Below are 115,343 nucleotides of genomic sequence, written 5' to 3'. Positions count from 1 at the left end.
GATAATCACCCCAAATTCCCTGAAAAATCTGCTTTGGAGGTGATTCTAACTCAGCTCCACTCAGGAGGTAAATTTTCGAATAATGTATACCAAACAGCAGGCGGATTACACGGAGTTGGTATTTCTGTTGTTAATGCTTTATCAGACTATTTAGAAGTTAAAGTGTACAAGCAGGGTAAATTATTCAAGCAATCTTATTCTAGAGGGCATAAATTGAATGATTTAGAAAGTGAAGATGTTGCAAAAAAATTAAAGGGAACATCTATAAATTTTCATCCTGACCTAGAAATTTTTGGTGAAAAATCATGTTTTTCTCCTAAAAAAATATATGAATTAGCTAAATCAAAAGCCTATTTGTACAGGGGAGTAACGATAGAGTGGCAATGTGAGATTGAGACTAAAAGTGATGTACCGACAACAGCCCTGATCCATTTTCCAGATGGTTTGAAGGATTATTTAATATCAAAAATAAATCATGACGATTTAGTTAGTGGAGAGATTTTTTGTGGTAATATTGACTGGGACCAAGATCACGTAAAAGTGGAATGGGCAATTGCTTGGCATAAAAATGAATACCAACCCTTCATACAATCATATTGTAACACTATTCCCACCCCCCTTGGTGGAACTCATGAACAAGGTTTGCGTAATGCATTACTTCGCGGCTTGAAAATATACGGAGAAATGATAGGCAATAAAAAAACAACTCTACTTATTATTGAAGATATTCTTGAAACTTCTTCTATTGTTCTCTCTATATTTATCCAAGATCCAATATTTCAAGGACAAACAAAAGAAAAATTGGTTTCACTAGGGGTTAATAAAATAGTAGAAAACATTATTAAGGACCATTTTGATCATTGGTTGAGCAGTAATAAAGTAGCGGCAAACCAACTACTTGACCATATAGTCAATATTGCTGAATTCCGAATAAATAAGCGTAATGAAAAAAATACCTTACGTAAAACTGCTACACAAAAATTGCGACTACCGGGTAAATTAGCCGATTGTACAAGAACGTCTCCTAATGGGACGGAGTTATTTTTGGTTGAGGGAGATTCAGCTGGAGGATCAGCTAAGCAGGCAAGAGATCGAGAAACACAAGCTATTTTGCCTCTTCGGGGCAAAATCCTAAATGTTGCCAATGCGACTCTAGAAAAGATTACTAATAATCAAGAAATTCAAGATCTAGAAGTGGCACTAGCATGCGGTAGCCTTAAAAATTACCGAGAAGAAAATTTACGTTATGAAAAAATAATAATTATGACAGATGCTGATGTTGACGGAGCTCACATCGCCTCACTGTTAATGACATTTTTTTACCTTCGTATGCCAAAGCTAGTATCATCGGGTCATTTATATATTGCCAAACCACCACTTTATCGACTAACACAGTCTAATAAAACTTACTATGCAGTAAATGATCAACAAAAAACTGATTTAACTGCTAAATTATTAAAAAATAGTAAAGCTAAAATAGACATTGGTAGGTTTAAAGGACTGGGGGAAATGATGCCAGCTCAGTTAAAAGAAACAACAATGAATCCAAAAAATAGGTCACTTTTAAAAGTTACTATAGATGATTTTGATAATATTGCTAAGATGGTAGACAATCTTATGGGCAAAAAACCAGAAAAACGTTTCCAGTTTATTTATGATCAAGCTTTAATTAAAATGGATACTATTATAAACAATCTAGATATTTAAAATTGTATCATCTATACTCAAATGATTTGAGTATACCAACTACTTATAAATTACAGGAGTACTATGTTCTTACGTTTAATTACCATATTATTATCAAGTTCTATCATTTTTTCTAATATAACATTTGCTGAAGAAGTAAAGAAGAAAGAATTACCAGATTCAGCTTATTTAAAACAATTCCAAGAGATCTTTGAACGTGTTAATAGAGACTATGTCCAAGAACCTGAAAAACAAAAAATGACAGATGCAGCTATAGATGGCATGTTAACTTCGCTAGATCCTCATTCTAACTACATTACTGATGAGGACCTAGAATATTTTCTTGACCACACTAAAGGAGAATTTGGAGGTATTGGTGTTGAAGTGCAGTATGACAATGGTGCTATCAAAGTCATTTCCCCTATTGATGATCTACCAGCTTATAAGGCAGGTATAAAAGCTGGAGACTATATTGTGGGGGTTAATGATGAGTTTGTATCAAATTTGGGATTTAATAAAGCGGTCAGAGAGATGCGTGGAGAACCAGGGGCAAAGGTAAAATTATTGGTGATCACGGAAGGTGAAAGCAAGCCAAAGGAAATTGAACTTACTAGAGAAATAGTTACAATTACCCCCGTAAAAGCTCATTTAGAAAGAAATGATATAGCTTATATACGAATAGGGATGTTTAACGAACATACCATTGCAGAATTAAAAAAATCTATGAGAACTTTAAAAGATGGCAGTAAAAATGGCGTAAAAGGTATTATATTAGACCTACGTAGCAATCCCGGTGGTCTGTTAGATCAGGCTGTTGCGGTTAGCGAATATTTTATTGATTCTGGGGTAATTGTCACTACCAAAGGCAGAAGCAAAAATAGTAACTCGGTATTGACTAGCAATAAATTTGCAGAAAAAGCACCATCTGTCCCGATTGTTGCTCTTATTAATGTTGGATCTGCTTCAGCTGCAGAAATCGTAGCTGGTGCATTGCAAGATCATAAAAGAGCAGTAATACTTGGAACAAAATCTTTTGGTAAAGGGTCCGTGCAAAGCTTTGCTACAATTAGTCCTAGAGCTGCTATAAAGCTTACAACAGCTAAATATTACACTCCTAGTGGTCGTTCAATTCAAGCAGAGGGTATTGAACCTGACATAGTGGTTGAGATGGCAAAAGTTGAGTATTCCGAAACAAAATCAACAGATAATAGATTTTCTGAATCTTCTCTAAAGAATTATCTAAAAAACGATAATAATAAAAATGATGATAAAAAAGTAGATACTACAGATAAAAATAAAGAACTTATTAAGAAAACAGATGATACTAAGAAAAATACCAAACCAAAAAATACTCTAGAACAATTATCTGATCTTTATAAAAAAGATTATCAATTTGCTAGAGCTTATGATTTAATTATGGGATTAATCTTGACTAATAAAAGTGGCAATGAATTGAAAAAATAATGGGTATACTCGGTGAACTTCAAGAATTGGCGTCGTCGTGTCTAAAGATCTCCGCTGCTCACGTACTAATGTACGCTCCGCTGCTCGACTTTGACACTCCTAGCTCTTCTTGAAGTTGACCTTCGTCTACCAACTCTTCATTTACGAGCAGTATACAATGGGTAGGGTAATTGGGCATAACTGTTGAAAGTTAAAAAATCGTCATTGCGAAGCGTTGTTGTAAGGCTTAAACCGTCATTGCGAGCGAACGTACGTGAGCGTGGCAATCCATAAAACTTGTCATATAGATTGCTTCGTCGACCTTATGGTCTCCTCGCAATGACATGCTAGATTCTTAAGTTGACGCCTATGCGAATTCGCGTGATTAGGAATGATAATTACAAAGGAAATATCAGCTATTGGTTATGACTTTAATATTGTCCTGTGTCTAATGTGTAAGTAATATATGTGCAAACCTAATGATTCAAAATAAATATATTGTTAGACTGTCATCCATTGGCTTATTTATAAACATTATTGTAAATATGATTTATTATCGTTACTTCATTATTGAAGAAATGATTTTAAAGCAAGTCGGAGAAACAAATATTAAAATAGCTGATGTTTATACAAAAAATGTTTGGGATAGGAATAGAACTGCTGTAGATAAAATACATGAATTTGGTTATATAAATTTATTACAAGATACAGATTTTATTAGGTTTGCAACTACTTCAGTTGATATTTTTGTTAATCTTAATGCCTATATTTCTTTATATGATCTACAAGGTAATAAAATTATAACTAGTTCGCCAATTCAAGTCACAAGTCACATGAATTTTCCTGAAGATACTCTGTATCAAAAAATTCTTACCAAAATTGATAGATATTTTTTAAAAGAATTGAGTATAGAACAAGCCTTTAACAAAGCTTTTAAAGGGATAACAACTCATCTATTAATTCCTAGAGCCATTTTACATATATCAGGGGAGGTAAAGAAAGCATCTTGTATAACAAGTTATATCCCAATAATAAACCGTGATCCATTGAACTATCCTGTTGATGGTGTATTAGAGATACATACCAATATTACTGGTTTATGGTCAAGTATTATAGAGCTTGAAAGAAAAGTATTATTAACTTTTGTTATCATTTTGGTAATATTTTTAGTTATAGTTATGAGCAACACAAATTATGCACAAAAAATTATAGATCGGCAATTTGAGGCTAATAAAGCATTAGAGGAAGCAGTAACTAAGGTTAGAAATGAAAGTTCTGCTCATACTAAATTTTTTGCCAATGTTAGTCATGAGCTGCGTACCCCTCTAAATGCTATTATAGGTTTTTCAGAAATTATGATGTCTACACCTTACAATAAGGAACATGATGTTTATGTAAAAGATATTCATAACGCAGGCAAGCATTTACTAGGTATAATAACCGATATATTAGACTTGTCAAAAGCATCTGCTGACAAGCTATTAGTTGATTTTGTAGAGTTAGACCTAAATAAATTAATTACTTCTACTATAAGGATAATGAAACCAAGAGCTGACCAAGCGAATGTAGCATTAATTGAAAAACTACCAAAAGATCATATTATTATAAAAGCAGATCCCAAAAGGCTTAAACAAGTATTTTTTAACCTTTTATCTAATTCTATAAAATTCACCAACTCATTAGGTTCTATAACAATTCATGCTGAAAAAAATGAATCTCAAGGACTAGTTTATGTGCAAGTTATAGATACTGGTATAGGAATTGATGAGAAAGATATTCCAAAAGTACTCTCAACATTTGGTCAAATTGATAGTGCCGTTGGCAGAAAATATCAAGGGACTGGTCTTGGTTTACCACTCACTCGAAAGTTGGTTGAACTAATGAAAGGTAAATTTGATCTACAAAGTAAAATAGGCATAGGTACAACTGTAACACTAACTTTTGCTTATGATAGTAGTATAGAACAATAACTATACTACTCGTAAATGAAGAGTGGATGGACGATAGAATAAAAATTATGATAGTAGCAGGAATCAAAGGGTCGAGGTGCTAGGCGTACATTTAGTACGTGGCTACCTACGATCCATAGTACCCTACATTTTTCTATAATCGTCATCGCGAGGCATCTTTAGATGCCGTGGCGATCTAGGTAAACAGCGAAGCTGTTTTTTTAGAGTAACGCTTCGCGTATCCTGGATTGCCGCATCGCCGCTTTCAGCGACTCCTCGCTAATAGACGATCAGCAGCCATTTTAATAGTGGTTATATAAAAAATGTAGGATACTATGCCTACGATCCCTGAAGACGACAACGCAATTCTTGATTTTCTATCTGAGTATACCCCCATGTCATATATGTTTATATTATTTTCATCACCTGATTTAATACGTCTTCAGCATGTCCAGCCACTTGTACTTTTGACCAAATGTAAGCTATCTTGCCTTTTTTGTCTATTAAGAAAGTAGCTCTATTAACTCCCATATATTTCTTACCAAACATTGATTTTTCTACCCAAACTCCATATTTTTCACAAGTATCGGAATTAGAATCTGATGCAAGATCAAAATCCAAACAATATTTTTTCTTGAATTTATCGTGAGAATTTAAGTCATCCTTTGATACACCAATAATGACAGCATTCATTTTTTCAAATTCTAGTTTTAATTTATTAAAGTCACCGGCTTCGATAGTACAACCTGGCGTATCATCTTTAGGATAAAAATATAATACAACAACCTTTCCTGCTAAATCTGACAAATTGATTTTACTATTATCACCTATTGGCATAGTAAAATTTGGTGCAGTATCGCCTATTTTTAATGTCATAACTACTCCTTTATATTTATTTTATTAACTAGTGTATACTCCTGTGATTTAAAAAGCAGAAGAGTATACTGCTATGATTTCACGAGTTGGGTAGACGAAGGTCAACTTCAAGAAGAGCTAGGAGTGTCAAAGTCGAGCAGCGGAGCGTACATTAGTACGTGAGTAGCACAGATCTTTGATACGACGCCGCCAATTCTTGAAGTTCACCGAGTATATATACACTCTAATTTCTTTTAGACAAGTTACAAATCACAAAAATTACTGCTAATGAAATCGCTAATGCAAACCAAGTTATGGCATATTCTAAATGATCATTTCTGACATTCAGCAAATTTTTAATCGACAAACTTTTAAGAATATCAGATCGATTGTTATTACCCTCCATAATTAAATAAAAATCTTCTAATTTTAAGCCAAGAACATCAGAGCATTGAGTTAAATCCAAGGTAAACCAAACATTGTTTTTAACATCATTATCCAGTACAAACATCTTTGTTTTTTCACCGGGAAGAATTACACCTGTGATTTCCATAGAGTTATCTATTATATTATCAATATTTTCTTTATGCCTCCCAGCAAACCACCCTAGTACAACCAAGATTATCTTGTTATCATCAGTTTGAAATGGGGTAACTAAATAATAACCTTCTTTTTCAGTGGACATTGATCTGCGTCCATAAAGATGTAAATTCTTACCCGCTAGAAAATGACCGTTCGCCCTTATTTTAGCATATAATTTATGTCCACTAAGTGTTTTTATATCAATTGGCGGATTATTAAGATTATTTTTCATTGAACTTAAAAACAGTTCTTTTTCCTGTAATCTAGCAATTTGCCAAAACCCAAGTGATAAGAGAATTACAAATGCTAATATAGTAAGTAATAAAGGTAATAATTGAACTTGGCAATTACCGATTTTTAAAGTACTTTTTTTTAAAGTTTGTAACACTATAATTTCTTCATTATTTCTAGTAGTGATTCTAGAGTAGCTAGTTCTCTTTGTCTATTATTTAGGTATATAAAAAACTCCAAATTAAATAGCTCTAATGCTTCTGTTAATGATTTGGGGAATGACACTAAATTATATTGTTGATCAAAAGCATTGCCATATATTTTGTTGATATTATTTATTTTATCAGGAAATTTTAGACCTAGAAATATAGAGTTTAAAATAGTAAAAATTGCCAAATAAGGATTAGTTAGTGGATTTGCTATTCTATGTTCTAGTCTTTTAGGCGATAGGTCAGGGATACGCAGTGCAACAGTTCTATTATTATTACCAAAAGATACATTAGTTGGTGCCATAAAATTCTTATCCAAACGAAGGTAATCATCTTCATTTGGCATGAATATCAAGAAAGTGTCAAGCATATAATGACAGATACTTTGACCCATTAGATCAATATTAAGTATACAATTCTCCAAATCATTTGGGGATATAAAATTTACATGAAAATGCATACTATTACCATAATCGCTTGCAAATGGTTTGGCAGAAAAATTTACATTACCCCGTAATTTTTCTGCAATAATTTGTATTTTAGACTTAGTGCTACTAATTTTTTCTATATACTCAATTATGTTAGTGGAAGGCGGCAAATCTACCTCAAATTGATTAGCTCCTTTTTCTTTCTTAACTGCTATTCCAAGTAGAGTCTGAAATTCAAGTGGATCAATATTTTTGCTTAAATAAAATTCTATTTCCACTCCTATGCAAGCTATTAGTGAGTAGTCTGTTCGAAATTTGTTAATGATTTTTTGTAAAGCATTGTTCTGTTGCAAATGATCTGATAGTGTATGGATAAATTTCTGTAGGGTGGTCATATGGATGAGTTTATAAAAAATAAAGTTTATTATAAAATTTTTGATGGAAGCTTCAAGCAATCTAGTCATATTTATAGTAAAAAAAATAAGTTGGGTGACTCTAGTATCTTAGAAAGTGTCGAGAATAATCGGCTAACAGTAGTTAAACATTATGATGCCGAGAATATTGTTATCCTACAGCAAGTGCATGGTAACAAAGTTATTGATGCTGATAGTGATATTGAGACTGACCCCGAAGCTGATGGGGCAGTTACTACCAAAAAAAATCTAGTACTAACAGTACAAACTGCTGATTGCGTTCCTATTCTACTTAGTAGCGAAGATGGTAAGGTTATAGGGGTAGCTCATTGTGGTTGGCGTGGAGCTAAAGCTGGTATCACTAATAATTTGGTAGAACTAATGCATGAGAAAGGAGCAAAAAATATTAAGGCTATTATTTGCCCTAGTATTCAACAATATTCTTATGAGGTAGACCAAGAATTTTACGATAATTTTATAAAGCAGCGGGCTGAGAACTCAAAGTTTTTTAGTGCCTCTTTGAGAACAAAGCATTATATGTTCGATTTACCAGCTTATGTAGAACTTCAACTGCAAAAAGCGGGTATTAAAGATATAACAAGGATGCTAGAAGATACATATACTAACCCTGAGAAATATCCAAGTTATCGACGTGCCTGCCATACTGGAGAATTATATAACCGTACCATATTATCTACTATTGTAATTAAAGCATAAATTATTAACTAACCTGAGTTCAATGTAAGACATTGGTTTAACAGCCTCTACGCGGGAAGGCTTTCATAGTACCCTACATTTTTCTATAATCGTCATCGCGAGGCATCTTTAGATGCCGTGGCGATCTAGGTAAACAGCGAAGCTGTTTTTTCTAGTACGCTTCGCGTATCCTGGATTGCCGCGTCGTCGCTTTCAGCGACTCCTCGCAATGACGATCAGCAGCCATTTTAATAGTGGTTATATAAAAAATGTAGGGTACTATGGAAAGCTTTGCCAGCGTGAATTTATAATTGCTGATGGCAAGAAGTCTATTATTACAAACAAAAAGATTGCCCTAGATATACTTCCTTTACTTGATAGCTTGTGGCTATTTCTTGTGGAGTTCCTTCTAATAGGACTTTTCCTTCGTAAATAACATAGGCTCTATCAACTATATTAAGAGTATCTCTAACATTGTGATCGGTAATTAGGATGCCGATATTGCGGTTACGTAAGTGAACAATCAAATTTTTAAGATCCTCAATTGCTAACGGATCAATGCCTGCAAGTGGTTCGTCAAGCATAATAAATTTGGGATCTAGTGCTATTGTTCTTGCGATTTCTAGCCTACGTCTTTCTCCGCCGGATAATCCTATTGCTGGCATGTCTTTTAGATGAAGAATAGAAAATTCTTTAAGCAAATCTAATGTTTTTTGTTCGATAATTTCTTGGTCATGTTCTAAAACCTCTAGCATTAATCTAATATTATCTCCTACAGATAGCCCACGAAAAATTGATGGTTCTTGAGGAAGATAGCTAAAGCCAAACCTAGCTCTTAAATAAATCGGTAAATGAGTAATATCATGATCATTATAAAATAATGCTCCACTATCTGGTTTGGTAAGTCCTATAATAATACTAAAACAGGTAGTTTTACCTGCACCGTTTGGACCAAAAAGACCAACTATTTCTCCTGTTTTTAATTGAAGAGATACGTCGTTTAGGATCACTCTCTTATTATAAGATTTTGAAATACTACTTACTTGTAATTTCTCTATTATTAAATGCGACATACTTTAAAAAATTTCTTACATAACTAATTTTTTGATTTGCTATAATCTATATTATTGAGTTCCGTATAATATACTAGTTTGTCAGTTTTTATAATACCATCCTGATTCTGTACTATTACATCACCAAGCAGTACTAGTTCTTTTCTTTCTACAAAATATTTTGCAGAAGTAGCAGTTAGTAACTCTTGACCATTATTCCTCTTAGCAGTCAATCTTGACGGTATAGAGATGTAATCAATAGTTTTTTTATTATCAACTGTTTTATAAAAAATTTCTAAATTAGTTGTTTTTACCATTATATCATCAAACCACAAAATCACCTCTCCTGTAAAACAAGCTTGATTCTTAGTTTGATCAATTACTAAATTGTCAGAATTAATATATAATTTATCCATACTCGAATGCTTTGAGTACGGATGTTTCCCATAGGCTGATGAACTCATGATTAGAACAAGCAATAGATAGCAAATCATGCTAAAAATCTGATACATCAATAACCGTTGATACATTACCTTTGAAATTTATAATATCATTATCATGTGTAGCACTAAAATTATTAGAAGTAATTTTACAATTTTTATAAGATAATACCACCCTTGTGTTACTATATGTTTCTTTATTTAGTAGATTCAGTTGGGCTTCTTGTGCGTTTAATGTGCTTTCTCCTAAAAAAAACTGTACATCATTTTTTAATTTTAACATATGACTATTCTCATTTAATATACCATTTTTTGCACTGATCACTAAGTCTTTGTTGTCACTTATTTTATATGTAGCATTAATTTCTTCTAGTTTATATTGATTACCTAAAGTCCTAACTGCTTGCACAGCCTGAATCTGGTAAGGATTTAAGTTTTTATTGAACCCCTTAAAAATTGAATTTGAAATTTTTATTTCATAATCGAGTTTATCATTTGGATTAAAAGCACTATTGCTACTATTGTCCTCAGTTGATTTTGAATTATTACTGATAGGATTTAAATTTATATAAATTAAATATAAGGTTAATACTATCCCTAAACAAGATAAGATCTTTGATAGACTAATTGAACGTCTATAAGATGAAATGATAGCACTACTACCTTTATCTATGAAGGGAATCTTAACCATAATATTGCCAACATTATACGCGAATTTGGGATAAGAATTAACTAATTAACATTATCATGGACATTCATCAGCTGATTCCTGCCCTAAGTAAGTCATGGATATGAACAATACCAATTACTATATTATTTTCAGTTACTGGTATGCTAGTAATTGATTTACTATTCATTACACCTAAAGCCTCTCCCGCTAACTTCGAAGGAGAAATTTGTTTTGGGTTAGAAGTCATTACATCGTGAGCATACTTCATATCTATTTTATCATTAATATGTCTACGCAAATCTCCATCTGTTATAATACCAACCAAACTCAAATCTTTATCTACCACTATAGCACATCCAAGACTCTTTTGATTCATAACCAATATAGTATCGGTAAATGAGGTATCAGCATATACTAAAGGCAACTGATCTTTCCCCCGCATTAAGCTCTCTACCTTTATAAGATTCGCTCCAATCTTCCCCCCAGGATGATACAACCGAAAATCATCTTCAGAAAAACCTCGTGCTTCATGTACAGAAGTGGTAAGTGCATCTCCAAGAGATAACATCATTACTGAAGAAGTTGTTGGAGCTGCAATATAAGATGCTTCATTGATTCTTGGTATTAATAATAGGAAATCGCTATTGATTGCTATAGTAGAGTTGGCATTCATAGTCATGGCAATTATTTTTATAGAAAATCTCTTACAATATTTCATTATATCAAATAATTCTTTTGTCTCCCCTGAATTAGACAGCATGAATACTAAATCATTGTCAGTTACCATACCAAGATCACCGTGGCTAGCCTCAGCTGGGTGCAGATAAAAAGCAGCCGTACCGGTAGAAGCAAAACTTGCTGCTATTTTATGAGCTATATAACCACTCTTTCCTATGCCGGTTAAAATAATCCTACCTTTATAGTTAATTATATAATCTACTATATTGTTAAAATCACTAGGAATATTATTAGATAATTCAACTAATGCAGCAGATTCTTTTAATATAACCCTTTTGGCAACATCACAATGGTATGGTATTTTCATATAGTGTCCGAATTGTTCAACGATGTTATTCCTACGAAGGTAGCATTGCCCACGTGGATCAAAAAGCCAATGTAAGTAATGGTACTTACAGGACCAAAAACGATATCATTCTTAGCAACGGCGGGAATCCAAAGAATAACCTGCAAAGGCTATTATACCATTTCCCATTATTAACTACGCTATTTAGCACTACAGTTGTAGTACTAATGTCAAAACGATGTCATCCCAGCGAAAGCTGGGATATAATAATGTTTAATAGTCTTTTAGGCTATTTTTTTAGATTCCCGCCGTTGCTAAGAATGACAGCTCCGGGTAGTAACTACAACTAGTATTAGCGTAGTTAATAATGGGAAATGGTATTAGATATTACACATCCAACCTGACGCCGAGTGATACATTATGACCTTTATATGCTAATGATTTAATATGATTTTTTATTTCTTTTGTGCTACCAAAATCTTTCCAACTGTAAGCTGCTTCAACTTTTACTCCTGGGGCTAACTTTGTAGCAGCTCCAAAAGTAAGTTGGTAGACTAGGTTGTTTTTTTTACCACTAGAAACTGATACACCATTATTCTTAGTAATTTGGTTTTTTAGTTGACCAACTCCAGCACCAGCACCGACAAAAAATTCACAAATACTTATATCAACAATATCCACATAACCATTAAGCATTAAAGTAGCAATTTGAGGCTTAATTTTTGAGTCTGTACCGGCAAAAGAATGCTTAGATTGATGATTAGCAATCCAAGCAAGCATGAGATCAGCTCTAACATTATCTAGAATATAATAACCCAAACCCCCGCCAAGAAACATAGCGGTATTTTGCTTTAGTTTTTTATCATTTAACTTAATATTAGCCATTTTATTCGCCCCAACCTCTGCTTTCAAATAAAATTGATTTTCAATAGCCAAAGAGGAAACAGAGAATAAAAGTGAAATAGCTATAATCGTTACTAAGAGTAAATTTTTCATAATTCTATTTTTTAATTTAACCTCAGTTCGATATAAGAATTAATAATTCTTATATCGAACTGGCTTTGTTATAAGGAAAAATGCACTCTTGAAACGGCTGACGCGAGTGCATTTTAACTTTTTTCATCATTCAATATGTGATTTTAATAATTAAAATCACATATTGAATGGAGTGTTATATTTTAACAATCAGGTGGGCAGCCGCTTCAAACCTGATTGTTTCTATATATACACGAAAGTTCGATGTAACTTGTTACATCGAATTCAGGTTAATTTACAGTTTACTATAAATTAAACTAATCAGCTAGCTTATTTTTTAAGATAACCCTCAGAGGGCAGTTCAAAAATCACAACTAATAATTGATATAACGTACATTTGGCTATTGTCGATGTCACCCCTGCGAAGGTAGCGGGGTCTAAAAAAGTCTAATAGTTTTCTTGGCTATTTTTTTAGATCCCGCACCGAAGCAGGGATGACATAATGGCGGTGACATCACCCCTAATGGCGATGATTACTTGAGCCTACTATTAATTTATTACATCGATAGTTGAGGTTAAGATAACATTAACATATATAAATACGCGAATTCGGGATAACAAGTTATCCCAAATTCGGCTGTATATATAGAAACAATCAGGTTTGAAGCGGCTGCCCACCTGATTGTTAAAATATCATTTGCGTTCAATAGATGATTTTAATTATTAAAATCATCTATTGAACGATAAAAAAGTTAAAATGTACTCGCAGAACCGCTTCAAGAGTACATTTTTCTTTATATCACAGCTAATTCGGGATAAGAATTATAATTCTTATCCCGAATTAGGGTATAAATGATCCTAGCCAAAATATTTGCAAAATTGACTTGCAATAATACTTAAAAATATTATACTTACGTCTATTAGCAACGTGGCTTTGGTATGCCTAGTTTTTGCTAGACTGATCTTAAAATACCAAATAAAGGAATTATAATGCCTAAATTAAAAACAAAATCAGCGGTAAAAAAGCGCTTTAAGCTTACTGCTACTGGCAAAGTCTGTGCCACTCAAGCTGGAAAAAAGCATTTCATGCGACGCCGTACAAAATCTCAGCTTCGTAACCTTAGAGGAACAACAATTCTCTGCGATCAAGATGCAAAGAACTTGAAAAAATTCTTTCTTTCATATGGAATTTAATAATTTAAATAAGGAAATAGGTGAGATATGTCACGAGTAAAATCAGGAAAAGTTTCAAAAAATCGTCATAAAAAAATTCTCAAACTTGCTAAAGGTTATAGGGGAAGATCGAATAATTGCTTTAGGGTAGCAATTGAAAAAGTTGAAAAAGCTCTACAATATGCTTATAGAGATCGTAGAAATCGTAAGCGTGATTTTAGAGGGCTTTGGATACAAAGAATCAATGCAGCAGTACGTGAGCATGATTTAGTATATTCACAGTTTATGGGTGGACTGAAAAAAGCTGCCATAGATATCGATCGCAAGGTGCTAGCTGAATTGGCAGTCAACAACCCACAAGGTTTTGCAGATATAGTGGTGCAGGTAAAGACTCATCTGCAATAGACTTATTAGACCTCTTGGATCATTATTAGATATCTTTCGAAACTCGCATAAGCGAGTTTCGAAAGATATCTAATGAGAGTGTTGTGAACGGATTCTTTGTGGTAATTTTGTCGTCAAAATTTACTTCCGTTTCTCACATATATCTGCATACTGCTTGCGGTATTCAGCTACATTTTGCCTAAAAATTCCTCAAAAATTATTCAGTTCAATTGGCAACTGGAGATAGTAATTTATTGCATGTATCTATTGTAATTTAGTATAATCTTACTTTTAATTCATTCTTAAATTTTATTAACAATATAAAAATAATAATTTTATGATTAAAAAACTTTTATATACTTTCTTGATTCTTATAATTGCTTTTACTCTTTCTAGCTGCGGTCGGAATCTTGCGGCAAATACATATACTAGTGATTCAACATTAAATATTGTATTGGAAGGAAGGCTTCTTGCCAAAAGAGATATCAAAATCACGGAGGATGAAAGACTTGGTGATAATGCAATTGGTGGTCTAGCTGGGGCTGTTACTGGTGGGGCGGTTGCTGCTAGCGGAACTAATAACGCGGCTATAATTGTTGGTGGTGCTATTGTTGGAGGTGTTACTGGTGCAATAATGCAATCTGCTTTGGGAGCATCAAAAGGTACAGAATATATCGTACAGGTTAATAGATCGAATTTGAAAGACGATTATTACGAAGGTAGCAGACTTTTAAGAAATGCTATAGCAGCTGTACGTGCGACAGGTATTATCACCATTGTGCAGGCTAGAGAAGATAAAACCAATCCTGTGATAAATGAGGGGCAAGATGTTCTAGTTATTCTTTCTGAGAAGAGAACTAGACTCATTCCAGCTACATATAAAAATTAATAAAAATACATAGTTATATGGTCAGAATTTTCTTTATAATTTTACTGTTTTTTTCTACATCGGCTTGTACTAAAACAACTTTTGTTAGATCTGCACCTGATTATTCGCAATCGCTAACTAAGTCCAAAGTTGCTTTACTTTTACCACCAAAAGTTGAAGTAAATCAAATTGATGCTTTTAACAAAAAAACGAGAGTTTATAGTTATGAGGATCGCCTTGAAGAAAATATTGTAGATACATTCATAACCAAAATGCAGGACAAAGGGTATAATATTAAACTTTTCTCTAGAACAGAAATTGGTAATAACAAATTGTCAAAATACATAGTTGACATTAAGGATAATTTTGATGAGACTCTAAATATACTCTATGCTAGTGGAGCTTGGAAAGAGGATGCGGCATATTCTATTGATGAAAAAATTCCTTCTGCAATTGATCTTGGTGGAAAAGCCGGAGCTGATTTACTAATTGTAATAAATTTCTATGCGGAGAGTAAAACATCTGGTGCAGTAACTAGGGATTTTTGTACAGAGATTTTGAAGGGATGTATAACTGGTAGAGTCAATTTATCAGACCCATCAGAAGTTTCGCGAGTTAGATTAGCTATTCTTGACGTACCAACTGGTAGGGTACTATGGACACACTCGGTAGGACTGTCTAATGATATGATTGGCACCACTATTGCTAGTTTTTCTGATAATGACAAAGTGGATAAGAAAAATCTTTCTAAGTTGTTTAATTCAGCACTTGCAGCTCTTCCTGATGCGAAATAGGTCTGTTATACCTTTTTATATTCATCCACAGATGGCTGGTTGAATGGATCGATTTTTAGGTGATTTGCAATTAGTATAGTACTTAACATTACGTGAATAATTTGATCTACAATTACCTGTTCATCGATATGTACAAAATTCTCTAGCATCACTGGTCGATTGACTTGACCTAATGCATTATATATATTATTAGCATGAGCAGCTAGAGCTATTTCAATAGATCTCTTTCGAAACTCTACTTCTGCTGGTAATTTATTCGTCGCTCCGGTACTCGAATCCTCACGTACATTTAAGTACGCTGCGGTTCTGCGTTCCGTGACTCCTTTAAATTCCTCAGCATAAGCGAATTTCGAAAGAGATCTAATATCTGAGTTTGCTTTGTTAGTAATAACTTGATAAAATTTATCATCCGGACCTTCTAAATAAAGCTGCAATTGACTGTGTTGATCAAATGTTCCTTTTGCTATTATAGGAGTTATACCAAAACCATTCTTACCAAGTGATTCAGCTATAATCTGTTGTTGCCATCTACATAGACCATCTAATTGATAACAATAATTAAACATAACTAATATATGTCTATTTAAAGAATATTGATTAAGGTAATGCTCCGCTATCTCACAAATATTAAATCCATCAAGAAGAATATCTGATATTTTTTTTGAAGCAGCTAGTACGACTTTATGTACATCAACTCCTGCAATTGCGGTTGGGAGCAAAGATGCATTAGAAATTACGCCAAATCTTCCACTACGAATATTATCATGTTCTAGACAATTTGTACCAAAAGACTCTGCTAAATTACGTAACAAATTATTATTAAACGGTACTATTACATAAACATTTTGAGGGGGAACATGTAAAACTTCTAAAACATACTTAGTTAATAAATAGGTTTCATTTGTGTTCCCAGACTTACTCAATGAGAAAAAGACTGCTTTACTTAAATCAACTAATGCCAGTTTCTCATCAATTTCCAACTGATCTAAACTATCAAGATATATTAGCCTTTTAGTAGCTACTGCCTTTATACTTAATAATGCTCTAACATTTAGAGAAGACGCACCAAAACCTATAACTACCACAATATCATATTTTAAGGCAAGCTGAGCTGCGAGATCCTTTATTGCATCTTGCTTAATCAGATCAAACCTTAAAAAATCATATTTATTGGCTTTAATCTGTAAAATAAGATCGTTATATACCTTGCTAACCATTTAATCTCCGGTTAATATGATCCCGCTACCTTCGCAGGGATCATCTGTCAAATTCAACCTGAATTCGATGTAACAAGTTACATCGAATTCAGGGATACATATATACTACTCGTAAATGAAGAGTTGATGGTAATTCAGGTTATCATAATTTAAATAAGTTGCTTATACCACTACGCATTAGGCTTTTGGGATTCATATTGCTTGCCTTTTTCATGAAACCACTTATTTGTTTAAATTGTTTCAATAGACTATTCACTTTTTGTACTGATGTTCCAGATCCTTCAGCGATACGTTTTCGACGTGAGGCATTTAGCAAATCTGGGTTTTTTCGTTCTTTCTTGGTCATAGATAAAATTATTGCTTCTTGGTGGTCTATTAATTTGCCACTTAATTTCGATTGATCGACCTTATCGATAATTTTATTAATACCAGGCAACATACTCATCATACTACTGAATCCACCTAGTTTCTTTATACTCCTCATTTGCGTTAGATAATCTTCCAAATCAAATTTACCTTTTTTAAGTCTAGCAGCCGCTCTTTCTGCCTCTTGATGGTCTATTATGCTTGCTGCTTTTTCAACGAAGGAGATGATATCTCCCATATCTAATATTCTTGAAGCTATGCGTTCTGGGTCAAATAATTCTAGATTTGTCAATTTCTCGCCAGTGCTTAAGAACTTAATAGGTTTCTTGGTAACATGTTTAATGCTTAGAGCCGCCCCACCTTTGGCATCGCCATCAATACGGGATAAAATTACGCCGGTAATCCCTAATTTTTGATCAAAATTGCTAGCTATAAGTACCGAATCTTGCCCTGTCATTGCATCAACCACCAAAATTATCTCTTTTGGGTCTATTAAATTTTTTATATTTGATGCTTCTTTCATCATCTCATCATCGATTTGTAACCTACCTGCTGTATCATAAATAACGACGTCATAGGCAGATAATTTCGACTCGTGTAAAGCTCTTTTCGCAATATCTATAGGAGTATGGTTGGGGACAATAGTTAAACAATCTACCCCTATAGATTTACCAAGGATAGTTAATTGTTCCTGAGCAGCTGGTCTATAAATATCAAGAGAGACTAAAAGTACCTTTTTATTTTGATTTTTTAGCCTAAGTGCTAATTTAGCACTTGCTGTAGTTTTTCCACTGCCTTGCAGACCAACCATTAAAATATTTACCGGCGGTTCAGATTTAAGCTGTAAACTACTTTCATCTAGAGACGAGGATAATATATTGATTAACTCATTATGGACAATCTTTACTATCATCTGCCCTGGAGCTACTGATTTTATGACTTCCTGCCCCATAGCTTTTAATGCTACTACAGCAATAAAATCCTTAACTACTGGCAGTGCAACATCTGCTTCAAGAAGGGCAATCCTAATATCACGCATAGTATCGTTTATTTGGGCTTCCGATAAAGTACCACTTCTTTTGATACGATCAAAAATTTTCGTTAGATTTTGAGTTAATGTTTGAAACATAAAATGTAATAAATTACTTGAATTCACCGCATTGTAGCATACTTACTAATAATCACTAAGCATATTAGCAAAAAAAATAGTAATTAATTTGTGAAATAAAACTTTCAGCTTTTATTAAGAACTAGTGATATTGTTACAACCAAAAATTTATTATTTCAATTTTCTATGTTATTTTTTCTTGCTATCAATGAACCAAATCAGCAATATATTACCAAATAGATATATAAAATATAAATAAATCAAATGGTAAAAAAGAATAGCTATATTTTAGCAACTGGCGATGAAACGGATTATAGACTCAGTACTTTGAATAAAATATATGGTAAATATACTAATATTCTATTAGACAGGTTAGAACTTCGCCCTAGTATGAAAGTAGCGATTATTGGTTGTGGATCTGGTGAGACTATTGATATAATATATCAGAAAATTGGACAAGATGGCAAACTATTATGCCTAGATATAAGCCCAAAACAGATAGAGCTTACTAAAAGTAAGTTAAGTAGTAAAAACATCGATATTGTTGAATACCAAGTTGCAGATATACAAAATTATCAGGGTAATGAGCAATATGATCTAGTATATTGTAGGTTTGTACTCATACATCTAACACATCCTCAAAAAGCCTTAAATAATATGTTAAGTTTATTAAAGCCAGGTGGAACTATTGCATGTGAAGAGCATGATTATAAAGCTATATTTAATTATCCATATGCTCGTTCAATAGAACAATATAAAGAATTATTACATAAAGTTGCAAAAAGACTTAGTGTAGATTATTCTTATGGTATAAAGCTATTTAATACTTTATGTAGTCTTCAATTAACAGATGTAAAATTTGATTTTCATCAACCAGTTTTTAATGGGGCGGAAGAAAAATTATTATTAAAATTATCTCTTTTAGAAGAAAAAGAACATTTTATTAAGTATAAGTTGATCGATAATTTAGAAATAGAAAAGATGCTAAAAGACATGGATCAGATTATTCAAGATAAGACGGTTATACAAAGTGCAGGTGGGGTGTTTCAATCTTGGGGAAGAAAACTCCAATAAACGCGAATTCGGAGGCAGGAGTAACATTGTAGGGTTTTATGTTACCCCTGCTTCGGTGCGGGATATAGAAAAATAAACCGAGAGGATTTGTTAGACTTTTTTAGACCCCTGCTTTCGCAGGGGTGACATCGTAAGAGGATAAGAATTAACTAATTCTTATCTCGAATTGGGGTAATAAGCATAATTTATTCCCTCATAAATATATTTCAATGAACGCAAATGCGAGGCAAATAATGTTAAACTATCAGCAAGAACAAAGAAGCCTAACGAAGGAACAAAAATCAGCTGTTGGGTTGCTTTCGATCGGGACTTTTTTAGAATATTTTGATTTGATGCTTTATGTACATATGGCGGTATTTCTTAATGAGTTGTTTTTTCCTCAAAGTGATCCACATACTACCGCTCTTTATTCAGCTACGGCTTTTTGCTCTACCTTTGTTTTTCGACCGGTTGGTGCAGTAATATTTGGATGGTTAGGTGATAATATAGGGCGTAAGACTACTGTTATCATAACGACTTTTATGATGGCTTTATCATGTATTATGATGGCTAATCTACCTACTTATGCCCAAATAGGCATTACAGCCTCTTGGTTGATCACTATATGCCGTATACTACAAGGAATGTCCTCTATGGGAGAGGCAATAGGAGCAACACTTTATTTAACTGAATTTATAAATCCACCAATCCAATATCCAGCTGTTTCATCAGTTGCGATTTTTTGTACTTTAGGAGGAGTTGTTGCTTTAGGCATAGCATCGTTAGTGACCTCCTATGGATTTAATTGGCGTCTAGCATTTTGGATGGGAGCAGGCGTAGCATTGATCGGCACAACAGCTCGAAGGAGTCTTAGAGAAACGCCGGAATTTGCTGATGCCAAACGTCAACTAAAAAAAACTTTTCAGCAGACTTCAAATGTTGCCAGCATAGATCTCAAAAAACTAGAAAATAATCCAATATGGAAGGAAAAAGCTAATAAAATAACAATAATAGCCTTGTTCTTAATAGAATGTATGTGTCCCGTACGTTTTTATTTTGTTTATATTTATTGCGGAAATATGTTAAAAACTTCTTTTGGCTATAGTGCTGAACAAGTCATCCATCAAAATTTCATTATCTCCATATTTTCCTTCTTAAGCACTTTGGTATTAACATATTTAAGTTATAGAATATATCCGTTAAAAATTGTAAAAACCTTATTATTGATATTTTGTCTATTTGCTTTAGCTTGCCCTTATTTATTAAATAATGTTAATAGCTCATTTGATGTATTTTTAATGCAATTATTCGTTATGTTATTTGTACCTACCGGTCCTAATATAGGACATCCAATCTTTTATAAACATTTTCCTGTCTTTAAACGTTTTAGCTGTGCTAGCCTTACATTTGCCATATCTCGTGCCTTAATGCATGTAGTTACCTCTTTTGCAATTGTTTACTTAACTGAATATTGGCATCATTGGGGGATAATGATGATATTGCTTCCAGTTTGCATAGGTTTTGCATTCGGACTATTTCATTTTGAAAAATTGGAGAAAGAGATTGGAAATTATCCACAAAAGCCTTATGTAGAGGTATAGATAAATGTTGACAACATAATCTAATAATTTGTTTTGTTACTGTTGGTATTTTTAAATGCATAGCTAAACAAAATGTATTACAGTCTCTTCTATAATCTTCTTAGCTTTGTCCGGTGATTTAGCTCCTAACGTTTCTAAATTAACTTCAGTTTGATGTAAGACATCGATTTAATAGCCCCGATGTCATCCCTGCGTAGACAGGGATCTAAAAAAAGTAGATCGAGGTACTGTTGAACATTTTTAGACCCCTGCTTACGCAGGGGTGACATCCGAAGGAACTGGGATGACATAATGACAGACAGGGGTGACATCCGAAGGTGCAGGAACACCCTAGGCTATTAAACCGATGTCTTACATCAATATTTGAGGTTATGTTATATCTTAAATATTGCTTTAGTTAGCTCATCATAGCTCTTTAACCTAACCAATATAGATTCTAAATCATCCAGCTTGATCATACAAGGTCCGTCACTTGGGGCATTATCTGGGTCTTGGTGAACTTCCATAAAAACACCTGCTACTCCTACACTAACAGCTGCCCTTGCTAGTATTTCAGCATATTTTCTTTCGCCACCACTACTGTTACCTATGCCACCTGGTTGCTGAACTGAATGGGTTGCGTCAAAAATTATAGGAGTCTTAGTTTCTGCCATAATTGGCAAACTACGCATATCCGATACTAATGTGTTGTAACCAAAACATGCACCCCGTTCGGTAAGCATGATATTCTTTGCACCAAACGCTTCAAGTTTAGCATACACATTCTTCATATCCCAAGGGGCAAGAAACTGGCCTTTTTTAACATTAACAATCTTATTAGTCCTAACTGCAGCATGCAACAAATCTGTTTGTCTACATAAGAAGGCAGGGATTTGGATTATATCAACAATTTCAGCAACTTTAGCACACTGATCCTCTATATGAACGTCAGTAAGAATAGGGCAGTTAAAGGCTGTTTTTACTTTAGACAAAATTTCCAGCCCTTTCTCAAGACCGCTACCCCGGATACCATTTATTGAAGTTCTATTGGCTTTATCGAATGACGATTTATAGATAAAGGGTATGTTAAGTTTAGCAGTAAGGGTCACAAGCTTGTCAGCCATAAATAATGCATGATCTAGACTTTCTATTTGGCAAGGTCCAGCAATAAACACAAATGGTAAGGTATTACCAATTTTGATATTATGTAAATCAATTATTTTTTGCATAGGTTCTGTAAACATCTCTCTTTAATGGGTTTATCGCTCGTTGTTTTCGTCCTCGAATCCTCATGTGGATACCTAACCGTCATTGCGAGGAAGACCGTAGGTCGACGAAGCAATCCATTTCTGGTCACTTTTTGGATTGCTTCGTCGCTACTAAAGTAGCTCCTCGCAATGACGTTGAAGAATCTTGAGTGCATCACCTAGAATGCATACATCGTCCTTAAATTTTATTTAGCAATGGGCAAGCTAGACTCTTCTTGCTTATCGTCAACTTGTTCAATTTTCTTAATTATCCCAAGGTTTTTCTGAGAAGACAGATTGGCAAGAATAATAGCATTAATTATAAACAAGGTGGCAAGCACTACCGTGGTTTTAGTCAAGAAATTAGCTACAGTTCTGCCTGTTACAACACCCATATTACCACTACCACCGCTCATACCACTTAACCCATCATTGCCAGTCTTTTGCATCAGAATTACGATAATTAGCAGTATTGCTATTACAATATGAACAAAAAGTAATATATTCATCATTTTCTAAAAAACCTATAATTTAATATTTGAACTAAAATTTGATAATCAAGTGAAGATTTGCCAATCATAACCCCATCAATATTCTGTATACTTAATATTTTTTCTATATTACCTAAATTTACAGATCCACCATACACTAAGCTAATATTATTTGCAACTTGGCTTTGCTGAAGAAAATAATTGAGAACATCAAATATCTCTGTTAATTCTTCTTGGTTAGGAATAATCCCTGTTCCTATAGTCCAAATCGGCTCATAGGCTATTATCACATCTATCCCCTCTCCTATTTTATCATTTGGCAGGGATTCCACTAATTGTTTTAATAAAAATTTTTTATAATTATTATTTTTTCGTGTAGCTAGGTCTTCTCCGATACAAATAATAGGGCTGATCTTGGCGTTTAAGCAATTCTCTGCTTTTTGCCTGATTAATTCATTGGATTCTTGAAAGAAACTTCTACGTTCACTATGACCAACAATAGCGTAATTAATACCACTTAGTTTCAGTAATAGGCTTGAATATTCTCCCGTATAACTTCCTTGTCCTTCAAATTGACTGACATTTTGTCCACAAAACTCTATAGATTTGAATTTATCAGATAAATAAGCAAGATAGGGAGCAGGAGGAGCTATAATAAATTTATTGTTATGTTGCTGCTTTGTCAGCCTAGCACAAAATTTAAATGCATCATCTAAACTTATATGCATTTTCCAGTTAGCAATAATAAGTTTTTTCATAAAAATCGCTTGCAGATATTAGTGTACAGAACTATTTTAGTATACTACAAAAACTTGAAGAGAAAAATTTATATTTATGTTAAATAATATTAGAAACGCTGCTGATAGTTTTGTAATGCGTGTTTTACTTGGAATGATTGCCTTTGCATTTGTTGGATGGGGAATTAAAGATGTATTACAGACTACCAATAATTTTGATTTGATTACATTTTCTGATACAAAAACTATTAGCGAAGAAGATTTTCTAAAAGCAAAAGCCGAACAAATTCGTGTTATTCAAAAACAAACTGGAACACATCTTAGTGAAGAAGATATAAAGCAGTTGAATATTGATAATTTTATTATTAAAAAACTTATCAATAATCGCATTATGAACTATTTAGTACATTATTATAATCTAGATCTAACTGATGATACTGTGATTCAGTTTATTAAAGAATCTGCTAATTTTAAGAATGAGCAAGGTCTATTTGACGTAGCACTCTTTAAAGGTTTTTTAAAAAATTCTTATATTAATGAGGAGGACTATGTATCTGACGTTAAAGAACATACCTTAAAGAATAGTCTCATTAGTATTTTTATAGAATCATTTCAAACACCAAAAATAATGGTCAAAAATATCGTAGACTATATGGCTGAAACAAGAGATGTCGACCTTGTACAAATTGACCTAAAAGCTCAGCCTAAAGGTGCGTTTATGACTTATGCAACTCCGGTCGAGTTAGAAGAACTATACAAAGAAAACCAAGAGTTATTTGAAATACCAGAAAAACGTAGCTTGTCTTATGTAAAAATATCAAGTGAAGTGTTAGGTAAGCAAATTCATAATAGCGATGAAGAATTATTGAAGTTTTATCAGGATAACCAAGAAGAATTTGCTAATAAAAAATTTAGCGAGGTACAAAAACAGGTTAATGAATTATTGCAACAACAAAAAATAGAAGAGCTGAAGCTACTATTAGCAAAAAATCTAGAAGATGATGTGGCAGCTGGTTCAAGTTTAACAGAAATTGCTGGAAAATATGAATTACCAATACAGAATTTAGATTCTGTAAGTTATAAGGATTTAACTAATAATATACAAGATGAATTTCAAGAGTTGGCTAAGCCTGCGAGTGCCGAGCAAACGAAACATAGTCAAACCGTTGTTCCTACGCGAAGTCCCATCGTGCCACAACGCCAACACTTGAAAGGCGAATTGTATATTGATCTTGGTCAAAATGCTGACAGTATTTTTGATCTTGCAGAAGGAGAATTATCATATCCAATGGAGCTAACTGATAAAGGAGCTTTTATACTGGTTGAGATTAAATCTATTCAGCCAAGTAAACTACAAGAATTCTCGGCAGTCAGAGATCAAGTATACGAACTATGGTATAAGCAATATATTAGAAAGATAAATTTAGGAAACATAGAGAGTCTTGCTAAAGAATATAAACCTGGTAAAAGTAAAAAACCTCTAGACATTACTACCAACCAAGCTGCAACTTTTTCTAGGTATGAAATTCATAATAATCAGCAATTACCAGCAGAATTACTATCAGCAATTTTTAATGCTAACATTGATTCCAATACTCCAGTTTTTCAGTCAAAAGATAAGGCGTATTTTGCTTATGTAAAATCAAAAAGAATTGATAAGACGAAAAGGCAAGAAATTCAGAAAAAAAATGAAGTAGATATTGCAGTAGCCATAAGAAACAATGTTATTGATGAGCTGATTAGCTATGCCATCAAGAAAAATAAAATGAAACAAAAGAGTATGTGATTTATATTGTAATCTCAGTTTGATGTAATAAATTAATAGTAGGCTCAAGTAATCATAGCCATTAGGGGTGATGTTACTGCCATGATGTCATCCCAGCGAAAGCTGGGATCTAGAAAAATAAACCAAGAGGATTTTTTAAAATTTTTTAGACCCCGCACCGAAGCAGGGGTGACATCCGAAGAGGCAGGGATGAACACCCTAGGCTATTAAACCGATGTCTTACATCAATATTTGAGGTTATTGTATGTTATCATGATATAAATAAGACAATTTAGATAACTAATTTTAACTATATTGTTACTAAATCTTGCATATTAATATATATTAAGATTATATTATGTCATAATTAATATAATCTTAATATGTGTTTATTATGTCAAAAGATCGTATGCTATTAGAAAGGTTTTCTACCACAATACAATTACTTAAGAATGAAATTGATAAAATAGAACGAGCTAAAAAGTTATTTGCTACTGATAGTAGTGTTCATGAGATATTGAAGGCTGCTGATTTGGAAAAATGTTGTAATTTTGTAAAAAATACGGAAAGTAAATTAATAACTAGTCAGGAACTAAAATTAGCTAGTCGGGAATTAAAAGTTAGTTTAAAGGGTCTATATATAAAAAATTCTACCTTACTAAGGTATGATATAGATGATTGCAGAAATTTTGAAGAACGCAGTGACCAAATAGACGAAATAATTCAAGCTAGAAAGTTACTTAAATGTATTGACCAACATGATTTTAAGGAAGCACTGAAGATTGCTGGGTTGAGCTATATAATTAAGGAGTCTACACCATGGATAAGTAGAATATTGGAAAATACTTTTTTTGAAAATTTGGATAAATATTTAAAAGTTAGTAGAATATTGGAAAATACTTTTCTTAAAAATTTGGATGAATATTTAGAAGTTAAACGGGGAGAATATGAGACAATACTAGAGGCACGTCAGGCTGAATATGAGCGTGAACCAAGTGCTCCAGAACTACCCCTATCAACTCCTCCTGAAGGATCAAGTAATTGTAATAATACGTATGTTACTACTAACAACCATCCAGCAGCAGATTCAGCACCACCTAGTGTACTACCACTTGATCATTTATGCCCGCAACTACCTTCAGATATTACAACTATATCCCATACAATGAACTGTCCTCCGAAAGCTCGTAAAGTTGCACCACTACTTCCAGCACCACCTCCATATAGTAAATATTATAGTGAAGCAGTGCATGATGTATCTGATGAGACCCTTTTAGGTGATTTATATCATCATAATTAAGCTCAGTTCAATATAAGCACCCATAGTACCCTACATTTTTCTATAATCGTCATAGCAAGGCTCTTTAGATGCCGTGGCGATCCAGGTAAACAGCGAAGCTGTTTTTTCTAGTACGCTTCGCGTATCCTAGATTGCCGCGTCGCCGCTTTCAGCGACTCCTCTCTAATAGACGATCAGCAGCCATTTTAATAGTGGTTATATAAAAAATGTAAGGTAACCTCAGTTCGATATAAGAATTAATAATTCTTATATCGAACCGGCTTTGTTATAAGGAAAAATGCACTCTTGAAACGATTCTGCGAGTGCATTTTAACTTTTTTCATCATTCAATATGTGATTTTAATTATTAAAATCACATATTGAATGGAGTGTTATATTTTAACAATCAGGTGTAGAACCGCTTCAAACCTGATTGTTTCTATATATAACACGAAAGTTCGATGTAACAAGTTACATCGAATTCAGGTTATGGTACTATGATAAGCACCAAACAAAATGATACGCATTATGTCAACATATAACTCAAACATTCTCGGCAGGGTAATTTAAAAGTCGGGTTGTAAGCCTAATAGATAAGAGAAAAAGTGCTTAATATGTACTCGATGTCATTCCCGCGTAGGCAGGAATCTAAAAAAAATAGCCTGAAAGACTATTAAGTAATATATATCCCAGCCTACGCTGGGATGACATCGGTAGTGGTTGAATTTGTATCTATAACAACTAATGATTGTGACTTTTAAATTACCCTGCATTCTCGGGTTAGCTTTGTCTATTAACTATATAGGGTTTTACTATAGTATTGGTCTAAACATAAATAATTATTTAACTAACGCTCTGTTTCTGTTGTTCCATTATGAAACTTTATTAGACTTTTATAAATATACACACAATATTTTGTTCACAGAATATTTTTCTTAAAAATTTTTCTTTTTACCCCTTGAACTGTTACAAAATCAAGCATATATAGAATACACATTATAAGTATTAAAAATCTATGGAGGTAAGAATGTCTTTTAGACCATTGCACGATAGAATTGCGGTAAAACCAATTCAACAAGAAGAAAAAACAAGTGGAGGAATTATTATTCCTGATACAGCAAAGGAAAAACCAATACAAGGTGAAGTAGTAGCTGTAGGTAAGGGAACAAGAAGTGAGAATGGTACTGTCCATCCATTAGAAATTAAAGTAGGAGATAAAGTACTTTATGGCAAATGGGCTGGCACTGAAGTAAAAGTTGATGGTTTAGATTTGGTCATTATGAAAGAAAGTGATGTCATGGGCATAATTGGTTAATAATTTATTTATTGTAAGGAGAATATATATATGGCAGCAAAATTAATAAAACACGGTTCACATGCACGTGAACAAATGCTAAAAGGTATTAATATTTTAGCTGATACCGTAAAAGTAACATTAGGTCCAAAAGGTAGAAATGTTGTAATTGAACAATCATTCGGGGCACCAAGACTAACCAAAGATGGTGTAACTGTTGCAAAAGCCATTGAACTAAAAGACAAAGCTCAGAATTTGGGTGCTCAATTAGTGAAATCTGTGGCTAGCAAAACATCTGATGTTGCTGGTGATGGAACAACTACCGCAACTGTGCTAACTCAAGCAATAGTAAAAAAAGGTAATGAAGCTGTAGCAGCTGGTTTAAATCCTATGGATATAAAACGCGGTATAGACTTAGCGGTTAACCTAGTAGTTGAAGAAATTAGGAAAGCAAGTAAAAAGATCAGTAGCCAAGAGGAGATTGCTCAAGTTGGTACTATTTCATCAAATGGTGATAAAGAAATTGGTGAAAAAATTGCTATAGCTATGGAAAGAGTAGGCAAAGAGGGAGTAATTACCGTCGAAGAAGCCAAAAATTTTAGTTTCGAAGTAGATGTAGTTGAAGGTATGATGTTTGATAGAGGTTATCTATCACCATATTTTGTTACTAATTCCGAAAAGATGGTAGTAGAATTGGAAAATCCTTTTATCTTACTATTTGAAAAGAAATTATCAAATTTACAACAAATGTTACCAGTACTTGAAGCGGTAATGCAATCAGGACGTCCTTTACTAGTAATTGCTGAAGATGTAGAAGGAGAAGCACTTGCTACCCTAGTAGTAAATAAATTACGTGGTGGGTTAAAAGTTGCTGCAGTTAAAGCTCCTGGCTTTGGTGATAGAAAAAAATTCATGATGGAAGATATCTCTATTTTAACAGGTGGTCAGCTTATCAGCGAAGATCTTGGTATGAAGCTTGAGAATGTTAATATCAAAATGTTGGGTACTGCTAAAAAAGTTACCATCTCTAAAGAAAATACTGTCATAATTGACGGTGCTGGTAGTAAGGCTGATATCGCTACTCGTTGTTCACAAATTCGTAAACAAATTGATGAATCTACTTCAGATTACGATAAAGAAAAATTACAAGAGCGTTTGGCTAAACTTGCTGGTGGCGTAGCTGTCTTAAAAGTTGGCGGTGCTACTGAAGTTGAAGTAAAAGAAAGAAAAGATCGTGTCGAGGATGCCCTGCATGCTACTAGAGCTGCAGTAGAAGAAGGTGTTGTTGCAGGGGGTGGGGTCACTCTTTTCTATGCAGCAAAAGCTTTAGAAGCGTTAAAAAGTACTAACAAAGATCAACAGGCTGGTATTGACATAGTTAAGAAGGCATTGCAAGCTCCAGTAAAACAAATTGCAAAAAATGCGGGCGAGGAAGGAGCTATTGTAGTTGCAAAACTTAATGATAGTAAAGACAAACATTTTGGCTTCAATGCTCAAGACATGACTTATGTTGATATGATTAAAGCTGGTATTATCGATCCAACAAAAGTTGTACGTACAGCTTTGCAAGATGCAGCATCAGTTGCTTCTTTGATTATTACTACTGAAGCATTTATTATTGATGAACCAACTGATAAAGATGAACCTACTATGCCACGTGGTGGCATGGGTGGTGGTATGGGCGGCATGGGCGGTATGGACTTCTAACGCTCATTTCCTCATACGAACAACACTTTGATGTCATCCCTCTGCTTTCTTGTAGGGATGGCATCTTTTTACCATTCATTTGAGTATACTGCTCGTAAATGAAGAGTTGATAGATGATAGAATCAAAATTATGATAGTAGCAGGAGTCGAAGGGTCGAGGTGTTAGGCGTACATTTAGTACGTGAGTACCGGAAATCTTGGAAAACGACAACGCAATTGTTGATTTTCATCGAGTATATACTCAAGAACCTAAGCAAGGGGTAGATATGTTTGTTGCTTATCAGAATAAGTAAAAATTTGCCCAGTTTTTATATCAAAAAACCATAAATGAATAATTAGCTCTTTCTTGGTCACTAGTTCATTAATCCATGGAAACGTCATACAATTTTGATGTGATTGTTTAAGTGCTAATTTTGTATAATCATCAGCATTATGATGTCTAAAATTAGGTGTTTTTATCAGAGAAACCCAGTTGGTTATAAAATCATTCTGCACTCTATCGTCACTATTTAATAATTCTTGAATTCCTCCACATTGGCTATGTCCTAATACAATTAAGTGTTCAACTTTCAAAAAGCATATTCCAAACTCTAAGGCAGCACTTGTGCCATGATGAGATCCATCTTTTTCGTAAGGAGGAACAATATTTGCTACATTACGTACAACAAATAAATCCCCTGGATCACATTGTAGTATTAATGCCGGATCTACTCGTGCATCACAACAAGCAACCACCATAATCTTTGGTTGTTGACCATCACGGGATAGACTCTGCATAATAGATTTATTACCATAAGCATATTTTTTTCTAAATAGCTGATAGCCTTTTAGTATTTTTTCAAAACTTTGTTGCATATATGACCCTCAAGACGTCACTGCAATTATAGCAGATATTTTTCAAGCACTAATAGATTTTAAATTTTTGTAGGCATACCATCCCAACGTTTTATTAAATCAGTATTAATATCAAAAATATCAAGAACCCGCGAAATTGAATAATTTATCATGTCATCCAAGGTTTTAGGTAAATTATAAAAAGCAGGTACTGGAGGTGCAATTATCCCACCATAATTCGTTACTTTTAACATATTTTCTAAATGACCTAGATGTAAAGGCGTCTCTCTTATCATCAACACCAGTTTTCTTCGTTCTTTTAGTATAACCCCTGCTGCTCTACTGATTAAATTATTCTCAATACTGCCAGCAATTGATGCTAGAGTTCTCATGCTACATGGGGCTATTATCATGCCAAATGTCCTAAAAGCACCGCAAGAAACCCTAGCCCCAATATCAGAAAGATTGTAACAGTAATCTGCTATATCTTTTACTTGTTCTATGGAATAATTCGTCTCATGTAATATGGTAAGATGAGCAGATTTTGAAATAATTAGATGACTCTCAATATTTATCTGCCTCAGAATCTCAAGTAACCTTATACCGTATATTGCTCCAGAAGCTCCAGAGATTGCCACAAGCAATTTTTTTTTATTATCGCTAGTCATAGCTATATTTTTTCCTTTCAAAGTGTATTTGCTTATATTAAAATGAAGCTTGGTTTACAAAAAACCAAGCTTTTAACTGATTATGGAGTTTGCATATGAGTCTCATGAGCCACATACAAAGTTTACAAAAAAAACATAATGATTTAGAAAGACTAATAAATACCGGATTCTTGCATTTGCAAGATAATACTAAAGTCAGGCAGTTAAAGAAACAAAAATTAATATTAAAAGATAAAATCTTATTGCTATATAAAGGTTTCACCAAGAATGCTACTATCTCTCAGAAGTAAAGGATTAGCTATTATTTTGTCTTCGCCCTCGGCTACTGGTAAATCTAGCTTAGCTAGAGCAATTTTAAAAATCGACAGTAATCTTAGATTATCCGTTTCTGCAACTACTAGAAGGCCAAGAACAGATGAAGTTGATGGAGTAAGTTACTATTTCAAGACCAAAGAGGAATTTAATAAATTAATTGAGCAAGATGTATTTCTTGAATATGCAAATATTTACAATAATTATTATGGAACACCTAAAAAAGTTGTAGAAGACTTACTAAATCAAGGGTTAGATGTTTTGTTTGATATAGATTGGCAAGGTACAAAGCTAATAAAAAAAACCTTACCAAATGTAATTACAATTTTTATTTTGCCACCGAGTCCTAGTATTTTGCAACAACGAATTAAAGATAGAGGGCAAGATAGTAAAGAATCAATAAAGTTGCGTATGAAATTGGCTACTCAAGAAGTGTATTATGCCAAACAATATGATTACGTGGTTATTAACGATGATTTTGATACCACTCTTGAAACAATATACTCTATAATCACTGCTGAACGATCGAAAAGAATAAGACTTGATTTAGGCAAGTTTTATAATGATTGGCATGACCAACTCTGACATTATACGTGAATTTTGGATAAGAATTAACTAATTCTTATCCAAAATTCGGTGAAATTATAGAAAATTTCTCTTTAACTGGTCTACATTTATTTCTTTTATAAATTGATCTTGTATTGTCTGCAAGTTATCTTGAAAATTATCCCAAAAATTTTTAATTTCTTGTTCATAAGCAACCAGTTCAGACATAGTCCAATTAAATTGTTCAAAAAGTTTATATAAATTATTTAGTCCGATATGAAGAACAATTATATTAAGTAATTCTGGAGAAAATAATTTTTTTATCCTTGCTTCTTGTGCTTCTTTATATTCACCATGATTAGCGATGCCAAACTCTGCTATATCATGCATTTGACTAGTCCGTACTTGTATTTCCACATTACGTCTAAATGTACCAATAGTAGTCACAATATGTAAGGAACTATAGCCGTTATCTTTGGGATTAACAATATAGTCTTTATATTTTTCATGGTTACTAGGATATATATCATTAATAATATCCAGTACTTTATAACAGTCTTCTTGCGTATCAACTATAATTCTAAAAGCAACGAGGTCAGTTAATTGATGAAAACCAATACCTTTTCTTACCAATTTCTTTACGATAGAATGAGGGTCTTTTAATCTGCAAGATATCTTCACCACTATAGAATTCTCTTGCAATTTAGTACTAATAATATCAGTGATATTGTGTAAATTATCAATATCCTCGTATAACATAAAACTCATACTGTTACTTTATTATTGATTTAGATTATTATATATAGTCAATGAAAATCAAGAATTGCGTTGTCGTTGTCTTTACTATCAGGAATTCGCAAGTATTTACTCTTCAAAAGCATCAAATATACCCGTAATATTAATAAAAACTATTACCCTGTCAAGATTAAATTATTAATTTATAAATAAGAAAGAGTTTCCAAATGATATAATTTGTTAAATAATTAACCTCAAGTATTGATGTAAGACATCGGTTTAATAGCCTAAGGTGTCATCAACTATGATTTTTAAAAAATTAAAAAAAAGTTTAAAATAAAAAAATCAAGTTGATGACATCACCCCTAATGGCGATGATTACTTGAGCCTATATTAATTTATTACATCAATACTTGAGGTTAATTATTATTTTAAATGAGTGCAAAAGGTTCAAGACGGTTTTCAATTTTTGCTACTCAGCTTGCATAGTTCATCGTTTATTGCGTAACATCCATTAATAATTTTTATATCGAATTGAGATTAATGTACTTAGTGTTTAGTTATTTTATGTTATTATAACTTGAATTCGATGTAACTTGTTACATCGAATTCAGGTTATATAGCTAATTCGCGGGAAAGTTTTAGCTATAAGAAAATAATAGGGAGGATAGGGTGAGAGTTTTAGTAGTAGGTGCTAATGGTTTTATTGGTTCATATATCACCGCTGAGTTATTAAAAGATAATCATGATGTAGTTTGTGCAGTTAGAGATATAAAAGCTACTAAAAGAAAATTTCCTAACCTAGAAATTTTAGCTTGTGATTTTAACAATGATACTGATCAACAAAAGTGGCTTAACAATTTACAAAATATTGATGTAGTCATTAATGTATCCGGAGTGTTAACTTCAACTAATAACAACAAAATAGAGAATGTTCATTTCTTTGGTCCAAAAGCTTTATTTGATGCATGTATTTTAGCTAAAGTAAAAAGAATTATTCATATTTCAGCTCTTGGTATAGATAATGAGAAAACTACTGACTATGCTGTAACAAAGAAAAAAATTGACAATTATTTAAAAACTTTAGAAAATATTGATTGGGTAATTTTACAACCATCGCTTGTGTATACAAGTGGTTGTTATGGAGGTACTTCATTATTTAGATCTCTTTCAGCTTTACCTTGGTTTATTCCTTTAATAGGAGATGGATCACAACAATTTCAACCCATACATATGGATGACTTAACTAAAGTGGTTGTTAATTGCACTAAAAGAGAAGGGGAAATTTGTAGAGTATTAAAAATAGTTGGTCCAAAAATAGTTACAGTAAAAGATATATTGATTAATTTTAGGAGCTGGCTTGGTCTAGATCCTGCCAAACTAATAAAGATTCCTTTAATATTTATTAGAATTGCAGCTAAGTTAGGAGACTTTTTTAGTATAGGACCACTTAATAGCACTTCGTATAATATGCTATTACAACCAAATATTGCAGATAAGAAAGACTTTATCAATTTTACTTCTATCGTTCCAAGAAGTTTTGAGCAAGGATTAGCCACTGAACCTCTTACTGTTCAATCACTGTGGCATGCAAGACTTTTTTTGTTGAAACCACTATTAAAAATCATTTTAGGTTTATTTTGGATTATGACAGGCGTCATTACGGGGGTTTTTACTTCAGAACGAGGTCTGAAAATAATAACAGAGTTAGGATTTAGCGAACAAATTGCACAAGTTATGTTATATTCAAGCTGTCTTGCTGATATAATTCTTGGAACTATGATGATTATCAAGCCAAGAATTATAGGGGTATGTATACTACAGATTTTATTAATGCTAGCTTATACATTTTTTCTAACCTTTCTTAAGCCTGATTTATGGCTAGAACCCTTGGGGTCACTTACTAAAAATATTCCTATAATACTTCTTACTCTTGTCTTACTTGCTATAGAAAAGGATAAATAATGGATTGGTATTCTGTCGTCAAAACTATTCACATCATTAGCTCTACTATTTTGTTTGGTACAGGTATTGGTATTGCTTTTTTTATGTGGTGGGCTAATAAAACCGGGGATTTAGCAGCCAAAGTTTATGCAGCACGTACTACGGTTATTGCCGATTTTCTCTTTACTACCACTAGTGCTATTATTCAACCAATTAGTGGCATAATATTAATCAATATAATTGGATATGATTTCTTTGATTTATGGCTTGTTTTAACTTATTTAGGATACGCTATTACAGGAGCATGTTGGCTACCAGTAGTATGGATTCAAATACAATTACGGAATATTGCAGTCAGAACATTAAAAAATAATGAGCAATTACCAGCACAATATTATAAATTATTTAATTTATGGTTTTATCTTGGCTGGCCAGCATTTATCAGCCTAGTTATTATTTTCTTTTTAATGGTTTTTAAGCCGATGTAAAATATCTAGAATATATTATAACTTCCTAGACAGTTACTTAACTAATAGTTATTTATATTTGATTTTTAATTTCAATCCTAAATATTTTAAAATAACACCAGCGAATTTAATTCTATCAAATTCACTTTGTTCTAATTCAGATAAAATTTGAGCATGAAATTTATCATCCATATTTAACAACTTTGGGGAATACTCAAAGTGTATGCCAGATAAAACTACATTCCCCTTATTATATTTGATTTTTAAAACTGCTGGTAAAACTGATTGGTCTAGAAATTGATAGTAAGCAAGAATATTGATATTTTTATATAATTGAGGATCTACAAAATAAGGACCTCCATTATAATAAATCATAATTTTGTTAGATAAAGAATTATCGTCTATAGCTAACTTAATTAATGCTGCACGTACACCACTATTATCGTCATAATTGTATTTTGCAAGAACAGGTCCGATAGTTTTGTTGGGGAAAAATGCTAATTCTCTTTCTCCTAGGATTTCTAAAGAACCATCTTTATCAAATTCTACAAATCCTGAACCATAATAAGCCCCTGCACAAATACCTAAATAGTTACCTCCATTTTCTACATAATTTTTTATAGCTTTATTTCCTTTACCATTAAGTTGTTTAGTATAATATACATCCCTTCCGCCGGGTATTATTAATAGAGCAGCTTGATTTGACCATTTGTTTTCTATAATTTCTGAGGCATTAATTAAATGTATTTTATAGCTAGGAAAAACAATTTGCTTTAGTGTATACATAATGTGCCTAATAGATTCGATAGACACTCCTAAATCATTATATAAATATATGATATTATTCTGCATTTTATAAATATAATTATTAATTACCAAGAACGTGATTCAATAGCTTCGGCAATATTTTCTGCCGTATTTAGAATTTTTATAATTGTAGGAATGATAGTAATTACGTTCTAAACCACGGGTAATTTAAAAGTCGGGCTGCAAGCCTAATAGATGAAGGAAAAAGTGCTTAATATGCACTCGATGTCATATATGGACGAGTAAGTAAGTCAATAAGAAAAATGATGCGGGAGTAATAAAAAAATAAGCTGTCATATATTCGGCATCTAGTGCCATAATAGTTTTCGCATTCCACGCAATCCTTGGAGTTATCCACTCATTCTTACGGCTTCTAGAGCCTTGACATAAAATCTCGGACTTGTTTTTGGAATGCCCATTTATTATCTCCAATCACTTTCGCTTATATCGTACCTCTTAAATCCTATTTACTTACTTCTTCTTTTATATAGATAAAATACAGATAAATCTATATACACCACCAACTATCAAGCATATGCACATTTTCTTGTAACACATACATACGCTATTCTAGCTAATTTGTTTGCTATTGCCACAGCAGCCTTATTAAAGCTCATCCTTCCCAACAATTTTTTTGCCCATAGCACTAAATGATCAGTGGGGTCCTTTTGTATTTTTGCTCTGATTGCAATAGACCTTGCTCCTTGTATCAGCATAGTTCTAACATATCTATCTCCTTTCTTAGTGATAGATCCAAGACTTGTTTTACCACCTGTGCTATTTTGCTTAGGCACTAATCCCAAACTTGCAGCAAAACTTCGACAATCATCATAATTTTCATAAGCTGCTATGCTTAGTATATTAGCATTAATTTCTCCAATACCTGGTATTGTTTTTAATAAAGTAGCTGTTTCAGATTCTTTATTTATTGCTATTAGCTGTTTATCTATTGCTGATTCTTGTATTAATAACGTAGCAATTTCTTCAGCTATTACCTTCATTTCCTTATACATTCTCTCTGAAATCACACCAGCATTTTTGGCATCTTCTACTATATTTAATGCCTCACGGGCAAATTTAGATTTACTCATTTTTATGTAATAACCAAATTCAAGTAAATCACTCATTAAACCATTACTATATTGTACTCTTTGTCTAATAATATGTTGCCGACGTTTATGTAACCAACTAATCTCTTGTTGTGATATATTTTTTATACGAACCGATTTTAACTCCGGATCTTTTCCTGCTCTTGCTATTGCCAAAGCATCATTTGTATCATTTTTTTGCCGAGTTTTTGCAAAAGCTTTTACATCACATGGTTTAAGTAATTTTACTGTAAAACCTGATTCCATAAACTTATTGCTCCAATAATGACAACTGCCACATGCTTCCATTACCAATAAACTATTCTTGGGAATGTTTGTTAAAATGTAGTCTTCAAATTCTTCTCTGTGTAATTTTTTAGCTAATATTTTTTCACCATCTTTATTTAATGCAACAATATGAAAAATTGTTTTTGCTAAATCAATGCCTAGTATGTTAATATCTTTCATGGTATGGACTCCTTTTTAATTATTAAATAGTATAATTATGTGACCGAATTATATTCGTGATCACGGTAGTAAGTAAAGTTTCTTTTACTTACTCGTCCATACCATCATTCTTAGCAACGGCGGGAATCTAAAAAAATAAGCCCGAAAGATTATTAAGTATTATGGATTCCCGCCTACGCGGGAATGACATCGATGGTGGTTGAATTTATATCTATAACAACTATTAATTGTGAATTTTAAATTACCATGGTCAGTTAGAATCCTTGGTGCTACTATAGTATTTGTTCTGTTATTTGTTGTTGTCACAAATATCAACTTTTTTCTTCAGTCTTACTTGTACCCAAAGTCACAAAGCGTTGACCCGAAGTATCTAAGGCACGGCAAGCAATTGATTGTACCTGCTTAGTTGCATTATCTGCTTTCTCAGTCAGTTCTTTTATGTATGTTTCCTGTTTCTTGATTTTGTCTTCAAGATAACCGATACTCTGCTCGTTTAGTTTTAATATGCCATCATATTCTTTCTGCTTCAATTGGCTATCAAACTCATATTGTTGTAATAATTGTGTACGCAATAATTCTTCGGCATTTGCCATAGCCTCTTTTATTTTATTTGGCATTTCCTCCACTTGCACTTTTAAAGCATCATAGTCCTGCTCTTTTGCTACCAAATCAGCTTCTCGTCTTAGTAAATTATCTTTTAAGTCAGATAATTCCTTTTCCATAATGACTCTTCTGTTATTATATTCATCAGTTTCCTTGCGACGCTTTAATTCCAAAGCATAACTATATTCTTCTTCCTCACGCTTTCTAGTTTTTGCAAGAATATCTTTCTGTTCCTTGTAATCTTGCTCAAGAATCGTACGTTGTTGTTGCCAATGGGATTTCTCACTAGCCATTTCCTGTTGAAAATTCTGTTTTATTTGCTGCATTTCTAGCTCAAAACGCTCTTTTTGTTCAGATTGAGCTTGCAATAAAGCTGATAAAGTATTTGCTGTTTCATGAATTTGATATAGTTCCTGTAAATGCGTTTGTTCCAAAATAATAGCCTCCCGCAAATTGGCTAATTTTTGAAACTCATCCAACAATTGTTCTGATAAATTATCAATTTTCTTAATAGTCTTTGATTTTAAAGTACTTAAGTCAGCTAATATATCATCCGATGAATTATTGATTGCTTTGGTTACTATTTGTTGTTTCTCTTCCTGCTTTTTATGTTCCTGAGGACTCTCAACCTGTTTTTCAGTTAATTTTGTTACCACCTCATTATAGGCTGCTAAGATCTGATCCTTAGTACTTTTAACCGAAACTTCTTGAATATTCTGTTTTTTTGTCATCTTATTAAAACTACTTATAAATTTTTACTACGAACACACGCAAGGTAAACTTTTTTATATTCCTGATAATTGCAATAACAGATTAGATTGTAAACTAATATCAAAAATTACACAAGTAAATATAAGGTACTTTTCTTTTTGAATACTTTATAGTAATATTATAACATTCCATAATTATTTTTCTATTCTAAAAAAATATATTATCTTATAATAAACCTTTATGAGCAAGTGTTATGGCACGAGTATAGTCAATTACACTAAGAATTAGAAATGAAAATAGCTACTTGGAATATTAATTCTATAAGAATAAGACTACAACATTTACGGGACTTTTTAACAGAAGTAGATCCAGACATTGTTTTGTTACAAGAAATCAAGTGTGAAACTGATAAGTTTCCTTTTGATGAACTATCAGATCTAGCATATAATTTCTATGTGTATGGTCAGAAATCCTATAATGGTGTGGCTATCTTATCAAAGTTTCCAGCTAATGAAGTGGTAAAAGACTTTCCGGGTATTGATTGTACTAATCAAGCACGGATTATAGAAATATCTCTACAGACTCCTATAGGTTTTTGTAGTATCACTTCATTATACGCACCTAACGGTTCATTGGTAGGTAGTGATAAATTTAAGATGAAATTAGAATTTTATGACAATTTAATTAATTACTTCGAATCCAAGAGATCTCTTGATACTAAGGTGATAGTTGGAGGAGATTTTAATATTGCTCCTTTTGATATTGACGTATACTCAGCAAAAGAGTTGCAAAATACTACTTGTTTTACTAGTGAAGAAAAACAACGACTGAGAATTATTTTAAATTCTAGTTTTGAAGATTTATATAGATTATCAAATCCTACTAAGCAAGAATTCTCTTGGTGGGATTATAGAGCAGGTTGCTTTGAACAAAATAAAGGTATGCGTATTGACATGATACTTGCATCAAGCAATGTTGCAGATTATCTAAATGATTGCTACATGCATTATAATTTACGAACTAAAATTAAGCCTTCTGATCATATACCCGTTGTTGCTATATTTAGTTAACCTCAAATATCGATGTAATACCATTTCCCATTATTAACTACGCTATTTAGCACTACAGTTGTAGTACTAATGTCACAACGATGTCATCCCAGCGAAAGCTGGGATCTAATAATGTTTAATAGTCTTTTAGGCTATTTTTTTAGATTCCGCACCGAAGCGGGAATGACAGCTTTGGGTAGTAACTACAGCTGTAGTATTAGCGTAGTTAATAATGGGAAATGGTATAAGACATCGGTTTAATAGCCTCGGTGTCATCCCTACGAAGCCAGGGATCTAAAATATCTAACAACATTATCCATGTTATTTTTTTAGATTCCTGCCTACGCAGGAATGACATCTTTTCAGCTTCTTTTCATGACTTTTAAATGCCATGAATTATATAACTCAATAAAAACTTGATTATCGAGTGCAAGGTATTTTGTTTACCTTGCTTTACCTAGGCTAGCTTTTGGTATAGGTTTTACTGCTATAGGTTTTACTATAGGTTCTAACAATATTTCTTTAATTTTTAGGCTTTCAGCTACAACCTTTTCTGTGTCATCTATCTTAGCCAATTTTTCAGGAGTAATTTTATGCATCAAATGCTTCGATAAATTAGAGAGTCCTATTTTTTCACAAAAATTTGCTACCTTATAACACATCTTCTCTACAACAGTTAAATCAGGGGTCGTCATTTCCATTAATCGAGCTGTCTGTATAATATTCTTGTCATAATTCGGATCTTCCTTTATTTTCTTAACATCTTCATCAGTGAGGTACTTTTCTTTTTTTAGATGGGTCAATAATTTGTCATAAAAATGCTCTAGTTTTTCTGTAGTAATGTCTTTAGTTACTGTTTCTTTTATGAAATCCTCAACTTTATTTCCAAGAGATTGAAGACGTTTGTTTATATCTGCAACATATTCTGTTGGATTCAAACTTGTTATACTTTTTTGAACCTTTGACACCGAGACTTTTACCTCTTGCCATTTACCATCTCGACTCTTTTGCCATTGTTGTTCTTGAACAGTTGTTGTTACAGGTTGAGCAGGAACTTTAATTTGATAATCATGTTCGCTAACCCACTGTAAAGCACTTTTTCCCTCAATTTGAATATTATGGTGAGCTGCATAGGCTACCGGGTCTTTAATAGGAGATTTAGAAAAAGTTTCTAACCACTGACCGTTTTTAAATTCAGGAGATACATCACTAAATTTAGCCACTATGTCTGCTGCTCTTGCTACCTCTTTCATATTATTGAGATTTTCCTTGATATGTTCTTTATAAAATGTGCTTAATTCATTAAAATCCTTAACGCACTTTACTTCAAATTTATCACCTTCAAATCTAGCTGTTACAAGGAGACCTTCTGGAGAGAACCCATGTTTTTTCAATTCATCAACTTTTTGATCAATTATAGCATCTATTTGCTGATCATTTAACTGATTGGTCATTTGTGCTAATGCTTTACTATATTTTTCAATGTTAAACGATAAATTACCTGCCTTAATAGCTTCAGTATAGTTAACTCCATCCTCTGAAAACATTTTATGTGTTGCCTCAATCATAGCACCAAAATCTTGGTGAAACACTTCAAAAGATCTACCATGATCTATTTTAGTTACAGTCTTCCCATCCTGCACCATCAAATTACCAGCATGATAATCCAATTCCCCTAACATATGACAAGCAGCAATAACCTTTTCAAATCCTTCTAATTCTTTTAATTTTTGATCATTTGCTCCAACGCTAGTAGTATAAGTACCCTTAGCAAATTCTGCAAGCTGTACCACATTATCAAAGAATTTAGAACGTATACCAATTGATGATGAATTGGCTAGATTAGATACTACTAATGCCTCTTTAGGGGTGCGATCATATAATAAAAACTGATACATAGAAGAACCGATTAACTCCCTCACACCATCATCCCGATCTGCTAAAGCTTGCTCTCGCTGTTTTTCTCCATGTAGAGCTAAACAATGCACATGCTGTTTATAGAAACGTTTTAACATGAAAGTGTTATGTGTTCCTTTTTCTTCAGCAACATATCCAGCAGATACACCAGCTTTCTTCTTGTCTTTTTGTATAAATTCTGTCTTGTTAGCCGTTACTCTATCACGTAGCATAGCTTTAAGTGGAATTTTTTTGGATTCTTTTAGCTTTTTTGGACGTGCTGGCTTATTTTCTTTAACTAATGCATACATAAGCGGAATATCTATTAGCTCCCTTAGCTCTTTATTGTGATCTCCAGGAAACGTTTCTTTTATTACCTTTAATGCTTCACCTACAATGTATTTAGAACGTGTAAGTTCCCGCATTTTCTTTCTATACAAATCAATATTAGAGTATGATTGCTCTTGAGCAAGTGCTATCACGCTACTAGCAAGTTCTTCACATTTTCTAGAGATTCTGTCATTTACAACTTGATTTTTGCCATTTGACTTTGTAAGTTTTATTAAAGTTGTAAATAATTGAGTATGTAAAGATTGTTTAATTTCTTCTTGATTTTTTGCCATAAGGATCTAATTTTTATAATTTATAATTAATTGTTAATTGCAGTTAATCTAAAAAAACCTTTTGTAGTGGTTTGTTTGCTAAATTTTCTTCAGTTAAAAAATCCTTCTTTAAATGCGTAACCTGATTATTCAATAACCTTAATTGTAAGTAATCATTAATTGCTTGGGTAAATTCACCAAGTTTGTTACGAAAAAAATGATCGGCTCCTTGGATAATCTTATAGTCGACAGTTATATGTTTTTGCTTAGATAATTTATCTACTAGTTCAAGCACTGATTCTTCGGATACAATACTATCATTGTCACCTTGTATTACAAAGCCAGAAATAGGACATTGAGACAAGAAAGAAAAATCATATTTATTCACTGGCGGAGATATCGTAATAAAATTATTAATCTCTGGTCTTCTCATGATAAGTTGCATGGCTATCCATGCTCCAAAAGAAAACCCCGCTATCAAATTTAGACTGCTAGTAGGGTTGTTAAGCTGCAGCCAATCAAGTGCTGTTGCAGCATCAGTCATTTCGCCAATACCATTATCAAACTCTCCTTGGGAACGCCCAACGCCCCTAAAATTAATTCTGAGTACTGTGAACCCATTAGCTACTAATGATTTATAAACATTGTAAACTACTTTGCTATTCATAGTGCCACCATAAAGCGGATGTGGATGTAATAATAAAGCAAGTGGAGCTTTAGGATTACTAGATTTAGTATAAAGCCCCTCGATCCGACCGGCAGGACCATTAAAAAAAACGTTAGCCATAATTATAACATATAATATATTAATTTATATCGATCACTAAGATCAAAAAGTAAAATTATAACATGCCATTTTATAGATTTCAAGATAACTATATGTTAGTAATGTTACAAGACCGACTTTTAAATTCCCCTAGATATCAATTAGTATTTCCGCTAAGTTCTTATTATTCAAATTTGTACGTTTAAATAACCATGAAGAATATATTAATTATTAAACTATTAATTTTATTATTTACGATTAAAACCGCTTTGGCACAGCCATTGTCAATTGATAGCATATATCAACATTTATTGATAACATATCCAAGTTACAACAATATTACCTATAATAAACCTTCAACCAATTATTTAATACCAAATAATTGGTTACTGCAAACGCCAAATATTTGGGGGGCTACTTTAGAAGAATATGGAGAAGGGCTTACGCCAGTTGGAGATAATGTGATAGATGCACAATTTTTCGTCCCAACATGCCGTACTCAATCAGATTGCCGTGGACTCAGTACTTGTCGAACTGCTGACTTTACTTTGGATAATAGAAAATTATGTTTAACAAATGCATATAATGTATTAGACACTATGTATAACACAATTATTAATGCTACTACATCTGTAGATATTACAACTCTTGGTAGAGATTACTTTAGTTCAGGAGCATTTACTGCTATGTTGAAAAATGCTATCATAACGCTAGGTAAAAAAAGCATTAATTCGCCTCATCTTATAACTATACGCTTATTATATGGTACGTATAAAGAAGTCCCACCTGAATGGATGAAAAGCTATTTAAATAATATTATTTCTAAATTACCAGCCAATAATAAACTAATTATATCAATTGCTAATATTAGGTCATGTACATTTAAATCCAATTGTGGAAATCAAGAGAAACAACATGATATCTCTCTTGATTTCTCTTGGAATCATGGCAAAATTATTGCGGTGGATGGTAATACATTAATCACTGGTGGAGAAAATTTATTTGGTCAGGATTACACTCAAGCAAAGCCAGTTAATGATGCCAATATTAAAATATTTGGACCTGTTGTAAATGGGGCAACAACTTATGCTAATATATTATGGAAATATGTCCAACATCATCGAGATATCCTCGTGAATCATTGTTATACATATAAGAGAGGTAATATTTCAACAAAATGTGCTAAAGATATTTCCTTAAATAACGAATTTAATATTAATAGTTCATTACCTGTACAGGCAATGTTTATTAGTAAATTGAACAATGGAGTTGGCATTGGCGATGATGCTGATCAATCAGAAATTGCAAGGGTATTTGCTCTAAAAAATGCTACTCGCTCTATCAAAATTAGCCAACAAGCCCTATTTAATAAAGGTGAGGATGATCCACTGGCAAATAAAGTTCTACAACCAATTAATACTATTAATGGTAATATTATCCAAGCAATAGCACATGCTATACATAATAATGCAGTAGATACATATATAGTGACCAGCAACTTATTCAGATTTAATTACTCAGATCATGTAGATTTACAATATTTATATGATTATATACTTAATACGATAGTTTCTGATTATCATGTTGAGAGTAAAATAGCCGAACAAGAATTAAAACAGCATCTCCATCTTGCCTATATAAGTTATAATCATATTATTAATACCAATGCAAGAAGCCATAATAAGTTTTGGATAGTAGATGACAAAGTTTTTTATTTTGGTAGTCATAATTTTTACCCAACATCATTACAACAATTTGGCATCATTGTAGATAGTATAGAAGCTAGTAAAATATTATTAGAAACCTATTGGAATCCTATGTGGGAATATTCTGCTAAATATAACTTCAATTCGATGTAACAAGTTAATACTAGGCTCAGTATCATCTCTGTTATGGTTGATGTTACCCCTGATTCAGGTTACATTAATGCTATACAGATTAAGTTATTTTACAAAAAAGTTGCTAAATATTAAGATATTCTTATTATTCGCTTGACATTGCTTAACAAATATTATTCTAATAGTACCCTATAGTAAATAAATTTTCAATAATCTGTAATATAACTGGAGAGAAAAAATATGGGACGTATTAATAATGGAGATTGGGCTAATCAGCATCGGAAGACTCAGGGACAGTTTCTGAGTAAACAAGATCGTGAAGCACACTTATTCAGTAAAAAGTTGAATAATGGTGGTAACAAACAAGATGATACGCTAGACCTGTATAATAATATACTAGAAACTGGTTCTATCCTAAATGGTGAGACCAATCCTTTAAAGCAGGAAGAAGGTGTTAGGTTTATTGACGGAAGTAAGCCTCATACTCTTTCTGCACAAGGCTTATTGGCTGTTCTTAGTTTCTTACCTATGATTCATCCTGAGACTACCGCTCCGCCTAGGAAGGGTCTCCCGCCAGGTAATCAAAATGACTTATCAAGTACGGTAAAAAATTCCACAGAGAGTAAGCCCCCTGTTTTTTTTGATACTATTTCTGCAACTACTCCAACTAGCCAAAACCATGACAAATCAAAATATCCTACAAAACGTAGTGAAATAAAACTGGCTAAAGAACAAAAAGTATCTGATGAGTATGACCAATCTAGGGTAAAACGTGCAGTAGGTGATGGTCACATTATAAATGGTAATGAGTTAAATTTCAGCGATGCTCCTCTAAATACAAAAATTCTCAAACAAAAACTCGAAAATAGTAATATTACTATATTACACCTATGGGATGTTGAGATTGATCCCCAAAAAGCACAAGAGATTGGAACAATACTTAAAAATAGTAAGGTTAGTACATTGCGTATAGCATGTAATGGCGTTGATACAAGATGGATAAAAGAACTTATGGTAGCACTCAAAGATACTAATATTATTGTATTAAGACTAGATGCTAACGACATCAGTTCCGAATATGCAAAAGAGATTGGAGAAAATCTTAAAGGTACTAAGGTTGAAGAATTAAGTCTAGCACATAATAATATGAGAGCCGGAGCAACAGACCTTGGAATAATGCTTGCAGATACTGAAGTTACTACATTAAATCTAGCACGTAATAAAATAGGAGATGAAATAGCAATAGGTCTTATAAAATCACTTAAAAAAGGCAATACTAAGGTTAAGGTATTAAATTTAGCACTTAACAATATAAGCAATAAAGGGGCAGAAGATCTTATACCAGAACTTACAGATACTCATATTATTGAAGTAGACCTATGGGGCAACAAAGATATAGAACCTGAGACATTACAAAAAATCTCCAAGGTACTAGAACACAATAGACATGTTAATGAAGAGTCCTACACCTCTACAATGGAGTCTAGTACTACTGAGGAAGAGCCTGCTACTTCTAAAGATATATCCCATACTGGCAAGAGAGAGAAGCGTGATATTCATACTACTAATGAGCCTACTTCTTCCCCTACTGAAGATACTACTGTTACTGAGGAAGATCTTACTACTTCTATTCCGGAGGGGTCTAGTACTAGTACGGTAAAGTCTACTACTTTTGAGGACAAGCCTAGTACTTCTACTATATCGGAGTCTACTGTTTCTACTATGGATGGGTCTAGTACTATTACAACAGAGTCTACTGCTTCCTCCACTGAAGATCCGACTACTACTGAGCAAGAGATTAGTACTCCTATTACCGTGAAGTCTACTGTTCCTACTACGGATGGGTCTAGTAGTACTACAATGAGGGTTACTACTTCCTCCACTGAAGATTCAACTAATCCTGAGGAAACTACTATTTTTAAGGAAGAGCTTACTACTCCTACTACGATAGGGTCTATTGCTTCCTCTGCTGGGAATCCTACTACTGATTCTGTTACAGTAGGGTCTACTCCTCAAGAAACTACTATTCTTAAGGAAGAACCTACTCCTACTACCGTAAAGTCTACTGTTCCTACTACGGATGGGCCTAGTACTACTATGACAGAGTCTGTTGCTTTCTCCACTGAAGATCCGACTACTACTAAAGAGATTATTACTTCCACTATCGTAAAGTCTACTGTTCCTACTACGGATGGGTCTAGTACTACTATAACAGAGTCTATTGCTTTCTCCACTGAAGATCCGACTACTACTAAAGAGATTATTACTTCCACTATCGTAAAGTCTACTGTTCCTACTACGAAGGAGTTTAGTACTACTACGACAGAGTCTATTGCTTCCTCCACTGAATATCCGACTACTACTGAGCAAGAGATTATTACTCCTACTACCGTGAAGTCTACTGTTCCTACTACGGATGGGTCTAGTGCTACTATGACAGAGTCTATTGCTTTCTCCACTGAAAATTCAACTACTCCTGAGGAAACTATTTTTAAGGAAGAGGCTACTACTAAGGAATCAAATCCTAATGATCCTGCTAGTAGTACAATGTCAATAGCAAAAATCTCCGGCATTGCTGTTGGAGCTACTATAGGTGGAGCTGTTATAGTTGGAGCTGCTATATTTGGTGCTAGAGCTATTATCAAGAAGTTTTGTAGTGGAGTAAGCCATTTGGGCAATGAAGCATTTGCATTAGTAGGAGTAAACCTAGACAGTCATTTAGACAATTATGAAGATACACCTTTCACAGGTAACGTTAACAATATGGATGTCTAAAACTAGGGTAACCTGAATTCGATGTAAGACATTGGTTTAATAGCCTAGGGTGTCATCAACTATGATTTTTAAAAAATTAAGAAAAAGTTTAAAATAAAAAAATCAAGTTGGTTAGAGAGTTAACAAATAAATCTCTAGGCTTAACATTCGCAATAAACCACGACTTGATAAAAATTTAAATAAATATAGGTTTAAATTTTTATCAAGTCTTTGCCGATTTTAAATAATAATCTCTAACCCTTGCATTAGCAATGACAATAATTGTAAATTGTAATCAGCTATTGACCCCTTTAAGGGAAAAATTGTAATGAAAATTGCCCCCCTAAATAAGTAACAATATCTCCAAAAAATTAATATTTTTAATATTTTTTTAAGGAGTTTTTAAAAGGTTGTTTATAGTGGAAACAATTGGAAGAATACGTAGAATGTATTACGTTGATGGCAAAGCAATTAAAGCAATTGCTAGAGAACTGAATATATCAAAGAATACAGTAAAAAAAGTCATTCGCAGCAATCAAACTAAATTTGAGTTAGCAAAATATAGCAAAGGTAAGCCTGTTCTTGGCAATCATCTTGAAGTACTAAATCAGCTATTAGCAGAGAATAGCAAGGAGTCGGTTCGACGTAGAATGACGGCAAAAAAGCTATACCAACAGCTTCAGATATCGGGTTATACAGGAAGTTACGAATCTGTGAATCTAATTGTACGAAACTTCCGTAGAGAATACGAGGCAAGGGGCGGGCAAGTTTTTATTCCATTAAATTTTGAAGCTGGTCAGGCGTTTCAGTTTGATTGGGGAGAGGAAGAAATATGTTTAAATGGGGAGGTTACTAGAGTTAAAGCAGCGAGAATAAAGCTATGCTATAGTCGTTATTCTTTGGTAGTGGTTTATCCTAATGAGCAGCTGGAAATGGTTATGGATGCCCATGATCAAGCTTTCAAGTTTTTTGCTGGTTGTTGTAAGAATGGTATTTATGACAATATGAAGACGGCTGTCAAAAAAATATTGATTGGCAAGGATCGTATCTTTAACGAGAAGTTTATCCAAATGGTCTCTCACCATTTATTTGAGCCACTTGCCTGTAGTCCAGCATCAGGATGGGAGAAAGGACAGGTTGAGAAACAAGTAGGAGACACTAGACGTAACTTTTTTACTCCAATATTGAAAGGAGATAGTTATGAAGCTATTAACATTCAGCTAAGAGAGATGTCTATAGAGTGGGCTAAAACTAAAAGACATCCTGAATTTACAGAAAGAACGATTCTAGAAATATATGAGGAAGAGAAGGCATATTTAATAGGATATAGAGGGCAGTTTACCGGTTATAGATTACATCCAACGACCGTATCACCTTTGAGTTTAATACAATACGACAGCAATATGTATAGTGTTCCGTGTGAATATGTGGGACTTAGCGTACAGATTAAATCCTATGCTTGGCAAATAGTGATTTTACATGAAAGCAAGATTATTGCAGAGCATGTTCGTAGTTTTAAACGCTATCAGAAGAATTATAATCCATGGCACTATATAGCAGCTCTAGAACGTAAACCCGGTGCTTTACGTAATGGTGGACCGTTCAAAGAGTTAATGAGTTTGTTACCTGAGATATTTGGCAAACTACGAAATAAGTTAGAGACTTACAAGGATGGTGATAAACAATTTATAGATATCCTGCTACTTGTTAATAAGTATGGATTAGAAAAGGTAACAAATGCTTGTAACCTAACAATTGCTGCTGGCGGCTGTAGCTCTAAATTAGTTGAGCAATATTTGTTGCAACCAGCAATGAAACTAGATATCCAAGAGACTGAGTTTATTCAGCTAAAAAATCCTCCTGATGCTGATTGTAGTATTTATAGCAAGTTGCATTTAACAACGGAGGTAAATTAAATGAAAGACTTAATATTGTTATTAGATAAATTAGGTTTAGTCGGTATGAAGATGCAGTTAGCTGAGTCAAGTAATTTAACAAATGATGTCCCTACTACTAGTGTGTATGATGTGTTAAAGAAACTTCTTGAAGCAGAGTGTGAATATAAGAAGTCACGCTCGCTAGGTTATAGGTTGCAACTAGCTAAGTTCCCAACCATAAAGTTACTATCAGATACATGCCAAGCTAAATTGGTTGAAAATATTGATATACAAAAAGTGATTGATAATCATCAGAATATCATGTTCATAGGTGGTTCTGGGTCTGCAAAAACTCATCTAGCAATTGGTTTGGCGTTCACCGCCATTGAAAAAAGTTACAGGGTAAGATTTTATACTTTAAATGAATTAGGGCGTGTCATCAATTAAGTTGACAAGAGTGTTTGTTTGTTGTGTAATAGAGAAAAAATTAAGGATAAATTTTCTCTATGCGTCGATATGCTCTACGTGACGATCAATGGGATCGGATTAAAGATAAGCTACCTGGAAGGGAAGAGTCTGTTGGTGTAACAGCCAAGGATAATCGCCTATTTGTAGAAGCAGTCTTGTATCGATATAGGGCTGGTATACCTTGGAGAGACCTGCCTGAACGTTTTGGAGATTTTCGAGTGATTCACCTACGTCATTCAAGGTGGAGCAAGACAGGTGTGTGGAAAAAGGTTTTTGAGATGCCGGCTGAAGATGCTGATAACGAGTATGCCATGATTGATTCAACCATTGTTAGGACTCATCAACATAGTGCTGGTGCTAAAAAAAAGAGTTAGATGATGACCAAGCAATTGGACGAGGTAAAGGGGGGCTGAGTACTAAAATCCATGCCACATGTGACGCTCTAGGGAATCCAACGGGATTCCATCTTACCCCGGGTCAAGCTCATGATTTGCAAGGATCTGATGTTTTGATGAATGAATTGACGAAAGCGGATGCTGTACTTGCTGATAAGGCTTATGATGCCGATGCACGTATGCGAGATAAGCTGAAAGATAAGGGATGTATAGCTGTGATTCCCCCAAAGAAGAATCGTGTGAATCCAGCTAAGTATGATAAGGACCTCTATAAAGCTAGGCATTTGATTGAGAACTTTTTTGCAAAATTGAAGCAATATAGAGCTATTGCAACACGATATGACAAAACATCTCAGAACTTTTTGGGAGCTGTTTATATGGCTTCCATGGTAATTTGGCTCAATTGATGACACACCCTAGCTAGCCAATTGCTTAATGCTAGAATCCATAATTATGAAAGCAAATTCATCGATTCAGTTAAGAGATTCCATCTGATTGTAGTAGATGAATTAGGCTATGTATACTCGATGAAAATCAACAATTGCGTTGTCGTTGTCCAAGACCTGCGGTGCTCACGTACTAGTGTACGCTGTACTCCTCGGCTTGGACACTCCTAGCACTTGTTGATTTTGATCTTCGTCTACCAACTCTTCATTTATGAGCAGTATACCAATAAAAGCCGAAGCTAGATTCCTGTTATTTGAGTTATTTGCTAAATTGTATGAGCAAACTTCAGTGATCATTACTACCCATTTGAGATTTGAAGAATGGAATGATATGTTTGGTAATGCTAAGGCAACAAAAGTAATTATCGATAGATTGACACATCATTGTCAAATCATAGAAACTGGTAATAAAAGTTTTAGAGGAGGGAAAGATGTAGATTAAAGATTAAAATAATAGACTACGGTATTAATTAAAAATTACAATGATTTTAGAAAATTCTATCTGAATTTTAACCAAAATTAACTAATTTTTTTATGTGGTTAGGGGGGCAATAGCTGATTACAATTTACATACCACAATTGTTGGTAAGATTCCGCCACTCAGGCGGGACAAAATTACCGACTATGTTATAAAAGATAATATCTTGATTTTCAACTACAGAGCGAGAAAAAGTTAACGATTCTGTCATATTTTCCCCCTTGTAATAGGGTTAAAAATAGACTATTATGTAGGTCAAATTTCAGGAAATTTGTCTGAGAAGTTACATATGAATTACATATGAAATTTTTAATAAGAATAGAAAAAGCCTGAAAAGGTAATAAGTATGGGGGAGTGGTGATAGTTTTGCCCATCCGAACCTTACGTTGACATCGTAAAGGTCGGTGGTTCGAGTCCACTATCGCCCACCAAACTTTTATTATATATTAACATCAATTTGTATTTAGGTTGTTTTTGGCGACAGAACCTAAATACAAGTTGATGTTAAATATTGTTAAAAAAAGATCTAGGTGGTATTAGTGGTCAGGTATTTTTGTGTTATGCTGTTGTTAGTTGCTAACTTCAATAGTTATGCAATAGAAACTATAGTTATAGAGCGAGGACATGTTGATCCAATACCGATAGCCATTAATAAATTTGATGCAGATGATAGTGCGAATAATGTAATTGGTGCTGATATAATTAGTGTAATATCTAATGATCTAAAGATTTCCGGCATGTTCCGCCCAATTTCTACTGCTTCTTTTATAGAACAAATTGTGGGGATAAAACATAAACCTCTTTTTGCTGCTTGGCGACACATTAATGCTAATCTTCTGATTAATGGTGAAGTTATAAAGCTATCTTCTGGTAAGCTAAAGGTTAGTTTTATATTATGGGATGCAAGCTTAGAAAAAGATCTTATAGGTGAGATTTTTGAAATACCACCACATTTATGGCGTAGAGTAGCACATAAAATAGCTGATAAAATTTATGAGAAAATTACTGGAGACTCAGGTTATTTTGATACAAAAATAGTGTATGTGTCAGAGAGTGGACCTTATCTAAAACGAGTAAAGAAAATAGCTATGATGGATCATGATGGTGCTAATCATAAATATCTGTCAGATGGTAAAAATTTGGTCCTTACTCCAAGATTTTCACCACAAGCAGATAAGATCATGTATCTATCCTATGTTCACAAGCAAAAACCACATGTTTATGTTCGTGATCTTAAAACAGGTAAGGAAAGATTGGTTGGTAATTTTCCCGGTATGTCCTTTGCTCCAAGATTCTCACCTCAAGGGGAGAAGGCTATAATGTCGATAGCAAGAAAGGGAGCTACGCATATTTTTGAAATTGATCTGAATAGCATGGCAACTAGGCAATTGACTAACGGTATTGGTATTAATACTTCTCCTAGCTATTCACCGGATGGCAGTAAAATAGTTTTTAATTCTGATCGAAGTGGATCAAGACAATTATATATTATGAATTCTGATGGTTCAAATGTGGAACGTATCAGTTTTGGCGGGGGAATGTATACTGCACCAAGTTGGTCACCTAGAGGAGATTATATAGCCTTTACTAAACTTTCTAAAGGAGAGGGTTTTACCATTGGAGTGATGAAAGCACTTTCCTATGGTGATGAGAATAGTGAAAGAATTATAACTAGTGGCTATCTAGTTGAAGGTCCGTGTTGGTCACCCAATGGTAGGATAATTATGTTTGCTAAAGGCTGGCCTCCTAGAAACAAAACAGCAGGTAAAAATCGTATATATTCCATTGATTTGACTGGTTATAATGAAAGAGAGATTCTCACTCCTCAAGATGCTTCTGATCCTGAATGGTCAAGAATGTTAAATTGACTAGATTCTTATAACTACTTATAACATATTTTTAAGATATAAGAACCTAGAGCTAACCTATTGCCGGTATAGCTCAGCTGGCAGAGCGACGCATTCGTAACGCGTAGGTCGGGGGTTCAATTCCCTCTATCGGCACCATAAATATTGTAATACAATAATATCACCTTATTAACTTAATATCTGCTTGTTTGATTTCTAAATTATCCCAAGCTTTATCAGAAGTATATATAGAAACCTTCAGTTTGATACCAAGTGCTATACAAGCTCTATTTCCAAAAGAGAAACCTTTATGTTTTGTATGTTTTTTAACAGCACCAAACAAAATGCTATGCATTATGTAAAAACATAAACAAACTTTGGTGGTGAACTATCAACCTCAGAGTATAGTATTTACGACTGTAAATTGTAATCAGCTATTGACCCCCCTAACCCCATAAAAAAATTAGCCAATTACTCCCCCTAGAAGTGGGAGTTTGTTATAGAACCGCTCAAAGCGGGTTAATATTACTTATTTTGACCTGTAAAACAGGTTAAGTTGATCAGCTCTTTTATCCTCAGATTCTTGGTTTTGAACGTATTTACGTACTACCTCTTCATTCGCTCCTACGGTACTCACAAAATATCCTCTTGCCCCAAATTTATGACCAACAAAATTTTGCTGTTTATTTGCTATATTTTGTGCTACCCATATAGAACTTTTACCTTTAATAAAACCCACAATGGTTGAAATAGAATGTTTGGGAGGAATGGATATTAGCATATGCACATGATCCTGCATTAAATATCCTTCCTCTATCTTAGCAGCTGATTTTTCATCATTGACATATAATTGGTCATAACCACCATAAGCATCTGCATGTAGCACCCCTGTAAAATCTTTTAGATGCTCAATCGGTCTTATTCCTTTCCGATCAGGGCTATAAAAATAGCAAACTGCAACTGGAGACTTATCCCCATGAGGTCTACCATCTGATACATAGGTCCATATTCTCCCAATTTTGGTTTTACCAATCCCAGGAGCTAACACTCTTACTGGCGTATCATCACCATGTATCTGTTTACTCGCAAAGACAAATTGTTGAATTGCTTTGGCTATTGGCTCTAGCAATCTAGCACATTGTCCCGCCCAGCTTGCCATTGTTGTCCTCGAAATTTCTACGCCTTCTCTCTCATAAATTTGCGATTGACGATATAATGGCAGATGATTGCAATATTTCTGAATTAATATATGTGCCAGTAACCCAGACCCCGGCTTACCTTTATCAATGGCTTTTGATGGTGCGTAGGCTTGTACTATCTTCTCACAGTGGGTGCAGGCACAGCGTGGTCTTACATGCCGTATCACCTTAAATGATGATGGAACATATTCTAATGTTTCTGAGATATCATCACTTATCTTACGGAATTCCACCCCACCACATGCAGGACACTGATCAACAGGTTTTAATACCACATCTTCTCTTGGTAAATGCTTAGGTAATTTTTGTCGTTTTGGCTTCTGCTTACTATTATCGACAGTAGCGATACTCTTATCGGAATTAATATTATCTTGCTCAGTTTTAAATCCTAAAATAAGCTCATTTTCTTCTATTTTAAGCTCAATCTCCTCTATTTGTTTATCTAGCTTTTCTGATGATTTCCCATAACGCTTTGCTTTTAGTAATGCCAGCTGTTCTCTTAATGATTGATTCTCAGTGGTTAATGACTGGTTTTCTGTAGTCAGCAATTGATTCTCTGTAATTAGTGACTGTATATTATTATTTAATGCCGCAAGCATCTTATGCAACACTGGTATATCACTAGGTGAATTGTTTAAATCATAAACCATAACTGTTATCAATAATATATACTTTTACATCAAATTTTTATCCAGCATATTGAGGTCTATTAAACCATTTTGGATTCCGCCAGTCAATAGCTTCTATCAACATTGATAGCTGGGCTTTGGTAATTCCAACAGATTGCTTCTCGTCAACCTTAGGCCATATAAATTTACCGCTATCAAGACATTTGTAATATAAACAAAAACCTTGTCCGTCCCACCACAATATTTTTATCCGGTCAGCCTTTTTACCCCTAAATACAAATAAGGCACTCTTGTGAAATTGCTCTGACAATATTGATTGTGCCAGTATTGATAAACCGTTAATGCCCTTACGCATGTCAGTACAACCGGTACAAAGATAGATCTTGCTATCATGCCCTATATCTAGCATGCTCTATCCAATATTTTAACTATCTCTAATAATTTGCTACTACTAACATTACCTTCAATTGATAAAGAAAAATCACTAAATGTCAATTCAGCTTTCTTTAATATTGCACATTTTGTTTCCTGTACTGTTGTTTTCTGTATTGATAATTCTACAAATTTGTTGCCTGAATTATTTACTGCTGCCTCTTCCCCTCTTATTCTCCTTTCCTTACTACGCCATCCGTATAATGTCTTCTTCGAAATTCCATAAGACTGAGCAACTTGTGATATAACACACCCGGACACATATGACTCTGAAATTATTTGTCTCTTTTGTTCAGCTGTAATAGACATCCTACTTTTATTCATACTATTATTCCTTTGTTCTTTCTACTACAGAATAATACTTACATCTTTCTTCTTTTATAAGACCACCTTTACTAGACGGTTACTTTGGTAATGCTAAGGCAACAAAAGTAATTATCGATAGATTGACACATCATTGTCAAATCATAGAAACTGGTAATAAAAGTTTTAGAGGAGGGAAAGATGTAGATTAAAGATTAAAATAATAGACTACGGTATTAATTAAAAATTACAATGATTTTAGAAAATTCTATCTGAATTTTAACCAAAATTAACTAATTTTTTTATGTGGTTAGGGGGGGCAATAGCTGATTACAATTTACACTTGGTATAACTTAGAAATCAATCAAGTAGATATTAAGTTAATAAGGTGATGTTATTATATTAAAATATTTTTAAAAGACAGATTAATATTTATGAGCCTATAAAATATTTTACAAAAGCTGATTACAATCTACAAAGAGCTTTCTAGGGCTATTTATATGCTTCCATAGTCATTTGGCTCAATTGATGACATGCCCTAGTAAAAGTATTAAATTTCCTAACTAATCTTGTAACACAGATTTTTCCCTAGGAAAGATCGGGAATGTTCGTCTAACTGTGTCAAATAGAAAAAGATAATCTTTTAAATATATAAAATAAAGATTATTGATGTTGTAAATAGCGAAGAATGTGGATAAGTTACTATCAACTTATCCACATGTTCTTCGCGTAAAATAATAGGAAATTTGACATGAGTAAACCAATGAAACCAATTCAACTAGATAAAGTATCACAAATACTTAATCAAGATAAATGTATGGAGATCATACAAGGACTATACCAAGGCAAGCCATTACTTGGTCCAAGTGGACTGCTAACGTCTTTAGTGAAAGATTTTACGGAGCTTGCCCTAGAAGGTGAAATGGATTATCACTTACTAGAAAATAGTTTGGAACAAGGTAGTAACCGTAGAAACGGCATTAATACTAAGACTATGAAGACGGCTACAGGTTCCTTCGAACTTGAAACACCAAGAGACCGTAATGGTAGTTTTGAACCACAATTGATTAAAAAAAGACAAACTATTTTAAATGAGGAGCTGGATAATAAAATATTAGCTCTTTATGATCTTGGGACATCTTACGAAGGGATTGCTGGACACCTACAAGAGATATATGGTGTAGAGGTATCAGCTGCTACAATTTCATCTGTTACCGACAAGCTGATGCCGCAATTAAATGAATGGCGAAGTAGACCACTTGAAGCGATGTATGCGATAGTTTTTCTTGATGCTATGTTTTTTAAGGTTAGACAAGATAACAAAGTAACAACTAAAGTTGTTTATAATATTATGGGGATTGACCAAAATGGTCATAAGGATATTCTAGGATTTTATGCTTGTGAATCAGAAGGATCACATTTTTGGTTAGGTGTTCTTAACGATTTAAAAACACGTGGTATGAGAGATATATTAATAACCTGTATTGACGGGCTGAAAGGTTTTCCGGAAGCCATTAATACAGTATTTCCAAAAACTGAAATACAGCTTTGTATAGTACATCAAATTCGTAATTCTTTAAAGCATGTAGCTAGCAAAGATCAGAAATCATTTATGGTAGATTTAAAGATGATTTACCAAGCGGAAAGTAGAGATGTGGCAGAATATAACCTGCTACGACTTGAGGAAAAATGGGGTAAAAAATATCCGATGGTTATTAAATCTTGGCAACAAAATTGGGATAATCTAGCAACTTATTTTAAGTATTCAGGCGAGATTAGAAAGCTGATTTATACCACCAATCCGATTGAGGGCTTTCACCGTCAAGTCAGAAAATATACTAAAACAAAAGGAGCTTTTACTAGTGAAAATGCCTTGTTTAAACTGGTATTTTGTGCTATAAAACAGATTACAGCTAAATGGAATATGCCAATACCAAATTGGGCAGTGACCGTTTCGCAGCTAGATATTTTCTTCCCTGATAGGTTGAATTTTAAAGTATGATATTCTATACTGACACAGTTCAGCGAATGTTCTCGAAAGATCGTTTAATATTTTGTACACAGCGGCACGACTTATACCCATCTTTTTAGCTAAAGCTGAATACCCTGATCCTTATATTGCAGTAATTGTTTTCGATCAATTCGCCGCTTAGCTCCAAATTTTATGCCTTTGAGCTTTGCTTCAAGTCGACCTTCATTTGTACGCTCTAGAATCCGGTGACGTTCTGCTTCTGCTACTACCGATAAAATGGTTATACCATTTTACCAGTTGACCCTTCGGTACTAATACTGTCATCTAAAAAACGTACTCCTACATTTATTTTGTTAAAGCGATTAATTAAGCTTATCATATCTGCCGTATCCCTACCTAATCTATCGAGCTTGGTAATTAACACTACATCACCCTACTTTCACCATTAATAAGTTTAGTCCCTCCCTATCAAGATTACTACCAGTTAGTTTGTCAAAAAATATTCTTGATTCTTGCACTCCTGCTTTTTTAAGAGCTTGCTTTTGTATTTCTAATGATTGATCGGAAGTTGATACTCTAGCATAACCAAATAATCTCATATAATATTCTACTTATATATAATACGGAATCTTTATATCCGATGAATGATTAGGAAAGTCTTTAATATTTCTTGTTATTAGTAAACCATTATTATATTGAGCAGTTGCCCATATTATGGCATCAGGTATTTTAATTCTATGTTTCTTCCTAAGAGATATGGCTATTTCACAAATTTCCTCATTAAGATTAATAACAGTAAAATTATTTAAAAATTCTCTAATAGCTTGTTCATCATCTTCTGTAGTTCCAACTAATATTTCTATTTTAGTTATCACACTAATTTGGGGATCCTTATATTGTTCAATTTCTTTACCGGCCTCTACAATTCCTTGTAAATAGTCTATTAAAATATTAGTATCAAATAATGCTTTCATTTAGACCATTCATCTCTTAGTTTTTGTTGATATAGCAAACTATCTATATTTTTTCCTTTCCAAATCCCAAATGCCATTCGATAATTTTCCTTACTTTTATTATAACTACCAATATAATTATCTAAAGCTTGCCTTACAATTTCCGCTCTTGATACTTTTTTTCTTTTAGATAGCTGGTCTAGAATTTCTATTTGTTTATCAGGTATGTCAACTATTGTTCTCATAATGCTCTATTTCCAATTTATTATATGTGTTATCGTCATCTGATATAATAAGCTTTATCATTGAATTCAAGTTAATAGTTGTTACTTTCAATCAAAGAATTGTCTACTAAGTGGAATAGTATACTATACTGTCTACTATATGTTAATTATCGATTAAATAGATAATAAATTAAACCTATTTATTACTGTCCACTAACTTATAATTTATTGGACAGTGACTAAGAGTACTATAGAGATTTTGAGAATTCATAAGTTAATTTTGCTTTAAAGGCTTATTTTCTGTAATAGTACCAACTACTGTACCATTTAAGTTTACTCTATTGCTCCCTAAAATTATAGCTTTACGATAGTTTATATTGCGACAATATATTCTCAAAAATTTACGTATTTTAGTTTTAGGCAAATACTCTTGCTCTAACAAAAGTAACTCCTTATGAATACCAATAGCTAGGGGAGTAGGTGGGGTGGTAAAACATTTGGGGTAAGTAGTTTGCAGCAAGTTTAAGATATTAGTATATTCATCCTTACTTAGTAATATTTTCGGTCGGGCTTTTAATTGAATTTGGGTGTTCTTCTCTTTGGAAGTGATGTTGGTATGGTTGTTTGTCTGTATAATTACAGGCTGAGCTGTATTATTGCCTGCTAGCTCAGCATTATTGTTAACGCTAGGTTTGACTTGAGTTATATTTGTCTTTAATCTTAATATTGGTCTATTATACATAATATATTTTATCATTGGTAAGCAATATAGATGGAATTATCTAGAAGATTTTAGTTTTTGGATTGCTTCAATAGAACTACCATTTTTCTCGTTTTTACTAATATATCTTCACCTATTTGTTCCCAATGTTGTGCTAAACTACCCATAAGTTTTGTACTGTCAATAACATTCTAAAATGTCCGGGTTTTGTAACAAGGTAATTGTCCGTTTTATTGTGAATCTTTTTTTAAATTTGTTGAGATTGATAATTTTTTGTAAATTCATATTTCATCTTTAAGTCTGCCAAAAATTTGACTCAATCTTTACTTGGTCATACATTTCATACAATGTATGTTATTACAAATGCACAGCAGTTTGTTTGGTGCTTATAACTTCAATTTTCACGAATCAAATGATATCAAGTCTGAACATGCTCCTAAATCACTTACATCACTTGTGCAAGTAGCCTTTGTATCATTAATTATATCAGTTAATTTTAAATGTTTACAAATCTTCATTAGTATATCAGTAGATATCTCAAATCCTTTTTCAAGAACACATTTTGTCTGTACTATGTTAGTAATCTGAAAATAAGACTCACTAATACGATTATTTAGTTTTACCCATAAATTATTAATATCACTTGTATTATCAATTCCATGAGCTTCTAGTCCTTGTTTTATATAATGTATGAATAATAAATTTTCTCTCACCTCTTGATATTGTTGCAAAATATTTCTATGTGAAGCATTTAATGACTGTGTTTCATCAACTATAATAGGAATAACACATGCAGATAGTTTGTCAAGTGCTTGTCTATAATCAACAAAATTTTGATTGTTACTATTATTAACTAAATCTAGAACAGATGTACCATTATTGTTTTTTATATCTATATTAGCTCCTTTGTTTAGTAAAGTCTTAAATACATCAATATTATTTCTCATTACTGCCACGTGTGCCACAGTATCTCCATTTTTGTCTACTAAATCAATATTAACTCCTTTGTTTAATAGATGTTGTACTAAATTTCCATAATACGCAGCTATATGTATTAGAGAAGAGGAATCTTTAAATGGACTACCTTTATATTTGCATAAAGAATTAACCTCTTGGTGCTGTTTCTCCAATAAAATATCTAATAATTTAGGACAATCATTATGTATTGCCTTAGATAATAAAAGATCAGAAAAGTCAACCGCATAAAAATATTCAACCATCTTATCTTTATGTTCTAACAAGTACTCCAGTATTTGATATTGTTCTTTTTTTATTGCAACATCTATTGGATATTCACAATTATATACAACATTAATATTACCACCATGTTCTATTAGCATCTTTACAATATCAATATTACCCTTTGTTATCATAACATGTAACAAGGGCATTGCGTTGTACTTGGTATTTCTCGGGTTAGCATTTTTTTCTTCTAATAAAAGTTTTACAATTTTATTGTGATTATTCACTGCTGCTGTAACTAATAAATGTGTGAGGTCATCATGAGCTTTGTGATCAAACAACAGCTTCACTATATTTAAATGACCATGATATATTGCTGATTCCAACGGTGTTTTTTGTTTATTATCTTTAGTATTAGGATTAGCTTGGTATTGTAACAGAAACTTAACCATGTTAATATTACCATCAGATGATGCTATGTGTAATTCAGTTCGTCCACTATAATCTATAGTATTAATATCAATATTAGTAATCTTGGGTAATAACAATTGTATTATATGAGTATTATCATTTTTTACTGCTTTAAATAATTCTTCTTTAGTTACTGTTTGCAATTTTGTTAATAATAGTTCTACTATCTCAGTAGAATTATTAGATATTGCTGATTCCAACGGTGTTTTTTGCTCATTATCTTTAGTATTAGGATTAGCTTGGTGTTGTAACAGAAACTCAACCATGTTAATATTACCATCAGATGATGCTATGTGTAATGCAGTTCGTCCACTGTAATCTATAGCATCAATATTAGTAATCTTGGGTAATAACAATTGTACTATTTGAGTATTACCATTTTTTACTGCTTTAAATAATTCTTCTTTAGTTACTGTTTGCAATTTTGTTAATAATAGTTCTACTATCTCAGTAGAATTATTAGATATTGCTATATACAAGGGAGAATTGTGTAAGAACGCAATATTAACATCAGTGTTACCATTTAATAACAACTCTACTATTTTTTTACTCTTTGATTTTACTGCTATATGTAATAGAGTGTTACCTAAAGAATTTTTAGCATTAACATCAGTGTAGTACCCTAATAATAATTCTACTATTTCTACATTATCTTGCTTTATTGTTGTATCTAATATGCTTCTTACAATATTATGATCAATATTATGTCCTAAACATACATTTAGTGCATGAGTATCATTCTTTTGTATAAGTCTATACAATATCATAGAATCTATAGAGTCTAAAGATGGTTCTTGCACAGAAGATGCTCTAGAACTTGTACTTACCAGCTCTGACAGTGATATATCTACAATGGGAATACTAGAAGGTACACTTTTTTGGGTAACAAATGTCTTTGGTACAGCAGTTCCTCTAGAAGGTGTGCTTATCTGTCTTGAAAATGTTGATGGTATATGCTCTACAGATAATCTATCTACAAATGACTGTTTGAAATCAGAAAATATGTGACTCTCTTGATTTTGGTTGTCAGCTAGATTCTTAAGTAAAGCTAGTTGACATTTTGACAAATCTAAATTTTCTAGATTTTGTTCATTGTTACTAACAATTGTTATACACTGTGTTTTATCCTCTGCCTGAATTGCATTCAACAACTGTTCGCTTAGAGATAGTTTTCTTGCTCTACTAAAAAAACGCTTCAATTTACTATACATATCTTTCTATAGTCTCATTCTTAATTTTTACAGATCTTTGTTTATACGAATTGTCTATCCCATTAAAAAAATAATACTAATATTAATCCTTGGAAATATCTACAAAAAGTACTTACAACAATTCAAGATTATAAAGTCAATAAAGAGTAAATAGTAAATCTATATCACCTTTACCAAACGCTTACGTTGATTCCGTATTAAATGAGGTAAAGAACGCCCTAACCTATCTAGCTTCCAAACAACTAATACTGAGTATCTTTCAAAATAGAATTAACATGGTATCATTTAGTATTAGGTCTATCATTAGTTAGAATTAAATTATTAATTCTATTTTGAAAGATAATCAGTATAAGCAATCCCCTTTTATAAGAAAATTCAAAGCTTCTTCTAAACCAGTTCTTTTTATTTTTGCTCCACTGGCTTGATCTTTAAATATATTGCTGCGTTGATCAACTTTAGCTCTTATCAAAGCATCATCTTGCAAATCTGTATTTTGTCTTTCATCTTCAGAAAATATTGATGTCAAGCTTGCCAAATTTCCAATTTGTCCGATCAAGCACTAGTAGCCATTGATCAGTATCAATTCCAGCCAACCTAACCAGTAACTTGGCTAAGGACGTATATGATAATTTACATTTGGCAAAAAATCTCTGTAATTTCTTATAGCGTGATTCTTGCTTATCTCCTTTTATCATTAAGGCAAGCTGTGTAAGATTTACATCTCTCACTTGCAGTAATCCTAATATTATTTGTTCTATTAATTTTATGCTTGCAAAACTCTTAAAAAAATAGTTTCCTAATAGTTGTGATAACGCTGAACTCATACTCCTTCTTCTTAAGCTTGAATAACCTAAGTTATAGGACTTTGATTATGCGTTATCCTCTCTTTTTTCTTCTTGTTAATCTTTTTGTCATGTACTGAGCATTTTTTCATCAACTTGATAGCATGATCTCTCGTTTGAAAGTATTGAAGACAATTTAATAATTGATAGAAGTCAGTGGAATATTACATATTAATGCAATTCATTTCTACCAAAATTTCAAATAGAACAATCTGAAGATGAGTAATTAACAGGACTTAGAATAAGGCAAAATAATTTGGCTCAATTTAGGCAATTTATCTTGGCACGTTACACATAAACTAACAGATGCGACAAAACCAGCAAGAATGGTTTGTAAAAAACGTCAGTTCGGGATAAGATATAGATGAAATAGTAATAGATAAAAGGATTGTCAAAAAGGAGTGCCTGCAGTATTTATATTTTTAAACAAAAAAACAAACTACAGGCATGAAAAAAGATATCACAGAATTATATAGTTTTATAGATGATTTTTGTAAAATTTATTTGGAGTATGAACAGAGAAAGTTATTACCATCAAATAAGCAGAGAAATCGCTGTTGTAGCATGAGTTTAAGTGAAATGTTAACAATAATAATTATGTTTCATACATCCTATGCTAAGAATTTTAAATTTTTCTATAAAAGTTATATAGAGTGCATGCATAAGGATGATTTCCCTAAAGCCTTGAGTTATAATAGATTTGTTGAATTAATGGCACGATTATTCATACCGCTAAATATGTTGATTCATTTGTTGTTTGGTGAGGAAACAGGTATTTATTTTATTGACTCTACAACGATTAAAGCTTGTCACAATAAAAGGCGTTATAGCAATAAAGTTTTTAAAGGATTAGCCAAACATAGTAAATCCTCTATGGGGTATTTTTATGGTTTTAAATTACATGTAATAATCAATAATAAAGGGGAGTTTATGGCATTAAAAGTGACCAAAGGCAATGTAGATGATAGGGTTCCAGTACCGGAGTTAACAAAAAGATTAACTGGAATTATAGCAGCTGATAAAGGTTATATTAAGCAAAATTTGTTCTTAAATTTATATGAAAGAGGCTTAAAAATGATTCATGGAATTAAGAAGAATATGGAAAATAAATTAATGGATTTGAAAGAAAAAATCTTACTTCGAAAGCGTAACTTAATTGAAACAGTTTTTGATTATCTAAAAAATAAAATGAACCTTGAACATACTAGACATAGATCACCAATAAATGCCTTTGTCCATATATTATCTACTCTTGTTGCTTATTCATTAAAGAAAAATAAACCTTCAACAAAATTTGATTTTAATCTACATGTTCTCAATATCCTTATCCCGAATTGACGTAAAAAGGTTCTTAGAATTGATCCAAATATATGGGAAGCTACCAATGATCAGATAGTTCTGCTAAATTTAGCTGGAGTTCTTCTTTTATCTTTTTCAAATGAACCTAAAGCTAAAGAAGTTTAATAGCCCTATTGAGTATATTTTAATTCACGATATATTGTAGACCGCCCAATTTGTAATTGTTTTGCAGCGTTAGTAGGGGATATTCCGGTTTTAATTAATCTTAATGCTGCATCAAGTTTTTCTTTATCTAAGTTAGGACGCCCGGGAGTTTTACCTTTTAAACGTGCAGCATTGATTCCTTCCTTAGTGCGTTCTGAAATTAGTCGTCTTTCAAAATGGGCAATAGCACCGAATACATGGAATACAAGTTCTCCAGCAGCAGAAGAGGTATCAATCTTTTCTTCAAGAGACATCAAACCAATCTTATTTTCCTTAAGATATTCTACTGTTTCAAGCAATTCTTTTAAACTGCGTCCCAAACGATCGAGTCGTACTATACAAAGTAAATCATTGGGTCTAGCATAAGCAATTAATTCCTCCAATCCCGGACGTTCAAATATTCTACCACTGATAACATCTTCAAATATTTTAATAGCTCCCGCTTTTTTAAGACGGTGTCTCTGAGAATCTAAGTCTTGTTGTTGCGTTGATACACGTGCATATCCCAAAATATCAGTCATTACCTTGCCATTATGAATTCAATATCAAGGTCAACTTTTTGCCATATCTTATCACAAGTAAGTATAGGGTAATTTTTAAACATTGCTAAAGCAATACACCCCCTATCTCCTAAGGATAGACCATACTGTTTTGTCTTTTTGATTATTTTTGCTGTTATTAATGCTTGTTCTTCACAAAAATCTATAATTTTGATACCGGAAAGCTTTATCAGGTTTCTACAGTCGTCTTCTGTTAAATTTTGTACTTCAATACAGTATTTGTATACTTCCGCAATATTTACACTTGAGATTATTGCATATTTCATATGTTGCCTTATGGATTCATATCCAAGTTCTTTTGCAAATAGCATTATAAGAGCAGAGGAATCAAACACTATTTTATTAGCCATTTTTTATACTTCTATTTTCTTCTATTTGGTATTCTTCATGCTTTCTGTTTATAAAATCATCTACCACTGAATCTTTTCTATTATTTTGGTTTTTTGTAAAGATTGCATGCATCTCATCTATTATTTGGTTAGCATTAATTATCTTTACCTCATTTTCATAAACTTCTAGATTAACTTTATCACCCGGTTGTATATTAAGCCTTTCTCTTATTTCTGATGGAATTAATACTCTGCCATGTTGATCCATATTTGTTATTAATTTCTCCATATTCTATACCAAATACTTGTTTAAGTCATTTTATCATTTATTATTATATGTCATTTAGATAAATTAAGCAACAAATTTATAGATTTACTATGTCTAAAAAATGAACGTTTTATAGATGGGAGTGAAGAATGTAAAAAGTCTTGCTAAAACTCTCTAAAAACCGCCTCTAAAATACGTCCCTAAATCTAACGTGTCTATAAATATTTTCCCTACGTTTTAAAGACATCATTTTTGAAAAAAAGAAAATGCATCAGGATTTTTTTTCTAACATTTCAATAACATCTTTCTGTACTCTTTGAAATGTGCTATTCAAATCTCTTCCACTTATGTCATTGCACAAAGCACCATCTCTGCAAAGAGTAAATCTATAAGAGATATGTTGAAAATTAGTCAACTAGATTCCTGTTGGACGTTACCGAGTAGACTGATTAACAAACTTATTGGCAGATTCTAATGAATTTTTGCCCCCAATTTTTAAAAATTTACTGAGGTAAGAAGAATACGTTAGTCTAGATACTGGTCTTTCAAGCTTTGGCTTTATTTTTATACTCCTGCTGTACCCCCCATTTTTAGCTGGACTCCACACATGCTTAAAATTAATCAGTATATTTTTTTAAATAAAATTATTGCCATTCTTAAAAAATCATTATATATCGTATCATAGTTTAGATTTGAATGCTTATAATAACTAGGCATCCTTAGAGTTAACATTTTCTTAGAAGGAATGATAGTTTTATAAACATAACAATAATACATCCACATGCATTTTTAATAATACCAAATGAGTTACCAGTGAATATCATCGATAAATTATTTTTTAAGACTTTTGACTACAAAAATACTACTCTTGATCATATTAATCCAATGTATTTACATTATGCATCACAATTTGGTTATATTAAGCTAGTAAAGTATTTAATACACCGTGGTGTAGATGTGAACACACAAGATCACAATGGTTCTACCCCATTACATTTTGCCTCAATATTTGGTCACACTAAAATAGTAAAACTTTTATGTAAATATCAATCTGATATTAATATACAAGATAATTGCGGGTTAACCCCATTAGATGCAGCATTGATACATGGTCATACTAAAATAGTGAAGTACTTACATAAACATCAAGATAGCATTAGTACACAAGATAATTTCGATGTCACCACCTTAATCACCACATTAGAATGTGGCAATAATGATAGTGAGGCTTTAGATCGTAATATGTTAGATGATATTAATATTTATGCAGATCAAACACCTCTGCTAGGGTAAAATTGGAATTTCCCATCTTATTTAAGGCTTAAAATAAAAGCACTTTTCTTATACTAAGTAGAAACATTACAGAAATTTGTGTTATTAAGGTACTGATAAAGATCCTATTTAATAGTCAATATTAGCAGCTAGTTAACATTCATGAAATTTAGGATGAGGAACTAAAAAAGGGAACATGGTCTAGGATATTAGAATTTTTTCTAAAAATATTTATGAGCATGAATTATTAAAGAGATGGCAAGAAATAGCCTATATGTTACCTAGAGTCCATCTAAAAATGGGGGGTAAGGCTTGATGATTATGGGTACAGCAGGAGTATAAAAATAAAGCCAAAGCTTGAAAGACCAGTATCTAGACCAACGTATTCTTCTTACCTCAGTAAATTTTTAAAAATTGGGGACAAAAATTCATTAGAATCTGCCAATAAGTTTGTTAATATGATATACTGCTGCTGTACCCATAATCATCGAGCCTTACCCCCCATTTTTAGCTGGACTCAAAATTTTGCCCCTGATTTTGAATGGTCTCCTCGCATTCATATAGTACTGTAGAAAGAGCAAACATGTCACTACAAGGTTTGTTTATGCTAATGGATATAGTTCTTACAGAATCTTGGTGGATAAAATTAGCTAGTTCTAGATTTTTTTCATGGGTAGATTTGTTTTCTTGTTGATTTTTAATATCGCTCGCCATAAAATGAACTCCTGTTTTACTCTAGGTGGAATGGACACTGAGGTTAGAGAAAATTTTGAGATTACTATCTAACCTTAGTGCTTGACATTTACATTATTGTTCGGTAATTATAGTTGTCGCCACACAGTTAAGCGATATATGGTTATTATAACCAAAGAATCTAGATATTTTTCTTACCGACAGACCTAGTTTTAGTAATTCTTTAATTTTACTAACGTCTTTATCAAACTTGCTTTTTTGTATACTACCAATTGGTTTACCTAATATTTGTCCTTGAGCTTTTTTAAGTGCAAGGGCATCTTTAGTACGCAAGGATCAGCAACCAAAATTAGAGCAGGTCTTTGCTAAGCCTTTATCTGAAGAAGAAAAAGGAGACATTATGAGGACTGTTGCACAAAAATATATAGAAGAGGGTACACAGTACGGAATCCAAATTGGAGAAGCTAGAGGAGAAAAGAAAAAAGCTATGGCTGTAGCTAGAAACTTGCTTAAAGCTGGTGTGTCAGTTGAGATAATTTCTGCGTCTACTGGTTTATCTAAAAAAGAAATAGAAGAGTTAATGGTATAATTATTTAGATATGTACAGTAAGTCTTAATATTATGGAAGTATTACACGGAATATGGCATCCTGCCGAAAATCAGATATGTCTTTGGCTCGAAACAAAGAACAAAATATACACTCCGGATAAGCAGCTAGCTTTCGGTAAACGAGGAAAAGTTGATATTTTACTTCCTACATACGATACAATGCCAGTTGCCTCACCTTTAATAGAAAGAGAATACAACTTAGAAATTCCGGATAAGATAGGTTGGCAATATCATCAAGTCAATTGTCTCTATGTTAATGTTTCGGAAATTAAAAATATATTACCTTCAGATACTTTACGCTTGGCACAAGATTTCATGTATTGGCAGCAACTAACCGATATAATCTCTGAAATCCTAGAGTATGAATTATATATACCTAGCATTGATCAGAACGATGAACCAATTTGGACTACATATCATCCTGATGTGAGGCAATTAGCTAAACAGATGCCGGAGGTATGTTGTTATGTTAATAATAATTGTTATGATAAATCCGAATTATTACAACATTTTTTTGATCATACTGTTACAAATATTGCTAAGCAAACATACTTGTCTACAGAACAAACTAAAATTATCACAGGAACTTTTTTAGAGAGTTTTTTTAATTCAAAACAAAAGAAGTTTTCTCATGCTGATAAAGAACATTGGTTAATTTGGAAATCAGCTCTAGATAAAACTAAACATAATATCTGCATCAAACTTGAAGCCCCTGAAAATAAAGATTCTAAATGGAATCTTACTCTGCTCAAAAAAGATGATGACGAACAGTCAAAGTATGAACTTATTAATAATCAATGGCATGATTGCTTAAATGATTTAGGTTTGGCAATGCGCATTTATCCTGACCTAGAACAGGCATTTAGTAAAGATAAAATTATACCGTTTGAATTAACGCAAGAAGAAGCTAGGCTCTTTCTCAAGGAGACTGCTTGGACATTACAACAATCCGGCTTTAGCGTAATTATACCTTCTTGGTATACACCAAAAGGATACAATACAGCTAAATTGAAGCTTAAACGTAAAAATAATGGCACTGCATCACAAAATGAAAATAGTTATTTCACCCTTGACGGTATTTTATCGTTTGAATACTCATTATCTTTAAACGGACAAGACATTACTTTTGAAGAATGGAGACAATTAATTGCCAATAAGGAAGAGTTGGTGCAATTTAGAGGAGAATGGGTACAGCTTGATTTAGAACATATGGATCGCATACTTGATTTTTGGGCAAATAATCAAGTAGAGGATATAAATATTTTTCAACTACTTAACAAAGCTTCTCATCCTGATATTGAATTTGATCACAGTACCGATCAATTCCTTATGTCTCTTTATAGCAAACAAAGCTTTAAAATACTAGATACTCCAAGTGCATTCTATGGAATACTAAGACCTTATCAAACACAAGGTTTTTCTTGGATGCAGTATATGGAGCAAATGGGGTTGAATCCATGTTTAGCAGATGATATGGGTCTTGGTAAAACTATTCAAATTATTGCACACATTGCGGCAACAAATAATACAGGGAACAATCTCTTGGTTGTTCCTACTTCGGTCATGGGCAATTGGGAAAGAGAATTTAAAAGATTTGCTCCCCATCTCTCTATAAAAACCTATCATGCTAAAAACAAAGATCGTGATTTTACTCACTGCGATGTAGTTTTAACAACGTTCACTATGATCCGTAAAGATTATAAAGTATTTACTGACTCTGCATGGCATAGAATTATTCTTGATGAGGCACAAAACATAAAAAATCCAAAAGCCCAACAAAGCAAATCTTTATTTGGTTTAAAAGCTAAACACTATATTGCATTAACCGGTACACCTATAGAAAATAGCGTAGTTGATCTTTGGTCAATATTTAACTTTCTAAATAAGGATTATTTAGGAGATTTAAAAATATTTAAGAAAAAATTTCATGGAGAAGATGAAAATAGATCCCAGTTAAAGAGGCTTATAGAGCCGTTTATATTGCGTAGACTTAAAACTGATAAGTCTATTATATCGGAATTGCCAGATAAAATTGAACAAAAAGTTTATTGCCAACTTACTAAAGAACAAGCCTCATTATATCAAGCCGTAGTTAATAAGATCAGCGATAAAATTAAAAGCGGAGAATTTTCGAGTGCGGACATGCTATCTAGTTTAACTAGATTAAAGCAAATTTGTAATCATCCTATGCAATATTTGCAAGATAATAGTGAATTTACGGCAAACAGATCGTTAAAGCTACAAAGATTAGAATCAATAATTGATGAGGGTATAGAAAATAAAGAAAGTATTTTGGTTTTCTCTCAATATAAGGAAATTTGTGAAGCTATAAATAAATTTTTTGCTTTAAAGTATAATACTTATCTATTACATGGTTCTACTAGTAGAACTGTAAGAGATAGTATGATTGAAGAGTTTCAAAGTGATAACACACCTCCAGCAATATTTATTCTTTCATTAAAAGCAGGGGGTGTCGGCATTACATTAACAAAAGCAAGTCAAGTAATACACTTTGACAGGTGGTGGAATCCCGCCGTTGAAAATCAAGCAACAGATAGGGCTTTTCGTATTGGACAACAGAAAAAGGTTTTAGTACACAAATTTATTACTCAAGGTACTTTAGAAGAGACAATAGATCAAATTATTACAGATAAAGTCACTTTGTCAGAATCTGTGTTAAGTGATGATTCATCATGGCTTAAAGGTATAAATACTCAAACTTTCATGGATTTAATAAAATTACGACAGGAGGCTCTATCAGGTGAATAATAAAACGTGGTGGGGAGAGAAATTTCTAGAAGTTTTAAAGTCTTTTATAGAAGAGGGAAGATTGCAGCGTGGAAGTGCCTACCGTACTCCAAATAGATTATCTAATTATCGACAAGAACAAAACAGCGTCTCAGCTACCATGATGGGTAATATAAACCCATACTTTGGAGTGTATAAAGTTCCCTATTACAACAGCCAAATTACTTTCTCTAAATTGTCCAACGCAGCATCTATAATTAGCAATATTGAAAGTGACCCCTTATTGCTTGCTAAACTAGTAACACGAGAATTACCTTCTACTATCTCTACAATTTTACCACAGAATAGTAAAGAGATAGAAACTTCTTGTTCATGTCCTGATTGGGAGAATCCTTGTAAGCATATAGCAGGATTATATTTAAAGATTGCAGAAGAAATTGATTACAATCCTTTGTTACTATTTGAACTTAGGGGAATAGAAAGAAAATTATTATCTGAAAAAATAAAAAAGTATGTTAGTTCATCAAGCGTTGTAAATACTACCCTAATCCCTACTAAAGAAATAGGTGCAATTGAGCTTAGAAATTTTTGGGGTAATCCTCATAAAAAGATAAAAACAAGTTTAGTGGTAAAAATACCTACTGTACTTATTAAAAAAGCTGGGATAAATCCACCATTTTGGCATAAAAGAAAATCATTTTTAGATAGTATGCACAATATTTATCATAATATTAAACGCTCTTGGCACAAACAGATAAAACCATGAGTGATTGAAAATGAAAAATATCATTCTGAGTGTACCAAAAATATGTGTTTTTGGAATAGTGGGTTAAATTACAGAAACGGTGCAAAAGCGAACTAGGAATCGAAATTGCTGTCAATTTTTTCTCTGTTATAAAAAATATCCTGCAATAAGTTAGCTTACTTAAATTCCTTGCCCCTATAGGGTGATAATGATTTATGCATTTATATTCTAGAACATCTGATCGTATAATAAGCAATTTGTAAGGGAGTGGCTAATCTTTGGGTAATATGACAAGTAGAGACCAAATCCGACATTAGGAGATGTTTTTTGGCAATTTTTTAGGTATTTTCTAAAATTATCTTACAATTTTCTGATCGTATAAGTATTATTATACGATTAGATTTCTTAGCTTTAGTTGTTCCAAGGTATATATCTCAAGGAATGCATAGATGGGACGTTATAATTTATGTTATGATATGATATGTTTTATAAAAAGAAGTTATTTCGGGCAAATTTCATGCTGCTAGTTAGCTTTTGCCCCGTTTCTGTAATTTAACCCATATTTGTTTTTTAGAAAAACCGCGTTGGTTAGAAATAAACCTTTTTGTAAATGCATTTAAAATGTCTTAAAACACATTAGGAATATCTATGAATAAAATGCTAAATAATCAGTTAGTTATTTATCAAACTGAAAATGGTGAAACCAAAGTTGACGTACAAATACATGATGACACGGTATGGCTTACTCAACAACAGATAGCAGAACTTTTTGATAAAGATAGAACAGTAATTACTAAACATATTAATAAAATCTTAGCAGAAGAGGAGCTTGATAACACAGTATGTGCAAAAATTGCACATACTGCATCAGATGGTAAGAAATATGATACGAAATATTATAATTTGGACATGATAATATCCGTTGGATACCGGGTAAACTCTAAACGAGGAGTGCAGTTTAGGAAATGGGCAGCCAAAATATTAAAAGATTATCTCATTAAAGGGTATAGCATTAATCAAGATAAAGTCGTGCAAAACAGGCTAGTTCAGTTAAAGCAAACAGTTGAGCTATTATCAACGACTTTGAACAATCATAATTTAGTTAATGATACTGGTAGAGAACTAGTTAGTCTAATTAAAGCCTATAGTAAAACATGGGATATGCTGATTAAGTATGACGAAGATAATTTAAATATGCCAATGAACTTGCAGGAGGCAAGTAGTGGTTTACTAAATTACCAAGAATCAATACAGGCAATACTAGTATTAAGACAAGAATTACAACAACAAGGAGCAGAAGCCGGCAATTTATTTGGAGTTGAAAGGGATGATGCCTTGAGTGCTATTTTAGGTAATATAGATCAAACATTTGGCGGAGAGCAATTATATCAATCATCGCAAGCCAAGGCAGCACATCTATTATATTTCATTATCAAGGATCATCCATTTAGTGACGGTAATAAGAGAATAGGTAGTTTATTATTTTTGCTTTATTTGAGTAAAGCAAAAATTGGGCTTAACACTATGGGAACAAATAGCATAACATCGCTTGCCTTGCTTATTGCAGAAAGTGATCCAATGCAAAAAGAATTAATGATTAGTTTAATTATAAATCTAATAAGCGACTAGATGTTGAACTATTGAAGAAATCCAAAAACTAAAATCTTCTAGATAATTCCATCTATATCGCTTACCAATGATAAGATATATTATGTATAATAGACCAATATTAAGATTAAAGACAAATATAACTCAAGTCAAACCTAGCGTTAACAATAATGCGGCTCTGTCCAAAAAACTGTGTAAATTTCGAAATAGGTTATATATAAAAGTATAACAAAAAAGGAAATTACATGAATAAAAAAACTAATGAATCAATAAAGCAAGCAGTAGATTTATTAATAGATAATGATACAGATGTAAGTACAATACTGAAAGAAGGAGGTTTATTAAAAGAATTGACCAAACGTTTAATAGAGAAGGCACTGCAGTCAGAAATGAATAATCATCTAGGCTATGATAAATACAGTCGTGCAGATAATGATAATGCTCGTAATGGTATAACTAGCAAAAAACTGATCTCCGAACATGGAGCTGTAGAAATAGAAGTACCAAGGGATAGGCATAATACCTTTGAACCCGCAATACTACCAAAACGCCAGAAACGTTTTGATGGTTTTGACGATAAAGTACTATCATTATATGCTAAAGGCATGAGTATATCTGATATTAAGATTCAGTTACAGGAGTTATACAGTGTTGAAATAAGTGAAGGCTTAATCAGCCAAATTACTGATGATGTAATGGATGAGGTTAAAGCTTGGCAGAGTCGACCATTAGAAGAGATATATCCGATAGTATTTTTTGATTGTTTAGTAGTAAAAGTCAGGCAAGATAAAAGGATAATCAATAAGGCAGTATATGTTGCATTAGGAATTGATTTATCTGGTAAAAAAGATATATTGGGATTATGGATCAGTGAAAATGAAGGGGCAAAATTTTGGCTCGGTAATTTTACCGAAATGAAAAATAGAGGGCTAAAAGATATACTGATTGCCTGTAGCGATAATCTTACTGGTATGTCTGAGGCAATAGAAGCAGTTTATCCAAAAACAGAACATCAATTGTGTATTGTACATCAGATTAGAAATAGTTTAAAATATGTGTCGTATAAAGATAGGAAGCAACTGTCTAGCGATTTAAAGCCGATATATACTGCAGTAACGGAAGAACAAGCCCATTTAGCTTTAGTATCTTTTGAAGAAAAATGGAATAAACAATATCCACAAATTGCCAAATCATGGTATAATAATTGGGACAATCTAATGATTTTTCTAGGGTATCCTGAGTCAATTAGAAAGGTAATTTATACAACTAATTCAGTTGAATCTGTCAATAGTCAATTGCGTAAAGTAACAAATAATAAGCGGGTTTTTCCTAATGATAATGCTGTTTTTAAAAGTTTATATTTGACAATTGACTATATGACCAAAAAATGGACTATGCCCATTCCAAACTGGAATGAAGCTATGGCTCATTTGATGGTTAAATTTGAGGATAGGCTTAACAAAATTTAATGACCTATTTTTTCGAATTTACACAGTTTTTTGGACAGAGCCAATAATGAGCTAGCAGACAATAATTCAGCTCAACCTGTAATTATACAGACAAACAACCCTACCGACATCACTTCCAAAAAGCAAAACACCCAAATTCAATTAAAAACCCGACCGAAAATATTACTAAGCAAGGATGAATATACTAATATCTTAAACTTGCTGCAAACTACTTACCCCAAATGTTTTACCACCCCACCTACTCCCCTAGCTATTGGTATTCATGTAAATTGTAAGTAACCGTCTAGTAAAGGTGGTCTAGAATTATTATTTATTCTAGTATAATATTCCAAGGGAGGAGGTCTGCAATTTTATGGGCTGTAAATTGTAATCAGCTATTGCCCCCCTATTGTAATAAACTATTGCCCCCCCTAACCACATAAAAAAATTAGTTAATTTTGGTTAAAATTCAGATAGAATTTTCTAAAATCATTGTAATTTTTAATTAATACCGTAGTCTATTATTTTAATCTTTAATCTACATCTTTCCCTCCTCTAAAACTTTTATTACCAGTTTCTATGATTTGACAATGATGTGTCAATCTATCGATAATTACTTTTGTTGCCTTAGCATTACCAAACATATCATTCCATTCTTCAAATCTCAAATGGGTAGTAATGATCACTGAAGTTTGCTCATACAATTTAGCAAATAACTCAAATAACAGGAATCTAGCTTCGGCTTTTATTGGTATACTGCTCATAAATGAAGAGTTGGTAGACGAAGATCAAAATCAACAAGTGCTAGGAGTGTCCAAGCCGAGGAGTACAGCGTACACTAGTACGTGAGCACCGCAGGTCTTGGACAACGCAATTGTTGATTTTCATCGAGTATACATAGCCTAATTCATCTACTACAATCAGATGGAATCTCTTAACTGAATCGATGAATTTGCTTTCATAATTATGGATTCTAGCATTAAGCAATTGGCTAGCTAGGGTGTGTCATCAATTGAGCCAAATTACCATGGAAGCCATATAAACAGCTCCCAAAAAGTTCTGAGATGTTTTGTCATATCGTGTTGCAATAGCTCTATATTGCTTCAATTTTGCAAAAAAGTTCTCAATCAAATGCCTAGCTTTATAGAGGTCCTTATCATACTTAGCTGGATTCACACGATTCTTCTTTGGGGGAATCACAGCTATACATCCCTTATCTTTCAGCTTATCTCGCATACGTGCATCGGCATCATAAGCCTTATCAGCAAGTACAGCATCCGCTTTCGTCAATTCATTCATCAAAACATCAGATCCTTGCAAATCATGAGCTTGACCCGGGGTAAGATGGAATCCCGTTGGATTCCCTAGAGCGTCACATGTGGCATGGATTTTAGTACTCAGCCCCCCTTTACCTCGTCCAATTGCTTGGTCATCATCTAACTCTTTTTTTTAGCACCAGCACTATGTTGATGAGTCCTAACAATGGTTGAATCAATCATGGCATACTCGTTATCAGCATCTTCAGCCAGCATCTCAAAAACCTTTTTCCACACACCTGTCTTGCTCCACCTTGAATGACGTAGGTGAATCACTCGAAAATCTCCAAAACGTTCAGGCAGGTCTCTCCAAGGTATACCAGCCCTATATCGATACAAGACTGCTTCTACAAATAGGCGATTATCCTTGGCTGTTACACCAACAGACTCTTCCCTTCCAGGTAGCTTATCTTTAATCCGATCCCATTGATCGTCACGTAGAGCATATCGACGCATAGAGAAAATTTATCCTTAATTTTTTCTCTATTACACAACAAACAAACACTCTTGTCAACTTAATTGATGACACGCCCTAATTCATTTAAAGTATAAAATCTTACCCTGTAACTTTTTTCAATGGCGGTGAACGCCAAACCAATTGCTAGATGAGTTTTTGCAGACCCAGAACCACCTATGAACATGATATTCTGATGATTATCAATCACTTTTTGTATATCAATATTTTCAACCAATTTAGCTTGGCATGTATCTGATAGTAACTTTATGGTTGGGAACTTAGCTAGTTGCAACCTATAACCTAGCGAGCGTGACTTCTTATATTCACACTCTGCTTCAAGAAGTTTCTTTAACACATCATACACACTAGTAGTAGGGACATCATTTGTTAAATTACTTGACTCAGCTAACTGCATCTTCATACCGACTAAACCTAATTTATCTAATAACAATATTAAGTCTTTCATTTAATTTACCTCCGTTGTTAAATGCAACTTGCTATAAATACTACAATCAGCATCAGGAGGATTTTTTAGCTGAATAAACTCAGTCTCTTGGATATCTAGTTTCATTGCTGGTTGCAACAAATATTGCTCAACTAATTTAGAGCTACAGCCGCCAGCAGCAATTGTTAGGTTACAAGCATTTGTTACCTTTTCTAATCCATACTTATTAACAAGTAGCAGGATATCTATAAATTGTTTATCACCATCCTTGTAAGTCTCTAACTTATTTCGTAGTTTGCCAAATATCTCAGGTGACAAACTCATTAACTCTTTGAACGGTCCACCATTACGTAAAGCACCGGGTTTACGTTCTAGAGCTGCTATATAGTGCCATGGATTATAATTCTTCTGATAGCGTTTAAAACTACGAACATGCTCTGCAATAATCTTGCTTTCATGTAAAATCACTATTTGCCAAGCATAGGATTTAATCTGTACGCTAAGTCCCACATATTCACACGGAACACTATACATATTGCTGTCGTATTGTATTAAACTCAAAGGTGATACGGTCGTTGGATGTAATCTATAACCGGTAAACTGCCCTCTATATCCTATTAAATATGCCTTCTCTTCCTCATATATTTCTAGAATCGTTCTTTCTGTAAATTCAGGATGTCTTTTAGTTTTAGCCCACTCTATAGACATCTCTCTTAGCTGAATGTTAATAGCTTCATAACTATCTCCTTTCAATATTGGAGTAAAAAAGTTACGTCTAGTGTCTCCTACTTGTTTCTCAACCTGTCCTTTCTCCCATCCTGATGCTGGACTACAGGCAAGTGGCTCAAATAAATGGTGAGAGACCATTTGGATAAACTTCTCGTTAAAGATACGATCCTTGCCAATCAATATTTTTTTGACAGCCGTCTTCATATTGTCATAAATACCATTCTTACAACAACCAGCAAAAAACTTGAAAGCTTGATCATGGGCATCCATAACCATTTCCAGCTGCTCATTAGGATAAACCACTACCAAAGAATAACGACTATAGCATAGCTTTATTCTCGCTGCTTTAACTCTAGTAACCTCCCCATTTAAACATATTTCTTCCTCTCCCCAATCAAACTGAAACGCCTGACCAGCTTCAAAATTTAATGGAATAAAAACTTGCCCGCCCCTTGCCTCGTATTCTCTACGGAAGTTTCGTACAATTAGATTCACAGATTCGTAACTTCCTGTATAACCCGATATCTGAAGCTGTTGGTATAGCTTTTTTGCCGTCATTCTACGTCGAACCGACTCCTTGCTATTCTCTGCTAATAGCTGATTTAGTACTTCAAGATGATTGCCAAGAACAGGCTTACCTTTGCTATATTTTGCTAACTCAAATTTAGTTTGATTGCTGCGAATGACTTTTTTTACTGTATTCTTTGATATATTCAGTTCTCTAGCAATTGCTTTAATTGCTTTGCCATCAACGTAATACATTCTACGTATTCTTCCAATTGTTTCCACTATAAACAACCTTTTAAAAACTCCTTAAAAAAATATTAAAAATATTAATTTTTTGGAGATATTGTTACTTATTTAGGGGGGCAATTTTCATTACAATTTTTCCCTTAAAGGGGTCAATAGCTGATTACAATTTACAAAAAGCCGAAGCTAGATTCCTGTTATTTGAGCCAATTACTCCCCCTAGAAGTGGGAGTTTGTTATAGAACCGCTCAAAGCGGGTTAATATTACTTATTTTGACCTGTAAAACAGGTTAAGTTGATCAGCTCTTTTATCCTCAGATTCTTGGTTTTGAACGTATTTACGTACTACCTCTTCATTCGCTCCTACGGTACTCACAAAATATCCTCTTGCCCCAAATTTATGACCAACAAAATTTTGCTGTTTATTTGCTATATTTTGTGCTACCCATATAGAACTTTTACCTTTAATAAAACCCACAATGGTTGAAATAGAATGTTTGGGAGGAATGGATATTAGCATATGCACATGATCCTGCATTAAATATCCTTCCTCTATCTTACATTCCTTTTGACCCGCTAAACGATGCAACACTTCTTTTAACTCTTTCCTAATTAATCCAAATATCGTTTTCTTGCGATATTTGGGTGTAAAAACAACATGGTACTTACATTCCCATGTACAGTGGTTTAAACTATTATAGTTTGGCATATACATTATCCTTCTTGATTCTGCTTTGAGCGGCAAAATCATTTAGGGATATCTTTAGTATATGTCAAACTCTATGATTCCACCGCTGAAAGCGGTGGCTTAGCATTTGGGATAGTTATTTGCTAAATTGTATGAGCAAACTTCAGTGATCATTACTACCCATTTGAGATTTGAAGAATGGAATGATATGTTTGGTAATGCTAAGGCAACAAAAGTAATTATCGATAGATTGACACATCATTGTCAAATCATAGAAACTGGTAATAAAAGTTTTAGAGGAGGGAAAGATGTAGATTAAAGATTAAAATAATAGACTACGGTATTAATTAAAAATTACAATGATTTTAGAAAATTCTATCTGAATTTTAACCAAAATTAACTAATTTTTTTATGTGGTTAGGGGGGCAATAGTTTATTACAATAGGGGGGCAATAGCTGATTACAATTTACAAATATTAAAAATATTAATTTTTTGGAGATATTGTTACTTATTTAGGGGGTCAATTTTCATTACAATTTTTCCCTTAAAGGGGTCAATAGCTGATTACAATTTACATACAACTTCCTCGCAATGACGCATGTATACTGTCATTGCGAGGAGCTACTTTAGTAGCGACGAAGCAATCTAATCTAATGAATAGTGGATTGCCACTACACTCACGTGGTCTCGCAATGACGTTGGTATTGCTAATACTTACGTTATAAGACTGTGAAAATAATAGGGGTTGATTTGGCTAAGAAATTTGTATATAATCATACTGATACCTCTACAAAAGGGTTATTATTATTTAAATAGCATTTGATGCTATTTGATTAATTTCACTGGTAAGTACTTTTGAGCGTGTGAAACTTTGAGTACTTACCAGTATATTATTCCCAAATGTAACATTTAAGTTTTGGCTTTATTAATAAGCTTAATACTTAAGTGTTACACTGGCTTTTTTAGTTTGAGATTTATAGCTAACCCGATTAGCATTAATCCGTCATTGCGAGGAGTGCGTAAGCACGACGAAGCAATCCAAATTTAATGTTTTTGGATTGCTTCGTCGCTACTTAAAGTAGCTTCTCGCAATGACGCCAATTTATATGGCTAAATACTAATCGGATAGCTAAACCAAAATGTGTATTTTGGTTCTAAAAAAATAGTCAGTAGTTACTGACCTCTTTTTTTAGGTCTCATCCTATTTTTGGGAGTTTATTATAATTATTTTGAGGTGTCAAGAGAAAAATACCCTGTCGCAGGATATTTTATTACTTAAATAGCACTTTTGGTATTAGAATGGCTCTTGTTTATAAAATACAAGAATTTTTAAAGAGAAAATTCGACGAATTAAACTTAGAAAGAAAAGGTTTCGCTAGAAATAGCGGTATTCCTTATTCTACTGTAATTAATATAACAAAAGGACATAAACTAAATACTGATATAAGTAATATACTTAAAATTGCCAATTATTTTAGATGTTCAATTGATGAAGTTATAGGCAGAAATGACTATATCACTTTACCTAACACAAAAAACTTAGTATTTCATGAAATCACTTTAGAAGAGATAATAACTAATATAAAAAGATTTCTAGAAAATAAAGTAAAGAAGCAAAATCTAAATTTATATAAACTAAGTATGGATATAGGCTTTAGTAGTAATCCTTTGCATAGTTTTGTTAATGGTAAGAGAGAACAAAAAACTTTAAACAGCCAAATCATAGTAGCCCTAGCGGATTATTTCCAAATATCACTAGATGAAATGGTTGGTAGAATTAAGCCCACTACTGCTGATAATGATGAGGTTTCTCAACAAAACTCCAATAGTGATTCTGATCTGAATAATTTATAGCAATTACTTTCCTATAGTGAACTACCAAACTGCCAAAAGACACTTGGTAATTCACATTTTACGATTTTTTTCACATTATATTACTTAGTGCTTTATAATTTATGTGCTATACTATAGCTAACCCGAAAAGGTTTTAGTTATAGTTAATCTTAGTTTAGCTAGAAGCGATGTCATTCCTGCGAAAGCAGGAATCTAAAACAGACAGAAAGGGTGCTTTAAACATTCTAGATTCCCGCCTACGCGGGAATGACATCAATTCTATTACCATTACTATGCCTTAAACCTTTTCGTGTTAGCTATAGCTTTATAATTGATAACTACTAATAGCAGCATATATATGGATAAAATAACTCCTAGAGTTGATTTGGCATTTAAGAAAATCTTTGGCGTAGAAGAGAATAAGGATTTGCTGATATCCTTGATTAATTCAATTGTATCTAAGGAAGATCAAGTGGCAGAACTAACGCTGCTTAATCCATATAATCCAAAGAACTTTAAGAGTGATAAACTCTCAATATTAGATGTTAAAGCCAAATCCGTTGATGGCAAAAGGTTCAATATTGAAATTCAAATTAGCGACGAAGCTGATTATGATAAGCGAGCTTTATATTATTGGGCTAAATTATATACCGAGCAATTAAAGGTAGCTCAGGACTATTCTACCCTAAGCAAAGCCATTGGTATTCATATTCTAAACTTTACTTCTATTCCGAATGTAACTAAGTATCACAATGTTTTCCATATAGTTGAAAAAGATAGTGGATTGTTGTATTTCAAGGATCTCGAATTACATACTATTGAGCTTAATAAGTTTACTGATAATTCTTATGAGGAATTACCTGATATACTGAAAAAAGTAAAAAACTCTTTAGATATGTGGACAGCTTTTTTAACAAGACATGACTTACTTAACAAAGATAATTTGCCTAAAGAATTAGACAATGCCTCCTTAAAAAAAGCTCTAACAGTGCTAGATGTTATGAACTTTACTGACGAAGAAAGAGAGGCCTATGAAGACCATCTTAAATGGCTTCGTATCGAAGCTAACACTCTAAAAAAACAACTGGAAAAAGGTAGAGAGGAAGGTAGAGAGGAAGGCAGAGAGAAAGGTAGAGAGGAAGGCAGAGAGAAAGGTAGAGAGGAAGAAAGAATATCTATGGCAAAAGAAATGCTGTTAAACAATGAGCCGATGGAAAAAATTATTAAATACACTAAGTTAAGTAAATCTCAAATAGAAAATCTAAAATAATGACTTACGATCCTCAAACTGTTACTGCTCTAAAATTATTGGCAGAAAATGCCACATTTGAATATATTGCCAAAGTTACTGGTTTAACTATTGAAGAAATCCAAAAACTAAAATCTTCTAATTGATTCAAATAATCTAGGATAGTTGTTATTACATAACTGCTTGAGTAAGTAAGTTACAGGTAAAATACCATTTTCTAAAAAAATAACGCAATCCGAATTTAGGATAACTTTTATCCCAAATTCGCTAATATAAGGAAAATGATATTTTTTTCTATAAAACAGCCACAAACTGTGCAAAAATTGTTAAAAATATAGTAAAAACCTTGAGAATTTTAGGAATTACCTGTTAAAATTTTATTTCCTCGATTTCTAACGGACAGACAATGTACTAGTCAAGATTTGAACTTACAGACATTATAAAATTTCCGTACGATTGCCAGTTGAATTTTGGTTATCTATTTGATTGTCAGCTAGATTGTGAATTTGAGAATTAAATGACGTATTACTAACACTCAACTACCAGTGCTTCCCTTGCAGTATTTACTAAATCTGCATCAATAAAAGTAACATTATTTATTTTCATCAAACGCTATAATTGTTGGAATAGCTTGGTTAAGACTATTGTATATCATTTTAGTATAACTGTTAAATAATATGCTTATATTTTACATTTACTTGCTTTACATTTATATTTGACAGTTTATGATTAAAAAAACCCAGTCAAAATCTACATTTCTTCCGTCTTTCAAAAATGTAAAGTTAGACAAGCCTTAAAATTGACATTATACAGCTTACATTAATATAAAGCTTTATTATCTAATTAGTACTTATATATATTACAAGTAATACTACTTACATTACCGCTTACTTTTCATATTTATACTTTACTTTGTGTTATATTAGATTCCTAATATTAAATAGATGAACTTACATTTATGCTAGTATATTTTTATGTAGTACTATATAATAAATTATAGCCATTTGATATAAAGGTTTATACTCCATGTATATCAGTACAATTACAATATCTCATAAAGGACAGATAGTATTACCTAAAAAGATACGTAAGATTCTTAATAGCAATACTATATCTCTGTTAGTTAACGATCAAAACCAAATATTACTTACACCCATTAATGAATTAGGGGGAATTTTTTCTTCTTATAATAAAGATACAAAACTTTCTTTCGACGAGATAAGGGAGCAATCATGGCAAGATTCCACTTTGATTAAAATTAACAATTCAAGCAGTGAAGAATAGTGATGAAGTATTATTGTGATACCAACTTTGTTATTCGATATCTCCTAGGAGAGAATTCAGAAATGTTTCTAAAAACTAAGGAAGTATTTGCCCAAGTACAAACAGGAAAAGCTTCCATTATTCTTGAACAAACAGTATTCACTGAAATAACGTTTGTTCTCTCGTCATTCTATAAGATACCCAAAAATAAGATAGCTGAAGTATTATCTGATCTATTAGCTTATAAAGGAATTGTTTGTGAGGACAAAGATGCGTTATTACTGTCAATAAGCGTTGAAAAATGACCCACATAAGTCTAGAACTATTGTTTTTTTTTCATACGATAACTTTCATTTCCCGTTTCAATGATATCACAATTATGACAAACTCTATCAAGTAGCGCTGAAGTCATTTTATTACAACCAAATATTTGTGACCATTCTGAGAATATAAGATTAGTAGTAATAATAATTGAAGTGTTGGAATGTATTTTAGATAATAGATGAAAGATAAGTTGACCGCCATTCTTAGAAAATGGTAGATAACCAAGCTCATCTAGGACTAGTACATCTATTTTTTGCAAGGAAGCTGCTAGTTTTCCTACCTGAGCAGAGTTCTTTTCATATTCTAATTGATTAGCAAGATCTACAAGATTAAAAAATCTTGATTTATAACCTTTTCGTACTGCTTTTGTACTTAATGCAATAGCTAGGTGAGTTTTACCGCTACCAGTACCACCAACTAGGATTATATTTCTAGATGTTTTAATAAACTCGCAACTATATAGATGCATAATTTGTTCTTGGTTTATTGGGGTATCGATAAATATGAAATTATCTATATCTTTTTTCTCAGGAAACTTTGCTGCGCTAATCCTACTTTGAATAGACCTAAGAGTTCGTGTTGTTAGTTCAGATTTTAATAAATTATGTAAAATATAATTCGAGGCTTCTTTACGCCTTATGGCATCAGATATAATTTCATCATAAGACTCAAGCATCCCTGTAAATTTTAGCTTTCTCATAACATTTATAATATCTTCTCTAGTAGATTCTTGATATACATTGTTCATTACTTACCTCCTAACTTGAGAAAATTATCGTATATCTCACAATTAGCTTTCGGGATATGTTTTAAAGTATGATATTCTTGGTAATTACTTGGCTCTGTTACTTTTAACTCATCTTTATTACGTAATATAATATTTAAAATTACCTCCTTACTAACAGTTCCTATTTTTAGTGCTTGGGTGCATGCTGATACTACTGCTTCTATGGATTCCATTGCTATATACGATAATATATGAGCAAAATCTCTTGTACCTGCTGGGCTGCTCTCAAGACGTCTTCTAACTTCTATGAGCTCTTCTGGTAAATTCATATTAAGGAATGGTTCACCATTTCTTAATGCTCCGGGTTTATACCTTAATATTGGCAGATAATGATTGACGTCATAACAAGTTTCTCCCTTAGTAAATTTCCGTTTATGACGACCTACCTCTTGACCATTATAAATAAATACTAGATGTTCAGCATATATCTTACATTGTACTATTTTCCCAGCACAACTACAGTGAACGCTATAATTATTGCTTTCATATCTAGCCAAACAAGTAATAGAAACCTTGATATCTATTTCTTTGCAACCGTTAAATAATACAGGCACGGATACTAAAAAATTACGTTCTAGTTGATATGCTTCATCTATAGTCTTATCTTTATATTCGGGGTGTTTATGAGAGCTATTATAAGTAACTAATCTGCTGGTTAATATATCGTTTAATTCTTGCAAGGTTAAAGCTTTTGGCATAGGAGTAAAGAACTGTTCCCGGTCAATCTGTACTTGTCGCTCAACCCTACCTTTTTCATTACCTCGAGCTGGAGAACATGCTATCGGTTCAATGAGATAATGTGCGCAGAGCTTTTCAAACTTTGGATTCCATTCTCTATTATTAGAGCCTTTTAAAACCTTACTGACAGCAGTCTTCATATTATCATAAATCCCTTTAGTTGGACTACCACCAAAAAAAGTAAAGGCTCTAACATGTGCATCAAATACCATCTCTTGAGCTTCAGTAGGATAAATATAGATAAATTTTTTACGGCTATAACACAAAACAAAGTGAGCTACTTTAACATTTATTATTTCTCCAGCTAATATTACTTGCTCACTACTCCAGTCAAATTGGTAAGCTTCCCCAGGAGCAAAGGATAAAGGTACGCAAGCTTTTATATTAATCTCAAAATTTCTATCATTCCAAGTGTTAATATAACGACTAACAGCAGAGTAACTGCCTTGATACCCATAAATCTTTAACTCCTCAAATAAAGCTTTCCCTGTTTTTTTAGGCTTTGAATTCTTATTATCCCGCAACATCCTCTCAAGACTCTCAATATATTTCCCGAGTTTAGGTATAGGTTGAATTATTCGTATATAATCAGATTTAATCTCTCCTTGCGTACGAATGATACTTCTAACTGTATTACGTGATATATTTAATTCTCTACTTATTGAACGTATACCTTCTCCACGACGATAACGTCCTAATATCTTTCTCTTACTTTCCATTATTAACATCTCTGATTTTATACTCCTATTATTTATTCTGAAAATAATAGAAGTATAGGTTGATAATAATGGATTAATAACGTACTACTTTTCCCACTTCTTAGGTGGGTCATTTTTCAACGCACATTAACCCATTTAGTGGGTCATTATTGCACGCTTTTTAACAGTAATAGTACTTACAGGATCAAAAACGATGTCATATATGGACGAGTAAGTAAGTCAATAAGAAAAATGATGCGGGAGTAATAAAAAAATAAGCTGTCATATATTCGGCATCTAGTGCCATAATAGTTTTCGCATTCCACGCAATCCTTGGAGTTATCCACTCATTCTTACGGCTTCTAGAGCCTTGACATAAAATCTCGGACTTGTTTTTGGAATGCCCATTTATTATCTCCAATCACTTTCGCTTATATCGTACCTCTTAAATCCTATTTACTTACTTCTTCTTTTATATAGATAAAATACAGATAAATCTATATACACCACCAACTATCAAGCATATGCACATTTTCTTGTAACACATACATACGCTATTCTAGCTAATTTGTTTGCTATTGCCACAGCAGCCTTATTAAAGCTCATCCTTCCCAACAATTTTTTTGCCCATAGCACTAAATGATCAGTGGGGTCCTTTTGTATTTTTGCTCTGATTGCAATAGACCTTGCTCCTTGTATCAGCATAGTTCTAACATATCTATCTCCTTTCTTAGTGATAGATCCAAGACTTGTTTTACCACCTGTGCTATTTTGCTTAGGCACTAATCCCAAACTTGCAGCAAAACTTCGACAATCATCATAATTTTCATAAGCTGCTATGCTTAGTATATTAGCATTAATTTCTCCAATACCTGGTATTGTTTTTAATAAAGTAGCTGTTTCAGATTCTTTATTTATTGCTATTAGCTGTTTATCTATTGCTGATTCTTGTATTAATAACGTAGCAATTTCTTCAGCTATTACCTTCATTTCCTTATACATTCTCTCTGAAATCACACCAGCATTTTTGGCATCTTCTACTATATTTAATGCCTCACGGGCAAATTTAGATTTACTCATTTTTATGTAATAACCAAATTCAAGTAAATCACTCATTAAACCATTACTATATTGTACTCTTTGTCTAATAATATGTTGCCGACGTTTATGTAACCAACTAATCTCTTGTTGTGATATATTTTTTATACGAACCGATTTTAACTCCGGATCTTTTCCTGCTCTTGCTATTGCCAAAGCATCATTTGTATCATTTTTTTGCCGAGTTTTTGCAAAAGCTTTTACATCACATGGTTTAAGTAATTTTACTGTAAAACCTGATTCCATAAACTTATTGCTCCAATAATGACAACTGCCACATGCTTCCATTACCAATAAACTATTCTTGGGAATGTTTGTTAAAATGTAGTCTTCAAATTCTTCTCTGTGTAATTTTTTAGCTAATATTTTTTCACCATCTTTATTTAATGCAACAATATGAAAAATTGTTTTTGCTAAATCAATGCCTAGTATGTTAATATCTTTCATGGTATGGACTCCTTTTTAATTATTAAATAGTATAATTATGTGACCGAATTATATTCGTGATCACGGTAGTAAGTAAAGTTTCTTTTACTTACTCGTCCATACCATCATTCTTAGCAACGGCGGGAATCTAGAAAATAGCCTGCAAAGGCTATTAGATATTATGGATTCCTTACCGAAGCAGGAATGACATCAACAGTGGCTAAATGTGCGTTTACACCAATTATTAGTTATAACTTTTAAATTGTCCTGATCTAAAACACGAGAAGAGGTAATTTTGCTTACAAAATTACCTCCGAACAATAAGAACCATAGTACCCTACATTTTTTATATAACCACTATTAAAATGGCTGCTGATCGTCTATTAGAGAGGAGTCGCGAAAAAGCGGCGACGCGGCAATCCAAGATACGCGAAGCGTACTAGAAAAAACAGCTTCGCTGTTTACCTAGATCGCCACGGCATCTAAAGATGCCTCGCGATGACGATTATAGAAAAATGTAGGGTACTATGAATAAGAACACTCAGGTAATCTTACAGCACTCATTGAAATCGAGTCTTGGTAGCCGTGGGAAAGGGTCACCACCATCTTTGTAACCAATATTACATATGAAATTTACTTGATAAGTTGAATTGCTAAAGAAAGTACTATTTATAGCGTCTTTATTAAACCCCGACATAGGACCACAAGCTAATCCCTTACTTCTCGCAACAATCATCAAGTAAGCTGCTTGTAATGATGAGTTGCGAATTGCGGTATCTAGGGCAATCTGCTCAAAAGAGGCAAAATAATCTTTTATACTTGCATCATGAGGAAATAACTTGGGCATTAATTCATAAAACTTAGTATCAAAGGCAAAAATGGCTGTAACAGGTGCTGACTTAACTTTTTCAACGTTACTTGGAACTAAGCATTTGTACAATTTATCTTTTTCAGCTGAACTCTGAACAAAAACAATTCTCAAGGGGCAGCAATTAGCTGAAGTAGGACCAAGTTTTGCCATATTATAAATTTCTTCAAGTAACACTCTATCAACTGGCTTATCCAAAAACTTATAACAGGTTCTATCTGAAAATACTTCCTGAACATTTCTCATAGTAATACCCCTATCAATTCGATATAACAAATTACGCGAATTCGGGATAAGAATTAACTAATTCTTATCCCGAATTGGGGTAAGTTATATCGAACTAATGTTAACTTTCAGTGCTGCTCTCTTCTATAGGCTCATCTACTTTACTATCCTCTAGTTTAAAATCAAGCAAATTAATTGAACCTATATGTATACCATTATCAGAAAATTCAATATCAAATTTCACCTTTTCATAAGTTGCTAATTCATTATCATCTGTCTTAACTACTCCAAATAAAGAAGAATCAACAGCTTTCTCAATGATAGTTTTGACCATTTTTTTAGGTAATAACAAATTGTTAGGAATCAATTTATCGACGATATCATGGTAATTAGTCAATTCAAAAGATAATTTACCTTTTGGTAACTTACTATCAAAAAATTGTAAGAACCCTACCAAATCTACTTGGGCATTATCATCACAAGAAAAAACTAAACGATCGATATTTAAATTTCTGATAGAATTTGTATCTTTACCTTGGTTAGTAGCAATATTGATCAGTGTGGCTAAATCAAGCTGTGCTGTTTTGAAATTAAAAAAATCTTCCCCCGCAGAGTACAACAAACGTAATTGTAGAGCTATATTTTCACCATCCTGAGATTTTGCCTTATTGATTAGGAAAACTAAATCAGCAATATTAAAAATTTCCTTATCTTCCTGAATGAAGGATAATAATTTATTGTTAACTTGCAGAAACTTTACGATAGATTTTAAACTATCTCCATGGGATAATTTATATATAGGTTTATTAAATTTAACTAGTGCTGTAATATACTCCTTGGACTGAACACTATACTCTATTAATTTACCATCAAAATTTTCTTGTTGTTTTATCCCTTGTCCTCCTAAAATCAATCTAGCCTTTTTAAAACTAAAATCGAACAAAAATGTCATTTCCTCAGTAGATATCTCTTTGGAATTAACATGATCGATAAATTTTATTTTTGGCTCGACTAAACGAATTTGAAAGCGAATAGGAAAGCCAGAAACTTTGATTTGGCTATAAGATATTTTAGTATTATCTGTCTCTGAATTCTTTATAGTATTTACTATATTGCTTTTGATAGTATAAGCAATGCCAAACCATACTATGGTGTAAATTAAACAAATAAAAAACAAAATTTTACGTATCACTCTATATACTCAATTATAAGTTAATATTACGGGTAGCAGATGGCAAGCGAACCCTTATACCGTCAAGTTCTTCACTAACAATAATCTGACAACCAAGTCTTGAAGTATGGGTAAGACCAAACGCTAAGTCAAGCATATCTTCTTCTGCTTCAGAAGGATTTTTTAATTTGTGGTAAAATTCCTCATCTACAATAACATGGCAAGTGGCACATGCTAGTGATCCTTCACATGCACCTTCAAGATCAATGTCGTTTTGATGAGCAATTTCCAAAATAGACAATCCAAGAGGAGCATCCACTATTTTTTCCGTACCATCTTTATCTATAATAAAAATTACTTTAGGCATTAATTATCATTACCTCTTATCTTATTTTATCAATATGCTTACCTTTCAGTAAGCCCAAAGTAGCACTATTTAATCTTTCATAAAAGAAATGCTCTGTTATAGTCTCAAAAGTTTTGCTACATTCTATAATGTAATCACGATCATTTGAATCTATTGCTTCTTTCAAAATTTTAATTGCCATTTCAATTTTTTCCATTTCATTCTTTGCTAAAATATTTGGCGTTTCTCTAATAGCATTTTCTATATTATAAATCAAAGATTTTGTATGAATAATTGTTTCTTGCAATAATTTCTTATTATGATCACTAGCAGCATTTTGATAAGCATTTTCTAGAATTTCGGTAATTTCACTTTCGTTTAAACCATAACTTGGTTTTACTTCAACATCATGTGATATACCACTATTTTTTTCTAGAGCTGACACTGACAAGATACCATCTGCATCAATAGAAAATGTTACTTCTGCTCTTACTCCTCCTGCTTTCATTATTGGTAATTTTAGTTCAAATTTTGCCAGTGACCTACAATCTTCTACCATTTCTCTCTCTCCCTGTACCACATGTAGCTTCATAGAAGTTTGGTTATCTACATAAGTGGTGAACTCCTTAGTAACCGATATCGGTATGGGGCTATTACGAAGAATGATTTTTTCAGTAATACCACCATTTAATTCGATACCGAGTGACAAAGGAACTACATCGATTAATAAGGAATTAACATTTGCCGAAGTTAGGTTCTCTGCCTGCAGGGCTGCTCCCCATACTACCGCCTTATCTGGGTTAATATCCGAGAAAATAATAGTATTAAACGTTTGTGCTAAACTTCTACTAATTAAGGGTATGCGAGTTGAACCACCAACAAGGATGATACCTGAAATATTAGGGTTGCCTGCATGCTCTAGCGTATCTTTAGTAATAGATATTGTACGTTCTACCAATGGTAATATTAACTGCTCAAAATTTTCTAGATCTAACTCCAATATCGTCGCCTCCTCGTATATCATAGCAAATTTATTTTGACCACTAAGTATTTCTTTAGCTTTTTTTGCTAATTTTATTAATTCGCTAGATTCTAGTAATTTATATTGATCACAAAAATACCTCATCACTAAGTGGTCAATATCATCACCACCTAAAATATTATCTCCACCAGTGGCGATGACCTGAAATACGCCCGTTTGCATATTTAGAATTGATACATCAAAAGTACCACCTCCTAGGTCATACACTAAATAACAACCCCTACTTTCTTTATTTAAACCATATGCATAAGCTGCTGCTGTTGGTTCTGCAATTAACCGTAATACCCTAAACCCAGCAATTTTTGCAGCTAGCATTACTTCTCCTCTAGCAGCATCGTTAAAATGTGCTGGCACGGTTATTACAGCTTGTTTGACTTCCGAATTCAATTTTTGAGCAGCCTGTTTCTTTAAGTACAAAAAGATTTGCCCGGCAACTTCTGGAATCGTCAGTAATTTTCCAGCAAACCTTATTCGTAAAATTTCACTATCTAAATCAATATAGTCTTTCACTAAACTAAAAAACACAGGGTTGTTGCGTATATCAGATAGTTTTTTACCAAAAAGTCTTTTAATAGAACGAAAATTGTCAATTATATTATCATTGCCAACAATAAAGCCTTTACCATGAAACGCTATAACTGATGGTATAAGTTCTCGGCCATGATCATCTATGATAATTTGTATTATTTGTTTATTTGATAAAGCAATCAATGAGTTGGTTGTACCAAAATCAATACCAACTGCTATATCCTTATCATGTTCATGCTGGTTAGAAGAGCCAGCTTCGCTAATTTCTATTATTTGCATGATTTGATTTTTAGTTGAATATTATTAATTAAATTTTTAAGGTATTTAAATTTTATGGTAGTATCAAGAGCGTCTTGCATATTTTGATCTTGAAATGCAGTAGTTAGAGATTCAATAAGTTTTTCTTTTTCAAGGATTTTGTTATTTAGCATATGCTCTAACTTAGTTAATTCTTGAGTAGTTTCAACAAGCTCTAATTCATTCCACACAACATTTAATTGTTCCTTTGAGATACCTTGCCTAACCGTTATTTCATCCAAGACTATATTGTTTAAAAGTAGAAGATACTCAGCTCGGGCTAAATCATCTTTAAGAATTGAATAAGCTTTATTTATATCAATAGAGATAGCCAAATTTTCTTGCCTCGCATTGTTAGTTTTAGCTCTATCTGGATGATATTTTGACTGCATAGCAAAATATTGACAATCCAATATATTTAAGTCAATATTATATTTTCTTTCTACACCTAATAACTCAAAATAACTGCTCATAATCACTTCTAGTAGATCAATTATCAAACCATGACTCTGTGATTATATACTAGAATAATTGTTTAATAGAAAGAAAAATAGGTAGCATAGTAACTCGATAATCAAGTTTTTTAGAATTGTTAAAGAGCCGCCGTGTACCCACAAACGTCATCGCGAGGCATCGTAGATGCCGTGGCGATCCCATGAAGTAAGGTCTCCTTCATAAGATTGCCACGTCGCCGCTATCGCGGCTCCTCGCAATGACGTATTTTTAACAATTTTAAAAAACTTGATTATCGAGTAGTAAAGTATCAACTCTATTAAATCTTACGTATCCTTGAAAAGGCTAGTACAAATAACATGCTAAATAACGTAGTAAATAAAAAAAGTTGAGGCCAGTCCATATAATTTGCACAAATACCAGATAAAAAGGATAAAATAATTCGTACGAAAGAGCCAAAAGAAGATATAATGGAGTACTGTGTGGCTATCAATTCGCTACTACATAAACTAGAAAAATAAATAAGAATCGCTGTATTACCAAGCCCGCAACAAAAATTTTGCACAGTAATTGTTATAGTAAATATAAGCATATCATGACCTGCTATAGATAAAAACACAAACATTAAGGGTGACAGTAATTGTAGACTACCACATATTAGGACACTTCGAGATATTCCTATTTTTGCAGTCAAAATACCGCTAATAACTCCTCCAAAGATCATTAGCATGAATCCATATGCTTTTGAAATAGAAGCAATTTCTTGAGAGGTAAAAGACAAGTCAATAAACAATGGAGAACTCATTGCCATAGGAATTGAGTCGCTTGCTTTATATAGAAAGACAAACAGCATAATGAACATCCAGTTTGGATGATTTCGTTTTAACAATAGTAAGCTATCACCAATGGCTTGAAAATATTGTGCAGGTGAAATTAAATCAGTAGAGGTGTGTTGAGTTTTTTTTGTAACAGGTTCTTGCATATATAAGGTTATTATAGGTGCAACCATTGTTATAAAAAAGATACATAGATATACAACGTACCAATTAAAGAGGCAAGATAAATATAACGCCCCTGTACTATTAATAAGTATTCCTATACGAAAACCAGTTGAACTAAAAGTTGTGGCAATTGAGAGATCTTCTCTTTTTCTAGTCCGTTCTATACGGTATGCATCTAAAACAACATCTTGAGTTGCTGCACAACAGGAAATAATAAAAATTAAAATTGCGGTAATAATTATATTAACAGGGGGATCTATAATTAAAAACCCACTAATACTGACTAATAAACATGTTTGGGTAACTAGTGTCCATCCACGACGTTGACCAAATTTTTGACATATCACAGGTATAGAATATTTATCAATAAACGGTGCCCATATTGGTTTTAAGCAATATGGAATAGATGTTAGAAACATTACACCAATAATATCAGTTGAATATCCCGCCTGTGATAATTGGTAATGAGTAGTAAATGATACTAAAGAAAAATTTACTCCTGCAACTATTCCTAGTAAGAAGAAACAAATAAAATAAGAACGTGTATGATTAGTTAGCATATTCAGGAGTGATATCCATCTTTTCAAACAATTATCTAGACATTAGGTATATTTAGTAATACAGCTTTTTTAATAATTTCATATAGTTAATATTGCCAAAAAAAGTTAAAAAATGGTTACAAAAAAGTTCTACAGAAATAAAGAAGATTTTATTTGTGAGATATGTAGTGAATTGGTACAAGGAAATGGCTATACTAACCATTGTTCAATATGTTTCTACAGCAAGCATGTGGATATTAACCCTGGGGATAGAGGCTCTAGATGTAACGGACTAATGCAGCCAGTTTCCTATAAACTCGACAGTAAAAAGGGCATAATTCTAACCCATAAATGCCTTAAATGTGGAGAATATAAAAACAATAAACTTGCGAACACAGATAGCGTAGAGAATTTGCTAAATGTTTTCAGTTATAGCTAACACGAAAAGGTTTAGGGCATAGTAATGGTGATAGAATTGATGTCATCCCTGCCTACGCAGGGATCTAAAGAAATAGACCGAAAGGGTGTGTTAAACTTTTTAGACCCCTGCCTTCGCAGGGGTGACATAAACTGTCATGAATTGTAGCCTTCAGAAAAAAACTTGATTATCGAGTAAAACATTTTCGGGTTAGCTATAGATCAGTCTATTGTGTTTTTATTGCCACAAAGTCTCTCTATAACACTATTGATTAATGCTCAGAATAGTTTTTAGTTTGGCATAAGGAAATTAGTATGCTATATATACCAAACTAGGTAGCCTAAGTGGAATTTGGAGAGATTTGTGTTTCACGGGTATTATTTGAGAATCTATAAGGGGATTCTTGTCTATATAATTTAAGGAGAAATATTATGAAAAAATTGTTTTTAATCGCTGCTACAAGTACGGCTCTTTTAACTTCTGCTACATCTTTTGCAGATGTAGGACAGTTTTATCTTAAAGCTGAAGGTGGTGCGAGTAAGTTGAATAATACGAAAATGAAATGGGAGAATGCTAAAACAAAGAAAGAAGATAGCTTGAAATTTAAAGCTAAAACTAACGCTATTTTGGGTCTTGGTGCAGGTTATTATGCCATGGATAATGTTAGAGCAGAATTGACACTTGATTTCCTAATCAATCCAGAATTTACTAATACTACTACTGAAGATTTGGGTTCAAAGCGTCAAGAAGTTAGCAAAATAACAGCTAAAGGGCAAGTGGTGTCATTGTTGCTCAGCGGTTATGTAGATTTGTATGATGCAGGTTTTGCTAAATTCTTTGCTGGAGCAGGTATTGGTATGGCTCAAATAAAAGAAAAAATAACTTATGATAATACTACAACCCTTGATGGAAAGGTTGAAGATACTGACAGAGGTTCTGACACTAGGAAACCTGCTAATAATTTTGCTTATCAGTTGACTGTTGGTGCTTCTGCTAATGTGGCTGATGGTGTGAATGTTGAGCTTGCCTATAGTTGGAGAGATTATGGAGAAACAAATTCTAAAAATAAAGATAAGAAGGAGACTGAAAAATTACCTAAAACCGCTTACAGAGGTCACAATTTAATGGCTGGCTTAAGATTTGATATTTAATAATAATTTACCAAGTACACAAGTTTAAGTAAGTATAATACTCCTTAAAGGTTGATGTCATCCCCGCGTAAGCGGGGATCTAAAATATCTAACAACACATTATCCATGCTATTTTTTTAGATTCCCGCCTACGCGGGAATGACACCGAGGGTACTTAAGTTAAAAAAACTTGCACACTTAGTAATAATTTATAGATTTATTATTTTTGTTCTACAAAAGAAGAGGGCTTTTAGTAACCCTCTTCTTTTTTTATTTGTAGGGTTATCTTAAAAAATAAGCTAGCTGATTAGTTTAATTTATAGTAAACTGTAAATTAACCTCAAGTATCGCTGCAAGACATCGGTTTAATAGCCTAGGGTGTCATCCCTGCGAAAGTAGCGGGATCTAGAAATAAATAGTCTCCCATGCTATTTTTTTAGACCCTACTACTTTCGCAGGGGTGACATCCGAAGGGGCAGGGACATCGTTTTTGGCTTTGTAAGTACCATTACTTACGTTGGCGTTTTTTGTCCACTTTTTCTGTACTCGTTTGTGCTATAACCTTATTTACAAACAGATAGCAAGGTAAAAACAAGAGTGCTAACCCTAAGTTAAACGTTGCTATCTTTAAGAATCCTTCTTTATATATATCTAAGGACTCTAAACAATCTACTTCTCCATTTATGGAAGGGATTGACATGAACTTCGATATTAAAATTCCTGCTAAATTAGAAAATGCTGCAAATAACATTATTATACCCATTACCAAACCTTTTAAGTGTTTAGGTGCAAGTAAAGTTGCTTGTTCTTGTATTAATGGCCCTATACATAGTTCTCCAAGTCCTATAAATGCTATACCACCTACTAAATATAGGAATCCTATCTTTCCTTCTATATTTGCATTTAAACATCCTATATATAATATAAAAAAGCATATAGCCATGGTAGAAATACCAAAAGCAAATATAGGAGTGGTATATTTTTTATCAAATTTCATATATGTCCCTAATAGAGAACCAAATATTATAATTGAAAGAGGGTTTATTGCCTGAAAAGCAGCAGGTGGAATTGTTAAACCCAATATTTCATTTACAACATTTCTTTGAGTAAATAAGTTGACTAGTGAACCAAGTTGCATTTCTAATGCAAAAAAACACATAAAAAATGTCATTAGTATTAATAATACTGTTAATCTTTTTCTTTGTAGTGGCGATGATTTTACTATTATGTAAATAAATACACCTAAAATTAGAATACCGCACAAAGCAAGTATATTAGCAAAAAACTCACTTGATATAAGCATTCTAGCAACTACAAGAGAAAAAAGAAGGCTAGCTATCATTAATATAGTAAAAATATTTAACCCTAGTATTTTCTTATTCATCAGTTTTGGTCGTGGGGAAATACCATTATCTCCTAACAAATATTGAAATTTGATAAAAATAGTAAGTCCTAAGATCATACCACCCCCAGCTATACCAAAACCATAGTGCCAACCATATAAATAAGCTATATAACTACATAATATGGATGCCATGAATGATCCTAGATTTACACCTACATAAAATAAAGTAAATCCTCTACTTCGTTCTGGGTCGTCTTCCTTGTAACATGAACCTAACAAATTAGTTATATTCCCTTTAAACATACCAGTACCTACAGCAATTAACGCAAGACCTATATATATTAGCTCAGACTCCAATTCAACTAAAGTTAAGGACAGGTGACCAATAGTGATAATGATACCGCCAAGTAGTACCATATTACGAAATCCTGTTAATTTGTCAGCAAGGAAGCCTCCAAGCACAGGACCTGCATAACCAACCGCTGCAAATAATGAATAGATGGCATAAGCTTTTGCATCTTCATAGCCCAAACGGGAAGTCAAGAAAAGCACTAAAAGAGATCTCATCCCATAGTAACTAAATCGCTCCCACATTTCAACAAAAAATAGCATTGTTAAAAATTTGGGAAACCTCGTTGAATTTGGTACATTTAAAATTGCACTCATAAAACACCTAAATATAATGTTAAAATTTGAATGTTATAGTTAAGCCCATAGGATTAGGTGACAAAGAACATAACAATTGTAAATTGTCATTCCCGCGTAGGCGGGAATCTAGATACCTGCTTTCGCAGGTATGACACAAAATTTGTATCACCTAATTCAATAGGTTTGACTATATATGGAAGTAGGTCATTCTAAGGCTAAGCCAAAGAACTTACTAAAACTTAATAAGATTCTTTAGCACGCACGTCAAAAGACAGCACTTTTCAATAACATTTTTTAAAATTTCACATAAATTAAGCGAGAAAACAAAAAATCGCGGTTAAATTATGTGTTGTTAAATTAAGAATTAAAGCGTTTTGGAAAAACAGAAATAAGGTGATTAGCACCAAAACATGTAAAAATGATGGGGATATGCGGCAAAAGGAAAGAAGATAGAATTTGCATTAGTATTTTTAACGCTTATTGATAATAGGGGGTTTTTTAAATCATCTGATTCTTTTAACATAAAAATAACCTATAATAGATAGAAAATGTTATGCCATATATTGAGGGTATGACATATTATAAGTATAATATGGTAGGAAAAAGAGTCAAGTAATTTAAATATAAAGAATTTAAAATACGGTAGCACTTTACAAGCTTCTATAGTAGAATGAGCGAATCTAACTTTGTATAAAAAGGCTATTAGTATGTTAAAAAACTATTCGTGTTTAAAGGGAATCGTATCAAAGGATTTAGAAGATCATATAAAACACACAATGACTCACCATAATCTTATAGTACAAGCTAATGGATTAGACTATCAAGTAAATATAGACACTCAGTCCGATTCGATACCTAATGTTAAGGTGTACTATACCGATCAGTTTAGTAATGAACTATTAACTAATTTAAATAAACTAGGAAATGAAGGATTGTTTAGTTTGGATAAGTTACCTCGCACTTCTAGGCTTGATTATCTTCGTAGTGGAATTTTAAAAGTAGCTGATTTAAAGAATATGCTACCAAAATCATGGCAAGAAATATCAGCTTTGTTAGACCAATATCTTATATGTGGTGCAAAAGTGTGTATTTTAGGTGAATCGTATTATAATAGTGAAACAATGCAAGAGATGCCTTATGGCTTACATCTAAGACAAACATATAATCATCTACCTCCTAGAGGTATACATGATATACATATGAACCAAGGTACTTCTTTAATGATGCCGCAAAGTGAAAGTAATGGTATTTATCAAGATGGAGCTATATTTGTAGAAACACCTGATAATACAAACAAAGCTTTCTTCTTTAGATTCACGGAGCAATCTTTGGTTACTGATGATACCGGTAACCCTCTTGATGAACAAGGTAAGTCAAAAGCTTGGGCAGATGAATAGACTTCTTGCAGAAGCTTAATATAGAAGGTAGGAAAAGGAAAAGATTTTTATGAAAAATTATAGAATTGAAACTGATTCATTTGGAGAAATCAAAGTAGATGATCATTTTTACTGGGGTGCGGGAACTCAAAGGTCTCTTGAAAATTTTAAGATAGGTAATCAAAAAATGCCTATCCAATTGATTAAGGCATTGGCAATTTTAAAAAAATGTGCAGCAAAGGTCAATAGGGAATTAGGTGATCTTAAGCCTGAAATAGCAGAATCAATAGATCAAGCTACCACTAGAATATTAGATGGGGAATTTGATGATCAATTTCCTTTAGTAGTATGGCAGACCGGGTCTGGTACACAGACTAATATGAATATAAATGAAGTAATCGCCTCTATTGGTAATGAACAGCTAGTAGGTAAAAAAGGTGGTAAATCACCAATTCACCCCAATGATCATGTGAATATGGCTCAATCATCCAATGATTCCTTCCCAACTGCTATGCATATAGCAACCGTACTTGCGAGTAAACAACAATTAATTCCAGCCTTAACAAGTCTGCATTCAGCGTTAAATACCAAAGCTCAAGTTTGGAATAAAATAGTTAAGATAGGGCGTACTCATCTACAGGATGCTACACCAATAACTCTTGGACAAGAATTTTCTGGATATGTAACGCAAGTGGCATATGCTATAGAACGGGTTGAAGAATCACTAAAAAGAGTATATTTCTTGGCACAAGGTGGTACTGCAGTAGGTACTGGTATTAATTGCCGTAAAGAATTTGCTGTAAAATTTTCTGATAAAGTGACCTCATATACTAACTATCCGTTCAAAAGTGCTGCTAATAAATTTGAAGCACTAGCTACTCATGACGCATTAGTAGAATTCTCTAGTACCCTAAACACTATAGCGGTAAGTTTAATGAAAATTGCCAATGATATTAGACTGCTCGGGTCAGGGCCAAGATGTGGTTTTGGTGAATTACACCTACCAGAAAATGAACCTGGTTCATCAATTATGCCAGGTAAGGTCAACCCAACACAAATTGAAGCCGTAACTATGGTTTGTGTTCAGGTCATGGGAAATAATCTTGCAGTAACTGTAGCCGGATCAAACGGTTGTCTCGAGCTGAATACCTTTAAGCCTGTTATAATATATAATATTTTGCAGTCAATAGACTTAATTTCTTCTAGCATCAATAGTTTTGTTACGCACTGTATTGATGGGCTAGTACCAAATATAGAACGTATTAATAAACTCAGAGAACAATCGCTAATGTTAATAACAGCATTAAATCCACATATAGGCTATGATAATGCAGCAAAGATTGCAAAAAAAGCCTATCAAGATGGCATAACTTTAAGAGAAGCAGCTATAAAATTAAATTTTTTATCAGGTGAAGAGTTTGATAGCTTAGTGGTACTCGAAAATATGGTATAATTAGGGTGATGCCCATAAGTATATTTTATGGTAGAAATTTTTGGATTCTTTACTATACTAACAACAATTTAATTTAACAGGTAGAATATTATTATGGCTTTACATTTCAAAGCACCAGAGAATATAGTTCTTAAACCAGTTATTACAGTATTTGGTGTTGGGGGAGCTGGTGGTAATGCGGTAAATAATATGGTACTTGCAAAATTACAAGGAGCAAATTTTGTTGTTGCTAATACTGATGCACAATCACTGGAACATTCTTTATGTGATAATAAAATACAGTTAGGAATTGCTATTACTAAGGGTCTTGGAGCTGGTGCATCTCCAGAAATCGGTGCTTTAGCCGCTGAAGAATCAGCTGACGAGATTAAGGGATACTTAGAGGGTAGCAATATGGTGTTTATCACTGCCGGAATGGGTGGAGGCACTGGTACAGGTGCTTCTCCGGTTGTTGCAAAGATAGCCAAGGAACTAGGAATTCTTACTGTCGGAGTGGTAACTAAGCCTTTTCATTTTGAAGGAAAGCATAGGATTAGAACTGCCGAGCAAGGTTTACTAGATTTACAGAAATTTGTTGATACTTTGATAGTAATACCGAATCAAAATTTATTTCGTATAGCAAATGAGAGTACTACATTTGCAGATGCCTTTAAAATGGCAGATGATGTATTACATGCTGGAGTTAGAGGGGTTACTGATTTGATGATCATGCCAGGGCTTATCAATCTAGATTTTGCCGACATTAGAACGGTGATGAGCGAAATGGGTAAAGCTATGATGGGTACAGGGGAATCCTCTGGCGAGGATAGGGCAGTTAAAGCTGCTGAAGCAGCTATCTCTAATCCATTATTAGATCATAACTCAATGCGTGGTGCTAGGGGGGTTTTAATTAACATTACTGGTGGTACGGATATGACATTATTTGAAGTTGATAGTGCTGCTAATAGAATTAGAGAAGAAGTGGGTGATAGTGATGCTAATATTATTTTCGGTTCTACGTTTAATCCAGAATTAAATGGTGTTATTAGAGTATCGGTAGTTGCTACTGGTATTGATGCTGATCACTCAATAAGTAGCAAATCCCAACCTATTGAATTAATAGCAAGTACTACTACAAGTTCTGAACAGATGAATAGTCAGTCCAATTCGATAGAAACAACAATATTAGAAGAAATTCCAGATTTTGCTCAATATACTGGTGAAAAGCCTAGTTTAGTGGATTCTGAAACACAACCTTTAAATTTCAGTGTTCAAGCAACATCAATTGATATGCTAAATCAGCAAACTATAAGCAGTAATGATGCAAAATCATCTTTACTAAGTAGAATGTGGAATTCACTCAGATCTAATACTACTCAAACTCAGGAGCAAATAAAAAAGCCCACACCACCTATTCTTCAGAAGAATGATGGAGAAGTTGATATCCATGATATTCCAACCTTTCTAAGGAAACCAAAATAATTTGTTTTTTTATGAGAGATTTTTTAGGGTAGGCTTTTAAATTACCCTACAATTTTCAGGGTAATTTAAAAGTCGGGTTGTAAGCCTAATAGATAAGGGAAAAAGTGCTTAATATGTACTTGATGTCATCCCAGCGAAAGCTGGGATCTAAAAAAAATAGCCTGAAAGACTATTAAGTAATATATATCCCTGCCTTCGCAGGGATGACATCGGTAGTGGTTAAACTTACATCTATAACAACTAATGACTGTGACTTTTAAATTACCCTACAATTTTCAACAAATATATTTTACTAAAAATATTTATTGTCTATTATCATCAGATTATCCTATAAGTATAGTGTACAAAATGACTAAACTAGATTTTAGACATATTTCATCTGTAATAGATGATTATGATGTTTTTTTATTTGATCTTTGGGGAGTGGTAGTAGAAGGTAACCAAATTTATCCCGGAGTAGTTGATAATATTAACAAGATGCTTAAACAGCAAAAGAAAGTTTTTTTTGTTACTAATGCCCCACGCAACACATTTTTCTTATTGACCAAAATTAACAGCTGGGGCATTAACGCAACGAAAGAAATGATTATTAGTTCTGGTGAAGTAGCAATTGATATGATACTAGAAAGTGATAAAAGATTTGGTATAAAAAATCCTATAGTTTATCATCTTGGTCAAGAAGGTAACGATCTTATGGACGGATTACAGACACCTACTACCACAAACATAAATGAAGCTAATATTTTGCTGTTAACGCTTTATCGTGATGAAGGAAAAAATTTAAATTTAGATGAGTTTGACGATTTATTAAAAACTGCAGTTAAAAGAAACATGGTTAGCATATGTGCGAACCCAGATCTTGGAATTAGGCAACAAGGAATACAGAGATATTGTGCTGGATACTTTGCTGCAAAAATAAAACAATTTGGTGGTGAAGTAATTTTTACCGGCAAACCCTATATAGAAATATATCATAAAGTATTAAACCAATTACCAAATATTGCATTGAAACGTATTCTTATGATAGGCGATACTTTCTATACTGATATTTTAGGGGCGAATAAAGTAGGAATTAATTCAGCTTTAGTATTAACAGGTAATGCTACAAAGTTTCATAACCAGTATCATACTATTGAAGAAAAAATGCACCATTTGAAAATTGCAGCAACTGAGCAGGAAGTAATGCCAAATTTTGTTATTCAATTGACTGCAGATTAACAAGGATACTTGAATGATTTGAAGAATTGTTTTCAACTCTTGTATTCATGTACCTCATGTACTATGCACTCGCTTACCCTTTATTTTTAATCTAATTCGGAGGATTAATGTAATTTAAAAGTCAGCTTGTAAGCCTAATAGATAAGGGGAAAAGTGCTTAATATGTATTCGATGTCATTCCTAGCTAAAAGCGGGAATCCAAAAAATAACCTACAAAGGCTATTAGATATTATGGATTCCCGCCGTTGCTGAGAATGACATACTAGTGATCTACGCGGGCAAAGCCTTCGCATGGATGACATAGGTAGTAGTTAAACTTACATCTATAACAACTAATGACTGTGACTTTTAAATTACCCTGCGGAAGATCATGCGAGTATATATTGATATTAGTAGAATAATTTGTTATATACACTATTTGGATTAACCAAAATTATTTAGGCTACAGGAATAATTTTATTAAAAACTTATTATTAATTGCGGTCGTGGCGAAATTGGTAGACGCACAGCTTTGAGGGGGCTGTTCTTAACAGAGTGGAAGTTCAAGTCTTCTCGACCGCACCAGTTTTCTATATACTCTCAACTTAGTTGTCTTATAAAACCTAACATGTTAGAATACAAGTGACTCATCCTTCTTGGCTACTGAGGGTACTTTTAGAAAATTCAGTATATACTCTTCTGCTTTGAAGAATTGTTTTTTGAAAATATCAGGGACTCGCGTACTCATGTACTAAATGTACACTCCGCTTACTCACCCCTCATTTTCAAATCCAATTCGTAGGATCATTCGAGTATACTCAAATGAGGAGTTATGCAAAATCAATCAAAAAATATGTTGTCGGTTCATCAAAACCAATTTGACGAAACATTTGAGCAAATTAATAATCTTCTGAATAATGATGAATTTGGCAAAGCAATAGAGATTATGAGTAATCTCCACTATGCAGATCTTGCAGATGTTTTAGATAATATAAATCAGAAAACATATAAAATAATTCTTCCCTTATTACAGGATACACTAAAGCCTGAAACTTTAGTGCAACTTAGTGTGAACAGTAAACCACTTATAATGCAAATTTTAGGTATACAGAAAAGTGTACACCTAATTAATCAACTTGCTATAGAAGATGCTGTTGAAGTTATCGAGGATCTTGATGATCTAACAAAAGAAATGATCTTAGATAATCTCAAAGCAGAAAAAAGACAGCAAATTATAGAAGGCTGTACTTACCCAGAAGACACTGTTGGTAGGGTAATCGAAAGAAATTTTGTGTCATTTCAAGAAGATTGGACAGTAGCCACGGCTATAGATTTTATTAGACACAAACATATAGCACAAGATTTTCATGCTGCTATTGTACTTGACAGTAAATACCGACCTATAGGTAGTATACTTCTAAGCACTTTACTTAAGCATAAAGGGGATAAGTTAGTAAAAGATCTTATGAATCCTGAATTTAAAATTACCGATGTATTTACTAATTTAAGTGAGTTAAGTTTTATTTTTAAACAATATGCTCTAACAATTGTACCAGTGGTGAATAAAAGTGGCAAGTTAATAGGTACTGTTTCAATAGATAGTATGCTTTACATCATTGAACAACAAACAGAAAAAGATATAATGTCACTCGGTGGCGTTTATACTCAAGATACATTTTACAATCTATTTTATACTGTGAGACATAGATTCCCTTGGTTATTTGTCAATTTAATTACTGCTTGTATGACATCGATAATTATTAACCAGTTTAGTATTACAATCTCAAAACTTATAACACTGGCAGCTATTATGCCTATTGTTGCTTCTATGGGAGGGAATGCCGGTACACAAGCCATGACAGTGACAGTCAGAGCACTTGCCAACAAAGATATTCACCATAATAACGTGCTGAGAGTGATTCTTAAAGAAATAGCTGTATGCGGATTTAACGGCTCTATATTGGCCTTAGTTGGGGCACTATTAAGCTTAGCAATGCTTTCTGATCCAAATCTTAGCTTGATTTTCTCCATAGCCGTTATCCTAACTTTTCTAATTGCTGGTCTTTTTGGCTCAGTAATACCAATTACGCTACATTATTTAAATATTGATCCCGCCACTGGCTCAGGTGTATTCTTAACCACCATAACTGATTCATTTGCATTTTTTACCTTTCTTACTTTAGCTTATACCTTTTTGGTGTAAACTTGCCTTGTGATTATTTAGATTCTTATATAAAATTCATATATATACTGCTCGTAAATAAAGAGTTGATAGACGAAGATCAAAATTATGAAGTGCTAGGAGTCGAAGGGTCGAGGAGCGGAGCGTACATTTAGTACGTGAGCACCGAAGATCCACAACTGTCGAAAGTTAGAAGAGGAAGGGGTTTTAGAAGTCATAATGACAGTTTAAAAGTTGTGGGCTTATAACCGCTGTCATTGCGAGAAGGCGTAAGCCGACGAAGCAATCCACTTATGGTTACTTTTTTGGATTGCTTCGTCGACCTAAGGTCTTCCTCGCAATGACGTTACCCTATTTAAAACCCCTTCCTCTTCTAACTTTCGACAGTTATGACCGAAGATCCCTGAAGACGACAACGCAATTCTTGATTTTCATCGAGTATATGATGATGCTTGACAGCCAGTAACAACAAATGGAGATCTGTGTTAATAATATCAAAAAGAAACGTAAAGTGAAAATATTTTATAATATAGATAACTTTAATAGCTAATAATTATTGATTTACAACATCTATATCTATATTTTTACTTGATAGTCAAGCTATCATTAGCTGAATTAAATATAAACTAACTCACTTAAAGGAAAAATTTATGCACAAAGGTGAATTCATTGATTATATAGCAAACCAACAAAATTGTACTAAAGTTGAAGCTGAAAAGATTATAAATACATTTACCAATGCAGTCACTTCTATTCTTGCTGAAGGTAAAGACGTAATACTGATTGGCTTTGGTAAGTTTTACTCTAGTAAAGTAGCAGCTAGAGCTGGCAAAAATCCTAGAACTGGTCAGCCTCTTAAAATTGAAGCTTACGTTCAACCTAAGTTTTCTGCTGGTGAAAAACTAAAATCTGCCTGCAATGGACGTAAAGACTCAAAACCAAAAACTGCAAAGTAAGAATAGAAACAATAAGGATTAATGCTATAGCTAACCCAAGAAGGTTTTAGCTATACTCTTCTGCTTTGAAGAATTGTTTTTTGAAAATATCATGGATTCGCATGCGTAACTATACTATATGTACGCCTAGCATGCTCACCATTCATTTTCAAATCCAATTCTTCAAATCATTTGAGTATATATGTTAATCTCTTAGCCAAAAACGATGTCATATATGGACAAAGTCCATGCAATCATCCCTGCATCTTCGGATGTCACCCCTGCGTAGGCAGGGGTCTAAAAAAATAGCATAGAAGGTATGTTATACATTTTTAGACCCCTGCTTTCGCAGGGGTAACATCAGCTTTAATAGAGATGATACTGAACCTAGTATTAACTTGTTATATCGATACTTGAGATTAAGTAAGAGTATACTCTTCTGCTTTGAAGAATTGGTTTCGCAAATACTTGCGGGGATTTCGTGTACTCACGCACTTTATGTACGCCTAGTCCCATAGTACCCTACATTTTTTATATAACCACTATTAAAATGGCTGCTGATAGTCTATTAGCGAGGAGTCGCTGAAAGCGGCGACGCAGCAATCTAGGATACGCGAAGCGTACTAGAAAAAACAGCTTCGCTGTTTACCTAGATCGCCACGGCATCTAAAGATGCCTCGCGATGACGATTATAGAAAAATGTAGGGTACTATGGTCTAGTCCGCTCACCCCTTGTTTATTGTCCCCATTCTCCAAATCATTTGAGTATACTCTTTTTGAGGTAACCATGATCAAAATGAAATATCGCTTTAATTTGTTGCTCATACTTATTAGATGTTATCAATTCTTTATTTCCCCCCTACTTGGTGATAATTGCCGTTTTGATCCATCATGTTCAGAATATGCTAGGTCAGCAATAATAATGCATGGTAATATTAAAGGATTATGGTTATTTATTAAGAGAATAATTAGGTGTAATCCTTTCTGTCAAGGAGGATATGATCCTGTGCCTAATACTACCCAACCTGAAAATTAATTGAAAGAGTATAGAGCTACTCATAAAAACAAAATCTTCACATCTTCAGGAAGCCTGATTCCTCAAATCATTTTTGCTCAGTCTTGATCAAATGTAGTAATTTTTCTTTTGCCTCTGCTTTAGCACGTAGGCTTGCATAAGTGTCTTGCTTACTGTCATCTGTAATATGGTTCACAAATACAATAGTCCTATTATCTCTTTGAATCCAACCAACAAACCACCCTTGCTGGAGGTCTAGCTTCTTCGTTCTATTTTTATTAAGCTGAGAACCGTTGCCTGTTTTCCCATAAAGTTTCCAGCCGTTTGGTAGTTCCTCCACAAAGAGTATATTTTTTGTCATTTCATGAGATTTAAGACTTATTGGTAATTTGTTATCAATAAGATTCTGTAAAAACACGCTTTGCTCTTCAGGTGAAATTTCCAACGAACTGGATATCCATGAACTCGTTAATTCATTGTTTTTATCTTTATCGCCTGAAACATTTTGATTCCCATAGTTAAATTTTACAACATAGTCTTTGAATTTACTCATTCCAAGCTTTTGCGTCAGAACTTGAGAATACCAAACACAACTATTTTGCATCCATGTTGTTGGATTGTGGGGCTGTTTCCACCTCTCAAGCCAATCTATATAACCTTCTTTAAATGGTAACTCAGGATGAGTCTCATCAACTAGCAACCCTTCTTCATATCCCATCAGACTAATGGCAATTTTGAACGTTGAGCAAGGTGCATAGCGTGATGCACAATCACCTTCTTGTTTGATAATTTTATCATTTTCTTTAGCCAAAAAGCATTTGGTATCTGCCAGTGAAGATGTGTTAAACAATAACCCAATACTTAAACATAAAATAAGTTTTTTCATTATACCTCCTAAAAATTTAGATTTGTTTCTTCTTTTATTAAGCCAATAAGCCTTATCGGAAATTCTGTTGCCCCTCTTACCTTAATTGGCAGAGCTAAGATACAGCTTCCTATTACTATTATAGGTAGACTTGCCAAATTAGCAACATTTTCAACAATATATTTGCCATTGCCCAAAAACAATTTATGAACGGGGAATCCATCTGCTGGTCTGTCTGGTGACAAAGTGTCAATACCAAGTCCGCACACACCTCGTTTTGTCAGTATCTCAGCGGCTTCAACTGATATAGAAGGAAAAACGTGATTATTGCGATACTTTTCCGGATCACCCCAAAACTTTTCCCATCCTGTTTTGATCATCACAAAACTTCCCTCATTGATAACTCCATATTGTCCTTCAAAACGCTCAATGTCCGTTAGGCTTAGACTATAACGCTCGTGGCAAGAGTTTGACACGTCAATCATAACACAAGGAGCAATCAGCTGCGATAATGGTATTTGGTCAATGGTAGTACTACCTGGAATACAGTGTGCTGGTGCATCCATATGTGTACCAATTCCGGCATGCATTTTGAACTGCTGCACGCGAAATTCTTCATTCTGTAGGCAGTCAGAATAATCCAATTTAACCTCAATATTAAACCCTCAACCTCCACTCCATGAAGGAGTTTGCTCATCAAGAGTGTGTGTGAGATCAATAATTTTGTATGGAAAAATCATGACCATCCCTCCTTCAAACTTACCAAAAAGAATCAGTTCGCAATATTCCTATTATAAAGAAAGTAATATAAACAACTATACATAAAACTATATATAAAGTGTAATTAAATACGTAACCTGTCTGCGATTTACTCACTAGAAAACCAAAGTAATTTACCGTTTTGGCAAAGCTATTTGGACCAAATCTATCTATCACTCTTTGATCCATCAAATTGCATAACTTACTTAAGTTAGTTACTAATCTTACTATCACAAAGTCATAAACCTCATCAAAATAATATTTATGTACCAACAGCTTTTCTATAAATCCTATTTTTATTTTTTCTTTGATGCTTCTATAAAAATAAATCCCCAAAACAATACCTATTAGTCCCAAAACCATTGGTAATAATTTTATATAAAGAGGAGGATGAATTGCTAGTATTTGGTAAATATGAATATTAAATATACTATCAAGGAAATAACCATTTGGTTTGTCAAAAGACAATATATAATAACCTATCATCCCTGCAAAAAAACTACCTGCCACTAAAAGACTAAGTGGCCCATTCATGATATTGGGTGATTCATGGACATGATTGATGTCAATAGTTAATCTAGTTTTTCCATGAAATACTAATAAGATAATTTTCATAGAATAAATGGCAGTCAGAACTGCAGCAAGAATTCCAAGAATAAACACGATAGTACCGATACCACCGCTACTATATGCTAGCTCTAAAATAGCATCTTTTGAATAAAATCCTGCTAAAGGATAAATACCTATGAGAGCCAGTGATCCAATTAAAAAATTACAATAAGTAATAGGCATCTTATCTTTCAAACCACCAATCTTAAAAATATTTTGCTCGTGACAAGCGTGAATTACACTACCAGCTGATAAAAATAATAAAGCTTTAAAAAATGCATGGGTGACTAAATGAAAAATACCAGCATTATAAGCTGATACACCACAAGCAAGAAACATATAACCAAGTTGGCTACAAGTAGAATAGGCAATAATTTTTTTTATATCATCTTGAACTATGGCAATACTTGCGGCAAATATACATGTAATAGCACCAATAATGGCAATAAAGTGCAATACCCCTATACTATATTCAAATAAATAAGAACATCTAGCTACTAAAAAGACCCCGGCTGTTACCATAGTTGCAGCGTGAATAAGTGCTGAAACTGGAGTTGGACCTTCCATAGCATCTGGTAGCCATATATGCAAGCCAATTTGAGCCGACTTGCCCATGCATCCCAAGAATAATAGCAAACATACCAAGTCAATTACTGTTGCTTTAAAACCCAATATACTCAATTGTATCTTAGATAATGACTCCGCTTTATCAAATACACTAGCAAAATCAACTACACCAAAATAAACAATAATGGTAATAATCCCAAGTATAAAAGCAAAATCTCCTACCCTATTGACTATAAAGGCTTTAATTGCTGCTTTATTCGCCGCTTCTTTCTGATACCAAAAACCAATTAACAAATATGAACATAGACCAACACCTTCCCAACCAAAAAATAATTGTAAAAAATTATCTGCTGATACCAAAGCTAGCATAAAGAAAGTGAATAATGATAGAAATGCTAGAAATTTAGGTAATCCATCATCATCTGCCATATAGCCAAGAGAATAAATATGTACAACAGCTGAAATCCAAGTAACCACTATAAACATAATAGCAGTTAGCTGATCGACGTAAATCGCCCAACTTACTTTCATGTTACCAACTTCTAGCCATTTTGCTAAAATTATATGAATAATGGCTTTGTTTATGCCCACATTGTAAAATATAAACATAGATAATAATGCCGATAAACTTATAGCAATAGTAGAAATAAAAGCTGCTTGTTTTTTGCTAAAACACTGACAAAACAGACCATTGATGATACCAGAGATTAAAGGTAACATTACTGTAAGTGTTGCTGCCGAAGCTATCATATCAATTAGCCCTTCATCTGATTTATATCACCCACTTCTATTGAGCCTTTATTTCTAAAATAAACTAGTAATATTGCAAGCCCTATTGTGGTCTCGGCAGCTGCTATTGTTAAAATTATTATACTAAAAATTTGCCCAGATATCTCATGTGCATAAGTAGAGAATGCCACAAAATTGATGTTTACAGCCAGCAGCATCAATTCAATCGACATAAGAATTGTTATGACATTCTTACGATGCATAAACAAACCAACCATCCCTATACTAAAAATGAGGGCCGACAAAGTTAAATAATGTTCCAAAGTAATAGTACTAATCATATTTGAGTCCTTCTATTCCCTCATTTAAATGTGGTTTAACCATTAATATGGAATTATCTTTATTTTTAGCATGCTGCTTAGCAATATCCTGTCTTTTAACTCCGCTGCGATGCCGAATAGTTAAGGTAATACAAGATATCATTGCCACAAACAGGATAATACCCGAAACTTGAAAAGGTAAAATATAATCGGTATATAGTACTTTCCCAATAGCATGAGTATTAGTGACATCTGATTTTATCTCAAATTGGCTATTATCTAAAATTATATTTTTAGTACCTAACCAAATTATCAGGACAAGATCAGCAAACATAATAAGTGCAACAGCAATACTTATAAATAAGTTTCTTTTAAATTGCACAATAACATCGGTAAAACGGATATTCAACATCATTATAACAAACAAAAATAATACTGCTACTGCCCCAACATATATAACAATCAATATCATTGCTAAAAATTCTGCTCCTAGCAAAATCATTAGCCCCGAACCGTTACAGAAAGTAAAGATCAACCATAAGACAGAATAAACAGGGTTTTTACTAATGACTACCAAACAACTACTTATAACCATTAACCCCGCAAATAAATAAAAAAATATCTCCATAATTATCTATATTTATAATCATCATGTAGCTTAATTGCTAATTCTTGTTCCCACATATCACCATTTTTCAGCAATTTTTCTTTGTCATAAAGCAATTCTTCATGGGTAATAGTAGCAAATTCAAAATTAGGACCTTCCACTATAGCATCAACTGGACAAGCCTCCTGACATAAACCACAATAAATGCATTTAGTCATATCAATATCGTACCTAGTGGTACGCCTACTACCATCTTCTCTTTCTTCTGCTTCAATAATAATAGCTTGAGCCGGACAAATTGCTTCACAAAGCTTACAAGCAATACAACGTTCCTCACCATTGGCGTAACGCCTTAATGCATGTTCACCTTTAAATCTTGGGCTTATCCTTCCCTTCTCATAGGGATAATTTATAGTTACTTTAGGTTTGAAGAAATACTTCAAAGTTAGACTAAGCCCTGAGATTATTTCAAATAAAAAAAGAGACTTCAAGTAACTAATTATTTTCATTTTATTATACACCAAAAATTTGTAGCACTAAGCATGTTTACAATTTATTTTTTCTTCCTAGAGAAGGTTTTAGGTATACTAATACTTATAAAGTTCTATCTTTTAATAAATCAGCTATTGCCTGATAAGATTTCAGAGCTTTTTCTGGATCACTGGCAATCATTTCTGCTCCAAGTTTCTCATTATTATTCATATTCCATAAACGACAATTATCAGGGCTAATTTCATCAGCCAACATTACCATAAATTCCTCACCATTAAACACTCTGCCAAATTCTAGTTTGCATTCAACAAGCCTTATACCAATACCTGTAAATAATCCACTTAAAAAATCGTATGTTCTTATGGCTTTATGTTTTACTTCATCAATTTCTTGTTTACTTAACCAACCGAAATTTAGTATTTGGTGTTCATTAATTATAGGATGCTTTAACTCACTATTTCTAACTCTAAAATCGATAATTGGATGATCAAATACGTATCCTTCTTCCATAGAGAATTCTTTTACAAACCTACCGCAAGCTACTGTAGAAACCAATATTTGAACGGGGAAAATATCTACAGATTGTATTAATTGCTCACGCATATTAATTTTTTCAATTAGGTGGTTATCTATTCCTACCATATCAAGTTTGCTCATTATGAAGGACGAAATATTATTATTCAGCACCCCTTTACCCGAAATATCAAAAATCTCTCCGTTCTCTAAAGTAATTTTGTCAGTAAAGGCCATAATAAAAGCAAAATCTTCTTGTGACTGATAAAGAGCTTTACTTGATCCTTGATATAACTTTTGTTTCATTTGAAAAATAATATACTTCTCCTACTTCAAGAGTTGTTTTCACAACTCTTGAAGTAGGAAATTATTTAATAATGAGTGCAAAAGGTTCTATAGTAGTGGCTTTCACCTTTTGCACAAATTTAATATTTATTATATCAGAAGAATAGATTAAATAAATATTTAATGCTAATCCAGCTAGCAGCGATTGCTATAAAAGCTATAATAAGTCCAACTATAGAGGTAATAAATCCAAGAACTATAGTTAATCCATCTCGGTTTAAAAGACCTAATGCCATTATTGTAATGCCCAGTGCAGGTATGGCGTTAGTTAGAGGTAAAGGTATTGATATGGCAATAGAGCAAATCAGCGATATTAAACCAATAAATTGTTCACAATATATAGAGGCTGCGAAACTAAATCTTGGTCGTATATATTTTTCCACAAATTTAATTTTTGGTACAATTTTGTCACTTATATTAATAAGTATACCATTGCTAATTTGATAGTTATTAATTTTGGATGGTAAAGAAACTTGTCTAAAGCCAAGCAACATCTGCATAGATAGAATCATCAAAGGAATCCCTACTATAGTAGTAAAACCTGGAGGATACGGCAGCGGAATTGCAACTGGTATTGCAAAAAAAAGTATCATTAATAGAAGACCATTTTCATGAAAATCAACTAATAACTCACTAATTCTAGTCTTTTCTTTTTTTTCTTTTTGTCCTAATTTATAAAAAATACTAGATACTTTAGTTCTATCTAGTTGTTTATCTTTTGATGCAATGTTAAACATTTTTACTTAATTTTCTTGTAAATTATACTATATTTTAGATTATTAGAAAATAATTAATAATCAAAGAAATTAATTCAATCAATAATTCTCTTACATTCGTTAGGTTATCTCAAAATTACGATTTTATAGTAATTGAGAAATCCACTACGGAATGTAGCACAATTGTAATGGATTTAGCAAAGAATATTTACTTTATTATTGTTAACCTCAGTTCGATATAAGAATTATTAATTCTTATATTGAACTGGCTTTAATTTAAATGCTTTGTTAAAGTTAGCTGAAGATGTTATACAGCAAAAATAATGACTCTATAGATAATTTATGTAAAAAACTAACTATTTCGCCTTACGTATACTCAGGGTAATTTAAAAGTCGGGCTGCAAGGCTAATAGATAAAGGAAAAAGTGCTTAATATGTACTCGATGTCATATATGGACGAGTAAGTAAGTCAATAAGAAAAATGATGCGGGAGTAATAAAAAAATAAGCTGTCATATATTCGGCATCTAGTGCCATAATAGTTTTCGCATTCCACGCAATCCTTGGAGTTATCCACTCATTCTTACGGCTTCTAGAGCCTTGACATAAAATCTCGGACTTGTTTTTGGAATGCCCATTTATTATCTCCAATCACTTTCGCTTATATCGTACCTCTTAAATCCTATTTACTTACTTCTTCTTTTATATAGATAAAATACAGATAAATCTATATACACCACCAACTATCAAGCATATGCACATTTTCTTGTAACACATACATACGCTATTCTAGCTAATTTGTTTGCTATTGCCACAGCAGCCTTATTAAAGCTCATCCTTCCCAACAATTTTTTTGCCCATAGCACTAAATGATCAGTGGGGTCCTTTTGTATTTTTGCTCTGATTGCAATAGACCTTGCTCCTTGTATCAGCATAGTTCTAACATATCTATCTCCTTTCTTAGTGATAGATCCAAGACTTGTTTTACCACCTGTGCTATTTTGCTTAGGCACTAATCCCAAACTTGCAGCAAAACTTCGACAATCATCATAATTTTCATAAGCTGCTATGCTTAGTATATTAGCATTAATTTCTCCAATACCTGGTATTGTTTTTAATAAAGTAGCTGTTTCAGATTCTTTATTTATTGCTA

110 protein-coding genes, 3 tRNA genes and 5 pseudogenes (2 of these 118 running past the window's edge) are annotated in these 115,343 nt (G+C 33.0%); 55 read left to right on the top strand and 63 right to left on the bottom strand.

The window, feature by feature from the left end; translation table 11 throughout:
- The 3 genes from parE to AB3211_RS03440 form a co-directional block, all read left to right on the top strand.
- Positions 1-1,707, top strand: the 3' portion of a protein-coding gene (parE, locus tag AB3211_RS03450) for a DNA topoisomerase IV subunit B (RefSeq protein WP_367364709.1). Its footprint begins 276 nt before the window's first position; the window shows 1,707 of its 1,983 coding nt (coding positions 277-1,983); its start codon lies beyond the left edge, outside the window; it ends in the stop codon at positions 1,705-1,707.
- Positions 1,708-1,770: 63 nt separating this feature from the next.
- Positions 1,771-3,150: a S41 family peptidase gene (locus AB3211_RS03445; RefSeq protein ID WP_367364708.1), complete on the top strand. Its 1,380-nt coding sequence runs from the start codon at positions 1,771-1,773 to the stop codon at positions 3,148-3,150.
- Between the two features lie 458 nt (positions 3,151-3,608).
- On the top strand, positions 3,609-5,099 hold the full coding sequence (locus AB3211_RS03440; protein ID WP_367364707.1) for a sensor histidine kinase: 1,491 nt from the start codon (positions 3,609-3,611) through the stop codon (positions 5,097-5,099).
- Positions 5,100-5,486: 387 nt separating this feature from the next.
- On the opposite strand, the gene bcp is transcribed toward AB3211_RS03440, so the two are convergent.
- The 3 genes from bcp to AB3211_RS03425 form a co-directional block, all read right to left on the bottom strand.
- Entirely contained in the window at positions 5,487-5,954 is a 468-nt protein-coding gene (bcp, locus tag AB3211_RS03435; protein ID WP_367364706.1) for a thioredoxin-dependent thiol peroxidase, read from the bottom strand.
- Between the two features lie 223 nt (positions 5,955-6,177).
- Positions 6,178-6,903, bottom strand: coding sequence for an SURF1 family protein (locus AB3211_RS03430; protein WP_367364705.1), 726 nt, complete (start codon positions 6,901-6,903; stop codon positions 6,178-6,180).
- Positions 6,903-7,778, bottom strand: a complete 876-nt coding sequence (locus AB3211_RS03425; RefSeq protein ID WP_367364704.1) for a glutamine synthetase — start codon at positions 7,776-7,778, stop codon at positions 6,903-6,905. Before AB3211_RS03425 ends, AB3211_RS03430 begins: the two co-directional genes overlap by 1 nt.
- Between AB3211_RS03425 and pgeF the strand changes: the two genes are divergently transcribed.
- Positions 7,779-8,513, top strand: a complete 735-nt coding sequence (gene pgeF, locus AB3211_RS03420; protein ID WP_367364703.1) for a peptidoglycan editing factor PgeF — start codon at positions 7,779-7,781, stop codon at positions 8,511-8,513.
- 314 nt (positions 8,514-8,827) lie between these two features.
- Here pgeF and lptB read toward each other — a convergent pair whose 3' ends face one another.
- From lptB to AB3211_RS03395, 5 genes are all read right to left on the bottom strand, one after another.
- Positions 8,828-9,565 (bottom strand): LPS export ABC transporter ATP-binding protein, encoded by a 738-nt coding sequence (gene lptB, locus AB3211_RS03415; RefSeq protein WP_410521607.1) that lies wholly within the window; start codon positions 9,563-9,565, stop codon positions 8,828-8,830.
- 23 nt (positions 9,566-9,588) lie between these two features.
- Positions 9,589-9,960, bottom strand: a complete 372-nt coding sequence (locus AB3211_RS03410; protein WP_367364702.1) for an LptA/OstA family protein — start codon at positions 9,958-9,960, stop codon at positions 9,589-9,591.
- A gap of 79 nt (positions 9,961-10,039) precedes the next feature.
- On the bottom strand, positions 10,040-10,675 hold the full coding sequence (lptC, locus tag AB3211_RS03405; RefSeq protein WP_367364701.1) for an LPS export ABC transporter periplasmic protein LptC: 636 nt from the start codon (positions 10,673-10,675) through the stop codon (positions 10,040-10,042).
- Positions 10,676-10,742: 67 nt separating this feature from the next.
- A complete protein-coding gene (locus AB3211_RS03400) occupies positions 10,743-11,699 on the bottom strand; it encodes an SIS domain-containing protein (protein ID WP_367364700.1) in 957 nt (318 codons plus the stop codon).
- Between the two features lie 366 nt (positions 11,700-12,065).
- Positions 12,066-12,674 (bottom strand): outer membrane protein, encoded by a 609-nt coding sequence (locus tag AB3211_RS03395; RefSeq protein ID WP_367364699.1) that lies wholly within the window; start codon positions 12,672-12,674, stop codon positions 12,066-12,068.
- Positions 12,675-13,643: 969 nt separating this feature from the next.
- Between AB3211_RS03395 and rpmI the strand changes: the two genes are divergently transcribed.
- From rpmI to AB3211_RS03375, 4 genes are all read left to right on the top strand, one after another.
- Positions 13,644-13,847: a 50S ribosomal protein L35 gene (gene rpmI, locus AB3211_RS03390; RefSeq protein ID WP_367364698.1), complete on the top strand. Its 204-nt coding sequence runs from the start codon at positions 13,644-13,646 to the stop codon at positions 13,845-13,847.
- 27 nt (positions 13,848-13,874) lie between these two features.
- Positions 13,875-14,231: a 50S ribosomal protein L20 gene (gene rplT, locus AB3211_RS03385; RefSeq protein ID WP_341747957.1), complete on the top strand. Its 357-nt coding sequence runs from the start codon at positions 13,875-13,877 to the stop codon at positions 14,229-14,231.
- A 316-nt stretch (positions 14,232-14,547) separates the two neighbouring features.
- The gene (locus tag AB3211_RS03380; RefSeq protein ID WP_367364697.1) at positions 14,548-15,099 is read left to right on the top strand and encodes a hypothetical protein; all 552 of its coding nucleotides are present in this window, start codon (positions 14,548-14,550) and stop codon (positions 15,097-15,099) included.
- A 17-nt stretch (positions 15,100-15,116) separates the two neighbouring features.
- Positions 15,117-15,872, top strand: coding sequence for a hypothetical protein (locus tag AB3211_RS03375; RefSeq protein ID WP_367364696.1), 756 nt, complete (start codon positions 15,117-15,119; stop codon positions 15,870-15,872).
- A gap of 217 nt (positions 15,873-16,089) precedes the next feature.
- Here the strand turns inward: AB3211_RS03375 and AB3211_RS03370 are convergent.
- Both AB3211_RS03370 and ffh read right to left on the bottom strand, forming a co-directional pair.
- Positions 16,090-17,089: pseudogene (locus AB3211_RS03370) on the bottom strand (palindromic element RPE1 domain-containing protein); the annotation flags it as partial.
- Positions 17,090-17,231: 142 nt separating this feature from the next.
- Positions 17,232-18,584, bottom strand: coding sequence for a signal recognition particle protein (gene ffh / locus AB3211_RS03365; RefSeq protein WP_367364694.1), 1,353 nt, complete (start codon positions 18,582-18,584; stop codon positions 17,232-17,234).
- Positions 18,585-18,827: 243 nt separating this feature from the next.
- Here ffh and AB3211_RS03360 point away from each other — a divergent pair, with 243 nt between their 5' ends.
- Complete coding sequence (locus tag AB3211_RS03360; protein ID WP_367364693.1) at positions 18,828-19,637, top strand: class I SAM-dependent methyltransferase; 810 nt, start codon at positions 18,828-18,830, stop codon at positions 19,635-19,637.
- A 233-nt stretch (positions 19,638-19,870) separates the two neighbouring features.
- Positions 19,871-21,217, top strand: coding sequence for an MFS transporter (locus AB3211_RS03355; protein ID WP_367364692.1), 1,347 nt, complete (start codon positions 19,871-19,873; stop codon positions 21,215-21,217).
- A gap of 374 nt (positions 21,218-21,591) precedes the next feature.
- Here the strand turns inward: AB3211_RS03355 and kdsA are convergent, their stop codons facing one another.
- From kdsA to AB3211_RS03340, 3 genes are all read right to left on the bottom strand, one after another.
- Complete coding sequence (gene kdsA / locus AB3211_RS03350) at positions 21,592-22,425, bottom strand: 3-deoxy-8-phosphooctulonate synthase (RefSeq protein WP_367364810.1); 834 nt, start codon at positions 22,423-22,425, stop codon at positions 21,592-21,594.
- Between the two features lie 224 nt (positions 22,426-22,649).
- Entirely contained in the window at positions 22,650-22,955 is a 306-nt protein-coding gene (gene secG / locus AB3211_RS03345; RefSeq protein ID WP_367364691.1) for a preprotein translocase subunit SecG, read from the bottom strand.
- Positions 22,952-23,692 (bottom strand): triose-phosphate isomerase, encoded by a 741-nt coding sequence (locus AB3211_RS03340; RefSeq protein ID WP_367364690.1) that lies wholly within the window; start codon positions 23,690-23,692, stop codon positions 22,952-22,954. Before AB3211_RS03340 ends, secG begins: the two co-directional genes overlap by 4 nt.
- Positions 23,693-23,768: 76 nt before the next feature.
- On the opposite strand from AB3211_RS03340, the gene AB3211_RS03335 reads away from it, so the two are divergent.
- From AB3211_RS03335 to groL, 4 genes are all read left to right on the top strand, one after another.
- On the top strand, positions 23,769-25,457 hold the full coding sequence (locus AB3211_RS03335) for a peptidylprolyl isomerase (RefSeq protein ID WP_367364689.1): 1,689 nt from the start codon (positions 23,769-23,771) through the stop codon (positions 25,455-25,457).
- 373 nt (positions 25,458-25,830) lie between these two features.
- Positions 25,831-26,736, top strand: coding sequence for a hypothetical protein (locus AB3211_RS03330; RefSeq protein ID WP_367364688.1), 906 nt, complete (start codon positions 25,831-25,833; stop codon positions 26,734-26,736).
- Positions 26,737-27,742: 1,006 nt separating this feature from the next.
- On the top strand, positions 27,743-28,030 hold the full coding sequence (locus AB3211_RS03325; protein ID WP_341761682.1) for a co-chaperone GroES: 288 nt from the start codon (positions 27,743-27,745) through the stop codon (positions 28,028-28,030).
- Positions 28,031-28,060: 30 nt separating this feature from the next.
- Positions 28,061-29,716: a chaperonin GroEL gene (gene groL, locus AB3211_RS03320; protein WP_367364687.1), complete on the top strand. Its 1,656-nt coding sequence runs from the start codon at positions 28,061-28,063 to the stop codon at positions 29,714-29,716.
- A 249-nt stretch (positions 29,717-29,965) separates the two neighbouring features.
- Here the strand turns inward: groL and AB3211_RS03315 are convergent, their stop codons facing one another.
- Both AB3211_RS03315 and AB3211_RS03310 read right to left on the bottom strand, forming a co-directional pair.
- A complete protein-coding gene (locus tag AB3211_RS03315; protein ID WP_367364686.1) occupies positions 29,966-30,571 on the bottom strand; it encodes a carbonic anhydrase in 606 nt (201 codons plus the stop codon).
- 59 nt (positions 30,572-30,630) lie between these two features.
- Entirely contained in the window at positions 30,631-31,218 is a 588-nt protein-coding gene (locus tag AB3211_RS03310) for a UbiX family flavin prenyltransferase (RefSeq protein WP_367364809.1), read from the bottom strand.
- Between the two features lie 95 nt (positions 31,219-31,313).
- On the opposite strand from AB3211_RS03310, the gene AB3211_RS03305 reads away from it, so the two are divergent.
- Together AB3211_RS03305 and gmk are read left to right on the top strand one after the other, a co-directional pair.
- The gene (locus tag AB3211_RS03305) at positions 31,314-31,508 is read left to right on the top strand and encodes a DUF465 domain-containing protein (protein ID WP_341762615.1); all 195 of its coding nucleotides are present in this window, start codon (positions 31,314-31,316) and stop codon (positions 31,506-31,508) included.
- On the top strand, positions 31,486-32,115 hold the full coding sequence (gene gmk, locus AB3211_RS03300) for a guanylate kinase (RefSeq protein ID WP_410521606.1): 630 nt from the start codon (positions 31,486-31,488) through the stop codon (positions 32,113-32,115). Before AB3211_RS03305 ends, gmk begins: the two co-directional genes overlap by 23 nt.
- Before the next feature lie 57 nt (positions 32,116-32,172).
- On the opposite strand, the gene AB3211_RS03295 is transcribed toward gmk, so the two are convergent.
- Positions 32,173-32,844 carry a bifunctional (p)ppGpp synthetase/guanosine-3',5'-bis(diphosphate) 3'-pyrophosphohydrolase gene (locus AB3211_RS03295; RefSeq protein WP_367364685.1) on the bottom strand — a complete coding sequence of 224 codons (672 nt, stop codon included), beginning with the start codon at positions 32,842-32,844 and terminating at the stop codon, positions 32,173-32,175.
- Between the two features lie 639 nt (positions 32,845-33,483).
- On the opposite strand from AB3211_RS03295, the gene AB3211_RS03290 reads away from it, so the two are divergent.
- Together AB3211_RS03290 and AB3211_RS03285 are read left to right on the top strand one after the other, a co-directional pair.
- The gene (locus AB3211_RS03290) at positions 33,484-34,776 is read left to right on the top strand and encodes an NAD(P)H-binding protein (protein ID WP_367364684.1); all 1,293 of its coding nucleotides are present in this window, start codon (positions 33,484-33,486) and stop codon (positions 34,774-34,776) included.
- Positions 34,776-35,243 (top strand): DUF2269 family protein, encoded by a 468-nt coding sequence (locus AB3211_RS03285; RefSeq protein ID WP_367364683.1) that lies wholly within the window; start codon positions 34,776-34,778, stop codon positions 35,241-35,243. The genes AB3211_RS03290 and AB3211_RS03285 overlap by 1 nt, the downstream gene beginning before the upstream one ends.
- Positions 35,244-35,291: 48 nt before the next feature.
- On the opposite strand, the gene AB3211_RS03280 is transcribed toward AB3211_RS03285, so the two are convergent.
- The 3 genes from AB3211_RS03280 to AB3211_RS03270 all read right to left on the bottom strand — a co-directional run bounded on the left by AB3211_RS03280 (position 35,292) and on the right by AB3211_RS03270 (position 38,919).
- Positions 35,292-36,008: a BPL-N domain-containing protein gene (locus tag AB3211_RS03280; RefSeq protein ID WP_367364682.1), complete on the bottom strand. Its 717-nt coding sequence runs from the start codon at positions 36,006-36,008 to the stop codon at positions 35,292-35,294.
- Positions 36,009-36,556: 548 nt separating this feature from the next.
- Positions 36,557-37,585: an IS110 family transposase gene (locus tag AB3211_RS03275; RefSeq protein ID WP_367363657.1), complete on the bottom strand. Its 1,029-nt coding sequence runs from the start codon at positions 37,583-37,585 to the stop codon at positions 36,557-36,559.
- A gap of 311 nt (positions 37,586-37,896) precedes the next feature.
- The gene (locus AB3211_RS03270; protein ID WP_367364681.1) at positions 37,897-38,919 is read right to left on the bottom strand and encodes a hypothetical protein; all 1,023 of its coding nucleotides are present in this window, start codon (positions 38,917-38,919) and stop codon (positions 37,897-37,899) included.
- Between the two features lie 270 nt (positions 38,920-39,189).
- On the opposite strand from AB3211_RS03270, the gene xth reads away from it, so the two are divergent.
- A complete protein-coding gene (gene xth, locus AB3211_RS03265; RefSeq protein WP_367364680.1) occupies positions 39,190-39,969 on the top strand; it encodes an exodeoxyribonuclease III in 780 nt (259 codons plus the stop codon).
- 422 nt (positions 39,970-40,391) lie between these two features.
- Here xth and AB3211_RS03260 read toward each other — a convergent pair whose 3' ends face one another.
- Together AB3211_RS03260 and AB3211_RS03255 are read right to left on the bottom strand one after the other, a co-directional pair.
- The gene (locus AB3211_RS03260) at positions 40,392-42,467 is read right to left on the bottom strand and encodes a hypothetical protein (protein ID WP_367364679.1); all 2,076 of its coding nucleotides are present in this window, start codon (positions 42,465-42,467) and stop codon (positions 40,392-40,394) included.
- Positions 42,468-42,510: 43 nt separating this feature from the next.
- Positions 42,511-43,233 (bottom strand): alpha/beta hydrolase, encoded by a 723-nt coding sequence (locus tag AB3211_RS03255; RefSeq protein ID WP_367364678.1) that lies wholly within the window; start codon positions 43,231-43,233, stop codon positions 42,511-42,513.
- 191 nt (positions 43,234-43,424) lie between these two features.
- On the opposite strand from AB3211_RS03255, the gene AB3211_RS03250 reads away from it, so the two are divergent.
- The 7 genes from AB3211_RS03250 (at position 43,425) to AB3211_RS03220 (ending at position 51,432) form a co-directional block, all read left to right on the top strand.
- Positions 43,425-45,071 (top strand): hypothetical protein, encoded by a 1,647-nt coding sequence (locus AB3211_RS03250; RefSeq protein ID WP_367364677.1) that lies wholly within the window; start codon positions 43,425-43,427, stop codon positions 45,069-45,071.
- Positions 45,072-45,290: 219 nt separating this feature from the next.
- Positions 45,291-47,825 carry a hypothetical protein gene (locus AB3211_RS03245; protein WP_367364676.1) on the top strand — a complete coding sequence of 845 codons (2,535 nt, stop codon included), beginning with the start codon at positions 45,291-45,293 and terminating at the stop codon, positions 47,823-47,825.
- 425 nt (positions 47,826-48,250) lie between these two features.
- Positions 48,251-49,720, top strand: a complete 1,470-nt coding sequence (gene istA, locus AB3211_RS03240) for an IS21 family transposase (RefSeq protein WP_367364675.1) — start codon at positions 48,251-48,253, stop codon at positions 49,718-49,720.
- Positions 49,721-50,128 carry an ATP-binding protein gene (locus tag AB3211_RS03235; RefSeq protein ID WP_367364651.1) on the top strand — a complete coding sequence of 136 codons (408 nt, stop codon included), beginning with the start codon at positions 49,721-49,723 and terminating at the stop codon, positions 50,126-50,128.
- Between the two features lie 59 nt (positions 50,129-50,187).
- Positions 50,188-50,951, top strand: a protein-coding gene (locus AB3211_RS03230) for an IS5 family transposase (protein ID WP_367364674.1) whose coding sequence is annotated in 2 segments (ribosomal slippage) — positions 50,188-50,520 and positions 50,523-50,951 — 762 coding nt in all. Because the reading frame shifts where the segments join, the coding sequence is not laid out codon by codon here.
- A gap of 21 nt (positions 50,952-50,972) precedes the next feature.
- A complete protein-coding gene (locus tag AB3211_RS03225) occupies positions 50,973-51,161 on the top strand; it encodes a hypothetical protein (RefSeq protein ID WP_367364673.1) in 189 nt (62 codons plus the stop codon).
- A gap of 40 nt (positions 51,162-51,201) precedes the next feature.
- Entirely contained in the window at positions 51,202-51,432 is a 231-nt protein-coding gene (locus AB3211_RS03220) for an ATP-binding protein (RefSeq protein WP_367363753.1), read from the top strand.
- 124 nt (positions 51,433-51,556) lie between these two features.
- Here the strand turns inward: AB3211_RS03220 and AB3211_RS03215 are convergent, their stop codons facing one another.
- Positions 51,557-51,679 (bottom strand): hypothetical protein, encoded by a 123-nt coding sequence (locus tag AB3211_RS03215; RefSeq protein ID WP_367364672.1) that lies wholly within the window; start codon positions 51,677-51,679, stop codon positions 51,557-51,559.
- A gap of 137 nt (positions 51,680-51,816) precedes the next feature.
- Between AB3211_RS03215 and AB3211_RS03210 the strand changes: the two genes are divergently transcribed.
- The 3 genes from AB3211_RS03210 to AB3211_RS03200 all read left to right on the top strand — a co-directional run bounded on the left by AB3211_RS03210 (position 51,817) and on the right by AB3211_RS03200 (position 53,474).
- A tRNA-Val gene (locus tag AB3211_RS03210) sits at positions 51,817-51,899 on the top strand.
- A gap of 129 nt (positions 51,900-52,028) precedes the next feature.
- Positions 52,029-53,336 (top strand): Tol-Pal system beta propeller repeat protein TolB, encoded by a 1,308-nt coding sequence (gene tolB, locus AB3211_RS03205; RefSeq protein WP_367364671.1) that lies wholly within the window; start codon positions 52,029-52,031, stop codon positions 53,334-53,336.
- 62 nt (positions 53,337-53,398) lie between these two features.
- Positions 53,399-53,474, top strand: a tRNA-Thr gene (locus AB3211_RS03200).
- Between the two features lie 22 nt (positions 53,475-53,496).
- On the opposite strand, the gene AB3211_RS03195 is transcribed toward AB3211_RS03200, so the two are convergent.
- The 4 genes from AB3211_RS03195 to AB3211_RS03180 form a co-directional block, all read right to left on the bottom strand.
- Positions 53,497-53,670, bottom strand: coding sequence for a hypothetical protein (locus AB3211_RS03195; RefSeq protein ID WP_367364670.1), 174 nt, complete (start codon positions 53,668-53,670; stop codon positions 53,497-53,499).
- A 174-nt stretch (positions 53,671-53,844) separates the two neighbouring features.
- On the bottom strand, positions 53,845-55,164 hold the full coding sequence (tnpC, locus tag AB3211_RS03190; RefSeq protein WP_367364669.1) for an IS66 family transposase: 1,320 nt from the start codon (positions 55,162-55,164) through the stop codon (positions 53,845-53,847).
- Positions 55,165-55,201: 37 nt separating this feature from the next.
- Entirely contained in the window at positions 55,202-55,552 is a 351-nt protein-coding gene (gene tnpB / locus AB3211_RS03185) for an IS66 family insertion sequence element accessory protein TnpB (RefSeq protein WP_367364668.1), read from the bottom strand.
- Complete coding sequence (locus AB3211_RS03180; RefSeq protein ID WP_367364667.1) at positions 55,546-55,899, bottom strand: transposase; 354 nt, start codon at positions 55,897-55,899, stop codon at positions 55,546-55,548. The genes tnpB and AB3211_RS03180 overlap by 7 nt, the downstream gene beginning before the upstream one ends.
- A gap of 122 nt (positions 55,900-56,021) precedes the next feature.
- On the opposite strand from AB3211_RS03180, the gene AB3211_RS03175 reads away from it, so the two are divergent.
- Both AB3211_RS03175 and AB3211_RS03170 read left to right on the top strand, forming a co-directional pair.
- Entirely contained in the window at positions 56,022-56,090 is a 69-nt protein-coding gene (locus tag AB3211_RS03175; RefSeq protein ID WP_367364808.1) for a hypothetical protein, read from the top strand.
- A gap of 605 nt (positions 56,091-56,695) precedes the next feature.
- Positions 56,696-57,880 carry an IS256 family transposase gene (locus AB3211_RS03170; protein ID WP_367364807.1) on the top strand — a complete coding sequence of 395 codons (1,185 nt, stop codon included), beginning with the start codon at positions 56,696-56,698 and terminating at the stop codon, positions 57,878-57,880.
- Here the strand turns inward: AB3211_RS03170 and AB3211_RS03165 are convergent.
- The 7 genes and pseudogenes from AB3211_RS03165 to AB3211_RS03135 form a co-directional block, all read right to left on the bottom strand.
- Positions 57,839-58,449: pseudogene (locus AB3211_RS03165) on the bottom strand (recombinase family protein). The gene AB3211_RS03170 and the pseudogene AB3211_RS03165 overlap by 42 nt on opposite strands.
- Positions 58,450-58,461: 12 nt before the next feature.
- Positions 58,462-58,824, bottom strand: coding sequence for a type II toxin-antitoxin system VapC family toxin (locus AB3211_RS03160; protein ID WP_341757650.1), 363 nt, complete (start codon positions 58,822-58,824; stop codon positions 58,462-58,464).
- Complete coding sequence (locus tag AB3211_RS03155) at positions 58,821-59,048, bottom strand: ribbon-helix-helix protein, CopG family (protein WP_341757649.1); 228 nt, start codon at positions 59,046-59,048, stop codon at positions 58,821-58,823. Before AB3211_RS03155 ends, AB3211_RS03160 begins: the two co-directional genes overlap by 4 nt.
- A 253-nt stretch (positions 59,049-59,301) precedes the next feature.
- The gene (locus AB3211_RS03150; protein ID WP_367364666.1) at positions 59,302-59,784 is read right to left on the bottom strand and encodes a ProQ/FINO family protein; all 483 of its coding nucleotides are present in this window, start codon (positions 59,782-59,784) and stop codon (positions 59,302-59,304) included.
- 365 nt (positions 59,785-60,149) lie between these two features.
- Positions 60,150-62,612 carry an ankyrin repeat domain-containing protein gene (locus tag AB3211_RS03145; protein ID WP_367364665.1) on the bottom strand — a complete coding sequence of 821 codons (2,463 nt, stop codon included), beginning with the start codon at positions 62,610-62,612 and terminating at the stop codon, positions 60,150-60,152.
- 343 nt (positions 62,613-62,955) lie between these two features.
- On the bottom strand, positions 62,956-63,138 hold the full coding sequence (locus AB3211_RS03140; RefSeq protein WP_367364664.1) for a recombinase family protein: 183 nt from the start codon (positions 63,136-63,138) through the stop codon (positions 62,956-62,958).
- On the bottom strand, positions 63,119-63,436 hold the full coding sequence (locus tag AB3211_RS03135; RefSeq protein WP_367364663.1) for a hypothetical protein: 318 nt from the start codon (positions 63,434-63,436) through the stop codon (positions 63,119-63,121). The genes AB3211_RS03140 and AB3211_RS03135 overlap by 20 nt, the downstream gene beginning before the upstream one ends.
- A 465-nt stretch (positions 63,437-63,901) precedes the next feature.
- Here AB3211_RS03135 and AB3211_RS03130 point away from each other — a divergent pair, with 465 nt between their 5' ends.
- Entirely contained in the window at positions 63,902-64,792 is an 891-nt protein-coding gene (locus AB3211_RS03130; RefSeq protein ID WP_367363772.1) for an IS982 family transposase, read from the top strand.
- Positions 64,793-64,923: 131 nt separating this feature from the next.
- Here the strand turns inward: AB3211_RS03130 and AB3211_RS03125 are convergent, their stop codons facing one another.
- The 3 genes from AB3211_RS03125 to AB3211_RS03115 are packed head-to-tail and all read right to left on the bottom strand — an operon-like array spanning position 64,924 to position 66,135.
- Entirely contained in the window at positions 64,924-65,478 is a 555-nt protein-coding gene (locus AB3211_RS03125) for a recombinase family protein (protein WP_367364662.1), read from the bottom strand.
- Positions 65,478-65,867 (bottom strand): type II toxin-antitoxin system VapC family toxin, encoded by a 390-nt coding sequence (locus AB3211_RS03120; protein ID WP_367364661.1) that lies wholly within the window; start codon positions 65,865-65,867, stop codon positions 65,478-65,480. Before AB3211_RS03120 ends, AB3211_RS03125 begins: the two co-directional genes overlap by 1 nt.
- Positions 65,860-66,135, bottom strand: coding sequence for an AbrB/MazE/SpoVT family DNA-binding domain-containing protein (locus AB3211_RS03115; RefSeq protein ID WP_341761379.1), 276 nt, complete (start codon positions 66,133-66,135; stop codon positions 65,860-65,862). Before AB3211_RS03115 ends, AB3211_RS03120 begins: the two co-directional genes overlap by 8 nt.
- 295 nt (positions 66,136-66,430) lie before the next feature.
- Between AB3211_RS03115 and AB3211_RS03110 the strand changes: the two genes are divergently transcribed.
- Positions 66,431-66,589, top strand: coding sequence for a DUF6398 domain-containing protein (locus AB3211_RS03110; protein WP_367364660.1), 159 nt, complete (start codon positions 66,431-66,433; stop codon positions 66,587-66,589).
- A gap of 338 nt (positions 66,590-66,927) precedes the next feature.
- Positions 66,928-67,407, top strand: coding sequence for an ankyrin repeat domain-containing protein (locus AB3211_RS03105; protein WP_367364659.1), 480 nt, complete (start codon positions 66,928-66,930; stop codon positions 67,405-67,407).
- 486 nt (positions 67,408-67,893) lie between these two features.
- Here AB3211_RS03105 and AB3211_RS03100 read toward each other — a convergent pair whose 3' ends face one another.
- Both AB3211_RS03100 and AB3211_RS03095 read right to left on the bottom strand, forming a co-directional pair.
- Entirely contained in the window at positions 67,894-68,100 is a 207-nt protein-coding gene (locus AB3211_RS03100) for a hypothetical protein (RefSeq protein WP_367364658.1), read from the bottom strand.
- Between the two features lie 93 nt (positions 68,101-68,193).
- Positions 68,194-68,412: a hypothetical protein gene (locus AB3211_RS03095; RefSeq protein WP_367364657.1), complete on the bottom strand. Its 219-nt coding sequence runs from the start codon at positions 68,410-68,412 to the stop codon at positions 68,194-68,196.
- Positions 68,413-68,479: 67 nt separating this feature from the next.
- Here AB3211_RS03095 and AB3211_RS03090 point away from each other — a divergent pair, with 67 nt between their 5' ends.
- The 5 genes from AB3211_RS03090 (at position 68,480) to AB3211_RS03070 (ending at position 75,258) form a co-directional block, all read left to right on the top strand.
- Positions 68,480-68,668, top strand: coding sequence for a hypothetical protein (locus tag AB3211_RS03090; protein WP_367364656.1), 189 nt, complete (start codon positions 68,480-68,482; stop codon positions 68,666-68,668).
- A 32-nt stretch (positions 68,669-68,700) separates the two neighbouring features.
- Positions 68,701-71,457, top strand: a complete 2,757-nt coding sequence (locus tag AB3211_RS03085) for a DEAD/DEAH box helicase (protein WP_367364655.1) — start codon at positions 68,701-68,703, stop codon at positions 71,455-71,457.
- On the top strand, positions 71,450-72,202 hold the full coding sequence (locus AB3211_RS03080; protein WP_367364654.1) for an SWIM zinc finger family protein: 753 nt from the start codon (positions 71,450-71,452) through the stop codon (positions 72,200-72,202). The genes AB3211_RS03085 and AB3211_RS03080 overlap by 8 nt, the downstream gene beginning before the upstream one ends.
- Before the next feature lie 627 nt (positions 72,203-72,829).
- A complete protein-coding gene (rhuM, locus tag AB3211_RS03075; protein ID WP_367364653.1) occupies positions 72,830-73,810 on the top strand; it encodes a RhuM family protein in 981 nt (326 codons plus the stop codon).
- Positions 73,811-74,034: 224 nt separating this feature from the next.
- Positions 74,035-75,258, top strand: coding sequence for an IS256 family transposase (locus tag AB3211_RS03070; protein ID WP_367363880.1), 1,224 nt, complete (start codon positions 74,035-74,037; stop codon positions 75,256-75,258).
- A 512-nt stretch (positions 75,259-75,770) separates the two neighbouring features.
- On the opposite strand, the pseudogene AB3211_RS03065 reads toward AB3211_RS03070, so the two are convergent.
- The 6 genes and pseudogenes from AB3211_RS03065 to tnpA form a co-directional block, all read right to left on the bottom strand.
- A pseudogene (locus AB3211_RS03065) lies at positions 75,771-75,968 on the bottom strand (ATP-binding protein); the annotation flags it as partial.
- A 73-nt stretch (positions 75,969-76,041) separates the two neighbouring features.
- Positions 76,042-76,224 carry a hypothetical protein gene (locus AB3211_RS03060; RefSeq protein WP_367364652.1) on the bottom strand — a complete coding sequence of 61 codons (183 nt, stop codon included), beginning with the start codon at positions 76,222-76,224 and terminating at the stop codon, positions 76,042-76,044.
- Positions 76,225-76,245: 21 nt separating this feature from the next.
- A protein-coding gene (locus AB3211_RS03055; RefSeq protein ID WP_367364291.1) for an IS5 family transposase occupies positions 76,246-77,009 on the bottom strand; the annotation gives its coding sequence in 2 pieces (ribosomal slippage) (positions 76,246-76,674 and positions 76,677-77,009; 762 coding nt in all).
- Between the two features lie 59 nt (positions 77,010-77,068).
- Entirely contained in the window at positions 77,069-77,476 is a 408-nt protein-coding gene (locus AB3211_RS03050; protein WP_367364651.1) for an ATP-binding protein, read from the bottom strand.
- A complete protein-coding gene (gene istA / locus AB3211_RS03045) occupies positions 77,477-78,946 on the bottom strand; it encodes an IS21 family transposase (RefSeq protein ID WP_367364650.1) in 1,470 nt (489 codons plus the stop codon).
- A gap of 256 nt (positions 78,947-79,202) precedes the next feature.
- Complete coding sequence (gene tnpA, locus AB3211_RS03040; protein WP_367364806.1) at positions 79,203-79,643, bottom strand: IS200/IS605 family transposase; 441 nt, start codon at positions 79,641-79,643, stop codon at positions 79,203-79,205.
- 115 nt (positions 79,644-79,758) lie between these two features.
- On the opposite strand from tnpA, the pseudogene AB3211_RS03035 reads away from it, so the two are divergent.
- From AB3211_RS03035 to AB3211_RS03010, 6 genes and pseudogenes are all read left to right on the top strand, one after another.
- Positions 79,759-79,941: pseudogene (locus tag AB3211_RS03035) on the top strand (ATP-binding protein); the annotation flags it as partial.
- 981 nt (positions 79,942-80,922) lie between these two features.
- The gene (locus AB3211_RS03030) at positions 80,923-81,477 is read left to right on the top strand and encodes a helix-turn-helix domain-containing protein (protein WP_367364649.1); all 555 of its coding nucleotides are present in this window, start codon (positions 80,923-80,925) and stop codon (positions 81,475-81,477) included.
- Between the two features lie 337 nt (positions 81,478-81,814).
- A complete protein-coding gene (locus AB3211_RS03025) occupies positions 81,815-82,726 on the top strand; it encodes an Rpn family recombination-promoting nuclease/putative transposase (RefSeq protein WP_367364648.1) in 912 nt (303 codons plus the stop codon).
- The gene (locus AB3211_RS03020) at positions 82,726-82,851 is read left to right on the top strand and encodes a hypothetical protein (RefSeq protein ID WP_367364647.1); all 126 of its coding nucleotides are present in this window, start codon (positions 82,726-82,728) and stop codon (positions 82,849-82,851) included. Before AB3211_RS03025 ends, AB3211_RS03020 begins: the two co-directional genes overlap by 1 nt.
- 880 nt (positions 82,852-83,731) lie before the next feature.
- Positions 83,732-83,989 carry an AbrB/MazE/SpoVT family DNA-binding domain-containing protein gene (locus AB3211_RS03015; RefSeq protein WP_367364646.1) on the top strand — a complete coding sequence of 86 codons (258 nt, stop codon included), beginning with the start codon at positions 83,732-83,734 and terminating at the stop codon, positions 83,987-83,989.
- A 62-nt stretch (positions 83,990-84,051) separates the two neighbouring features.
- Positions 84,052-84,273 (top strand): hypothetical protein, encoded by a 222-nt coding sequence (locus AB3211_RS03010; RefSeq protein ID WP_367364645.1) that lies wholly within the window; start codon positions 84,052-84,054, stop codon positions 84,271-84,273.
- Positions 84,274-84,290: 17 nt separating this feature from the next.
- Here the strand turns inward: AB3211_RS03010 and istB are convergent, their stop codons facing one another.
- The 9 genes from istB to AB3211_RS02965 all read right to left on the bottom strand — a co-directional run bounded on the left by istB (position 84,291) and on the right by AB3211_RS02965 (position 94,530).
- On the bottom strand, positions 84,291-85,040 hold the full coding sequence (gene istB, locus AB3211_RS03005; protein WP_367363705.1) for an IS21-like element helper ATPase IstB: 750 nt from the start codon (positions 85,038-85,040) through the stop codon (positions 84,291-84,293).
- Entirely contained in the window at positions 85,040-86,536 is a 1,497-nt protein-coding gene (istA, locus tag AB3211_RS03000; RefSeq protein ID WP_367363704.1) for an IS21 family transposase, read from the bottom strand. Before istA (AB3211_RS03000) ends, istB begins: the two co-directional genes overlap by 1 nt.
- Before the next feature lie 495 nt (positions 86,537-87,031).
- Complete coding sequence (locus tag AB3211_RS02995) at positions 87,032-88,060, bottom strand: IS110 family transposase (protein ID WP_367363657.1); 1,029 nt, start codon at positions 88,058-88,060, stop codon at positions 87,032-87,034.
- A 520-nt stretch (positions 88,061-88,580) separates the two neighbouring features.
- On the bottom strand, positions 88,581-89,153 hold the full coding sequence (locus tag AB3211_RS02990; protein WP_367364644.1) for a malonic semialdehyde reductase: 573 nt from the start codon (positions 89,151-89,153) through the stop codon (positions 88,581-88,583).
- Between the two features lie 100 nt (positions 89,154-89,253).
- Complete coding sequence (locus AB3211_RS02985) at positions 89,254-90,324, bottom strand: hypothetical protein (protein WP_367364643.1); 1,071 nt, start codon at positions 90,322-90,324, stop codon at positions 89,254-89,256.
- Between the two features lie 13 nt (positions 90,325-90,337).
- Positions 90,338-90,670 carry a ferredoxin family 2Fe-2S iron-sulfur cluster binding protein gene (locus AB3211_RS02980; protein ID WP_341751628.1) on the bottom strand — a complete coding sequence of 111 codons (333 nt, stop codon included), beginning with the start codon at positions 90,668-90,670 and terminating at the stop codon, positions 90,338-90,340.
- A 16-nt stretch (positions 90,671-90,686) separates the two neighbouring features.
- Positions 90,687-92,498 (bottom strand): Fe-S protein assembly chaperone HscA, encoded by a 1,812-nt coding sequence (gene hscA / locus AB3211_RS02975; RefSeq protein WP_367364642.1) that lies wholly within the window; start codon positions 92,496-92,498, stop codon positions 90,687-90,689.
- Positions 92,489-92,989: a Fe-S protein assembly co-chaperone HscB gene (gene hscB, locus AB3211_RS02970; protein ID WP_367364641.1), complete on the bottom strand. Its 501-nt coding sequence runs from the start codon at positions 92,987-92,989 to the stop codon at positions 92,489-92,491. Before hscB ends, hscA begins: the two co-directional genes overlap by 10 nt.
- A gap of 299 nt (positions 92,990-93,288) precedes the next feature.
- A complete protein-coding gene (locus AB3211_RS02965; RefSeq protein ID WP_367364640.1) occupies positions 93,289-94,530 on the bottom strand; it encodes an MFS transporter in 1,242 nt (413 codons plus the stop codon).
- Positions 94,531-94,642: 112 nt separating this feature from the next.
- Between AB3211_RS02965 and AB3211_RS02960 the strand changes: the two genes are divergently transcribed.
- The gene (locus tag AB3211_RS02960) at positions 94,643-94,948 is read left to right on the top strand and encodes an RNHCP domain-containing protein (protein WP_367364639.1); all 306 of its coding nucleotides are present in this window, start codon (positions 94,643-94,645) and stop codon (positions 94,946-94,948) included.
- Positions 94,949-95,358: 410 nt separating this feature from the next.
- Complete coding sequence (locus AB3211_RS02955; RefSeq protein WP_367364638.1) at positions 95,359-96,078, top strand: outer membrane protein; 720 nt, start codon at positions 95,359-95,361, stop codon at positions 96,076-96,078.
- Between the two features lie 487 nt (positions 96,079-96,565).
- Here AB3211_RS02955 and AB3211_RS02950 read toward each other — a convergent pair whose 3' ends face one another.
- Positions 96,566-98,068, bottom strand: coding sequence for a peptide MFS transporter (locus AB3211_RS02950; protein ID WP_367364637.1), 1,503 nt, complete (start codon positions 98,066-98,068; stop codon positions 96,566-96,568).
- A gap of 689 nt (positions 98,069-98,757) precedes the next feature.
- Here AB3211_RS02950 and AB3211_RS02945 point away from each other — a divergent pair.
- The 8 genes and pseudogenes from AB3211_RS02945 to yidD all read left to right on the top strand — a co-directional run bounded on the left by AB3211_RS02945 (position 98,758) and on the right by yidD (position 107,690).
- Positions 98,758-99,447 carry a DUF2278 family protein gene (locus AB3211_RS02945; RefSeq protein WP_367364636.1) on the top strand — a complete coding sequence of 230 codons (690 nt, stop codon included), beginning with the start codon at positions 98,758-98,760 and terminating at the stop codon, positions 99,445-99,447.
- A 49-nt stretch (positions 99,448-99,496) separates the two neighbouring features.
- The gene (gene fumC, locus AB3211_RS02940; RefSeq protein ID WP_367364635.1) at positions 99,497-100,879 is read left to right on the top strand and encodes a class II fumarate hydratase; all 1,383 of its coding nucleotides are present in this window, start codon (positions 99,497-99,499) and stop codon (positions 100,877-100,879) included.
- Between the two features lie 93 nt (positions 100,880-100,972).
- Positions 100,973-101,945, top strand: a pseudogene (gene ftsZ / locus AB3211_RS02935) (cell division protein FtsZ); the annotation flags it as partial.
- A gap of 743 nt (positions 101,946-102,688) precedes the next feature.
- On the top strand, positions 102,689-103,558 hold the full coding sequence (locus tag AB3211_RS02930) for a TIGR01459 family HAD-type hydrolase (protein WP_367364633.1): 870 nt from the start codon (positions 102,689-102,691) through the stop codon (positions 103,556-103,558).
- Positions 103,559-104,037: 479 nt separating this feature from the next.
- A tRNA-Leu gene (locus AB3211_RS02925) sits at positions 104,038-104,122 on the top strand.
- Between the two features lie 247 nt (positions 104,123-104,369).
- Entirely contained in the window at positions 104,370-105,740 is a 1,371-nt protein-coding gene (gene mgtE / locus AB3211_RS02920; protein WP_367364632.1) for a magnesium transporter, read from the top strand.
- Between the two features lie 629 nt (positions 105,741-106,369).
- Positions 106,370-106,675, top strand: a complete 306-nt coding sequence (locus AB3211_RS02915; protein ID WP_341752074.1) for an HU family DNA-binding protein — start codon at positions 106,370-106,372, stop codon at positions 106,673-106,675.
- Between the two features lie 775 nt (positions 106,676-107,450).
- Positions 107,451-107,690: a membrane protein insertion efficiency factor YidD gene (yidD, locus tag AB3211_RS02910; RefSeq protein ID WP_367364805.1), complete on the top strand. Its 240-nt coding sequence runs from the start codon at positions 107,451-107,453 to the stop codon at positions 107,688-107,690.
- A 67-nt stretch (positions 107,691-107,757) separates the two neighbouring features.
- Here the strand turns inward: yidD and blaOXA are convergent, their stop codons facing one another.
- The 9 genes from blaOXA to AB3211_RS02865 form a co-directional block, all read right to left on the bottom strand.
- A complete protein-coding gene (blaOXA, locus tag AB3211_RS02905) occupies positions 107,758-108,555 on the bottom strand; it encodes a class D beta-lactamase (protein ID WP_367364631.1) in 798 nt (265 codons plus the stop codon).
- 8 nt (positions 108,556-108,563) lie between these two features.
- The gene (locus tag AB3211_RS02900; RefSeq protein WP_367364630.1) at positions 108,564-109,139 is read right to left on the bottom strand and encodes a cyclase family protein; all 576 of its coding nucleotides are present in this window, start codon (positions 109,137-109,139) and stop codon (positions 108,564-108,566) included.
- 154 nt (positions 109,140-109,293) lie between these two features.
- Positions 109,294-111,219 (bottom strand): NADH-quinone oxidoreductase subunit L, encoded by a 1,926-nt coding sequence (gene nuoL / locus AB3211_RS02895; RefSeq protein WP_367364629.1) that lies wholly within the window; start codon positions 111,217-111,219, stop codon positions 109,294-109,296.
- Between the two features lie 5 nt (positions 111,220-111,224).
- Positions 111,225-111,539: an NADH-quinone oxidoreductase subunit NuoK gene (gene nuoK / locus AB3211_RS02890; protein WP_341757565.1), complete on the bottom strand. Its 315-nt coding sequence runs from the start codon at positions 111,537-111,539 to the stop codon at positions 111,225-111,227.
- A complete protein-coding gene (locus AB3211_RS02885) occupies positions 111,532-112,146 on the bottom strand; it encodes an NADH-quinone oxidoreductase subunit J (RefSeq protein ID WP_367364628.1) in 615 nt (204 codons plus the stop codon). Before AB3211_RS02885 ends, nuoK begins: the two co-directional genes overlap by 8 nt.
- A gap of 2 nt (positions 112,147-112,148) precedes the next feature.
- Positions 112,149-112,628 (bottom strand): NADH-quinone oxidoreductase subunit NuoI, encoded by a 480-nt coding sequence (gene nuoI / locus AB3211_RS02880; protein ID WP_367364804.1) that lies wholly within the window; start codon positions 112,626-112,628, stop codon positions 112,149-112,151.
- A 91-nt stretch (positions 112,629-112,719) separates the two neighbouring features.
- Positions 112,720-113,436, bottom strand: coding sequence for a phosphoribosylaminoimidazolesuccinocarboxamide synthase (locus AB3211_RS02875; protein WP_367364627.1), 717 nt, complete (start codon positions 113,434-113,436; stop codon positions 112,720-112,722).
- 134 nt (positions 113,437-113,570) lie between these two features.
- On the bottom strand, positions 113,571-114,212 hold the full coding sequence (locus AB3211_RS02870) for an exopolysaccharide biosynthesis protein (RefSeq protein ID WP_367364626.1): 642 nt from the start codon (positions 114,210-114,212) through the stop codon (positions 113,571-113,573).
- A 724-nt stretch (positions 114,213-114,936) separates the two neighbouring features.
- On the bottom strand, positions 114,937-115,343 hold the 3' end of the coding sequence (locus tag AB3211_RS02865; RefSeq protein WP_367363657.1) for an IS110 family transposase. It continues 622 nt past the right edge of the window; 407 of the gene's 1,029 nt are visible here — the last part of the coding sequence; its start codon lies beyond the right edge, outside the window; the stop codon is at positions 114,937-114,939.

It is taken from the genome of Candidatus Tisiphia endosymbiont of Nedyus quadrimaculatus, assembly GCF_964059235.1.
Classification (GTDB): domain Bacteria; phylum Pseudomonadota; class Alphaproteobacteria; order Rickettsiales; family Rickettsiaceae; genus Tisiphia.
This window is presented reverse-complemented; position numbering and strand designations above follow the sequence as displayed.

What these genes read in the sequence shown, in the direction of transcription:
- AB3211_RS02870 (WP_367364626.1), bottom strand. Translation starts at nt 114,212, where the DNA reads ATGTTTAACATTGCATCAAAAGATAAACAACTAGATAGAACTAAAGTA.
- AB3211_RS03015 (WP_367364646.1), top strand. Translation starts at nt 83,732, where the DNA reads ATGTATATCAGTACAATTACAATATCTCATAAAGGACAGATAGTATTA.
- AB3211_RS03180 (WP_367364667.1), bottom strand. Translation starts at nt 55,899, where the DNA reads ATGAATAAAAGTAGGATGTCTATTACAGCTGAACAAAAGAGACAAATA.
- kdsA (WP_367364810.1), bottom strand. Translation starts at nt 22,425, where the DNA reads ATGCAAAAAATAATTGATTTACATAATATCAAAATTGGTAATACCTTA.
- xth (WP_367364680.1), top strand. Translation starts at nt 39,190, where the DNA reads ATGAAAATAGCTACTTGGAATATTAATTCTATAAGAATAAGACTACAA.
- lptC (WP_367364701.1), bottom strand. Translation starts at nt 10,675, where the DNA reads ATGGTTAAGATTCCCTTCATAGATAAAGGTAGTAGTGCTATCATTTCA.
- AB3211_RS03285 (WP_367364683.1), top strand. Translation starts at nt 34,776, where the DNA reads ATGGATTGGTATTCTGTCGTCAAAACTATTCACATCATTAGCTCTACT.
- AB3211_RS03170 (WP_367364807.1), top strand. Translation starts at nt 56,696, where the DNA reads ATGGAGATCATACAAGGACTATACCAAGGCAAGCCATTACTTGGTCCA.
- AB3211_RS03400 (WP_367364700.1), bottom strand. Translation starts at nt 11,699, where the DNA reads ATGAAAATACCATACCATTGTGATGTTGCCAAAAGGGTTATATTAAAA.
- AB3211_RS03235 (WP_367364651.1), top strand. Translation starts at nt 49,721, where the DNA reads ATGAAAGACTTAATATTGTTATTAGATAAATTAGGTTTAGTCGGTATG.
- groL (WP_367364687.1), top strand. Translation starts at nt 28,061, where the DNA reads ATGGCAGCAAAATTAATAAAACACGGTTCACATGCACGTGAACAAATG.
- lptB (WP_410521607.1), bottom strand. Translation starts at nt 9,565, where the DNA reads ATGTCGCATTTAATAATAGAGAAATTACAAGTAAGTAGTATTTCAAAA.
- AB3211_RS02990 (WP_367364644.1), bottom strand. Translation starts at nt 89,153, where the DNA reads ATGAGAAATGTTCAGGAAGTATTTTCAGATAGAACCTGTTATAAGTTT.
- mgtE (WP_367364632.1), top strand. Translation starts at nt 104,370, where the DNA reads ATGCAAAATCAATCAAAAAATATGTTGTCGGTTCATCAAAACCAATTT.
- AB3211_RS02980 (WP_341751628.1), bottom strand. Translation starts at nt 90,670, where the DNA reads ATGCCTAAAGTAATTTTTATTATAGATAAAGATGGTACGGAAAAAATA.
- AB3211_RS02955 (WP_367364638.1), top strand. Translation starts at nt 95,359, where the DNA reads ATGAAAAAATTGTTTTTAATCGCTGCTACAAGTACGGCTCTTTTAACT.
- tnpB (WP_367364668.1), bottom strand. Translation starts at nt 55,552, where the DNA reads ATGCTAGATATAGGGCATGATAGCAAGATCTATCTTTGTACCGGTTGT.
- AB3211_RS02965 (WP_367364640.1), bottom strand. Translation starts at nt 94,530, where the DNA reads ATGCTAACTAATCATACACGTTCTTATTTTATTTGTTTCTTCTTACTA.
- istA (WP_367363704.1), bottom strand. Translation starts at nt 86,536, where the DNA reads ATGGAAAGTAAGAGAAAGATATTAGGACGTTATCGTCGTGGAGAAGGT.
- istB (WP_367363705.1), bottom strand. Translation starts at nt 85,040, where the DNA reads ATGAACAATGTATATCAAGAATCTACTAGAGAAGATATTATAAATGTT.
- AB3211_RS02915 (WP_341752074.1), top strand. Translation starts at nt 106,370, where the DNA reads ATGCACAAAGGTGAATTCATTGATTATATAGCAAACCAACAAAATTGT.
- AB3211_RS03010 (WP_367364645.1), top strand. Translation starts at nt 84,052, where the DNA reads ATGTTTCTAAAAACTAAGGAAGTATTTGCCCAAGTACAAACAGGAAAA.
- nuoL (WP_367364629.1), bottom strand. Translation starts at nt 111,219, where the DNA reads ATGATAGCTTCGGCAGCAACACTTACAGTAATGTTACCTTTAATCTCT.
- istA (WP_367364675.1), top strand. Translation starts at nt 48,251, where the DNA reads ATGTATTACGTTGATGGCAAAGCAATTAAAGCAATTGCTAGAGAACTG.
- AB3211_RS03270 (WP_367364681.1), bottom strand. Translation starts at nt 38,919, where the DNA reads ATGACAAAAAAACAGAATATTCAAGAAGTTTCGGTTAAAAGTACTAAG.
- hscB (WP_367364641.1), bottom strand. Translation starts at nt 92,989, where the DNA reads ATGAGCAGTTATTTTGAGTTATTAGGTGTAGAAAGAAAATATAATATT.
- tolB (WP_367364671.1), top strand. Translation starts at nt 52,029, where the DNA reads ATGCTGTTGTTAGTTGCTAACTTCAATAGTTATGCAATAGAAACTATA.
- AB3211_RS03250 (WP_367364677.1), top strand. Translation starts at nt 43,425, where the DNA reads ATGAAGAATATATTAATTATTAAACTATTAATTTTATTATTTACGATT.
- AB3211_RS03335 (WP_367364689.1), top strand. Translation starts at nt 23,769, where the DNA reads ATGTTAAATAATATTAGAAACGCTGCTGATAGTTTTGTAATGCGTGTT.
- AB3211_RS02960 (WP_367364639.1), top strand. Translation starts at nt 94,643, where the DNA reads ATGGTTACAAAAAAGTTCTACAGAAATAAAGAAGATTTTATTTGTGAG.
- AB3211_RS03070 (WP_367363880.1), top strand. Translation starts at nt 74,035, where the DNA reads ATGAATAAAAAAACTAATGAATCAATAAAGCAAGCAGTAGATTTATTA.
- AB3211_RS03310 (WP_367364809.1), bottom strand. Translation starts at nt 31,218, where the DNA reads ATGACTAGCGATAATAAAAAAAAATTGCTTGTGGCAATCTCTGGAGCT.
- AB3211_RS03340 (WP_367364690.1), bottom strand. Translation starts at nt 23,692, where the DNA reads ATGAAAAAACTTATTATTGCTAACTGGAAAATGCATATAAGTTTAGAT.
- AB3211_RS03275 (WP_367363657.1), bottom strand. Translation starts at nt 37,585, where the DNA reads ATGAAAGATATTAACATACTAGGCATTGATTTAGCAAAAACAATTTTT.
- secG (WP_367364691.1), bottom strand. Translation starts at nt 22,955, where the DNA reads ATGATGAATATATTACTTTTTGTTCATATTGTAATAGCAATACTGCTA.
- AB3211_RS03355 (WP_367364692.1), top strand. Translation starts at nt 19,871, where the DNA reads ATGTTAAACTATCAGCAAGAACAAAGAAGCCTAACGAAGGAACAAAAA.
- AB3211_RS03115 (WP_341761379.1), bottom strand. Translation starts at nt 66,135, where the DNA reads ATGGAGAAATTAATAACAAATATGGATCAACATGGCAGAGTATTAATT.
- AB3211_RS03130 (WP_367363772.1), top strand. Translation starts at nt 63,902, where the DNA reads ATGAAAAAAGATATCACAGAATTATATAGTTTTATAGATGATTTTTGT.
- AB3211_RS03020 (WP_367364647.1), top strand. Translation starts at nt 82,726, where the DNA reads ATGACTTACGATCCTCAAACTGTTACTGCTCTAAAATTATTGGCAGAA.
- AB3211_RS03150 (WP_367364666.1), bottom strand. Translation starts at nt 59,784, where the DNA reads ATGATAAAATATATTATGTATAATAGACCAATATTAAGATTAAAGACA.
- AB3211_RS03195 (WP_367364670.1), bottom strand. Translation starts at nt 53,670, where the DNA reads ATGCATAGCATTTTGTTTGGTGCTGTTAAAAAACATACAAAACATAAA.
- AB3211_RS03120 (WP_367364661.1), bottom strand. Translation starts at nt 65,867, where the DNA reads ATGGCTAATAAAATAGTGTTTGATTCCTCTGCTCTTATAATGCTATTT.
- AB3211_RS03395 (WP_367364699.1), bottom strand. Translation starts at nt 12,674, where the DNA reads ATGAAAAATTTACTCTTAGTAACGATTATAGCTATTTCACTTTTATTC.
- AB3211_RS03125 (WP_367364662.1), bottom strand. Translation starts at nt 65,478, where the DNA reads ATGACTGATATTTTGGGATATGCACGTGTATCAACGCAACAACAAGAC.
- AB3211_RS03085 (WP_367364655.1), top strand. Translation starts at nt 68,701, where the DNA reads ATGGAAGTATTACACGGAATATGGCATCCTGCCGAAAATCAGATATGT.
- AB3211_RS03360 (WP_367364693.1), top strand. Translation starts at nt 18,828, where the DNA reads ATGGTAAAAAAGAATAGCTATATTTTAGCAACTGGCGATGAAACGGAT.
- AB3211_RS03255 (WP_367364678.1), bottom strand. Translation starts at nt 43,233, where the DNA reads ATGGCTAACGTTTTTTTTAATGGTCCTGCCGGTCGGATCGAGGGGCTT.
- AB3211_RS03295 (WP_367364685.1), bottom strand. Translation starts at nt 32,844, where the DNA reads ATGAGTTTTATGTTATACGAGGATATTGATAATTTACACAATATCACT.
- AB3211_RS02930 (WP_367364633.1), top strand. Translation starts at nt 102,689, where the DNA reads ATGACTAAACTAGATTTTAGACATATTTCATCTGTAATAGATGATTAT.
- AB3211_RS02995 (WP_367363657.1), bottom strand. Translation starts at nt 88,060, where the DNA reads ATGAAAGATATTAACATACTAGGCATTGATTTAGCAAAAACAATTTTT.
- blaOXA (WP_367364631.1), bottom strand. Translation starts at nt 108,555, where the DNA reads ATGAAAAAACTTATTTTATGTTTAAGTATTGGGTTATTGTTTAACACA.
- AB3211_RS03410 (WP_367364702.1), bottom strand. Translation starts at nt 9,960, where the DNA reads ATGGATAAATTATATATTAATTCTGACAATTTAGTAATTGATCAAACT.
- AB3211_RS03160 (WP_341757650.1), bottom strand. Translation starts at nt 58,824, where the DNA reads ATGAAAGCATTATTTGATACTAATATTTTAATAGACTATTTACAAGGA.
- AB3211_RS03260 (WP_367364679.1), bottom strand. Translation starts at nt 42,467, where the DNA reads ATGGCAAAAAATCAAGAAGAAATTAAACAATCTTTACATACTCAATTA.
- rpmI (WP_367364698.1), top strand. Translation starts at nt 13,644, where the DNA reads ATGCCTAAATTAAAAACAAAATCAGCGGTAAAAAAGCGCTTTAAGCTT.
- pgeF (WP_367364703.1), top strand. Translation starts at nt 7,779, where the DNA reads ATGGATGAGTTTATAAAAAATAAAGTTTATTATAAAATTTTTGATGGA.
- AB3211_RS03380 (WP_367364697.1), top strand. Translation starts at nt 14,548, where the DNA reads ATGATTAAAAAACTTTTATATACTTTCTTGATTCTTATAATTGCTTTT.
- AB3211_RS03135 (WP_367364663.1), bottom strand. Translation starts at nt 63,436, where the DNA reads ATGAGTTCAGCGTTATCACAACTATTAGGAAACTATTTTTTTAAGAGT.
- AB3211_RS03375 (WP_367364696.1), top strand. Translation starts at nt 15,117, where the DNA reads ATGGTCAGAATTTTCTTTATAATTTTACTGTTTTTTTCTACATCGGCT.
- AB3211_RS02885 (WP_367364628.1), bottom strand. Translation starts at nt 112,146, where the DNA reads ATGGAGATATTTTTTTATTTATTTGCGGGGTTAATGGTTATAAGTAGT.
- AB3211_RS03280 (WP_367364682.1), bottom strand. Translation starts at nt 36,008, where the DNA reads ATGTATACACTAAAGCAAATTGTTTTTCCTAGCTATAAAATACATTTA.
- tnpA (WP_367364806.1), bottom strand. Translation starts at nt 79,643, where the DNA reads ATGCCAAACTATAATAGTTTAAACCACTGTACATGGGAATGTAAGTAC.
- AB3211_RS03440 (WP_367364707.1), top strand. Translation starts at nt 3,609, where the DNA reads ATGATTCAAAATAAATATATTGTTAGACTGTCATCCATTGGCTTATTT.
- AB3211_RS03445 (WP_367364708.1), top strand. Translation starts at nt 1,771, where the DNA reads ATGTTCTTACGTTTAATTACCATATTATTATCAAGTTCTATCATTTTT.
- AB3211_RS03315 (WP_367364686.1), bottom strand. Translation starts at nt 30,571, where the DNA reads ATGCAACAAAGTTTTGAAAAAATACTAAAAGGCTATCAGCTATTTAGA.
- tnpC (WP_367364669.1), bottom strand. Translation starts at nt 55,164, where the DNA reads ATGGTTTATGATTTAAACAATTCACCTAGTGATATACCAGTGTTGCAT.
- rplT (WP_341747957.1), top strand. Translation starts at nt 13,875, where the DNA reads ATGTCACGAGTAAAATCAGGAAAAGTTTCAAAAAATCGTCATAAAAAA.
- AB3211_RS03305 (WP_341762615.1), top strand. Translation starts at nt 31,314, where the DNA reads ATGAGTCTCATGAGCCACATACAAAGTTTACAAAAAAAACATAATGAT.
- AB3211_RS03025 (WP_367364648.1), top strand. Translation starts at nt 81,815, where the DNA reads ATGGATAAAATAACTCCTAGAGTTGATTTGGCATTTAAGAAAATCTTT.
- nuoK (WP_341757565.1), bottom strand. Translation starts at nt 111,539, where the DNA reads ATGATTAGTACTATTACTTTGGAACATTATTTAACTTTGTCGGCCCTC.
- AB3211_RS03050 (WP_367364651.1), bottom strand. Translation starts at nt 77,476, where the DNA reads ATGAAAGACTTAATATTGTTATTAGATAAATTAGGTTTAGTCGGTATG.
- AB3211_RS03100 (WP_367364658.1), bottom strand. Translation starts at nt 68,100, where the DNA reads ATGGCGAGCGATATTAAAAATCAACAAGAAAACAAATCTACCCATGAA.
- AB3211_RS03425 (WP_367364704.1), bottom strand. Translation starts at nt 7,778, where the DNA reads ATGACCACCCTACAGAAATTTATCCATACACTATCAGATCATTTGCAA.
- fumC (WP_367364635.1), top strand. Translation starts at nt 99,497, where the DNA reads ATGAAAAATTATAGAATTGAAACTGATTCATTTGGAGAAATCAAAGTA.
- gmk (WP_410521606.1), top strand. Translation starts at nt 31,486, where the DNA reads ATGCTACTATCTCTCAGAAGTAAAGGATTAGCTATTATTTTGTCTTCG.
- bcp (WP_367364706.1), bottom strand. Translation starts at nt 5,954, where the DNA reads ATGACATTAAAAATAGGCGATACTGCACCAAATTTTACTATGCCAATA.
- AB3211_RS03155 (WP_341757649.1), bottom strand. Translation starts at nt 59,048, where the DNA reads ATGAGAACAATAGTTGACATACCTGATAAACAAATAGAAATTCTAGAC.
- AB3211_RS03145 (WP_367364665.1), bottom strand. Translation starts at nt 62,612, where the DNA reads ATGTATAGTAAATTGAAGCGTTTTTTTAGTAGAGCAAGAAAACTATCT.
- AB3211_RS03325 (WP_341761682.1), top strand. Translation starts at nt 27,743, where the DNA reads ATGTCTTTTAGACCATTGCACGATAGAATTGCGGTAAAACCAATTCAA.
- ffh (WP_367364694.1), bottom strand. Translation starts at nt 18,584, where the DNA reads ATGTTTCAAACATTAACTCAAAATCTAACGAAAATTTTTGATCGTATC.
- rhuM (WP_367364653.1), top strand. Translation starts at nt 72,830, where the DNA reads ATGAATAAAATGCTAAATAATCAGTTAGTTATTTATCAAACTGAAAAT.
- AB3211_RS03220 (WP_367363753.1), top strand. Translation starts at nt 51,202, where the DNA reads ATGAGCAGTATACCAATAAAAGCCGAAGCTAGATTCCTGTTATTTGAG.
- AB3211_RS03245 (WP_367364676.1), top strand. Translation starts at nt 45,291, where the DNA reads ATGGGACGTATTAATAATGGAGATTGGGCTAATCAGCATCGGAAGACT.
- AB3211_RS02875 (WP_367364627.1), bottom strand. Translation starts at nt 113,436, where the DNA reads ATGAAACAAAAGTTATATCAAGGATCAAGTAAAGCTCTTTATCAGTCA.
- AB3211_RS03330 (WP_367364688.1), top strand. Translation starts at nt 25,831, where the DNA reads ATGTCAAAAGATCGTATGCTATTAGAAAGGTTTTCTACCACAATACAA.
- hscA (WP_367364642.1), bottom strand. Translation starts at nt 92,498, where the DNA reads ATGCAAATAATAGAAATTAGCGAAGCTGGCTCTTCTAACCAGCATGAA.
- AB3211_RS02950 (WP_367364637.1), bottom strand. Translation starts at nt 98,068, where the DNA reads ATGAGTGCAATTTTAAATGTACCAAATTCAACGAGGTTTCCCAAATTT.
- AB3211_RS03030 (WP_367364649.1), top strand. Translation starts at nt 80,923, where the DNA reads ATGGCTCTTGTTTATAAAATACAAGAATTTTTAAAGAGAAAATTCGAC.
- istA (WP_367364650.1), bottom strand. Translation starts at nt 78,946, where the DNA reads ATGTATTACGTTGATGGCAAAGCAATTAAAGCAATTGCTAGAGAACTG.
- yidD (WP_367364805.1), top strand. Translation starts at nt 107,451, where the DNA reads ATGAAATATCGCTTTAATTTGTTGCTCATACTTATTAGATGTTATCAA.
- AB3211_RS03215 (WP_367364672.1), bottom strand. Translation starts at nt 51,679, where the DNA reads ATGACAGAATCGTTAACTTTTTCTCGCTCTGTAGTTGAAAATCAAGAT.
- AB3211_RS03090 (WP_367364656.1), top strand. Translation starts at nt 68,480, where the DNA reads ATGAGGACTGTTGCACAAAAATATATAGAAGAGGGTACACAGTACGGA.
- AB3211_RS02945 (WP_367364636.1), top strand. Translation starts at nt 98,758, where the DNA reads ATGTTAAAAAACTATTCGTGTTTAAAGGGAATCGTATCAAAGGATTTA.